Origin of the sequence: Burkholderia sp. LFS061 (genome assembly GCF_047978125.1) — a bacterium.
Classification (GTDB): domain Bacteria; phylum Pseudomonadota; class Gammaproteobacteria; order Burkholderiales; family Burkholderiaceae; genus Burkholderia; species Burkholderia pyrrocinia_C.
The window spans coordinates 165018-278118 of the sequence record NZ_JBFPFS010000003.1; the positions used below are offsets into that span (position 1 = coordinate 165018).

Annotated in this window: 109 protein-coding genes, 6 tRNA genes and 1 pseudogene (2 of these 116 only partly in view); 50 read left to right on the plus strand and 66 right to left on the minus strand. The window is 65.0% G+C overall.

The window, feature by feature from the left end; genetic code table 11:
- The 8 genes from ACNQQL_RS03845 to ACNQQL_RS03880 all read left to right on the plus strand — a co-directional run.
- Positions 1-241, plus strand: the end of a protein-coding gene (locus ACNQQL_RS03845) for a hypothetical protein (protein WP_347063267.1). Its footprint begins 296 nt before the window's first position; only the last 241 of its 537 coding nucleotides appear in the window; its start codon lies beyond the left edge, outside the window; it ends in the stop codon at positions 239-241.
- Between the two features lie 29 nt (positions 242-270).
- Complete coding sequence (locus tag ACNQQL_RS03850; protein WP_347063268.1) at positions 271-1179, plus strand: hypothetical protein; 909 nt, start codon at positions 271-273, stop codon at positions 1177-1179.
- Positions 1176-1388, plus strand: coding sequence for a hypothetical protein (locus ACNQQL_RS03855; protein ID WP_347063269.1), 213 nt, complete (start codon positions 1176-1178; stop codon positions 1386-1388). Before ACNQQL_RS03850 ends, ACNQQL_RS03855 begins: the two co-directional genes overlap by 4 nt.
- Positions 1389-1494: 106 nt before the next feature.
- Positions 1495-2055: a hypothetical protein gene (locus ACNQQL_RS03860; protein WP_347063270.1), complete on the plus strand. Its 561-nt coding sequence runs from the start codon at positions 1495-1497 to the stop codon at positions 2053-2055.
- Entirely contained in the window at positions 2052-2288 is a 237-nt protein-coding gene (locus ACNQQL_RS03865; RefSeq protein WP_347063271.1) for a hypothetical protein, read from the plus strand. Before ACNQQL_RS03860 ends, ACNQQL_RS03865 begins: the two co-directional genes overlap by 4 nt.
- The gene (locus ACNQQL_RS03870) at positions 2285-3283 is read left to right on the plus strand and encodes a phage Gp37/Gp68 family protein (protein ID WP_347063272.1); all 999 of its coding nucleotides are present in this window, start codon (positions 2285-2287) and stop codon (positions 3281-3283) included. The genes ACNQQL_RS03865 and ACNQQL_RS03870 overlap by 4 nt, the downstream gene beginning before the upstream one ends.
- Before the next feature lie 120 nt (positions 3284-3403).
- Entirely contained in the window at positions 3404-3571 is a 168-nt protein-coding gene (locus ACNQQL_RS03875; RefSeq protein WP_347063273.1) for a hypothetical protein, read from the plus strand.
- Positions 3568-3807, plus strand: coding sequence for a DUF4224 domain-containing protein (locus ACNQQL_RS03880; RefSeq protein ID WP_347063274.1), 240 nt, complete (start codon positions 3568-3570; stop codon positions 3805-3807). Before ACNQQL_RS03875 ends, ACNQQL_RS03880 begins: the two co-directional genes overlap by 4 nt.
- Here the strand turns inward: ACNQQL_RS03880 and ACNQQL_RS03885 are convergent.
- Together ACNQQL_RS03885 and ACNQQL_RS03890 are read right to left on the minus strand one after the other, a co-directional pair.
- Positions 3797-4015 (minus strand): hypothetical protein, encoded by a 219-nt coding sequence (locus ACNQQL_RS03885; RefSeq protein ID WP_347063275.1) that lies wholly within the window; start codon positions 4013-4015, stop codon positions 3797-3799. The genes ACNQQL_RS03880 and ACNQQL_RS03885 overlap by 11 nt on opposite strands.
- Before the next feature lie 87 nt (positions 4016-4102).
- Positions 4103-4807 (minus strand): SEC-C metal-binding domain-containing protein, encoded by a 705-nt coding sequence (locus ACNQQL_RS03890; protein ID WP_416392516.1) that lies wholly within the window; start codon positions 4805-4807, stop codon positions 4103-4105.
- 277 nt (positions 4808-5084) lie between these two features.
- On the opposite strand from ACNQQL_RS03890, the gene ACNQQL_RS03895 reads away from it, so the two are divergent.
- A complete protein-coding gene (locus ACNQQL_RS03895) occupies positions 5085-6764 on the plus strand; it encodes an integrase family protein (RefSeq protein ID WP_347063276.1) in 1680 nt (559 codons plus the stop codon).
- Here ACNQQL_RS03895 and ACNQQL_RS03900 read toward each other — a convergent pair.
- From ACNQQL_RS03900 to ACNQQL_RS03915, 4 genes are all read right to left on the minus strand, one after another.
- The gene (locus ACNQQL_RS03900; protein ID WP_347063277.1) at positions 6714-6926 is read right to left on the minus strand and encodes a DNA-binding protein; all 213 of its coding nucleotides are present in this window, start codon (positions 6924-6926) and stop codon (positions 6714-6716) included. The genes ACNQQL_RS03895 and ACNQQL_RS03900 overlap by 51 nt on opposite strands.
- Before the next feature lie 150 nt (positions 6927-7076).
- Positions 7077-7661: a hypothetical protein gene (locus tag ACNQQL_RS03905; protein WP_347063278.1), complete on the minus strand. Its 585-nt coding sequence runs from the start codon at positions 7659-7661 to the stop codon at positions 7077-7079.
- Positions 7658-7936, minus strand: a complete 279-nt coding sequence (locus tag ACNQQL_RS03910; protein WP_347063279.1) for a hypothetical protein — start codon at positions 7934-7936, stop codon at positions 7658-7660. The genes ACNQQL_RS03905 and ACNQQL_RS03910 overlap by 4 nt, the downstream gene beginning before the upstream one ends.
- A 75-nt stretch (positions 7937-8011) precedes the next feature.
- Positions 8012-8272: a hypothetical protein gene (locus ACNQQL_RS03915; RefSeq protein WP_347063280.1), complete on the minus strand. Its 261-nt coding sequence runs from the start codon at positions 8270-8272 to the stop codon at positions 8012-8014.
- Between the two features lie 272 nt (positions 8273-8544).
- Here ACNQQL_RS03915 and ACNQQL_RS03920 point away from each other — a divergent pair, with 272 nt between their 5' ends.
- The 4 genes from ACNQQL_RS03920 (at position 8545) to ACNQQL_RS03935 (ending at position 11785) form a co-directional block, all read left to right on the plus strand.
- Positions 8545-9852, plus strand: a complete 1308-nt coding sequence (locus ACNQQL_RS03920) for an AAA family ATPase (RefSeq protein WP_347063281.1) — start codon at positions 8545-8547, stop codon at positions 9850-9852.
- Between the two features lie 76 nt (positions 9853-9928).
- Complete coding sequence (locus ACNQQL_RS03925) at positions 9929-10393, plus strand: hypothetical protein (RefSeq protein WP_347063282.1); 465 nt, start codon at positions 9929-9931, stop codon at positions 10391-10393.
- A gap of 721 nt (positions 10394-11114) precedes the next feature.
- Positions 11115-11408: a hypothetical protein gene (locus ACNQQL_RS03930; protein WP_347063283.1), complete on the plus strand. Its 294-nt coding sequence runs from the start codon at positions 11115-11117 to the stop codon at positions 11406-11408.
- A 113-nt stretch (positions 11409-11521) separates the two neighbouring features.
- On the plus strand, positions 11522-11785 hold the full coding sequence (locus ACNQQL_RS03935) for a hypothetical protein (protein ID WP_347063284.1): 264 nt from the start codon (positions 11522-11524) through the stop codon (positions 11783-11785).
- Between the two features lie 131 nt (positions 11786-11916).
- Here the strand turns inward: ACNQQL_RS03935 and ACNQQL_RS03940 are convergent.
- From ACNQQL_RS03940 to ssuD, 8 genes are all read right to left on the minus strand, one after another.
- A tRNA-His gene (locus ACNQQL_RS03940) sits at positions 11917-11992 on the minus strand.
- A gap of 56 nt (positions 11993-12048) precedes the next feature.
- Positions 12049-13035 carry a tRNA dihydrouridine(20/20a) synthase DusA gene (gene dusA / locus ACNQQL_RS03945; protein WP_239483395.1) on the minus strand — a complete coding sequence of 329 codons (987 nt, stop codon included), beginning with the start codon at positions 13033-13035 and terminating at the stop codon, positions 12049-12051.
- Positions 13036-13165: 130 nt separating this feature from the next.
- Positions 13166-13414: a hypothetical protein gene (locus ACNQQL_RS03950; RefSeq protein WP_347063285.1), complete on the minus strand. Its 249-nt coding sequence runs from the start codon at positions 13412-13414 to the stop codon at positions 13166-13168.
- Between the two features lie 55 nt (positions 13415-13469).
- Complete coding sequence (locus ACNQQL_RS03955; RefSeq protein ID WP_011351863.1) at positions 13470-13667, minus strand: hypothetical protein; 198 nt, start codon at positions 13665-13667, stop codon at positions 13470-13472.
- A gap of 143 nt (positions 13668-13810) precedes the next feature.
- A complete protein-coding gene (locus ACNQQL_RS03960) occupies positions 13811-14026 on the minus strand; it encodes a TOBE domain-containing protein (RefSeq protein ID WP_006400187.1) in 216 nt (71 codons plus the stop codon).
- 56 nt (positions 14027-14082) lie between these two features.
- Positions 14083-15042 (minus strand): ATP-binding cassette domain-containing protein, encoded by a 960-nt coding sequence (locus ACNQQL_RS03965; RefSeq protein ID WP_347063286.1) that lies wholly within the window; start codon positions 15040-15042, stop codon positions 14083-14085.
- Positions 15039-15851, minus strand: a complete 813-nt coding sequence (gene ssuC, locus ACNQQL_RS03970; RefSeq protein ID WP_347063287.1) for an aliphatic sulfonate ABC transporter permease SsuC — start codon at positions 15849-15851, stop codon at positions 15039-15041. Before ssuC ends, ACNQQL_RS03965 begins: the two co-directional genes overlap by 4 nt.
- Before the next feature lie 17 nt (positions 15852-15868).
- Positions 15869-17026, minus strand: a complete 1158-nt coding sequence (gene ssuD, locus ACNQQL_RS03975) for an FMNH2-dependent alkanesulfonate monooxygenase (RefSeq protein WP_072441762.1) — start codon at positions 17024-17026, stop codon at positions 15869-15871.
- A 340-nt stretch (positions 17027-17366) separates the two neighbouring features.
- On the opposite strand from ssuD, the gene ACNQQL_RS03980 reads away from it, so the two are divergent.
- The gene (locus ACNQQL_RS03980) at positions 17367-17795 is read left to right on the plus strand and encodes a hypothetical protein (RefSeq protein ID WP_111017165.1); all 429 of its coding nucleotides are present in this window, start codon (positions 17367-17369) and stop codon (positions 17793-17795) included.
- A gap of 108 nt (positions 17796-17903) precedes the next feature.
- Here ACNQQL_RS03980 and ACNQQL_RS03985 read toward each other — a convergent pair whose 3' ends face one another.
- The 3 genes from ACNQQL_RS03985 to ACNQQL_RS03995 are packed head-to-tail and all read right to left on the minus strand — an operon-like array spanning position 17904 to position 19929.
- The gene (locus ACNQQL_RS03985) at positions 17904-19058 is read right to left on the minus strand and encodes an enoyl-CoA hydratase/isomerase family protein (RefSeq protein WP_347063288.1); all 1155 of its coding nucleotides are present in this window, start codon (positions 19056-19058) and stop codon (positions 17904-17906) included.
- Between the two features lie 31 nt (positions 19059-19089).
- On the minus strand, positions 19090-19428 hold the full coding sequence (locus ACNQQL_RS03990) for a DMT family transporter (protein WP_072441585.1): 339 nt from the start codon (positions 19426-19428) through the stop codon (positions 19090-19092).
- A 3-nt stretch (positions 19429-19431) separates the two neighbouring features.
- Positions 19432-19929: a heme-degrading domain-containing protein gene (locus ACNQQL_RS03995; protein WP_347063289.1), complete on the minus strand. Its 498-nt coding sequence runs from the start codon at positions 19927-19929 to the stop codon at positions 19432-19434.
- Positions 19930-20126: 197 nt separating this feature from the next.
- Between ACNQQL_RS03995 and ACNQQL_RS04000 the strand changes: the two genes are divergently transcribed.
- The 7 genes from ACNQQL_RS04000 to ACNQQL_RS04030 all read left to right on the plus strand — a co-directional run bounded on the left by ACNQQL_RS04000 (position 20127) and on the right by ACNQQL_RS04030 (position 25419).
- Positions 20127-20203 (plus strand) — tRNA-Met (locus tag ACNQQL_RS04000).
- 181 nt (positions 20204-20384) lie between these two features.
- On the plus strand, positions 20385-20930 hold the full coding sequence (locus ACNQQL_RS04005; RefSeq protein ID WP_072441591.1) for an NUDIX hydrolase: 546 nt from the start codon (positions 20385-20387) through the stop codon (positions 20928-20930).
- 10 nt (positions 20931-20940) lie between these two features.
- Positions 20941-21705: a leucyl/phenylalanyl-tRNA--protein transferase gene (aat, locus tag ACNQQL_RS04010; protein ID WP_347063290.1), complete on the plus strand. Its 765-nt coding sequence runs from the start codon at positions 20941-20943 to the stop codon at positions 21703-21705.
- Positions 21706-21738: 33 nt separating this feature from the next.
- Complete coding sequence (locus ACNQQL_RS04015) at positions 21739-22569, plus strand: arginyltransferase (protein ID WP_347063291.1); 831 nt, start codon at positions 21739-21741, stop codon at positions 22567-22569.
- Between the two features lie 97 nt (positions 22570-22666).
- Positions 22667-23704 carry a quinone-dependent dihydroorotate dehydrogenase gene (locus tag ACNQQL_RS04020; RefSeq protein ID WP_111017170.1) on the plus strand — a complete coding sequence of 346 codons (1038 nt, stop codon included), beginning with the start codon at positions 22667-22669 and terminating at the stop codon, positions 23702-23704.
- Positions 23705-23809: 105 nt separating this feature from the next.
- Positions 23810-24604 carry a cystine ABC transporter substrate-binding protein gene (locus ACNQQL_RS04025; protein ID WP_204426282.1) on the plus strand — a complete coding sequence of 265 codons (795 nt, stop codon included), beginning with the start codon at positions 23810-23812 and terminating at the stop codon, positions 24602-24604.
- Between the two features lie 122 nt (positions 24605-24726).
- Entirely contained in the window at positions 24727-25419 is a 693-nt protein-coding gene (locus tag ACNQQL_RS04030) for an amino acid ABC transporter permease (RefSeq protein ID WP_034184073.1), read from the plus strand.
- Positions 25420-25471: 52 nt separating this feature from the next.
- Here ACNQQL_RS04030 and ACNQQL_RS04035 read toward each other — a convergent pair whose 3' ends face one another.
- The 6 genes from ACNQQL_RS04035 to rnr form a co-directional block, all read right to left on the minus strand.
- Positions 25472-26458, minus strand: coding sequence for a Gfo/Idh/MocA family oxidoreductase (locus ACNQQL_RS04035; protein ID WP_347063292.1), 987 nt, complete (start codon positions 26456-26458; stop codon positions 25472-25474).
- 101 nt (positions 26459-26559) lie between these two features.
- Entirely contained in the window at positions 26560-27276 is a 717-nt protein-coding gene (locus tag ACNQQL_RS04040) for a FadR/GntR family transcriptional regulator (protein ID WP_034184071.1), read from the minus strand.
- Between the two features lie 273 nt (positions 27277-27549).
- On the minus strand, positions 27550-28251 hold the full coding sequence (rpiA, locus tag ACNQQL_RS04045) for a ribose-5-phosphate isomerase RpiA (protein WP_072441611.1): 702 nt from the start codon (positions 28249-28251) through the stop codon (positions 27550-27552).
- Positions 28252-28342: 91 nt separating this feature from the next.
- On the minus strand, positions 28343-29215 hold the full coding sequence (locus ACNQQL_RS04050; RefSeq protein ID WP_347063293.1) for an N-acetylmuramoyl-L-alanine amidase: 873 nt from the start codon (positions 29213-29215) through the stop codon (positions 28343-28345).
- A gap of 97 nt (positions 29216-29312) precedes the next feature.
- Positions 29313-30056 (minus strand): 23S rRNA (guanosine(2251)-2'-O)-methyltransferase RlmB, encoded by a 744-nt coding sequence (gene rlmB / locus ACNQQL_RS04055; RefSeq protein ID WP_034184068.1) that lies wholly within the window; start codon positions 30054-30056, stop codon positions 29313-29315.
- A gap of 148 nt (positions 30057-30204) precedes the next feature.
- Complete coding sequence (gene rnr / locus ACNQQL_RS04060; protein WP_347063294.1) at positions 30205-32688, minus strand: ribonuclease R; 2484 nt, start codon at positions 32686-32688, stop codon at positions 30205-30207.
- A 253-nt stretch (positions 32689-32941) separates the two neighbouring features.
- On the opposite strand from rnr, the gene ACNQQL_RS04065 reads away from it, so the two are divergent.
- From ACNQQL_RS04065 to ACNQQL_RS04075, 3 genes are all read left to right on the plus strand, one after another.
- Positions 32942-33028: transfer RNA gene (locus tag ACNQQL_RS04065), tRNA-Leu, on the plus strand.
- A 312-nt stretch (positions 33029-33340) separates the two neighbouring features.
- The gene (locus tag ACNQQL_RS04070; protein WP_347063295.1) at positions 33341-34330 is read left to right on the plus strand and encodes an aliphatic sulfonate ABC transporter substrate-binding protein; all 990 of its coding nucleotides are present in this window, start codon (positions 33341-33343) and stop codon (positions 34328-34330) included.
- A gap of 110 nt (positions 34331-34440) precedes the next feature.
- Positions 34441-34527: transfer RNA gene (locus ACNQQL_RS04075), tRNA-Leu, on the plus strand.
- Positions 34528-34640: 113 nt separating this feature from the next.
- Here ACNQQL_RS04075 and ACNQQL_RS04080 read toward each other — a convergent pair.
- The gene (locus ACNQQL_RS04080) at positions 34641-35204 is read right to left on the minus strand and encodes a flavodoxin family protein (protein WP_072441621.1); all 564 of its coding nucleotides are present in this window, start codon (positions 35202-35204) and stop codon (positions 34641-34643) included.
- A gap of 434 nt (positions 35205-35638) precedes the next feature.
- Between ACNQQL_RS04080 and ACNQQL_RS04085 the strand changes: the two genes are divergently transcribed.
- The 6 genes from ACNQQL_RS04085 (at position 35639) to ACNQQL_RS04110 (ending at position 42165) form a co-directional block, all read left to right on the plus strand.
- Positions 35639-35725 (plus strand) — tRNA-Leu (locus ACNQQL_RS04085).
- A 487-nt stretch (positions 35726-36212) separates the two neighbouring features.
- Positions 36213-37460: an ROK family protein gene (locus ACNQQL_RS04090; protein WP_072441765.1), complete on the plus strand. Its 1248-nt coding sequence runs from the start codon at positions 36213-36215 to the stop codon at positions 37458-37460.
- Entirely contained in the window at positions 37447-39000 is a 1554-nt protein-coding gene (locus ACNQQL_RS04095; protein WP_347063296.1) for a sugar ABC transporter ATP-binding protein, read from the plus strand. The genes ACNQQL_RS04090 and ACNQQL_RS04095 overlap by 14 nt, the downstream gene beginning before the upstream one ends.
- 42 nt (positions 39001-39042) lie before the next feature.
- Complete coding sequence (locus tag ACNQQL_RS04100; protein ID WP_347063297.1) at positions 39043-40080, plus strand: ABC transporter permease subunit; 1038 nt, start codon at positions 39043-39045, stop codon at positions 40078-40080.
- A gap of 84 nt (positions 40081-40164) precedes the next feature.
- Complete coding sequence (locus ACNQQL_RS04105) at positions 40165-41109, plus strand: ABC transporter substrate-binding protein (RefSeq protein WP_347063298.1); 945 nt, start codon at positions 40165-40167, stop codon at positions 41107-41109.
- Positions 41110-41229: 120 nt separating this feature from the next.
- Positions 41230-42165, plus strand: a complete 936-nt coding sequence (locus ACNQQL_RS04110; protein ID WP_347063299.1) for a carbohydrate kinase — start codon at positions 41230-41232, stop codon at positions 42163-42165.
- A 22-nt stretch (positions 42166-42187) separates the two neighbouring features.
- On the opposite strand, the gene ACNQQL_RS04115 is transcribed toward ACNQQL_RS04110, so the two are convergent.
- The 3 genes from ACNQQL_RS04115 to ACNQQL_RS04125 form a co-directional block, all read right to left on the minus strand.
- Positions 42188-43918: a SulP family inorganic anion transporter gene (locus ACNQQL_RS04115; protein ID WP_347063300.1), complete on the minus strand. Its 1731-nt coding sequence runs from the start codon at positions 43916-43918 to the stop codon at positions 42188-42190.
- A gap of 24 nt (positions 43919-43942) precedes the next feature.
- Positions 43943-44569, minus strand: coding sequence for a ParB-like protein (locus ACNQQL_RS04120; RefSeq protein WP_072441635.1), 627 nt, complete (start codon positions 44567-44569; stop codon positions 43943-43945).
- Between the two features lie 130 nt (positions 44570-44699).
- Positions 44700-45242, minus strand: coding sequence for a GNAT family N-acetyltransferase (locus ACNQQL_RS04125; protein WP_347063301.1), 543 nt, complete (start codon positions 45240-45242; stop codon positions 44700-44702).
- Positions 45243-45523: 281 nt separating this feature from the next.
- Here ACNQQL_RS04125 and ACNQQL_RS04130 point away from each other — a divergent pair, with 281 nt between their 5' ends.
- The 4 genes from ACNQQL_RS04130 to ACNQQL_RS04145 all read left to right on the plus strand — a co-directional run bounded on the left by ACNQQL_RS04130 (position 45524) and on the right by ACNQQL_RS04145 (position 50635).
- Entirely contained in the window at positions 45524-46744 is a 1221-nt protein-coding gene (locus ACNQQL_RS04130) for an MFS transporter (RefSeq protein ID WP_034184267.1), read from the plus strand.
- Between the two features lie 214 nt (positions 46745-46958).
- Positions 46959-47777: a TetR/AcrR family transcriptional regulator gene (locus ACNQQL_RS04135; protein WP_072441638.1), complete on the plus strand. Its 819-nt coding sequence runs from the start codon at positions 46959-46961 to the stop codon at positions 47775-47777.
- A 156-nt stretch (positions 47778-47933) separates the two neighbouring features.
- Complete coding sequence (locus tag ACNQQL_RS04140; protein WP_347063302.1) at positions 47934-49688, plus strand: AMP-binding protein; 1755 nt, start codon at positions 47934-47936, stop codon at positions 49686-49688.
- A gap of 29 nt (positions 49689-49717) precedes the next feature.
- A complete protein-coding gene (locus ACNQQL_RS04145) occupies positions 49718-50635 on the plus strand; it encodes a DUF1571 domain-containing protein (protein WP_347063303.1) in 918 nt (305 codons plus the stop codon).
- 27 nt (positions 50636-50662) lie between these two features.
- On the opposite strand, the gene ACNQQL_RS04150 is transcribed toward ACNQQL_RS04145, so the two are convergent.
- On the minus strand, positions 50663-50947 hold the full coding sequence (locus ACNQQL_RS04150) for a PXPV repeat protein (protein ID WP_072441647.1): 285 nt from the start codon (positions 50945-50947) through the stop codon (positions 50663-50665).
- A gap of 294 nt (positions 50948-51241) precedes the next feature.
- Here ACNQQL_RS04150 and hfq point away from each other — a divergent pair, with 294 nt between their 5' ends.
- On the plus strand, positions 51242-51823 hold the full coding sequence (hfq, locus tag ACNQQL_RS04155) for an RNA chaperone Hfq (protein ID WP_034184055.1): 582 nt from the start codon (positions 51242-51244) through the stop codon (positions 51821-51823).
- Positions 51824-51902: 79 nt separating this feature from the next.
- Here hfq and ACNQQL_RS04160 read toward each other — a convergent pair whose 3' ends face one another.
- From ACNQQL_RS04160 to ACNQQL_RS04225, 14 genes are all read right to left on the minus strand, one after another.
- Positions 51903-52610 (minus strand): DUF2968 domain-containing protein, encoded by a 708-nt coding sequence (locus tag ACNQQL_RS04160; protein ID WP_072441650.1) that lies wholly within the window; start codon positions 52608-52610, stop codon positions 51903-51905.
- Positions 52611-52666: 56 nt separating this feature from the next.
- Positions 52667-54058 (minus strand): sigma 54-interacting transcriptional regulator, encoded by a 1392-nt coding sequence (locus ACNQQL_RS04165; RefSeq protein WP_072441652.1) that lies wholly within the window; start codon positions 54056-54058, stop codon positions 52667-52669.
- Between the two features lie 108 nt (positions 54059-54166).
- The gene (locus ACNQQL_RS04170) at positions 54167-56188 is read right to left on the minus strand and encodes a pilus assembly protein TadG-related protein (protein WP_305729457.1); all 2022 of its coding nucleotides are present in this window, start codon (positions 56186-56188) and stop codon (positions 54167-54169) included.
- 11 nt (positions 56189-56199) lie between these two features.
- Complete coding sequence (locus ACNQQL_RS04175) at positions 56200-56529, minus strand: DUF3613 domain-containing protein (RefSeq protein WP_072441658.1); 330 nt, start codon at positions 56527-56529, stop codon at positions 56200-56202.
- 19 nt (positions 56530-56548) lie between these two features.
- The gene (locus ACNQQL_RS04180) at positions 56549-57391 is read right to left on the minus strand and encodes a pilus assembly protein (protein ID WP_347063304.1); all 843 of its coding nucleotides are present in this window, start codon (positions 57389-57391) and stop codon (positions 56549-56551) included.
- A gap of 18 nt (positions 57392-57409) precedes the next feature.
- Positions 57410-58402 (minus strand): type II secretion system F family protein, encoded by a 993-nt coding sequence (locus tag ACNQQL_RS04185; RefSeq protein WP_072441662.1) that lies wholly within the window; start codon positions 58400-58402, stop codon positions 57410-57412.
- Positions 58403-58406: 4 nt separating this feature from the next.
- Positions 58407-59405, minus strand: coding sequence for a type II secretion system F family protein (locus ACNQQL_RS04190; RefSeq protein WP_347063305.1), 999 nt, complete (start codon positions 59403-59405; stop codon positions 58407-58409).
- The gene (locus ACNQQL_RS04195) at positions 59398-60765 is read right to left on the minus strand and encodes a CpaF family protein (protein ID WP_347063306.1); all 1368 of its coding nucleotides are present in this window, start codon (positions 60763-60765) and stop codon (positions 59398-59400) included. Before ACNQQL_RS04195 ends, ACNQQL_RS04190 begins: the two co-directional genes overlap by 8 nt.
- 3 nt (positions 60766-60768) lie before the next feature.
- A complete protein-coding gene (locus tag ACNQQL_RS04200; RefSeq protein WP_347063307.1) occupies positions 60769-62043 on the minus strand; it encodes a fimbrial protein in 1275 nt (424 codons plus the stop codon).
- A gap of 60 nt (positions 62044-62103) precedes the next feature.
- Positions 62104-63435 carry a type II and III secretion system protein family protein gene (locus ACNQQL_RS04205; RefSeq protein WP_072441674.1) on the minus strand — a complete coding sequence of 444 codons (1332 nt, stop codon included), beginning with the start codon at positions 63433-63435 and terminating at the stop codon, positions 62104-62106.
- Positions 63436-63500: 65 nt separating this feature from the next.
- On the minus strand, positions 63501-64424 hold the full coding sequence (gene cpaB / locus ACNQQL_RS04210; protein ID WP_347063308.1) for a Flp pilus assembly protein CpaB: 924 nt from the start codon (positions 64422-64424) through the stop codon (positions 63501-63503).
- Positions 64425-64517: 93 nt separating this feature from the next.
- Positions 64518-64964 carry a TadE family protein gene (locus ACNQQL_RS04215; RefSeq protein WP_347063309.1) on the minus strand — a complete coding sequence of 149 codons (447 nt, stop codon included), beginning with the start codon at positions 64962-64964 and terminating at the stop codon, positions 64518-64520.
- Complete coding sequence (locus tag ACNQQL_RS04220) at positions 64961-65461, minus strand: A24 family peptidase (RefSeq protein WP_072441683.1); 501 nt, start codon at positions 65459-65461, stop codon at positions 64961-64963. Before ACNQQL_RS04220 ends, ACNQQL_RS04215 begins: the two co-directional genes overlap by 4 nt.
- A 116-nt stretch (positions 65462-65577) precedes the next feature.
- The gene (locus ACNQQL_RS04225) at positions 65578-65787 is read right to left on the minus strand and encodes a Flp family type IVb pilin (RefSeq protein WP_347063310.1); all 210 of its coding nucleotides are present in this window, start codon (positions 65785-65787) and stop codon (positions 65578-65580) included.
- 677 nt (positions 65788-66464) lie between these two features.
- On the opposite strand from ACNQQL_RS04225, the gene ACNQQL_RS04230 reads away from it, so the two are divergent.
- The 4 genes from ACNQQL_RS04230 (at position 66465) to ACNQQL_RS04245 (ending at position 71911) form a co-directional block, all read left to right on the plus strand.
- On the plus strand, positions 66465-68060 hold the full coding sequence (locus ACNQQL_RS04230) for a collagen-like triple helix repeat-containing protein (RefSeq protein WP_072441687.1): 1596 nt from the start codon (positions 66465-66467) through the stop codon (positions 68058-68060).
- 40 nt (positions 68061-68100) lie between these two features.
- A complete protein-coding gene (locus tag ACNQQL_RS04235; protein ID WP_347063311.1) occupies positions 68101-69453 on the plus strand; it encodes a collagen-like triple helix repeat-containing protein in 1353 nt (450 codons plus the stop codon).
- Positions 69454-69597: 144 nt separating this feature from the next.
- On the plus strand, positions 69598-71283 hold the full coding sequence (locus ACNQQL_RS04240; RefSeq protein WP_204426259.1) for a ShlB/FhaC/HecB family hemolysin secretion/activation protein: 1686 nt from the start codon (positions 69598-69600) through the stop codon (positions 71281-71283).
- Positions 71284-71449: 166 nt separating this feature from the next.
- Positions 71450-71911 carry a DUF2147 domain-containing protein gene (locus ACNQQL_RS04245; RefSeq protein WP_347063312.1) on the plus strand — a complete coding sequence of 154 codons (462 nt, stop codon included), beginning with the start codon at positions 71450-71452 and terminating at the stop codon, positions 71909-71911.
- A 103-nt stretch (positions 71912-72014) separates the two neighbouring features.
- Here the strand turns inward: ACNQQL_RS04245 and ACNQQL_RS04250 are convergent, their stop codons facing one another.
- The 6 genes from ACNQQL_RS04250 to typA all read right to left on the minus strand — a co-directional run bounded on the left by ACNQQL_RS04250 (position 72015) and on the right by typA (position 81698).
- Positions 72015-72425 (minus strand): transposase, encoded by a 411-nt coding sequence (locus ACNQQL_RS04250; RefSeq protein WP_347063313.1) that lies wholly within the window; start codon positions 72423-72425, stop codon positions 72015-72017.
- Between the two features lie 144 nt (positions 72426-72569).
- Positions 72570-73667, minus strand: a complete 1098-nt coding sequence (gene zapE, locus ACNQQL_RS04255; RefSeq protein WP_347063314.1) for a cell division protein ZapE — start codon at positions 73665-73667, stop codon at positions 72570-72572.
- Between the two features lie 97 nt (positions 73668-73764).
- Positions 73765-75195 carry a dihydrolipoyl dehydrogenase gene (gene lpdA, locus ACNQQL_RS04260; RefSeq protein ID WP_347063315.1) on the minus strand — a complete coding sequence of 477 codons (1431 nt, stop codon included), beginning with the start codon at positions 75193-75195 and terminating at the stop codon, positions 73765-73767.
- An 81-nt stretch (positions 75196-75276) separates the two neighbouring features.
- Positions 75277-76551 (minus strand): 2-oxoglutarate dehydrogenase complex dihydrolipoyllysine-residue succinyltransferase, encoded by a 1275-nt coding sequence (gene odhB, locus ACNQQL_RS04265; RefSeq protein ID WP_347063316.1) that lies wholly within the window; start codon positions 76549-76551, stop codon positions 75277-75279.
- A 135-nt stretch (positions 76552-76686) separates the two neighbouring features.
- Entirely contained in the window at positions 76687-79551 is a 2865-nt protein-coding gene (locus ACNQQL_RS04270) for a 2-oxoglutarate dehydrogenase E1 component (protein ID WP_072441703.1), read from the minus strand.
- Between the two features lie 320 nt (positions 79552-79871).
- On the minus strand, positions 79872-81698 hold the full coding sequence (gene typA / locus ACNQQL_RS04275; protein ID WP_034184035.1) for a translational GTPase TypA: 1827 nt from the start codon (positions 81696-81698) through the stop codon (positions 79872-79874).
- Positions 81699-82025: 327 nt separating this feature from the next.
- On the opposite strand from typA, the gene ACNQQL_RS04280 reads away from it, so the two are divergent.
- The 4 genes from ACNQQL_RS04280 to ACNQQL_RS04295 all read left to right on the plus strand — a co-directional run bounded on the left by ACNQQL_RS04280 (position 82026) and on the right by ACNQQL_RS04295 (position 86958).
- The gene (locus ACNQQL_RS04280; protein ID WP_072441707.1) at positions 82026-82520 is read left to right on the plus strand and encodes a MarR family winged helix-turn-helix transcriptional regulator; all 495 of its coding nucleotides are present in this window, start codon (positions 82026-82028) and stop codon (positions 82518-82520) included.
- Positions 82521-82604: 84 nt separating this feature from the next.
- Entirely contained in the window at positions 82605-84101 is a 1497-nt protein-coding gene (locus ACNQQL_RS04285) for an efflux transporter outer membrane subunit (RefSeq protein WP_347063317.1), read from the plus strand.
- Positions 84102-84153: 52 nt separating this feature from the next.
- A complete protein-coding gene (locus tag ACNQQL_RS04290) occupies positions 84154-85371 on the plus strand; it encodes an HlyD family efflux transporter periplasmic adaptor subunit (RefSeq protein WP_347063318.1) in 1218 nt (405 codons plus the stop codon).
- Positions 85372-85398: 27 nt separating this feature from the next.
- The gene (locus ACNQQL_RS04295; protein WP_347063319.1) at positions 85399-86958 is read left to right on the plus strand and encodes a DHA2 family efflux MFS transporter permease subunit; all 1560 of its coding nucleotides are present in this window, start codon (positions 85399-85401) and stop codon (positions 86956-86958) included.
- A gap of 97 nt (positions 86959-87055) precedes the next feature.
- Here the strand turns inward: ACNQQL_RS04295 and truB are convergent, their stop codons facing one another.
- The 9 genes from truB to ACNQQL_RS04340 form a co-directional block, all read right to left on the minus strand.
- Entirely contained in the window at positions 87056-87988 is a 933-nt protein-coding gene (gene truB / locus ACNQQL_RS04300) for a tRNA pseudouridine(55) synthase TruB (protein ID WP_072441715.1), read from the minus strand.
- 13 nt (positions 87989-88001) lie between these two features.
- Entirely contained in the window at positions 88002-88400 is a 399-nt protein-coding gene (gene rbfA, locus ACNQQL_RS04305) for a 30S ribosome-binding factor RbfA (protein ID WP_034184029.1), read from the minus strand.
- Positions 88401-88515: 115 nt separating this feature from the next.
- Entirely contained in the window at positions 88516-91452 is a 2937-nt protein-coding gene (gene infB / locus ACNQQL_RS04310) for a translation initiation factor IF-2 (RefSeq protein WP_072441717.1), read from the minus strand.
- A 91-nt stretch (positions 91453-91543) separates the two neighbouring features.
- On the minus strand, positions 91544-93019 hold the full coding sequence (gene nusA / locus ACNQQL_RS04315; RefSeq protein WP_347063320.1) for a transcription termination factor NusA: 1476 nt from the start codon (positions 93017-93019) through the stop codon (positions 91544-91546).
- Entirely contained in the window at positions 93019-93477 is a 459-nt protein-coding gene (rimP, locus tag ACNQQL_RS04320; protein WP_011351796.1) for a ribosome maturation factor RimP, read from the minus strand. Before rimP ends, nusA begins: the two co-directional genes overlap by 1 nt.
- A gap of 457 nt (positions 93478-93934) precedes the next feature.
- Positions 93935-95686 (minus strand): 23S rRNA pseudouridine(2605) synthase RluB, encoded by a 1752-nt coding sequence (gene rluB / locus ACNQQL_RS04325; RefSeq protein ID WP_347063321.1) that lies wholly within the window; start codon positions 95684-95686, stop codon positions 93935-93937.
- Positions 95687-95746: 60 nt separating this feature from the next.
- Positions 95747-96802 carry an SMC-Scp complex subunit ScpB gene (gene scpB / locus ACNQQL_RS04330; protein ID WP_347063322.1) on the minus strand — a complete coding sequence of 352 codons (1056 nt, stop codon included), beginning with the start codon at positions 96800-96802 and terminating at the stop codon, positions 95747-95749.
- 272 nt (positions 96803-97074) lie between these two features.
- A complete protein-coding gene (locus ACNQQL_RS04335) occupies positions 97075-98277 on the minus strand; it encodes a pyridoxal phosphate-dependent aminotransferase (RefSeq protein ID WP_347063323.1) in 1203 nt (400 codons plus the stop codon).
- 75 nt (positions 98278-98352) lie between these two features.
- Positions 98353-99255, minus strand: a complete 903-nt coding sequence (locus tag ACNQQL_RS04340) for a LysR family transcriptional regulator (protein WP_347063324.1) — start codon at positions 99253-99255, stop codon at positions 98353-98355.
- Between the two features lie 429 nt (positions 99256-99684).
- Here ACNQQL_RS04340 and ACNQQL_RS04345 point away from each other — a divergent pair.
- Positions 99685-100080, plus strand: a pseudogene (locus ACNQQL_RS04345) (transposase); the annotation flags it as partial.
- A 202-nt stretch (positions 100081-100282) separates the two neighbouring features.
- Entirely contained in the window at positions 100283-100534 is a 252-nt protein-coding gene (locus ACNQQL_RS04350) for a hypothetical protein (RefSeq protein WP_072441770.1), read from the plus strand.
- Positions 100535-100731: 197 nt separating this feature from the next.
- Here ACNQQL_RS04350 and ACNQQL_RS04355 read toward each other — a convergent pair whose 3' ends face one another.
- Complete coding sequence (locus tag ACNQQL_RS04355) at positions 100732-101049, minus strand: hypothetical protein (protein WP_006495354.1); 318 nt, start codon at positions 101047-101049, stop codon at positions 100732-100734.
- 157 nt (positions 101050-101206) lie between these two features.
- On the opposite strand from ACNQQL_RS04355, the gene ACNQQL_RS04360 reads away from it, so the two are divergent.
- From ACNQQL_RS04360 to ACNQQL_RS04370, 3 genes are all read left to right on the plus strand, one after another.
- Positions 101207-101923 (plus strand): YdcF family protein, encoded by a 717-nt coding sequence (locus ACNQQL_RS04360; protein ID WP_072441724.1) that lies wholly within the window; start codon positions 101207-101209, stop codon positions 101921-101923.
- 220 nt (positions 101924-102143) lie between these two features.
- On the plus strand, positions 102144-102425 hold the full coding sequence (locus ACNQQL_RS04365; protein WP_072441725.1) for a hypothetical protein: 282 nt from the start codon (positions 102144-102146) through the stop codon (positions 102423-102425).
- A gap of 136 nt (positions 102426-102561) precedes the next feature.
- The gene (locus tag ACNQQL_RS04370; protein WP_034184019.1) at positions 102562-102819 is read left to right on the plus strand and encodes a hypothetical protein; all 258 of its coding nucleotides are present in this window, start codon (positions 102562-102564) and stop codon (positions 102817-102819) included.
- Positions 102820-102860: 41 nt separating this feature from the next.
- Here ACNQQL_RS04370 and ACNQQL_RS04375 read toward each other — a convergent pair whose 3' ends face one another.
- Positions 102861-103151 carry a putative quinol monooxygenase gene (locus ACNQQL_RS04375; protein ID WP_347063325.1) on the minus strand — a complete coding sequence of 97 codons (291 nt, stop codon included), beginning with the start codon at positions 103149-103151 and terminating at the stop codon, positions 102861-102863.
- A 66-nt stretch (positions 103152-103217) separates the two neighbouring features.
- Here ACNQQL_RS04375 and ACNQQL_RS04380 point away from each other — a divergent pair, with 66 nt between their 5' ends.
- On the plus strand, positions 103218-103445 hold the full coding sequence (locus ACNQQL_RS04380; RefSeq protein ID WP_347063326.1) for a hypothetical protein: 228 nt from the start codon (positions 103218-103220) through the stop codon (positions 103443-103445).
- Between the two features lie 251 nt (positions 103446-103696).
- Here the strand turns inward: ACNQQL_RS04380 and bamC are convergent, their stop codons facing one another.
- From bamC to ACNQQL_RS04395, 3 genes are all read right to left on the minus strand, one after another.
- On the minus strand, positions 103697-104905 hold the full coding sequence (bamC, locus tag ACNQQL_RS04385) for an outer membrane protein assembly factor BamC (protein WP_347063327.1): 1209 nt from the start codon (positions 104903-104905) through the stop codon (positions 103697-103699).
- 140 nt (positions 104906-105045) lie between these two features.
- Positions 105046-105122, minus strand: a tRNA-Pro gene (locus ACNQQL_RS04390).
- A 160-nt stretch (positions 105123-105282) separates the two neighbouring features.
- Positions 105283-105996, minus strand: coding sequence for a class I SAM-dependent methyltransferase (locus ACNQQL_RS04395; protein WP_347063328.1), 714 nt, complete (start codon positions 105994-105996; stop codon positions 105283-105285).
- Between the two features lie 425 nt (positions 105997-106421).
- On the opposite strand from ACNQQL_RS04395, the gene ACNQQL_RS04400 reads away from it, so the two are divergent.
- The gene (locus ACNQQL_RS04400; protein ID WP_347063329.1) at positions 106422-108632 is read left to right on the plus strand and encodes a hypothetical protein; all 2211 of its coding nucleotides are present in this window, start codon (positions 106422-106424) and stop codon (positions 108630-108632) included.
- An 81-nt stretch (positions 108633-108713) separates the two neighbouring features.
- On the opposite strand, the gene ACNQQL_RS04405 is transcribed toward ACNQQL_RS04400, so the two are convergent.
- The 4 genes from ACNQQL_RS04405 to pheS form a co-directional block, all read right to left on the minus strand.
- Complete coding sequence (locus ACNQQL_RS04405) at positions 108714-109130, minus strand: MerR family transcriptional regulator (protein ID WP_347063330.1); 417 nt, start codon at positions 109128-109130, stop codon at positions 108714-108716.
- Between the two features lie 60 nt (positions 109131-109190).
- Positions 109191-109577, minus strand: coding sequence for an integration host factor subunit alpha (locus ACNQQL_RS04410; protein WP_040144036.1), 387 nt, complete (start codon positions 109575-109577; stop codon positions 109191-109193).
- 72 nt (positions 109578-109649) lie between these two features.
- Positions 109650-112079, minus strand: coding sequence for a phenylalanine--tRNA ligase subunit beta (gene pheT / locus ACNQQL_RS04415; RefSeq protein ID WP_204426239.1), 2430 nt, complete (start codon positions 112077-112079; stop codon positions 109650-109652).
- A gap of 97 nt (positions 112080-112176) precedes the next feature.
- Positions 112177-113101, minus strand: partial view of a phenylalanine--tRNA ligase subunit alpha gene (gene pheS, locus ACNQQL_RS04420; protein ID WP_034184012.1) — the 3' portion only. It continues 89 nt past the right edge of the window; only the last 925 of its 1014 coding nucleotides appear in the window; its start codon lies off the right edge, out of view; the stop codon is at positions 112177-112179.

A 113101-nucleotide genomic window follows, 5' to 3' on the forward strand; every position in this document is an offset into this window, starting at 1 on the left:
GGACCACGGCGTGCACGAATGCTGGACGATCTTCGCGCACCGCGCGCGCCGCTCGAAGGCATGGGCAATGGGGCGCGCGCGTGGGAAACCGAGGATGGCCGTCTTATCTCCGACGCGCAGAAGCAGCAGGCGCTTCGCGACGGCGGTGCATCGGCATCATCGGTGCGGCCGTTTTCGATCGCCCTCTCCCGCGCGCCTCGCACTGATGTGGCGGAAGCGGTGCCGTATGGGTGGAAGCTGATGCCCCCGAAGATGACGCCGGCAATGCGGATGGCATTCGCCGAAGCTGCGGCCGAATACATGAAGCGAACCGGCGGAAATAACCCTGACGTGATGTACAAGGCCGCGTTCGCCATGGCTCCGCAGCTTCCCTCCGCAGATGCAGCGGCAGCGCCGGGAGACGAGCGGGCGGCATGGGATGGCGACAGCGAGGCGAGCCGCGCAGCATTCCGGACCTATGACGCCAGAGAGCGCGTCAGCACACGCACATCGTGGCAAATCTGGCGCGATGCATGTGCATGGCAAGCCCGCGCGGCAGCATCGCAGCCCGCGGTGGCGTGGGTTCGCAAGCATCCGGACACAGGTGAGCTTTCAGGCGACTGGATCTGGAATGACGTGATCGAGAAGTGCCGTAAAGACTCTGGCGTTTGGTTCCCTCTGGGATTTCTCACCGCCCCGCCCGCGCAGGTCGCCACTCGGTGGGAGCTGACGGATAGCGATGTCTTCGCGCTGATCGGCCACGCCGAGCTTCTGCGCGGCCGCGGCGAAACTGACATGCCAGCATGGTGCATGGATCTGGCGCACCGGATCGCCGCCCGGATCGATCCCGCGCTCGAGTCGCGCGTCGAAGCGCTCATGACGAAGCACGAGCAGCGGATCCTCACGCAGCCGGAGCTGCGGACCGAGGTGGCTGCCGAAGATTCACCGGATGCAATGCGTTGGCGCGCGCTGATGATGAACGGCGAGCCATCCGTCTACGTCGAGCGCACTGAACGCCGCATGATTCAACATTCGCAATCTGCCGCGTTCTCGAGCCCGAATCTCACGGGACAGATCGGCGTTGATGCATCCGAGATGTGGGTCAAGCGTTACGTCATGTTCGCATGGTGGGCGCGTGAGCACGAGAAACGCACTTTCACCGAGGCCGTCGACGAAATCCGAGCTGGAGCAGGCAAATGAAGCTGACCGACGTCGAAGTGTTCGCGATCCGCGCCACCGGCCTGCCCGACCACCTGCGCGAGAAGCTGTATCCGGAGCTGACGCTGCGCTACCCGCATTGCGCCAACCCCGACGACGTGCACGACGCAACGGGAGAATGGCGCGGCGTGTGCACCGCATGCGTCGTGTCAGCAGAACCCACCTGCGTGCAAGTGATCAGCTCACGATGAGCGATGAATCTGCGCGTAGATCTCGCGCATGCCTCGGTGGGTACCCACGCATCAGGAAAACAGACTTCATCTGGTGCTCGCTGGAAAAATCCGGAGGAATCGTAGCATGTCGACGTCGACACACAACCTGTGGACGACCGCCGAGGCGCGCCTGCTCGCCCGCCTCTATCCGTCGCCCATGCCGTCCAAGGCTCTGTACGCAGCGTTTCCGCGTCATTCGCGTAAGTCAGTCCAGACCTTTGCTGCCAGGGTGCTCAAGATCAAACGGGCGCAGCGCGACTACAGGTCGCGCGCGACGCCGGCGTGGGACAAGATGCGCGCAATCCTCGAGCGGGAGCGCCTGTCGGTTCGCGAGCTTGTGAAACGCTGCGGCGTTTCGCAGCAGCGCGTCAGCGAGCTGCTGACGATTCACCGCGCCGAGGTCCATATCGTCGACTGGATTCCGCCAGTTGGTCGCGCGCAGTGGCGTCCTGTTTGGGCAATCGGCAACGCGCCCGATGTGCCCTGCCCGGCTGCAATCAAATCGGATGCAGCGCGCGCGGCGCGCAGCGCCATGAAGCGCAATCCGTTCCTGACCGCGGCGGGTCTGGTGACGATCCCTGCCGGCGAGCGCGGCCGTGTCTTCCAGCAGTCCATGGAAGTCAACGACGAGGAGCTTGCGGCATGAGCACGCGAACCCTCATCGAGATCAACCACGACTTCCTGCAGCGGCTGCTCGACGCCCCCGTCGAACTCGCCGTCACGCTGCGCTCGGTCTGCTGCGACCACCAGGCCGAGCTGAATGACGACAACGGGCGCGGCCGCGCGCTCGACCTCGGCGGTGGTATCCGCATCGTCTATCGCCGCCACCACACCGAAGACGCGCGCTTCGTCACCAAATACGTGGACATCGACCTATGAGCGAGAACAGCAAAATCGAGTGGGCCGACCATACGTTCAATCCGTTTATTGGCTGCACGAAGGTGTCGCCTGGTTGCGACCACTGCTACGCCGAGCACCTGATGGATACGCGCATGCACAAGGTCGTCTGGGGGCCGCACGGCGAGCGCGTGCGCACGTCGGCGGCTACGTGGCGACAGCCGCTTCGCTGGAATGCGCGGCACGCTGAATTCTTCGCCGCGCACGGCCGGCGCCAGCGTGTGTTCTGCGCGTCGCTCGCCGACGTGTTCGACAACGCCGTTCCCGACGCATGGCGCGCGGACCTGATCGACCTGATCTGGAACACGCCGCACCTCGACTGGCTGCTGCTCACGAAGCGGATCGGCAATGCCGGGCCGATGATCACGCGGGCACTCGAACTCGCCGGCCGCGGCGTCAACACGCCGTGGCCGTGGTCGAATGTCTGGTTCGGCGCGACGATCGTCAACCAGGCCGAGGCCGACCGCGACATCCCGAAGCTGCTCGCAGTGCCGGCGCGCATGCGGTTCCTGTCGATGGAGCCGCTGCTCGGGCCGGTCGATCTGACGTCTGTCAGTTTCACTGCCAGCCCCGGATACTTCGGTGACGCACTTCAGTGGCACCACCAGCCGCATTGCAGCCGCAACGAGCGCTACCCGGCCATCGACTGGGTCATCGTCGGCGGCGAGAGCGGCCCCGGCGCGCGACCGATGCACCCGGACTGGGCCCGTTCGCTGCGCGACCAGTGCGCGGCCGCCGGCGTGCCGTTCCTGTTCAAGCAATGGGGCGAATGGGCGCCGGGCGAAAACGCTGGCCCCCAGAAGCGCACCGAGGCGACGGCTCACTGGTGGGATGGTGAGTGGTCGTTCGGCTCGATCACGCCGCGCGCGGCCGAGACGCTGCACTGCGACGATGCGCCCGACCTGTGGCGTTGCGGCAAGCGCGCCGCCGGCCGCCATCTCGACGGCCGCACGCACGACGAATTCCCGGAGGCATGATGAAAGAGCGCCCTATCCTTTTCAGCGGGCCGATGGTGCGCGCCATCCTCGAAGGCCGAAAGACGCAGACGCGGCGAGCGCCTGCAGAACATTAGCGAGTCGGACGCGCGCGCCGAAGGCGTGACGATCGAGGACCACCACATGCGCGGCTACTGCGCCGGCGCCTATCGGCCGCCTAGCATCCGCGCCTTTCACGATCTGTGGGACAGCCTGAACGCCGCGCGCGGCCATGGCTGGGATGCGAACCCGTGGGTCTGGGTTGTCGAATTCAGGAGGATTGAAACGTGAGCCTCTACCTCTCTACGGTCGAGCTGGCCGAACTCGTCGGCTGCAGGCCGCGCAGCTTGGCGTGCATGAAGCGCTGGCTCGAGCGCAATCACTGGCCGTATGTCGTCAACATCGCTGGAGTGCCGCTCGTCGCGCGCGAGTACTACGCCGCCCGCATGAACGGCACTGCGCCTCCCGCGCGCCGGCCCCGCGCCGCCGCCCAAGACGAACCCAATTTCGCCGCACTCACAGCATGATCGGACGACGCAAGCGGCCGGACGGATTCGGCAACACCGCCGGCCAGGTGTACACCCGCAGCGGCTGGAACACGAACTGGTCGCGGTTGATGGGGTATTGCGAGAAGGAAGCGCAGGTGCGAGGCGTACCGTTCGAACGGTTCGCGCTGCGCGACATGCGGCCAGCGGCCGTGACCGATCGCCAGGAGGAAGGCGACGATCGCATCATCGATGCGACTGGGCATGCGGACGAGCGCATGGTCCGGAAGACATACGACCGACGGCGACAGCGAAAAGTGCGTGCTACGCGATAGCCTTATGTAACCCTACCGTGGCACCTCTTGAACTTAATGCCACTGCCGCATGGACAAAGCTCGTTCCTACCGACCTTATTACCGATCCGCATCATGCCTGGATCGCGCGCCTGTTGAGGTAATGCGCGCGGCGTGTTCGATGTCGACGGTGCTTGGGAAGAACGGGCAGCTGCAGGTTGCTCCGCTCCTGCGGATATTAGGTCTTTCAGTGTATAGCCAGAACTAGCCTGAAGCAGCGCAAGCACCGTAATCAAAATGCCAATAAATGTATACCACTCGGACTTGTTTTCCGGCATCCATGAAAGCAGGCTGGCCGCTCCCGGGGCTCGTCTTTCCGCTTCATCCGTGAACTGTTCTCGCGACCAATTTTGCGCCCTTGCGGCCGTTGCAACTTCGCTCAGCATCGCAAGTCGCTCGGCGGGTAATCCGCCGGCACGGGCGAACTGAATCAGACCATTTACCAGCGCATACACGCCATCAGGAATCGACCCAACACCTCCACATTTCGGACATGGCCCTGACTTACTACCCGTGAATGTGATTCCCGACGTGTTTCCGTCCATCCAAAAACCAGATGGAAACGCAGTTCCACAGCGATCGCAAATTGCTGGTATGACGGCCATCAACTCCCCCCCGGGGCGAAAACGAAAAAGGCCCGTGCAATGCACGGGCCTTTCACACTTATCTTCCAAATTTTGGAATCTCATCTTCCAAAACCTGTAACACGTCAGCGTCTTTGCGCTGCAAGTGCTTGAATTTGTTGGGGTGGCTGATGGGACTCGAACCCACGACGACAGGAATCACAATCCTCTAAAGACTGGATTCCTTGATGTTGACCTAGATTTACGAGACTCACTGAATCCCAGTGTTTTCGGGCTCTCCAGCGAAAATTGCCTACATATTCCTGTTGAACTACGTTGATTGATTGACCTATACTTTGCCTACATGGTGCCTACATAGATTTGGCCCCAACAGGAACAGGTAATGGCAAAGGTCAATTTCACTGCGGAGCGCGTAGCCTCGTTCGAAGCAGTGCCAGGCAAGACGCAGACGATTTACTGGGACGCGAAGGCTCCAGGGCTCGGCCTGCGCGTGACGCCCGCAGGCGCGCGTTCATACATCTACGAATCCCGCCTGTTCGGCAAGACAGTTCGCATCACCATTGGCGACTCACGTGCATGGACGCTTGGCAAGGCCCGCACTGAGGCAGCACGCCTGAAAACGGTAATCGATGACGGGAAAGATCCGCGCGAGCAGGTAGCCGAGCAGCGCGCCGCCCATGAGGCCCGAAAGGTGGAGGCTCGCCGCAAGGACGTAACGTTGGCGGAAGCCTGGAAGGTGTATATCGAGGTTCGCCGCCCGAAGTGGAGCGAGTTGCATTACCGCGACCATGTAACGCTCGCCAGCGCTGGTGGTCAGCCGAAGAAGCGTGGCAAGGGACTGACCGAACCGGGCCCGCTCGCAGCGCTGATGCCACTGAAGCTATCGGACCTGAGCGCCGAGCGCATGGGCGAATGGCTGGCGGATGAGGCCGCCCAGCGTCCGGCTCGCGCCCGCCTGGCCTTCAACCTGTTGCGCATCTTCGCAACGTGGTGCGAATCGAAGGCCGAATATCAGGCGCTCATCGACCCGCAGGCCGTTGCCACGCGCCTTTCGAAAGACGCTCTCCCGAAACAGGCCGCAAAGACCGATTCCATTCAGCGCGAGCAACTGGCCGCGTGGTTCGGTGCGGTCCGCCAGCTCAGCAACCCAGTCATGGAGGCGTATCTTATTGGCCTGCTACTGACCGGCGCGCGTCGCGAGGAACTGGCTGAGCTTCGTTGGGACGATGTGGACTTCCGGTGGCGCAGCCTGCACCTGAAAGACAAGGTGGAAATTGAGACCGGCCGGATTATTCCCCTGACACCGTATTTCGCCACCGTGCTGCTCGAGCTGAAGCGTATCAACGACACACCGCCGAACGTGCGCCAGATGCGCAGCCTTGAGGCCAAGGGTGAAACGTGGCGGCCGTCGGAATGGGTATTCGCCAGCAAGACTTCGGGTGATGGCCGGCTCGCCGCGCCGAACAACGCCTTGCATCGCGTCTGCGGGATTGCCGGTATCGCACCGGTGACGCTGCACGGTCTGCGGCGGTCATTTTCGAGCCTTGCGGAATGGACGGAACTGCCGTCCGGCATCAAGGCGCAAATCATGGGTCACAAGGCGAACGGCCAGGGCTTTCACGTCGCCGGCATTCGCACGTCGCTTGTTGACGGCGGCTTGCACCCGGTCAATCCATTCACGTGCGCCAGCAGCAAACGCAGCCTCACGGGATTCGTCACTGAGCCAGTAGCGCGTCACCCACGAGATGCGGCCGTCGTTCGTGCCGTCTGCAATTTCGCGGCGCTCGATGGTCCAACCGTATTTGCCTTCCAGGTAATGCACCCATGCGGCAGCTCTCGTCGTCGATTGGCGAAACACTGCCTCCATACCGGTCAGTGCATTGCCTTCCAGCAGTTCAGCCAGAAACGACGCTGTGACGGTATTGACGCGCGTAGGCAGGGCTCCGTTAGAATTGCGATGTTCGTTCGCGCTCGATTCGGCTTTGCTGGATTGGGCGTTTTTCTTTTCCATTTACGCCTCCGCGCGCATCAGCCGCTCGACCGCATCCAGCGGCCAGGCTAGAAAGCGATTCGGCAGTTTGACCGGGCGCACGCCGTGATAGCTGCCGGTCTCCATGTAGCGCTTGCGGATGCTCTGCGGACGCAGATGCAATGCGCCAGCTAGCTCTTCGGTCGTGATGAATTGGCGGCCTACCGGAATCGCCGCCAAGTGTTGCGTAGTCATGTGACTGGCTCCCAATGTGTGCGACTCAACGTGAATCGCTTGGGGCCAAGCCTGATTACCGCAATACTCGGCTTACTGTTGCGCAATAGCTCCGGCCTTATCCGACAAGGGATTCAGGCCGACTGGCGCAACAATGCAATGCAACGGCGTCTAGTATTTATCCCCTTTCAGTTTCCGGCTACCGACTCCCGCCGATGGGTGCCACGACGCCTTCGCGCGGGTCTCAAACTTGTCCTTTGCCTGATTCAGCAATGTGCCGATGCGTGGCCGGCTGACGTTGTATTGCTTGGCGAGTTTTTCTTGCGTGGCTCCCGGTAGCTTGCTTTCAGCCAGTAGCGTTTTAAGTTCTGCATCTGACCATTTATCGCCAACACGCTTCACGGTTCGAATTGACGCCGCAGGGGTGTTTCCTGACGGCAATTCCGCACTGTTAAAGCGATACTCGACGCGCCATTCCGGGTGAGCGTTCAGCAGCTTGTCCACGTCGGCAACGTCCACGCGGTCATAGAACGTGCGGAGATTCTTCGGAACGGCGTAGGGCAGAAAATCGCGTAGGTCGCGCGGGTTCTTCAGCGGCAGCGCGCCGCTCTTGATTTCGGTCACAAGTGTCGCCTCCCAGCGCGCCGCCTCGGTGCCGGTCTCCTTGGCGAGGATGCCGACCACCTCGTCAATCTGGAGCCTTCCAGCGGCCATCATCGCAGCCTGCTCAGCGTCTGCCTGGGTGCGCGGGTTCAAACGCATCGGTATAGGGCGACATAGGCAGGCACGTCGGCAAGCTGCGCCAGATGCTGTATCACTCCGGCCGGCTTCTCCTGTCCTATGTCGCGAGCCACTTCAACCAGAGCCAAGGGAACCTTGGCGCCGTTGTCGTATTCCGTGAACAGCACCGAATCGAGGTCGACCATCGTCAGCGATTCGGCTTGAGTCGCCGCCAAATACCGGCGAATCGAAGGTGCGCGATGCCATACACCGTAAGCCCGGTCGCGGGTTTCGTATTGTTCGAGCCTCATAGTTGGCCCCTTGGCAAGCTATCGGGCGCGAGCGCAATGCACGCGAGAAGCATAGTTGGCTGCATATCACACCCACTACGGCAGTTTTATTTCGGCCAGGATGTCCGCGACCTTGATGATGTGCTCTGCTATGGACGAGAGGTCCTCGTAAAGCTTTTGAGGTCCCGCGTTGACTTCGCATTGAGGCTTCCTGCGGTTCTCGTTCGCCACAAGACGCAAAACCGGAGCGAGCGGCTGACCGGCAATCGGATGCGTACGCCGACGGCCCTTCGTCCGGTGGGCGGTTGGAAGCTGAACGAGGGCGGCGGGGCGCGACGTAGAATTGAGCTTAGCCATGGTACGGACCTCCCTTATAGGTCGTGTTATGGTCAGGCGGCGCGAAGTGTTCCAGCACCCGCGCCGCCGCTTTGCCTGATGCCGTCAGGCCGCGGTAATTGCCTTTAGCCCGGGGTTCTCCGGTTCCGGCGTAAATTCAACGCCGGCTTCATTGAGGATCCATGCCTCTAGCTTGTCGTGCCACATGCGCAGCAGGTCCAGCGGACGCACGTTGTAATGACGTTCCGCAATGGCAGACGGCTTAACGCAGCGCGTGACATGCGAGGTGCCGCATGATGAATGGTCACGACGCCGCGCGCGCACGTGACGCCCTGTTTTCGCTCGATGCCGGGTGCCCGCGCAGTGAGTGGGTGAGCGCCGGCATGGCGGCGAAGGCAGCCGGCCTGTCCGAGGCTGATTTCCTCGAGTGGTCAGCGACCGGCGCCAATTTTGGCGGAGAACGTGACGCCAAGTCTGCATGGAAGAGCTTTAAGCAGGATGGCGGTATTGGTCCGGCCACGCTATTCAGGATGGCGATGGATGCCGGCTGGCGTGATACGCACCCGCGCAACGTCACGCCGGCGGCGCGCGTACCGGCCTCGAAGCCGACGAACGTCGACACTCCCCGGAAGCCGCGCACCGACCTGGCCGCGACGTTCGACAGCTATCCGCCCGCAAGCGCCGACCATCCCTATATCGTTGCGAAACGCGGAACGCCGGACGGCCTGCACGTGGTGCCGAAAGATGACACGCTCACCGTCGGCGGGCAGCGCGTCGCCGGCTGGCTGGCGGTACCGGTTCGCTCGTTCGACGGCATGCTCTACACGGTCCAATTCATTCCGCCGCCGGGTGCCGGGAAGAAACTCAACGCACCCGGCGCGTCGTTCAACGATGGCTTGTTCATGGTCGGCGACATCACACCGGATGGAACGCTATACGTATGCGAAGGCATCGGGCAGGCGTGGGCATGCGCCAAGGCAGACTATCACGCCGCCGCTGCGGTCACGTTCGGCTCTGGCCGCACTCGCTCCATCGCGAAGGTGCTGCGCAAGCGGTTTCCGACGGCGCGCATCGTCATCGTGCCGGACCGCGGCAAAGAGGCGGACGCCGAAGCCATCGCCCGCGAGCTTACTGGTGCGTGGGTCGAAATGCCCTCCGACAAGCCTGCGAACTATGACGCGAACGACTACGAGGCTGAGTACGGCGTCGACACACTGGCGGATCTTCTCCGCGCCGCCAAGACGCCGCCCATGCGATACCGGTTGCAATCGGCCGACGACCTGCTGAGCGCGCCGCCGCTGCGATGGATGGTTCAAGGCGTGTTGCCGGCTTCCGGCTTTGGTGCCGTATATGGGCCGTCAGGTTCCGGGAAGTCGTTCCTGGTGCTCGACCTATGCACCGCCATCGCAGACGGTGCCGAGTGGTTCGGGCGGCGCGTGAACACCGCTCCCGTAACCTACGTGTGCCTCGAAGGCGAAGCGGGCCTCGGCAAGCGTGCCAAGGCGTGGAGTATCCGCCGGCAGTGCAATCTGCCGGTCCGCCTGCGCTTCGTCACGCAGCCGCTCGACCTGCGCCAGCCTGAAGACGTTGCCGACCTGTAACGCCGCCTCTAAAGTAGAGAGAAGTAGTGAAACCCCGAGCGCTTTCCGCGCTTACAAGATAGTAAGGAGAACTCTGATGACGCTCCCCGCATCGCCCCCGATGTCCATGTCGCAAATCGCAACCGAACTTGGCCGTACCTTGCCGCTCTCGCTGCTCGATTCATGGGTGCTCGCGCTGGCCGGCAAGAGCGGCGCACCGGTCAGCTTCAGCGATTTGCTCGGCAAGACCGGACGCTTTGACGGAGCCCTGACGGGCCAAGACACCGGTGGTGTCGCTCTCTTCGTGAATTTCCCAGCATCGACACCGTTTTTTGACACTACTCTGGTTACGCTGGAAAAGGACACCACGCCCCAAACGGTTCTGACGACTTCAGCTCCCTCGGCACATTGGTCCGGGAATATAAGGGCTATCAACAACACGACAGGCGTCAGCGTTGTCATGTCGAAATTCAGCGCAACGCAATGGGTGACACCGTCGGCTCCCGCGAACCTGATACGAAGCGGCCATACCGACAGCTTCACGATATTGCCCTCCGCCTGATGGGACGGGAAGATGGCGCGAACGCTCCGCCTGAGAAGAGGCCGAAACGGGCGGCGCGCTGTCTGATTCAGCAGGCAAAGAACAGGCGCCGCAGGGTTGTCTGGTAACAGAGAAATAACAGGTGGCGCACTTTCCCGTTTGGCCGAGAACAATCAAAAAGCAACCACACGGCGGTTCGCGCCCTTCGCTCAGAACGCAAGGAAACAGCCAATGCGGGCGACCACGGGTTGAAATCAATCAAAGGAAATCAAGCGCCGGACGAGTCAGCCTGCAAAATGCTTGCAGAATCAGTCGGGTAGCTCTATGGCGCGCATTCTCGGACAAATACGCGCGCGCGAGGCAACGGAGTTTTCCGTGCCCATAAAAAGGCCCGTTCGTTTTGCGACCAATACGCGCGTGCGCGCGCGAGGCGCATGAAAAGCCGCGGTAAGTTATCGGTAAAAAACCGGTCGATACCGTGGGAGCGCCAAAAGGTAATGGTCGAAATCGGCACCGAAGTTACGGCCTGAAACGGGAAGCTACCCGCCTCTATCCGAATATGCGCGCGCGAAAAACGCGACAACGCGGAAGTTGCGGCGATTGTCATCCGATGACCTGATACAACATTCCCGCCGAGATGCTCGTTCAATGGCCGGTAGTGCTAGCATCGCATGGCGAAGCTCGTACCCCAACAGATGCAGCACCGATGTGCTGCGCCAATCGAGCCGCGCACGGGGGAATAATGAAGAAGACATGCACGCTCCTTCTGTGTCTGGCGCTCGTATCCTGCGCCACCGTCCACGAAAGCTATGCGCCCGACGGCCGCCAGGCCTATACCCTTAACTGCAGTGGCTTGGCTCGAGGATGGGATAAATGCTTCGAGGCGGCAGGCAATCTTTGCAAAGCAGCCGGCTATGACGTGCTCGACCGGAGCGACGAAAGTGCAGCGGCTGTCGGAGCGGGTGGCGGCGGATTGTTCGGTGCGAAAACGAACGAGCGGTCGATGGTAATTGCCTGCAAGAAGCCGGTGGGCTGAGTGAGTCATCAGGCCGGTAGACCTCTCCGACGTTAGAGAAGAGTCATGCAGGGTGCCCGAGCTGTCCGACTTCCGGTGTATTCTGGCGCCGGCTGGATTAGCGGGAACACAACATGAAGAAAATCGGAAGCTTTGTATTCTGGGCCATTGTCGCGTTAGTGCTCGTGCGCGCTTATTACTCGGCCGATTTCGTCGCGTGGCGCGAAAGGCTCGTGTGCACCTACAAAGACCCGTCCGGCGATTGTCTGTCAGAGGATGAGCACATCAGGCGAATTGCCCACGATGCAGCGGTGGACGCTATTGCCGATTGGCGGGCTGAATGCTCCGGGCTCTACAGTTCAACCAACCCGGATTGCTCGTTGTTCCACCGCAATTAGAGTGAACGGACGCTAGGCTGCAACCTTCCAAACTGGCGGCGCGTTGACGGCAAATGCCTACATGGTGCCTACACGAACTCCAGAAAGCAAAAAGCCCAGTCGCAATGACTGGGCTAAGTGCTTGAATTCTTTGGGGTGGCTGATGGGACTCGAACCCACGACGACAGGAATCACAATCCTGGACTCTACCAACTGAGCTACAGCCACCACTGATACTGCTTTCTGCTCTTCGCTGTTTTTGTTTCAGCATCGAAGAAGCAAGATTATACGAAGTCTTTTGAATCTTGCAAAGCCTTTTTTTCAAAAAATTCTTCGGCTTCGTTCAGATGCGCGCGCGCCTCGTCGAACACGGCCAGATCGCCGCGCGCGAGCTTCTTGTTGTCGGACAGCACGCGACGCCAGCCGCGTGCGCCGGGCACGCCGCGATACAGCCCGAGCGCATGCCGCACGATCGCGCCGAGATAGGTCCCGCGCTTCAGCTCGGCCGCGCAGTATTCGATCAGTTGCGCTTCCGCTTCTTCGCGCGTCGGCACCGCGCCCGTCGATCCGTAGAACCGCGCATCGACCTCCGCGAGCACATACGGGTTGTGATACGCCTCGCGGCCGAGCATCACGCCATCGACATGCTCGAGATGCTGCGCGACTTCGTCCAGCGTCTTGATGCCACCGTTGATGACGATCTCCAGCGACGGAAAATCGCGCTTCAACTGATACGCATAGTCGTACTTGAGCGGCGGGATCTCGCGATTCTCCTTCGGCGACAGCCCCTTCAGGATCGCGTTGCGCGCATGCACGACGAACGTTTCGCAGCCGGCTTCGGCGACCGTGCCGACGAAGTCGCGCACGAACGCGTAATCCTCGACCGCGTCCACACCGATCCGGTGCTTGACCGTAACCGGCACCGACACCGCATCGCTCATTGCCTTCACGCAGTCGGCGACGAGCTGCGGCTCGTTCATCAGGCACGCGCCGAACGCGCCGCGCTGCACGCGCTCGGACGGACATCCGCAATTCAGGTTGATTTCGTCGTAGCCCCACTGCTCGCCGAGCTTCGCGGCGCGCGCGAGATCGTCGCGTTCGCTGCCGCCAAGCTGCAGCGCGACCGGCGATTCGTTCGGCGTGAACGCAAGATGCCGCTGGGCATCGCCGAACAGCAGCGCACCCGTCGTGATCATCTCCGTATACAGCCACGTATCGCGCGTCAGCGTACGGTGGAACGACCGGCAATGGCGATCGGTCCAGTCGAGCATCGGCGCGACGGATACGCGACGGGGAGGAAGCGAGGACGGTACGGACATGGAATTCGGGCAACAAGCCAGGCGGCGCGGAAACAACCGAGCATTTTACCGCAACATGGGCGGCACCTGCCCGGCGCCCGCGCTAGTCTCCCTCGCCCAGTTCCGCATCGACCGCCCTTCGCGCCTCGTCGAGCACGCGCTCGATCACGCGCCGTTCGGTCAGCAGCAACCCGTCGACCTTGGCGAGCCGCCAGTCGATCCGCACGGCGTCGCCCTGCAGCACGCGGTAGTGCGCATGCTCGCCGTCCCAGACCTGCTCGGTCTTCACCTCGATCTCGAAGCCGCGGTACGGCTCGCTGAAATCGCCGAGGTCGCTGCCTCTCGGTTCCATCGCACGCTCCGTGGCGACGCGGCGCCAGGCCGCCCATGCAGCCGGCGCCGTGCGCTCAGTCGTATTCGTCGGACAAAAAGGATTTGCCGTCGGCCGTCAGGTCGACGCGGTCGGCCGCCGCCTGATAGATCAGCCCCTCGTTCAGCAACGCATAGACGACGTCGCCAAACGCAGCAGGAACCGGCCGGCTTTCGCCGAACTGGTCGATCCACTTCAGCGCCTCGATGGCTTCGGGGGAAAGGATGGGGGTCATGCGTTGCCCTCCGGCATCGGTGTCGTTCCATCCTAACACTTCGTCCGGACGCCGAATACCAAGGGAAACGCGCTGCGGGAATGCCGGACGACGCCAACGGGCAGGCAGCCCGCCGGCGCCGCACCGGCGCAGGAAGCTCGCGCTCAGAGACGCGCGATCGATACTTCGGTCGACTTCACGAGTGCGACGACTTCCGCGCCAACCTTCAGTTCGAGCTCGTCGACCGAGCGGGTCGTGATCACCGACGTGACGATGCCGAACGGCGTCTCGACGTCGACCTCGGACACCACCGGACCGCGAATGATCTCCTTCACCTTGCCTTTGAACTGGTTACGCACGTTGATTGCAGTGATGCTCATCGGGTTGATCGCTCCGAAGAAAAAGTCTCAGAACGGGCGGCCGAAGCCGCCCGGATTTAAACGGCCCAGCGGATCTGCCCGACCGGTCGAACGTTGTCTGCTTCATGCACCGCGCCCGGTGCGGCCGCGCCTGGCCCGCCGGCGAGCACGCGCTTCAGCACGCGGTCTTCCAGCGCCGCAAACGCCGCCGATGCGCGAGCACGCGGCCGGTCGAGCGGTACGGGCTGGTCGAGCGCCACGCGCCCCTGCTCGATGAGCAGGATGCGGTCGCCGAGCGCGACCGCCTCCTGCACGTCGTGCGTGACGAGCAGCGCGGTGAACCGATGCTCGCGCCACAAGCGCTCGATCAGCGCATGCATCTCGATGCGGGTCAGCGCGTCGAGTGCGCCGAGCGGCTCGTCGAGCAGCAGCAGTTGCGGCCGGTGCACGAGTGCGCGCGCCAATGCCACACGCTGCCGTTGGCCGCCCGACAGTTGTGCGGGCCAGTCGTTCGCCCGCTCCAGCAGGCCGACTTCATCGAGCACCGCACGCGCGTCGTCGCGCGCGCCGCGCCCGAGGCCGAGCATCACGTTCTGCAGCACGGTCTTCCACGGCAGCAGGCGCGCATCCTGATACATGATCCGCGTATCGAGCGCACCGCCGCCGTCGCCGCGCGTCACGAGCGCGCCGCTGCTCGGCTGCTCGAGTCCCGCGACGAGACGCAGCAGCGTCGACTTGCCGCAGCCGCTGCGGCCGACGATCGCGACGAAGCTGCCGCGCGCAATGCCGAGTTCGACGTTGTCGAGCACGGTGCGCGCGCCGAAGCGCTTGCTGACGCCCGACAGCGTCACCGCGTCGTCGGGTGCCGGACTTCCCGCGCGCCGCCGCGCAAGCGGAACGACTGATGCGCTACCGTCACGATCGAGAATCGCCGCGTCGCGCGCATCGCCGTCCGCGACGCGTGCCTGCGCCAGCTCGGCCTCGAGGTCTGCGCCGGCGAGCGGGCCGTAGGCGGCCGCCGAAGTCGTCGCATTCATGCCTTTGCTCCTGATTGGTAAGCGGGGTGCCAGCGCAGCGTCACGCGCTCGAGCCATTTCGCCAGCACATCGGCCAGCTTGCCGAGCACCGCGTACAGCAGGATGCCGACCACCACCACATCGGTTTGCAGGAATTCACGCGCATTCATCGTCATGTAGCCGATGCCCGACTGCGCGGAGATGGTTTCCGCGACGATCAGCATCACCCACATCAGCCCGAGCGCGAAACGCACGCCGACGAGGATCGACGGCAACGCACCGGGCAGGATCACGTCGCGGTACAGCGCGAAGCCGCGCACGCCGTAACTCTTCGCCATTTCGATCAGGTTCGCGTCGACCGAGCGGATCCCGTGATACGTGTTGATGTAGATCGGGAAGAACACGCCGAGCGCCACGAGGAACAGCTTCGCCTTCTCGTCGATGCCGAACCACAGGATCACGAGCGGAATCATCGCGAGCGCCGGGATGTTGCGGATCATCTGGATCGTCGAATCGAGCGCGACCTCGGCGGCCTTCGACAGGCCGGTTGCGAGCCCCAGCGCGAGACCGACGCCGCCGCCGATCGCAAAACCGATCAGCGCGCGCCACGTGCTCACCTTCACGTTCGCCCACATTTCGCCCGACGTCACGAGCGACCATGCCGCCCGCACGACCGCAACCGGTTCGGGCAGCACGCGGGTCGACAGCCAGCCGGTGCGCGCACCGACTTCCCACACAACCAGCAGCGCGAAGGGCACGAGCCACGGCGCGACGCCGCGCCATGCGCGGGCGGCCACGGCGGCACCCGTCGTCGACGTTTTCGTTGTCATCGCAGGCCTCTCCTCGCTCAGCTCTGGCTTGCCTTCGGCAGATAGTTGTTGCCGACGATCTCGCCGAACGGCCCCGACAGCGGGCCGGCCGGCCGCTGCGCGCCCTTGCCCTTGATCAGCGGGAACACGAGTTCGGCAAAGCGATACGACTCCTCGAGGTGCGGGTAGCCGGACAGGATGAACGTCTCGATGCCGAGGTCCGCGTATTCGCGCATGCGCTCGGCGACCTGCTCGGGATTGCCGACGAGCGCGGTGCCCGCGCCGCCGCGCACGAGACCGACGCCGGCCCACAGGTTCGGATACACCTCGAGCGCCTCGCGACCGCCGCGCTTGCCCCCGTGCAGCGCGGCCATCCGGCGCTGACCTTCCGAGTCCATGTTCGCGAACGCCTTCTGCGCACGCGCGATCGTGTCGTCGTCGAGGCGGCTGATCAGGCGCTCGGCATCACGCCATGCTTCGTCCTCGGTCTCGCGCACGATCACGTGCAGGCGAATGCCGAACTTGATCTTGCGGCCGCGCGCCTCCGCGCGGGCACGGATGTCGGCGATCTTCTTCGCGACCGCCTCGGGCGGCTCGCCCCAGGTCAGATAGGTATCGATATGATCGGCGGCAATCGCGTGCGCGGCCGGCGACGAGCCGCCGAACCACAGCGGCGGATGCGGACGCTGCACGGGCGGATAAAGCGCCTTGCCGCCCTTCGACTGCAAGTGCTTGCCGATGTAGTCGAAGCCGCCATTGTCGTGCGACGCGGCAAGCAACCCGCGCCAGATGTTCAGGAAGTCGTCGGTGATCTCGTAGCGCGTATCGTGATCGGCGAACAGGCCATCTCCTTCGAGTTCGGCCGCATCGCCGCCCGTCACGACGTTGATCAGCAGGCGGCCGCCCGACAGGCGGTCGAACGTCGCGGCCATGCGCGCCGACAGCCCCGGCGACGCGATGCCGGGACGGATTGCAACCAGGAACTTCAGGCGCTGCGTCGCCGGAATGAGGCTCGACGCAACGACCCACGCATCCTCGCAGGAACGACCGGTCGGCAGCAGCACGCCTTCGTACCCAAGCGTGTCCGCCGCGACGGCGACCTGCTTGAAATAATCGTAATCCGCGGCGCGCGCGCCTTCGGCCGTGCCGAGGTAGCGGCTGTCGCCATGCGTGGGGATAAACCAGAACACATTCATCTGCTGCTCCTGCTTGACTGTTCTTGCCGAAATTTGAAAAAACATCGCCCTGCTCGCGTCGCGGACGAGCGACGCATGCATGGTGTGCGTTCGAATCGGGATGGTTCGCCGGTCAGGCCGTGCGGCGAGCGAATACGCGATTGCACGGCTGTTTCTGGGAAATCAGTCTAGGGATCGGTGCAGGGCTTTGGAACGATTTTTTTGAGCTTAGGTTTTCCGCTTTCGTGATTAGCACGACGCTGGAGCGAATATCGCGGCGACCGGGCCCTATAATGGCGTACCTATCCGAATAACTCCGCGCGCACGGCCCCGGCCGGGCGCGCCTGCGGTGCACTCATCGATGCAGAAAGTCATCCTGCCGTTCCTGTCCGGCTTCCTTGCCGCCCTGTTCTTCCGCGAGGCCACGCTCGCCCTCCTTCACACAGCGGACCTGATCGCCGCGGCCGGCTTCTCCACGCAGCCGTTCGCGCCGCTCGGCATTCCTGAATTTGTCGCGAACGCGCTGATCAGCGCGTGCTGCGCGATCCCGATGGCGTGGCTGTTGCGCGTGTCGCCGGAACGCGAAGCATCGTGGATCGGCGCACTCATGTTCGGCGGCATCGTGCTGACGGCAGCCCGCGTGTTCGCGATCGATCCGCTGCGCGGCATCTGGCCGTCGGGCAACATGATGCCCGTGCTCGCAGCCGGCTTCGCGGCGAACGCGGTGTGGGGCTTCGGCGCGCTCGTGTTCATGCGCGCGTTCATGTCGGACGACGCGGGCAACGAGTAACGCGGGCCCGGGCTCCGCGCCCTTCGACCGCAGAGCGATCGACGGTCAATAAGCGAAAAGGCCGCCTGCTTGTGCTGGCGGCCTTTTCGTTTCTGTCTCGCGCGCGGGTCAGTCGTTCAGGTTCCGCAGCGGATGCGTGTCGGGCGTCCACGGGCTGTCGAACATCGCGAGCACCTCGGCCCGATCGATGTCCGCGGCCGACTTGAAGCGCCAGGCCGGCTGGTGATCCTTGTCGACGATCAGTGCGCGCACGCCTTCGATCACGTCGCCGCGCGCGAACGTCGAGCGCGTGAGATCGAGATCGCGCCGCAGGCAATCGGCCATCGTCGCGCCGCGTGCGCGCTCGACGACTTCGAGCGACACGGCCATCGACAGCGGCGACAGTTGGCCGCGCATCGCGTGAGTCGCCTTCTCGACCCACCCGTCGACGGCCGCGCAATCCGGTTCGGCATCGAGCGACGCGAGGATCGCGTTGATGTCGGGCTGCGCGAAATGGCGGTCGATCCCGGCGCGCGCATCGGCCAGCGCTGACGTGTCCGGCGTCGGCACGACCTTGTGCGCGGCAGCCGCGTCGGCCACGCAGGCGACGGCCTGTGCACCGCTGTCGATGCGCGCGCTGCGCAGCGTGTCGAGCAGCGCCGGCAGCGCGGCATCGGGCAGATAGACGTCGGCGAGCTGCGCGTACAGTGCACCGGCCGCGTCGAGCGTCCCGCCCGTCACGGCGAGATAACGACCGATCGCACCGGGCGTGCGCGCGAGAAACCAGCTCATCCCGACGTCCGGGAACAGGCCGATGCGCGTTTCGGGCATCGCCATCTTCGTCGAATCGGTCACGACGCGCAGGCCGCCCGTATGCCGCGCCGCCTGCGAAATACCCATGCCGCCGCCCATCACGACGCCGTGCATCAGCGCGATATAAGGCTTCGGATAGGTGAAGATCGTATGGTTCAGCGTGTATTCGTCGATGAAGAACGCGTCGATCGCATCGCGGTCGCCGCGGTGCCACGCGTCGTGGAAAAAGCGCACGTCGCCGCCCGCGCAGAACGCGCGCGGATGCGGACTGTGCACGACGACCGCAACCACCTCCGGATCGTCGCGCCACGCGTCGAGCGCCTGCTGCATCAGCCGGATCATACCGACCGACAGCGCGTTCAATGCCTTCGGCCGGTTCAGTTCGAGAAAACCGATGCGGTTCGCGACATAGGCGCGCACGTCAGGCTGGGCGGACTCGGCAGAAACGGCAGCGGAAGTGGAATCGGTCATGAGGGCCATCCGGCAAACAGCAGTCGCACGTTCAGTGCGCCTGCATCTTCGAGAACAGGTTCAGCACCACGACGCCCGAGATGATCAGCCCTAGACCGATCATCGCCGGCACGTCCGGCACCTGACGATAGAGCAGCATCGCGACGAGCGTGATCAGCACGATGCCGGCGCCCGACCAGACTGCATAGATGATGCCGACGGGCATCGTGCGCAGCGTCAGCGACAGGCAGTAGAACGCGATGCCGTAACCGGCGACGACGAGCGCCGACGGCCAGAAGCGCGTGAAGCCGTCCGCCGCGCGCAGCGCGGACGTGCCGACCACTTCCGCGACGATCGCGATCGCGAGCCATGCGTATCCGGGAAGCTGCATCGCTCAGCTCCTTGCGAGGGCCAGCACGGCGTAGTCCTGGCCGAGCTCGGTACACAGCGCCTCGACGACGAATTCGTGGTCCGCGCGCTGCGGCAGCCCCGACGCGGTGATCGAGCCGATCACGCCGGCGCCCGCGACGGTCAGCGGAAACGAACCGCCGTGCGGCGAATATTCGGCGATCGGCAACCCGTGCTTGTCCGCCAGCGTGGCGCCGGCCTGCTGCATGCGCAGGCCGATCGCATACGAGCTGCGCCGGAAATGCGCGACGACGTTGCGCTTGCGGCGCACCCAGTCGGCATTGTCGGGGGTCGCACCGGCGAGTGCCGCGTAGAACAGCGGCTGGCCGAACGTGACGATGTCGATCGCGATGGCATGGCCGCGCGACGTCGCGAGCGCATGCATCCGGTTGCCGAGCGCCCACGCGCGGGCCGCGTCGAAATGGGGAAACACGAGCGCCTGTTCCTGCGCGCCGATCGATTGAAGATCGTGAGCGATGTCCATGAATCCGTCGATGCAATAAGGTGAGCCGCAGCGGTGCCGATGCGATCGCGCACGGCGCCGCTACCGAAGAGGCGAAACAAACCGCTCGATTCTAGCGCACGCGCCCACCGTGCCGTCCCCGCAAGACGCGACACGCGATTGTCAGAAAGTGCTTGCGTGCGCTCGGGTAACTCCTTATAATTCATTTCTTCGACGGACGCGGGGTGGAGCAGTCTGGCAGCTCGTCGGGCTCATAACCCGAAGGTCGTAGGTTCAAATCCTACCCCCGCAACCAACGTCCAGATTCATGCAAAAAGCCCGGCCCAGCGCCGGGCTTTTTGTTTTTCCGCACCCGATCCCCGCCCCCTCTTCGCGCACGCATGCCGCTTCGCACGGCACGCCGCCCGCATGTGCAGGCGTTCGAGAATGCCGCGCCCCGGTGATACACTCGCATCACCTCGTCCCTTCCACTCGACATGAAATTCTGCTCCGTCTGCGGTCACGAAGTCATCGCGCGCATTCCTCCGGGCGACAACCGCGAGCGCTTCGTCTGCGATCACTGCGGCACGATCCATTACCAGAATCCGCGCAACGTCGTCGGCACGGTCCCGGTCTGGGGCGACCAGATCCTGCTGTGCCGCCGCGCGATCGAACCGCGCTACGGATTCTGGACGCTGCCCGCGGGCTTCATGGAAATGGGCGAGACGACGGCCGAAGCCGCCGCGCGCGAAACGCTCGAGGAAGCCGGCGCGCGCGTCGAGATACAGAACCTGTTCACGCTGCTCAACGTGCCGCACGTGCACCAGGTCCACCTGTTCTACCTCGCGCGGCTCACCGATCCGGGTTTCGAAGCCGGCGAGGAAAGCCTCGAAGTGAAGCTGTTCGACGAAGCCGACATCCCGTGGGACGAAATCGCGTTCCCGACCGTCAGCCAGACCCTGCGATTCTTCTTCGCCGATCGCGCCGCCGGCGACTACGGCGTGCACACCGGCGATATCTTCCGCTCGCTGCGCAACGGCTGAGCTCGCCCCCATGGTCCCCTGGCTCGGCCCGGACGATCCGTTTCCGCCCATCGAACGCGCGCTCGGTCCCGCGACCGGCGCGCCCGGGCTGCTCGCCGCGAGCGCCGACCTGCTGCCGTCGCGCCTCATCGACGCGTACCTGCGCGGCATCTTCCCGTGGTACTCGGACGGCCAGCCGGTGCTGTGGTGGAGCCCCGACCCGCGCATGATCCTCGTGCCGGCCGAATTCAAGGTGTCGCCGTCGCTGCGCAAGACGCTGAAGCGCGTGCTGCGCGAGCCCGCATGGGAAGTGCGCGTCGATCACGACTTTCCGGGCGTGATGCGCGCCTGCGCGCAGGCGCCGCGCCGCGGGCAGCGCGGCACGTGGATCACGGCGGAGATCATCGACGCCTATACGTCGCTCTACCGCTCCGGCAACGCGCACAGCATCGAGACATGGCGCGACGGGCGCCGCGTCGGCGGCCTGTACGGCGTGTCGTTCGGGCGGATGTTTTTTGGCGAATCGATGTATGCGGATGCCACCGACGCATCGAAAATCGCGCTGGCCGCGCTCGTCGCCCACCTTCGCGACCAGGGGCTGGAGATGATAGACTGCCAGCAGAATACGTCGCATCTAGCGTCGCTCGGCGGCCGCGAGATCGCACGCAAGGCCTTTGTCGCTCACGTGCGCCGCGCGGTAGCCGAACCGCCGATTCCGTGGCAGTTCGACAAGCGCGTGCTCGCCGCGCTGACGGGCCCCGCCGAAACGGCGGCGCCCTCCGGGATCGAGCGCTAGCGCGGCACTCCTTCCCTGCATCGAGAGCTGCCCATGACTCACCCGACTGAGCTGCCGCTTTCACCGCTTTCGGCGCTGCAATTCTATGCAACGGCGCCCTATCCGTGCAGCTATCTGGACGGCCGTATCGCGCGCTCGCAAGTCGCGACGCCGAGCCACCTGATCAACTCGGACATCTACACCGAACTCGTGAAGGCCGGCTTCCGGCGCTCGGGCGTCTTCACGTATCGCCCGTACTGCGACGGCTGCCGCGCCTGCGTACCGGTGCGTGTGCCCATCGACGCGTTCGTGCCGTCGCGCACACAGCGCAGGATGTGGAAACGGCACCGCGCGCTCGTCGCGACGGTCTCGCCTCTGCACTACGACGAAGAACACTACGCGCTCTACATGCGCTACCAGTCCGCGCGTCACGCGGGCGGCGGAATGGATCGCGACAGCCGCGACCAGTACGAGCAGTTCCTGCTGCAGAGCCGGATCAACTCGCGCCTCGTCGAATTCCGCGACCTCGACGCCCCGGGCGGCGAGCGCGGCAAGCTGCGCATGGTCAGCATGATCGACATCCTCGGCGACGGACTGTCGTCCGTCTACACGTTCTTCGAGCCCGACGACCGGCACACGAGCTACGGCACCTACAACATCCTGTGGCAGATCGAGCAGGCGAAGAGCCTCGGGCTGCCGTACGTGTACCTCGGCTACTGGATCCGCGAGAGCCCGAAGATGGCGTACAAGGCGAACTTCCACCCGCTCGAAGGGCTGATCGACGGCCGCTGGACGATACTCGATCCGGAACGGGTCGACCTGCCGCCCGTCGATGCGGCACTGGCCCGCGCGCCGTTGCCGGGCGGGCATTCCGGCTCGGGCTGACGCGCACCGCGGGGCTACGAAGCGAAGCACGCCCCTGCCGCGCAACTCCCGGTAAAATAGCGGGTTGTCATTCATTTCGGCTGCCCGCCCAATTCCCGTGTTCAGTTCCCTCTATCCGCTGGCCCGCGCATCCCTGTTCAAGATGGATGCGGAAGACGCTCACCACCTCACGCTGCGCGCGCTCGGCGCGGCCGGCCGCACGGGCCTCGCCTGCGCGCTGTCGGCCCGCGTGCCCGACGCGCCGCGCACCGTGATGGGGCTCACGTTCCGCAACCCGGTCGGCCTCGCGGCCGGCCTCGACAAGGACGGCGCAGCCATCGACGGCCTCGCGGCGCTCGGCTTCGGCTTCATCGAGGTCGGCACGGTCACGCCGCGTCCGCAGCCCGGCAACCCGCGCCCGCGGATGTTCCGCCTGCCGCAAGCCGAAGCGCTGATCAACCGGATGGGCTTCAACAACCACGGCGTCGACCAGTTCGTGAAGAACGTCCAGGCAGCCCGCTATCGCGGCATCCTCGGCCTGAACATCGGCAAGAACGCCGATACGCCGATCGAACGCGCGGCCGAGGACTACCTGTACTGCCTCGAACGCGTATACCCGTTCGCGAGCTACGTGACGATCAACATCTCGTCGCCGAACACGAAGAACCTGCGCCAGCTGCAGGGCGCGGGCGAGCTCGACGCGCTGCTCGCGGCGCTCAAGGACAAGCAGCAGCGCCTCGCCGACCTGCACGGCAAGCTCGTGCCGCTCGCGCTGAAAATCGCGCCCGATCTCGACGACGAACAGGTCAAGGAAATCGCCGACACGCTGTTGCGCCATAAGATCGAAGCGGTGATCGCCACCAACACGACGCTGTCGCGCGCGGCCGTCCAGGGCCTGCCGCACGCGGACGAAGCCGGCGGCCTGTCGGGCCGCCCGGTGTTCGACGCGTCGAACGAAGTGATCCGCAAGCTGCATGCCGAAGTCGGCAGCGAAGTGCCGATCATCGGCGTCGGCGGCATTTTCTCGGGCGAGGACGCCCGGGCGAAGCTCGCGGCCGGCGCATCGCTGGTCCAGCTTTATACGGGCTTCATCTACCGCGGCCCCGCGCTCGTCTCGGAATGCGTGAAGGCGATCGCCCGCGAGCGCACCGCGTAAGTAATATAGGCATAAACAAACGATATTTATCGACTGATTGCATTTTTGCTATCATCGGTCGCACTATCGGAACAGAGCCCCAGCTGGGGCAAGGAAGCTCACACGATGAAATTTTCGCTGCTGAAGAAGCTGCTGGTTGCGGGCCTGATCGGCTCGTCGTTCGCCGCCGCCACCGCGCATGCGGCCGATCTCCTCGACCAGGTGAAACAACGGGGCACGCTGCGGATCGGCCTCGAGGGCACGTTCCCGCCGTTCAACTCGAAGAACCCGCAAGGCGAACTGGTCGGCTTCGACGTCGACGTCGCGAAGGCCGTCGCCGCGAAGCTCGGCGTGAAGGCCGAGTTCGTGACGACCGAATGGAGCGGCATCATCGCGGGCCTGCAGGCCGGCAAGTTCGACGTGATCGCCAACCAGGTCGGCATCACCGACAAGCGCAAGGAGACGCTCGACTTCTCGCCAGCGTACACGTACTCGTCCGCGCAACTGATCCAGCGCAAGGACGACTCGCGTGACTTCAAGTCGCTGGAAGACCTGAAGGGCAAGAAGCTCGGCGTCGCACTCGGCACGAACTACATGGACATGGCGAAGTCGGTGCCCGGCATCGACGTGAAGACGTACCCGGGCGCGCCCGAGTACCTGCGCGATCTCGCGGCCGGCCGCCTCGACGCAGCGCTCAACGACCGCCTGATGCTCGCGTACCTGACGAAGAATTCGCAGTTGCCGCTGCGCCCGGGCGCGAACGTCGGCTCGGCGAACCCGTCGGGTATCCCGTTCAAGAAGGGCAACCCGAAGTTCCAGAAGGCGATCGACGACGCGATGGCCCAGCTCGCGGCCGACGGCACGTTCACGAAGATCTCGGACAAGTGGTTCGGCATCGACGTGACGAAGCCGATCAAGTAAGCACGCCTGCATTTCCCGCCTGACGGCGGGCCGGACAGGGCGGCATCCGCAACGATGCCGCCCTTTGCTTTATTCGTCCGGTTTATGATTGCGCTTTCGCGCACGCATCCGATTCGTATTCCATGTCGACAACGTCCCTGCTCGTCCAATCGCTGCCGGTGCTCGCCCAGGGCGCCGTACTGACCGTCAAGTTCGCCGTGCTGTCGATGGTGTTCGGCCTGCTCGGCGCTGTCGTGCTCGCGATGATGGGCATCCGGCAAAGCGAGCCGCTCGACGGCTTCGAACGCATCTGGGTCAATGCGCTTGCGTGGCTCGCGCGCGCATACGTGAGCCTGATGCGCGGCACGCCGCTGCTCGTGCAGATCTTCGTCATCTACTACGGGCTGCCGAGCCTCGGCATCTCGCTCGAACCGACGCCGGCCGGCGTCATCGCGCTCTCCGCGAACGTCGCGGCTTACATGTCCGAAAGCATGCGCGGCGCGATCAACGGCATCCACCGCGGCCAGTGGCTCGCGTCGTACAGCCTCGGGCTGTCGTGGGGGCAGACGCTGCGCTACGTGATCGGCCCGCAGGCGTTGCGCATCGCGGTGCCGAGCCTGTCGAACAGCCTGATCAGCCTGATCAAGGACACGTCGCTCGTGTCCGTGATCACCGTGACCGAACTGCTGCGCAGCGCGCAGGAAGTGATCGCGGCGACCTACCAGCCGCTGCCGCTCTATCTCGCCGCCGCGGCCGTGTACTGGATCCTGTGCCAGATCCTCGAATGGGCGCAGCGCTGGTACGAAAAGCGCCTGTCGCTGCCGTCGCGGCACTGAGCGCACGCCATCCGCCGGGCCGCGCACACGGGCCCGGCACTTTCGTTCCCGCCTACTCGCCCGAATAGCGCACGCCGAGCGCGGCACGCGCGGCATCGGTCATCGCGATCATCTGCCGCGAATGGTCGTGCGTCATGATCGGGCTTTCGGTTTCGCCCGCGAGCAGCAGGTCGCAGAAATGCGCGGTCTCGTAGTTCAGCCCGCCGCCTTCGGCCGGGGCGTCGAGTTCGACGGTGCGCCCATCCGCATAACGGATCGTCGCGCGCGCGGGGTTCCACCATTTCTCGTGAATCGTCACGTGCCCGCCGGCCGCGGCGATCAGCGCATCGCCGCGGCCCATCACGTCGAGCCCGCAAAAGAGCTGCGCGATCCCGCCGTTCGCGTGCAGGCTGTTCAGGCTCGCGAACATGTCGACGCCCGTCGCGCCGACGCGGCCGAGCGTCTGCACGTCGAGCGCCGCGCCGAGCCAGTCGACCGCGAGAAACGCCTCGTAGATCCCGATATCGAGCAGCGCGCCGCCCGCGCGATCGAGGCGATAGACGGAATGGTCGCCGGGTACCGACGACGATGCGCACCCCGCGCGCACGAGCCGGATCTCGCCGATCGGATCGTCATGCAGGTGCGCACGCAGCTGGCGGTACAGCGGAAAGAACGGCGGCTTCATCGCTTCCATGAAGAGCCGACCGGCGTCGCGTGCCGCACGCAGCACGGTATCGAGTTGCGCCGCGTTCAGCGTTGCGGGCTTTTCGCACAGCACGGCCTTGCCGGCGGCAAGTGCGGCCAGCGTGTACTGCGCGTGACTGTCATGGAGCGTCGCGATGTAGACCGCGTCGATGTCGCTCGCGAGGAGCGCTTCGAGGCTCGCGGCAGGCGTGCCGCCGCATGTCTCGCAAAAGGCTGCCGCTGCGTCGGCGCGGCGGGCCCAGGCACCGGCGAGCGTGGCGCCCGGCACGTGCGCGAGGCTTTGTGCGAAGCGGCGCGCGATGCTGCCTGCGCCAACGATGCCGAAGCGCACCGGGCGGTGGTCGTTGTCGTTCATCCTGATCTTCCGTGTCGGTCGTATGACGGTGGCCGGCACGCTGCCGACCGGCCGTCATGATAAACGGCTCGCCGGCACACGGATGAGCGACGCGAGCAGGTTCAGGCACGCATGGGCACGTCGACGGAGAAATCGCGCGAGATCTCGTCGGCGCTGAAATCGATCAGCGCGAGCGAGGCCGCTTCGGCTTCGCGCGGATCGCGCCGTTCGATCGCATCGACGACACGCGCATGCGCCTTCACCGCGATCTCGTGCGCGCCTTCCTTCTGCACGACGCGCGGATTCACGAGACGCACCGCACCGCGCACGATCGCCGCCATCTGCTGGAAGAACTGGTTGCCGCTCGCCTGCACGATCCGCGTGTGCAGCAACTCGTCCGCCGTGTCGTAGCCGGGATCGCCGGGCTGCAGCACCTTGAACGCATCGAACGCTTCACGGATCCCCGCGATGTCGGCCGCGGTCGCACGCACCGCCGCCTGCGCGGTCGCGCGCGGTTCGATCAGCATTCGAAATTCGATGACGTCGCGCATGAACTGCGGATCGGGTTTTGCCCGAAATCGCCAGCTCACGACGTCTTCGTCGATCATTCGCCAGTCGCGCATCGGCCGCACGCGCGTGCCGACTTTCGGCCGCACGTCCAGCATGTCGCGCGCAAGCAACATCGACAACGCTTCCCGCATCACCGTGCGACTCACGTCGAACTCTTTCGACAGCACGTCCTGTGGCGGCAAGATGCCGCCGTACTTGTCTTCGACGATACCCGAGACAAGCCCATCCATCACTTTGGCGACCAGTGACCGGTCTTTGCCCTGCTCCATGACACCTCCCCGTGCGTCGATTTGCGAACATCTGCTCCGCAGTTCCGCCGGCCCTGGTTACTACTGTTCTTATGATCTATAAGTTGATGAGTTCGAGGATATTTCGCTATCTGGTAAACACCTGACAGGGTTATCCCTCTTTTTGACGGGGTGATTTATAAGGCTACAAAAAAGGCCCGGGAAGCGCGCTGCGCCTGCCGGGCCGTGATTTCCACAAGATTTAAACATGCAGTCCATTACGGGTTCCTGATACCGTTACGGACTGCTTCTCATTCAGCTCGCTTCGGCCGAATAAACGATCGTTTCAACGCCGTTTTCCGTGCCGAGCAAGCACAGATTCGCGCCGCGCTCGGCAAACAACCCGACCGTCACGACACCCGGCCATGCGTTCACCTGCGCTTCAAAGCCGCGCGGATCGGCGATCTGCAGCCCCTTCACGTCGATGATCTCGTTGCCGTTGTCGGTGATGTACGGTGCGCCGTCCTTCGTCACGCGCAGCACGGGCACGCCGCCGAGCGCGGTCACGCGCCGGCCGATCGCCGTGCGCGCCATCGGCACGACCTCGATCGGCAGCGGGAACGCGCCGAGCACCGGCACGCGCTTGCTGGCGTCGGCGATGCAGACGAACGTGTCGGCCACCGACGCGACGATCTTCTCGCGCGTGAGCGCGCCGCCACCGCCCTTGATCATCGCGCCGCTCGCGTCGATCTCGTCGGCGCCGTCGACGTACACCTGCAGCGAGTCGACCTCGTTCAGGTCGAACACCTTGATGCCGTGCGATTTCAGGCGTTCGGTCGTGGCGACGGAACTCGACACGGCGCCGCGATAGCGCGACTTGACGACGGCGAGTGCGTCGATGAAGCAGTTGGCGGTCGAGCCGGTGCCGACGCCGATCACGGCGCCTTCCGGCACGTTCTGGATCACGTAATCGGCGGCGGCCTGGCCGACGAGGCGTTTGAGTTCGTCTTGAGTCATGGCGTGGTAATGCTGTGGGATTGCGGAAAACCGCCAGTTTACCGGACTCGGATGACGGCCCGCGTTTTTCGGCGCGCGGCGCGCCGTGCGTTCAGGGTGTGACCGCCTCTGGCGCGTTGTCCGTCGGCTGCGTGCCGGGGAAGTATTTGTCGAGCAACGCCTGTGCGATCGCGTCGCTTTCGGCGTCCGGATTGCCCGCATAGTCGGACGGACGGAAATGCATCTGGAACGCCGCGAATACGCGCCGCGTGCGCGCGTCGAGCACGCCGTCGGTCGGCACGTCGTAGCCGTAGCGCGCGAGCTTGAGCTGCAGTTCGCGCACATCGACCAACGCGTGCGGATCGCGGCCGCCGAGCCGGGCGGCCACGGTTGCATCGTCCGGCCATGCGCCGACGCCGGCCAGTGCGAGCGCATGCCACGGGAACAGCGGACCCGGATCGATCTTGCGTTGCGGCGCGATGTCGCTGTGCCCGATCACGCGCGTCGGCGGGATCGCGTAGCGTACGACGATGTCCTTCGACAGGCGGGTCAACGCATCGATCTGTTCGGGCGAGTACGGCTGCCAGGTGCGATTCTGCGGATCGAGCGGCCCGCGGTTCACGTTTTCGATGCCGATCGACGCCGCGTTCAATTCGGTCGCGCCCTGCCACTCGCTGACGCCCGCGTGCCATGCGCGCATCGATTCCGGAACGAGCTGGTAGACGACGGGCATCCCGTGTTCGATGCGCGGCTGCGGCGGCACGACGTAATGCACGCTGACCGAATCGCCCGTCAGCGTGCGCAGCGACTTCGCTTCGTCGCTTTCGGTGTAATGCATCACGAGAAAGCGGATCCGCGAATCGGCACCGCGCGCGTACAGGCTCGTGTCGGCGTAGTAGGTGCCGCGTTCGACGAGCGACGGCGACGTGCAGGCAGCCAGCAGGCATAGCACGGCGCATGATGCGCCGAGGCGAAACAGGGTCATCGGTCGCAAGTTCCGGAGAACCGCGTGCCGCATCGCATCGCGGCACGCGTCGTTCGGGTCATGCCAGGCACGCGCATATTGCGCGAGACAGGATGTGTCAGCCCTTCACGCGCCGCTGGCGCACGGCTTCGTACAGGCACACGCCGCTTGCGACCGACACGTTCAGGCTTTCCACGCTGCCGGCCATCGGGATGCTCATCACCTCGTCGCAGGTGTCGCGCGTGAGCCGGCGCATGCCTTCGCCTTCCGCGCCCATCACGAGCGCGACGGGGCCGTCGAGCTTCGTATCGTAGAGCGTCGCCGACGCCTCGTCCGACGTGCCGATGATCCACACGCCGGCTTCCTTCAGCTCGCGCAGCGCGCGCGCGAGGTTCGTCACCGTGATGTACGGCACCGTATCGGCCGCACCGCTCGCCACCTTGGCCGCAGTCGCGTTCAGGCCGACCGCACGGTCGCGCGGCGCGATCACCGCGTGCGCGCCGGCCGAATCGGCAACGCGCAGGCATGCGCCGAGGTTGTGCGGATCGGTGACGCCGTCGAGCACGAGCAGCAGCGCGGGACCCTGGATGCCGTCGAGCAGCTCGGACAGGTTCTGCGCGAGCGGCACGTCCTCGACACGCGCGACGACGCCCTGGTGGCGCTCGGTATGGGCGAGGCCCCACAGGCGCGTTTCGTCGGCCGCGATCAGCCGCACGCCCGCTTCCTTCGCGGTGTGCAGGAAGTCCTGCATGCGGCGGTCGCGGCGCGTCTGGTCGTACAGCACCTCCGCAACCGTCGATGCATCGTGCCGCAAACGTGCGGTCACCGCATGAAAACCGTAAAGAACCTTCAGACGTGACATGACTGGAACAACCTTCGATCAAACGTGCGGCCGCGCGACGCGCGCGGCCGCGATCCATGGAAAAGGAAAGCGCCGCGTTGCCGGCCGATGACCGGTGACGCGGCGTCTCTCGATACTGCAGGGCGTGCGCTTGCGCCGCCCCGAACGCTCAATACTTCTTGCGGGCGCGTGCCTTCTTCGCGGTCGGCTTCGCCGCCGCACCGCCACTGCCACCGCTGCCGCCCTTCTTGCGTGCGGCACGCGCTTCCTTCACCGCGACGCTCGGTGCGCTTGCGGCCTTCTTGCGGCGCGGCGCGAGCTCTTCCGCCTGCGGCAGCGCACGCACGCGCGGGCCGTTGCGATCGGCACCGGCACCGGCACCGGTGCCTGCGGCAGCCGGCGCGGGCGACGGGCGCGGCGCCTTCACCGGCGTATCGCGCACGAGGCGGAAATCGATCTTGCGCGCGTCGAGATCGACGCGGCTCACCTGCACGCGCACGCGGTCCGACAGACGATAGCGGATGCCCGTCCGTTCGCCGCGCAGCTCATTCTTGATCTCGTCGTACTGGAAGTAGTCCGAGCCGAGTTCCGTGACGTGCACGAGCCCTTCGATGAACAGCGTGTCGAGCTGCACGAAGATGCCGAACGACGTGACGCCGTTCACCATCCCGCCGTATTCCTCGCCGAGCTTGTCGCGCATGAAGTAGCACTTGAGCCATGCCTCGACGTCGCGCGACGCTTCGTCCGCACGCCGCTCGTTCGCCGAGCAATGCAGGCCGAGCTCTTCCCAGATCGCCGTGTTAGAGCGCGAGCGGTTGCGCGCTTCGTCGTCGGCCTGCTGCATCGCGCGGGCGCGCGGCGACAGCGCGGTGTTCAGCTCGAAGCCCTCCGGCGCCTTCGGCACGTACTTCTTGCCGGACAGGATCGAATAGATCGCGCGGTGCGTGAGCAGGTCGGGATAACGACGGATCGGGCTCGTGAAGTGCGCGTACGCCTCGTACGCGAGACCGAAGTGGCCGATGTTGTCCGGGCTGTAGACGGCCTGCTGCATCGAACGCAGCAGCATCGGCTGCAGCATCTGCGCGTCGGGCCGGTCGCGGATCTGCGCCATCAGCGCCGCGTAGTCGCTTGCATGCGGCTTGTCGCCGCCGCCGAGCGACAGGCCCATGCCGCGCAGGAACGCACGCAGGTTCTCGAGCTTCTCCGGCGTCGGCCCCGCGTGCACGCGGTACAGGCCCGGATGCTTGTTGCGCTTCAGGAAGTCGGCCGCGCAGACGTTCGCGGCCAGCATGCACTCCTCGATCAGCTTGTGCGCATCGTTGCGCTGGCGCGGCACGATCTGCTCGATCTTGCCCTGCGAGTTGCAGACGATGTAGGTCTCGGTCGTATCGAAGTCGATCGCGCCGCGCTTCTGCCGTGCGGCGAACAGCGACTTGTAGACGCCGTACAGGTTCTGCAGGTGCGGCAGCAGCTCCGCGCGGCGCGCGGCCTCCGGCCCCTTCGTGTTCGACAGCACGGCCGCCACTTCAGTGTACGTAAGGCGCGCAGCCGAATGGATCACGGCCGGATAGAACTGGTACGCCTTGATCTCGCCGCGCGCGGTGATCACCATGTCGCACGCGAGCACGCAGCGGTCGACTTGCGGGTTCAGCGAACACAGGCCGTTCGACAGCTTCTCCGGCAGCATCGGGATCACGCGGCGCGGGAAATAGACCGACGTGCTGCGCTCGAGCGCGTCGGCATCGAGCCCGTTGCCCGGCTGTACGTAGTACGACACGTCGGCGATCGCGACGATCAGCCGGAAGCCGTCGCCGCGACCGACCTTGACCGGCTCGCAGTAAACGGCGTCGTCGAAGTCCCGTGCGTCCTCGCCGTCGATCGTCACGAGCGGCACGTCGCGCAGGTCGACGCGGAAACGCAGGTCGGCCGGCCGCACCTTGTCGGGCAGCGCGGCGGCTTCGTCGAGCGCCGGCTGGCTGAATTCATGCGGCACGCCGTACTTGCGCACCGCGATTTCGATTTCCATGCCCGGATCGTCGATGTCGCCGAGCACTTCGACGACGCGGCCGAGCGGCTGCGAATGACGGCTCGGGAAATCGGTCAGCTCGACGACGACGACCTGCCCGACCTTCGCCTTCTTCACGTTCTGCGTGATCAGGATGTCGTGGCCGATGCGCTTGTCTTCCGGCGCGACGATCAGCGCGCCGTTCTCGTTGAGCAGGCGGCCGATCACGCGCTTGTTCGCGCGCTCGGTGACTTCGACGACATGTCCTTCAGGCCGGCCGCGGCGATCGTAGCCGACGATCCGCGCGAGCACGCGGTCGTTGTGCATCACCTTCTGCATTTCGCCGTTCGGCAAAAACAGGTCGTCCTGACCGTCGTCGCGGATCACGAATCCGTAGCCGTCGCGATGCCCTTGCACGCGCCCTGCGACGAAATTCGACGGATGGGTCAACTGGTAGTGGCCGCGCTTGTCGAGGCGGATCTGGCCGTCGCGCTCCATCGCGGCGACACGCCGGAAGAACCCTTCGCGCTCCTGACGCTTGATCGACAGTGCTTCGGCGATGTCGTTGGCAGCCAGCGGCGCATCGCTCGTACGCAGCACGCCGAGAATTTCTTCACGGCTCGGAATGGGGTACGGATATTTGCTCAAGGGTTTGTCGATGATTGTTCTCGTTGCGTTGACTGATGGTGCACGGCATCAACATAGAGGTGTCCGTCAGTCAGACAGTTCTATATTGACGGCGGCGGGTCATTCTATCACCCGCCTGTGTCGCCAAATGACGGGAATGCCGCGGGCGGGCGCGACGGCGGCCGGTTTGCGATGCATCGCAAAAAAGTGTTGACACGAATAATTGGGGCGCTATAATTTCGCTTCTTTGCAGCAAGCAGCTACTGCAAAACGTGCCCAGGTGGCGGAATTGGTAGACGCACTAGGTTCAGGTCCTAGCGGTGGCAACACCGTGGAGGTTCGAGTCCTCTCCTGGGCACCACTTATTTAAAAAGGTCGGCTTCTAGCCGGCCTTTTTTCATTTCCGACTCGGGGAAAAGAGCGACTTACTCGCCGATGAACCTGCGCAGCAACCGGCACGGCTCGTCGAACCCGGCCTTCATGAATTTCCGCAGGCGCGCGGATTGAGCGCCTTCGGCGCGATCTCCGGACTCTGCGCGGCGACCGCCTCCCCGCCCACCCTTATGCCCGCCAGTCGGATCGATAGCAGAATTTATCGGTTATCGCCCGCCCTCCCCGTTGGTACGTTAGCCGGCCCGCTTCATTGCAACGAACCCAACGAGGAGCACGATTCATGACGTCGATGAACCGTCGCGCGTTCGCGCGCGCGATGCTGGCCGCAGGCCTCACTGCGGCGGGCGTCCGAACGCACGCCGAGACCACGCCCGCCGCATTGCGCATTGGCTACCAGAAGTCTTCGACGCTCATCACACTGCTCAAGACGCGCGGCGCACTCGAGCAGGCGCTTGCGCCGCTCGGCCTGCGCGTGTCGTGGCATGAATTCGCGAGCGGGCTGCCGCTGACCGAAGCGCTCAACGTCGGCGCCGTCGATTTCAGCGCCGACGTCGCCGATACGGTCCCGGTCTTCGCACAGGCCGCGCATGCGCGTTTCGTGTACGTCGCGCAGGAAGCGCCGTCGCCGAAGGCACAGGCGATCGTCGTCAAGCAGGACAGCACACTTCGAACGCTCGCCGATCTCAAGGGCAAGCGCATCGCGGTCACGAAGGCGGCCGGCAGCCACTACCTGCTGCTCGCCGCACTCGCACGCGCAAAGCTCACGCCCGCCGACGCGGCGATCCACTACCTGACGCCCGCAGATGGCCGCGCAGCGTTCGAGCGCGGCAGCGTGGACGCATGGATCACGTGGGATCCGTATGTCGCGTCGGTCGACCGGAATCCCGACGTGCGGATTCTGGCCGACGGCAACGGACTCGCGTCGTACCAGCGCTACTACCTCGCATCGAGCAGTTTCGCCGCCGCGCGGCCTGACGTTGTCCAGATCCTGTTCGACCAGTTGTCGCAGGCCGGCGCGTGGTTGCGCGACCATCCGCAGGAGGCCGCGAATACGCTTGCGCCGATCTGGGGGCTCGACGCGGCGGCTATCGCACGCGCGAACGCGCGACGCAGCTACCTCGTTCGCGCAGTGGTCGCGCAAAATTTCGGCGAACAGCAGAAGATCGCCGACACGTTCCTCGCCGCCGGACTGCTGCCGGCACGCGTCGATACGGGCCAGGCGCAGCGCTGGAATTTCGCGGCAAAACGCGCGGATCCGGTCGGCGCGTGAGACTCCGTCGCACAAGGATGCGATATTTTTATCGCTTCGGATGAAATTGTGTTGACAGACTCCGAAGACACGCTAGAATAGCGGTCTTCGCATCGCAGCAAGCGAAACGTGCCCAGGTGGCGGAATTGGTAGACGCACTAGGTTCAGGTCCTAGCGGTGGCAACATCGTGGAGGTTCGAGTCCTCTCCTGGGCACCACTTATTTAAAAAGGTCGGCTTCTAGCCGGCCTTTTTTCATTTCCGGTCCCGCATCGGCGCCACCCATCCGTCAGCCGGACGACCATCGAGACAGCGCCGACCGGCCATCGGCTTCAGGCACCGTTCCAGCGTTTCGCGGCAATCGCGACGCGCTCGCCCAGCAATTCGGCCGTCTTTCGATCGCTCTCGAGAATCGCATCGCCGCCCTCGTCCGCATTCGCCTGCGCCATCGCACCGAGGAACGACCCGAGTCGATTCAGATCGTTGACCGAACCCGTACTGCTGTTGTTGCCGGGCATCAGACCGAGGCTGACCCACAGCATCTGATGCTGGGCAGCGAAGACAGCAAGCTGCTGCAGCGTCGCCAGTTTGTCGCCGCTTTGCGATGCCGACACCGTAAAGCCGGCCGCCAGCTTGTCTCGCCACTTGCCCCAATGCTTCGACGATGCGTCCATGAAGCCCTTGAACTGCGCGGACGCGCTGCCCATGTAGGTCGGCGAACCAAAGACGATCGCCTTGGCATCGCGCTCCAGGTACTCCCAGTGTTCATCGATCGCGTCGACAGGGATCAGCTTGACCGACGCACCGTCGACCTTCTCGATACCACGAGCGACTGCGTCCGCAATGACGGCCGCATGGCCGTAGCCGCTATGAAAAACCACTGCGATTTCAGACATCGGAAACTCCTTTTGGGTTATTCCACAAAAACGTTACCGCGATAGTAACAGAAATAATCGCGATGCAAATGCGTTCGCTTGCATGTACCGCGCGCTCTACAGCGGCAGACGACTACACGATGCGCACGGTGTCGCCAAGCGAGCGGGCAACCGCGCGGCGCCCACCGCCTGCATTCGCGAGTCGGCGCGGTACGACAAGCTCACACCGACAATAACTTCTCCGGCGACGGACTTGAACCTGCGCTCAGGAAATTCGCCCGCTCTTCTCCTGCAGCAATCGTTCGCATCGGGATCGCCCCCGGCGGCGATACTCGAACACGACAAATCCGGCACGCGCCCTTTTTTCGCCCTCTTCAAAGACCGCGCAAAATTTGTTGACAAGCCGTTCGGGCACGCTATAATTGCGGTCTTTCGCATCGCAGCAAGCGAAATGTGCCCAGGTGGCGGAATTGGTAGACGCACTAGGTTCAGGTCCTAGCGGTGGCAACATCGTGGAGGTTCGAGTCCTCTCCTGGGCACCACTTGTTTTCTAAAAAGGTCGGCTTCTAGCCGGCCTTTTTCTTTTTCAGGCCCAGGAAGCAAAGCGCCTGCGCGCTTTGCGGGAGGACTCGAAAGGCTGCGCTTGCAAGCGCAGCCGGGGTCGCGCTCGTGTGACCGAGTCCTCTCCTGGGCACCACTTGTTTTCTAAAAAGGTCGGCTTCTAGCCGGCCTTTTTTCATTTCCCATCCTGCATCATTCACACCGCCCTGTTGATCCGCACGGTGTGCCCCCTTCCCTTGCCACCTACCGGACGGACGTCGTCGCGTCCGCAGCGAACACGCGCCCGCCACGCGAATTCCAAAGTTTTCGCCCCCGGTTCCGCGACCCATCCCCATTTCCCGAGCCACCCCTCATCCACGGCAAAAACCGGGATTTCCCTAGGCTGACATGTCGGCGCTCACGCGGTTAAATAAATCAACGTGATTTATTTAATGCGCTACCGCACAGCGCAACATGGAAGGAGACGCCATGAGAAGCCCGCACATCGGCCAGGGAAGTAATTCGGCCAACGTGCGCCGTTACAACGAGCGCCTGCTGCTGAAGACGCTGCGCCGCGCAGGCAGCGCGTCGAAGGCCGACCTTGCGCGTCTCGCGAGCATGACGGGCACGGCGGTCGGCAGCATCATCGCATCGCTCGCCGATGCGAAGCTGATCGAATTCGCGGGCCGCACCGAAGGCCAGCGCGGCCAGCCGGCATCGTTGATCCGCCTCGACCCGCGCGGCGCATTCGGCATCGGCGTCCATCTCGACCGGATGCGAATCGAGACGGCGCTCGTCAACTTCGCGGGCGACGTGCTCGGCCGCCGCTCGCACGACACGCTGCTGCCCCCTCCCGCCGACGTGCTCGAGATCGTGCGTCACGACATCGACGCGATGCAGGCCCTGCTCCCCGACCACGAACGCGCGCGCCTGACCGGCATCGGCGTCGCGCAGCCTTACAACCTCGGCGCGTGGATGCGCGAACTCGGCCTCGCGCCCGACACGTTCCGCGCATGGGAAGACGTCGATTTCGCGAGCGACCTCGGTCGCGCGCTGTCGCTGCCCGTGTTCGGCGAAAACGACGGCAACGCGGCCGCGATCGCCGAACTGTTCTACGGATACGGCCGGCAGTGCGACGACTTCGTCTACCTGTTCATCGGACCGGCGATCGGCGGCGGCATCGCGATCGACGGCGACTGCCTGCGCGGCGTGACCGGCAATGCAGGCGACATCGCCGTGATTCCCGTGCCGCCGAGCCGGCTGGCATCCGCGCCGCCGCCGCGCGGCCCGTGGGACATCCTGCTCGCGCGCGCCTCGCTGCACGCGCTCGTACGCCATCTGCGCCATCACGGCGAGACGGTCGAGAACCGCGCCGATCTCGAAGCCTGCATTGCCCGCGGCCTGCCGGCCGTCGACGAATGGATCGACGACTGCGTCGACGCGCTCGCGCCGGCGTTGCGCGCGGTGCTGTGCGTGGTCGATGCTCCGGTAGTCGTGATCGACGCCGATACCGATGCGGGCCTGCTCGACGCGGTCACGACGCGCCTGCGCTCGGCACTGGTTGCCACCGCGCCCGAAGCGCGCGGCACGCCGACGCTCGTGCGCGGCACGTTCGGCGCCGACGCCGGCGCGATCGGCGCGGCCACGCTGCCGATGTTCTTCAACTTTTCCCCGCGGGCCGGCATCCTCAAGGGCGCCCGCACCGACTCGCAGGAGGTCAACCATGTCGCGGTCTGAGTCGCCCCGCCCGCTGCTCGAAATGCGCCGGATCAGCAAGACGTTCCCGGCCGTGCGCGCGCTGGACAATGTCAGCCTGACCGTCTATCCGGGCGAGATCCACTCGCTGATGGGCGAGAACGGCGCCGGTAAATCGACGCTGATGAAGATCCTGTCGGGCGCATACCGCGCCGACGCCGGCGGCGAGATCCTGATCGACGGCGAACGCATCGACATCGACGGGCCGCTCGCCGCGCGCGATGCGGGCGTCGCGGTGATCTACCAGGAGCTGTGCCTGTCGCCGAACCTGACCGTCGCGGAAAACATCTACGTCGGCCGCGAACTGCGGCGCGGCAATCGGCGCTGGGGCATGATCGACCGCGCGGCGATGGCGCGCGGCTGCCAGGACGTGCTCGCGCGCCTCGGCGCATCGTTCGGCCCCGAAACGCTCGTCGACACGCTGTCGATCGCCGAACAGCAGCTCGTCGAGATCGCGCGCGCCGTGCACACCCGCGCCCGCATCCTCGTGATGGACGAGCCGACGACGCCGCTGTCGTCGCGCGAAACCGAGCATCTGTTCCGCCTGATCCGCCAGTTGCGCGCGGAAGGTCTCGCGATCATCTACATCAGCCACCGGATGGCGGAGATCTACGAACTGTCCGACCGCGTGTCGGTGCTGCGCGACGGCGCATACGTCGGCACGCTCGAACGCGAATCGCTGTCGGCCGAGCGTCTCGTCGCGATGATGGTCGGCCGCGACATCTCCGGCTTCTACAAGAAGGAACACGCGCCGTACGACCCCGGCCACCTGTTGCTGTCGGTACGCGACATCGCCGACGGCGCGCGCGTGCGCGGCTGCAGCCTCGACCTGCATGCCGGCGAGGTGCTCGGCATCGCCGGGCTCGTCGGCGCGGGCCGCACCGAACTCGCGCGGCTGATCTTCGGCGCCGAACCGCGCATGCGCGGCGACGTGAAACTGGCCGGCCGCACGTTCGGCGGACACTCGCCGCGCGACGCGATCGACGCGGGCCTCGTCTACCTGACCGAAGACCGCAAGCGCCAGGGCCTGTTCCTCGACATGAGCGTGCGCGACAACATCAACATTTCCGTCTGCAACCGCGATGCACGGCTCGGCGCGCTCGACCTCGCGCGCGGCGCCGAGCGCGCGCGCGACGCGATTTCCTCGCTGTCGATCCGTGTACCTCACGCGAACGTCAACGTCGGCGCGCTGTCGGGCGGCAACCAGCAGAAGGTGCTGCTGTCGCGCCTGCTGGAGACGAAACCGCGCGTACTGATCCTCGACGAACCGACGCGCGGCGTCGACATCGGCGCGAAATCCGAGATCTACCGGATCATCAACGAACTGGCCCGTGCCGGCGTGGGCGTGATCGTGATCTCGAGCGAGCTGCCGGAGATCATCGGCGTCGCGGACCGCGTGCTCGTGATGCGCGAAGGCGAGATCGCGGGCGAACTCGGCGGCCACACGCACACGCCCATCACGCAGGAAGCCATCATCGCGCTCGCGACCGGCTCGCAGGCCGAACTCGCCGACGCGCACTGAGCCGCGCTCTTTCATTTGACTCTTACAATTCAGGTTACCGAAATGATCAACCCGACCAAGCAGCGGAACCTCGCTTCCGCGACGGCCCATCCGGTGGGCGATCGTACTCCCCAGTTGCGCACCGCCGATCATCGAGCACGCATGCAGTCGCTGATACGCACCGCCGGCATGCTGCCGGTGCTGCTGGTCCTGTGCGTCGGCTTCGGCTTCCTGACCGACGGCTTCTTCACGCTGCAGAACCTGTCGATCGTCACGCAGCAGGCGTCGATCAACATCGTGCTCGCCGCCGGCATGACCTTCGTGATCCTGACGGGCGGCATCGACCTGTCGGTCGGCTCGGTGCTCGCCGCCGCGGCCGTCGCCGCGCTGATCGCGTCGACCATTCCCGGCTGGGGCTGGCTCGGCGTGCCCTTCGCGCTCGTCGTCGGCCTCGTGTTCGGCGCGATCAACGGCGGCCTGATCTCATTCCTGCGCCTGCCGCCGTTCATCGTCACGCTCGGTGCGATGACGGCCGTGCGCGGCGTCGCGCGCCTGATCGGCAACGACACGACCGTGTTCAATCCGCAGTTGCCGTTCGCGTTCATCGGCAACGGCACGATGCTCGGTGTGCCGTGGCTCGTCGTGATCGCGTGCGCGGTGATCGCGATCTCATGGTTCATCCTGCGCCGTACCGTGCTCGGGATGCGGATCTATTCGGTCGGCGGCAATCCGGAAGCCGCACGCCTGTCGGGCATCAACGTGCGGGCGATCCAGATGTTCGTGTATGCGGCGTCGGGGCTGCTCGCGGGCCTCGGCGCGGTGATGTCCGCCGCGCGGCTCTATGCGGCCAACGGCCTGCAGCTCGGCCAGTCCTACGAACTCGACGCGATCGCCGCGGTGATCCTCGGCGGCACGAGCTTCGTCGGCGGCGTCGGCTCGATCGTCGGCACGCTGATCGGCGCGTTGATCATCGCGGTACTGACGAACGGACTCGTGCTGCTCGGCGTGTCCGACATCTGGCAGTACATCATCAAGGGGCTCGTGATCATCGGCGCCGTCGCGCTCGATCGCTACCGCCAGCGCGATTCGGCGCGCACCTGACACCGTTCCCGTCCATTCAACCTTGCGGCGCAGGCAGGCACGCCTGCGCCCGTCTACCAACCAACCTCACGGAGACACAACGACATGTTCAAGCACAAAGCCGCCCTGACCGCCGTCGCCTGCGCACTCGCATTCGGCGCTGCCGTCGCGCACGCAGCCGACAAGCCGCTCAAATCGATCGGCGTCACGGTCGGGTCGCTCGGCAACCCGTACTTCGTCACGATCGTCAAGGGCGCCGAAGCGCGCGCGAAGCAAATCAACCCGAACGCGAAGGTCACGGCCGTGTCGGCCGACTACGACCTGAACAAGCAGTTCACGCAGATCGACAACTTCATCTCCGCGCACGTCGACATGATCCTGCTCAACGCGACCGCCCCGAAGGCGATCGAGCCGGCAGTGAAGAAGGCGCAGGCGGCCGGCATCACGGTCGTCGCGGTCGACGTCGCGGCAGCCGGCGCGAATGCGACCGTGCAGACCAACAACGTGAAGGCCGGCGAACTCGCGTGCGACTACATCGCGAAGAAACTCAACGGCAAGGGCAACGTGATCATCGAGAACGGGCCGCAGGTGTCGGCTGTGATCGATCGCGTCACCGGCTGCAAGACCGTGCTCGCGAAAAACGCGGGCATCAAGCTGCTGTCGAGCGACCAGGACGGCAAGGGCTCGCGCGAAGGCGGGATGAACGCGATGCAGGGCTACCTGACGCGCTTTCCGAAGCTCGATGCGGTATTTACGATCAACGACCCGCAGGCGATCGGCAGCGATCTCGCCGCGAAACAGCTGAACCGTCCGGGCATCGTGATCACGTCGGTCGACGGTGCGCCCGACATCGAGGTCGCGCTCAAGTCCAACACGCTCGTGCAGGCGTCGTCGAGCCAGGACCCGTGGGCGATGGCGCAGCAGGCCGTCAACGTCGGCTACGGGATCATGAACGGCCAGAAGCCGGCCAATCCGATGATCCTGATCGAGCCGACGCTCATCACGCGCGACAACGTGAAGACCTACAAGGGCTGGAGCGCCCCGCGCTGATCGCGCCGCCCGTCCACTGAACCGGGCGGTGCCGGGCTGCGTCGCCGCGCGCGACGGCCGGCGCCGCCCGCCCCGCCCGCTCACATCAACCACTGCACGGCCGCGCCACAAGGTTTCAACATGACGACGACGCTCCCCCGCCTGATCGTATTCGGCGAAGCGCTGACCGATTTCATCCGCGACGACGCGCAGCGCTGGCACAGCGTCGCCGGCGGCTCATGCTGGAACGTTGCGCGCGTCGGCGCGCGACTCGGCGCGCCGACGGCCTTCGCCGGCACGGTCAGCCGCGACATCTTCGGCGACGAACTGATGCGCAAGAGCGCCGACGCAGGGCTCGACATGCGTTTCATCCGGCAGGTCGACCGCGCGCCGCTGCTCGCGATGGTCGTGTCGAAGCAGCCGCCCCACTATTTCTTCATCGGCGAGAACAGCGCCGATCTCGCGTTCGATCCGGCGGACCTGCCCGCCGGCGCACTTGACGTGGCCGAAATCGTGCACATCGGCTCGCTCGGCGTCGTGCGCGAGCCGCTCGCGTCGCGCCTGATCGAGGTGGCGCAGGCCGCGCGCGCGGCCGGCAAGCGGATCTCGTTCGATCCGAACTACCGTGCGCCGATGGCCGCGCCGTCGTATCGCGACACGCTGCGCCGGCTGGCCGCGCTCGCCGACTGGATCAAGGTGTCCGACGAGGATCTTCACGGGCTGTTTCCCGAACTCGACGAAACGGCCGCACTCGCGCAACTGCGCGCGTGGGCGCCCGATGCGACGATGCTCGTCACGCGCGGCGCATCCGGCATGCAGCTCCTGCATCGCGACACCGTGCTGTTCCTGCCCGCGTTCCCGACCGAGGTCGTCGACACGGTCGGCTGCGGCGACGCCAGCATCGGCGGCTGGCTCGCGAGCCAGCTTGCGCGGCCCGATGCATCGCCCGCCGAGCATCTGCGTTACGCGGCCGCGTGCGCGGCGGTCGCCTGTGCGCACGCAGGCGCCTATGCGCCGACGGCCGCGGAAGTGGCCGATATGATCGATCGCGCTGCCGACGCCGTGCTTTCGCAATAGATCGCACTGACGCGCCACCTCGTTACACGGCGGTCGTTCCGTCGCTGCCGTCCGGCTGCATACCGGCCTGCAACAGTTGCAGACTTTCGTCGACGCTCAGTTCGGACATCGCGTCCTCATGCAGCGTATCGTCCGCCGCACGGCGCAACGCATGCAGCGCGTGCATCTTGAGCCTCACAATCGCGAGCCGCAGCCCGCGTGCCGTGCATTCGGCCGCGAACGTGCGCAACGATTCGATCGTCGTGCCGTCGATATCCGGCGTTTCCTCGAGGCTCAGCATCACAGCATGCGTGTCCGGCGCGGCCTTCATCAGCGCACGTACGCGATTCAGCATCCGGTCCGCGTTCGCGAAGAACAGCTGCGCCTCGGGCCGCACGATCAGCACGCCCGGCACCGGCTTCGCGTCCGCATGGCTCGCGACGTCGACGAAGTCATGGCTGTCGCGTAGCCGGCCGAGCACGCTGACGTTCGGCTCGGACAGCTTGCGCAGCGTCAGCAGCAGGCTTACGCCGATGGCCGCGAGCAGCCCGTGCAGCACGCCGAGCACGAGCACCGCGAGCAGTGCGGCGATCACGACGAGCCGGTCGCGATGCCAGTCCCAGTACGGCTTGAATACGGACGGATGCAGCGAGTGGCTGACCGCGAAGATCACGATCGCCGCGAGCACGGGCTCCGGCGTGCGCGCGAGCTGCGGCAGCAGCAGCCAGACGATCAGCGCGACCACGCCGGCCGCCCACAGGCCGGCGAAGCGCGACTGCGCGCCGGCCGCCTCGTTCGCCGACGTTGCCGAATAGCCGGCGCCGACCGGCATCCCGTGCAGCAGGCCCGACACGAGGTTCGCGCAGCCGAGCGCGACGAGGTCGCGGTTCGGCGACACGCTGTCGCCATGCTTCAGCGCGAAGTTGCGGATCGATCCGTACGACTCCGCGTACAGGATCAGCATCAGCGCGAACGCGAGCTCGACCGTCTGCATCCACGCGTTGCGGTCGAGCTGCGGCAGGCCGAATTCGATGTGCCGGAAATCGATATTGCCGACGATCGCGATCCCGTATCGCTGCCAGTCGATCGCATAGCCGACAGCGATCGACAGCACGATCACGACGAGCGTAGCGGGCACGCGCGAGCGGCGCCCGAGCACGAACAGCAGCGCCAGCGCGGTCGCGCCGAGCACGACACTCGCGAGGTTCGCATGCGGGGCGCCGGCGATCAGGTCGAGCGTGACATGCGGCGCATCGCTGTGCTGCACGGAAATCGCGAGAATCTTCGGCAACTGCTTGATGACGATCGTCAGTGCGAGCCCGAACGTGAAACCGCGCAGCACGGGCCGCGCGACGAAGTCCGACATGCCGCCGAGCCGCGCGGCGCCCGCCAGCATGAACAGCACGCCCGTCATCGCGACCAGCGCCGCCGCCAGCGCGAGCTGTTCGGCAAGCGCCATCCCCGATTCCGCGAGCACGGTCGCCGCGAGCACGGCAGCCGACGACGACGTCGACGACACGATCGCGAAGCGGCTGCTGCCCGTGAGCGCATAGACGACGAGCCCCGCCAGCAGCGCGATGAGACCGGCCTGCGGCGGCAGGTTGGCCAAGCCCGCATACGCGACCGCCTCGGGAATCAGCAGGCCCGCGATCGACAGGCCGGCCAGTGCATCGAGGCCGATGCGCCGCGCGGGCGGCGGCGACGCTGCGTCGAGCGCGGAGAAATGGTCGGCATGCTGCGGGCCGGCATCGGGGCGGATCGGGGCGATCGTCATGAGGCGGTCGGCGCCGTGCGCCGGTCAGGGTTTGACGGCGATGACGCCCGACCAGCCGGGCAGATAGCGCGCATCCTGGTCGTGCGCGCGGTGCAGCGCGAGGTCGAGCGCCTTTGCAAAGTTCTTGCGGATCTGGTCGAGCGACACGCGCTGGCGCAGGTAATCGGCCCACAGGAATTCGCTGAACGGCGTCGCGTCCTTCGCATAGCCGCCCGCCGTGCGCAGTTCGCCTGCAAGGCTGCGGTACGGGTCGTCCACGAGCCCCGTCAGCGCCTTCGGCAAATGCACGTAGTCGCGACGCGACCCGTCCGCGCCGAACGGATGCACCCACTGGTTGTGCTCCATCATCCGCCAGAAAATCGTATCGTCGAGCCACGACAGATCCTTCAGCAGCATCGCGTTCACGCGCGACTCGCCCTCCTCGATCAGCGCGAGGCCGAGATGGTGATGATCGGTGATGTAGTGCAGCCCGTCCGGGCCGAGGACGGCCGGGAACCAGTGCGATTCGATCGCGGCCTTGCGCGCGCGCTTGTCGAGCGCCTTCCAGTGCTTGCGCTTCGCCTTGACTTCGCGATAACCAACCGTCATCTGCGTCGGACGCAGCGCGTCGAGCCTGACTGGAATGAGATGAACGTCGCGGCCGAGTGTCATGGTCGTACCCCATGTTGCGAAATTCCGGCAACGATACTCCTGATCGCGCGAGCCGTTAATACGGCATGACCGCGATATGCCGGCGATTGACGATCTCCGACAGCTGCGCACGCGTGTGCACGATGCCGCGCTACGCGCGCAGATCGTTGCGCTCGAGACGATGGCGAATGTAAGGAATGCCGTCGTGCACGACGCTCACGCGACGCATCCCGAGCTTGCGCGCGACGTTCAGCGAACCGTTGTTGGCCTCGGCGATATCGGCGATCACGCGCGGCAGGCGCACGGTATCGAACGCATGCCGCACGACGGCGGCCGCGGCCTCGCTCGCGATGCCGCGCCCCCAGGTCGCGCGCACGAGCCGCCAGCCGATCTCGACGTCGCGCGCACCGTCCGCATAGTCGGGAATCAGCAGGATCCAGCCGATGAATGTATTGGGTGCGGCCTTCTCGAAGATCGACCAGTAGCCGAGTCCCGGCGGATAGTCGCGCGTGATCCGGTGCGTGACGAAGCGGCGATGCTCGACGGGATCGTGCCACGGGCCCGCGATATGCCGCGTGACCTCGGGATCGCGATCCATCGCGATGCACGCGTCGAGATCGGCCAGCACGCGCGGGCGCAGCCACAGCCGGGCGGTTTCGAGCACGGGCAGCGCGGCAGCGGAACGTTCGTTCATCGGGACTCCTGATTCGGTGACGATGCGCATCGAGCGCATTACAGAACAAATACAAAACGCCTTCCGGAATGATACAGATGCCTGTCGCCGGTCCGGCGCGGCTTCGTTTCCGTTTCCGAAACAGTTCATTTCGTAGGGATTATTCCCGATTCGGCGTTATCGCGCCCCACATCGCATGGCGCCGCGGCCTACACTCGATCAGTGCCCGCGCACCGCGCGCAAGCCGGGCCGGCATCCGCATGCACATCGTGAGCGCGCAAGCAAACGAGGAGACCTCGGACATGAGCTGGACCCGCGAACAACGCAACGTCACGATCGCCGCCTACCTGGGCTGGACGCTCGACGCGTTCGATTTTTTCCTGATGGTTTTCGTGCTGAAGGACATCGCCGCCGAATTCGCGTCGACGATCCCCGCCGTTGCGTTCGCGCTCACGCTGACGCTCGCGATGCGCCCGCTCGGCGCACTGATCTTCGGCCGGCTTGCCGACCGCTTCGGCCGCCGCCCGACGCTGATGGTCAACATCGCGTGTTATTCGCTGCTCGAACTCGCGTCGGGTTTCGCGCCGAGCCTGACCGCGCTGCTGGTGCTGCGCGCGCTGTTCGGCATCGCGATGGGCGGCGAATGGGGCGTCGGCTCCGCGCTGACGATGGAAACCGTGCCGACCCATGCGCGCGGTTTCGTGTCGGGACTGCTGCAGGCCGGCTATCCGAGCGGCTATCTGCTCGCGTCCGTCGTGTTCGGCCTCTTCTACCAGTACATCGGCTGGCGCGGCATGTTCATGGTCGGCGTGCTGCCCGCGCTGCTCGTGCTGTACGTGCGCACGCACGTGCCCGAATCGCCGGCGTGGAAACTGATGGAGAAACGCCCGCGCCCGAGCCTCGGAACCACGCTGAAGCAGAACTGGAAACTCACGATCTACGCGATCGTGCTGATGACCGCGTTCAACTTCTTCTCGCACGGCACGCAGGATCTCTATCCGACGTTCCTGCGCGAACAGCATCACTTCGATCCGCATACCGTGTCGTGGATCACGATCGTGCTGAACATCGGCGCAATCGTCGGCGGACTGTCGTTCGGTGCGATCTCGGAACGGATCGGCCGGCGCCGCACGATCTTCATCGCCGCGCTGATCGCACTGCCCGTGCTGCCGCTGTGGGCGTTCTCGAGCGGCCCGGTTGCCCTCGCCGCGGGCGCGTTCCTGATGCAGATCTCGGTACAGGGCGCGTGGGGCGTGATTCCGGTCCACCTGAACGAGATTTCGCCCGACGAAATCCGCGCGACCTTCCCCGGCGTCGTCTACCAGCTCGGCAACCTGCTCGCGTCCGGCAACGCGACGATGCAGGCATCGCTCGCCGTTTCGCACGACAACAACTACAGCTTCGCGCTCGCGCTCGTGGCCGGCATCGTCGCCGTCGCGATCGCCGTGCTGATCCTGTTCAGCCGCGAGCGGCGCGGCATCGACATGACGCAATCGGTCAATACGCGTAGCACGGTCGGCTGAACCCGCACATTGACGCATCGCACCATCGCGCGCGCCCCGCCCCTCGGGGTCGCGCGCCACGCTTGCCGCAGTTGCACATCGAACTAGAGGAATTTGTCCAGATTCCCCGCTTGCCCGCTCCGCCCGCGTTTTTTTATCTTAATAAAAACGACTGTTTGAATCAGACAATCAAATCACCTGTTCGCGGCCGGGCGACCGGCATGGGAGGCGGAACATGGCAGTAAGTCAGGAGGGGCGGCCATCCGCGGGACGGCCGTCCGGGGCGCGATCATCCGGCCCTCGGCAGACCGGCGGGACGAAGGCGCGCATCCTCGATGCGGCCGAGGACCTGTTCATCGAGCATGGCTTCGAGGCGATGTCGATGCGGCAGATCACGTCGCGCGCGGCGGTCAACCTCGCGGCGGTCAACTACCACTTCGGCAGCAAGGAAGCGTTGATCCACGCGATGCTGTCGCGCCGGCTCGATCAGCTCAACCAGGAACGCCTCGGCATCCTCGACCGCTTCGATGCGCAGCTCGGTTCGCACATCACCTGCGAGCACGTGCTCGGCGCGATGTTCATTCCCGCGCTGAAGGCGTCGCGCAACCCGGAACGCGGCGGGCCCGGGTTCCTCCGGCTGATCGGCCGCGCGTACACCGATCCGTCGCCGTTCGTGCGCAACTTCCTGACCGCGCACTACGCGAGCGTCGCGGGCCGCTTCTTCGACGCGTTCCAGCGCGCGTTGCCGCACCTGCCGCGCACGGAGCTCGGCTGGCGGCTGCACTTCGCGATCGGCGCGCTGTCCGGCGCGCTCGCGGGTGCCGAGACGGAAAGCCTGATCGACGAGTTCTCGCAAGGCCGCACAATGAACGACGTGCAGATGATCGCGCGGCTGTCATCGCTGATCGTCGCCGCGCTGAAGGCGCCGATGCCCGACAGCGCCCAACTGTCGATTTTCGCGGCGGTGCTCGACGACGCGGGAGCGAGCGAAGCGTTCGGGCTGCCGTCGAGTGCGGCAGCCGCCGAGACGGCGACGCTGCATTCCGCGAACTGAGTGCGCGGGGCCACACGCGACTTCCTGTTCACGATTTGATCGATACGAGGGGTCATGCGGTGCGTCGAGGCGCCCGTGTTGATCGCCCGTGAAGCATGGGGCACGGGCAGGCATCGAAACGCCTGCCCGCGCCGAAGCAAAGACTGGAGACACGTCATGTCATCTTCCGCAGCAACCGCAGCGGCCCAGGTTCCGCCGAACACCGACGGTATCTGGTACGCGTCATACCCACCCGGCGTACCGCACGAAATCGACGTCACTCAATACGCATCGCTCGTGCAGTTCTTCGACGAATGCACGACACGCTTCGCCGAGCGCGTCGCCTACGTGAGCGCAGGCGCATCGATGACCTATCGCACGCTCGCGCGGAAAGTCGACGCATTCGCGTCGTATCTGCAAAGCCTCGGCGTGAAGCCCGGCGACCGCGTCGCGATCATGCTGCCGAATACGTTCCAGTATCCGGTCGCGCTGTTCGGCACGCTGAAGGCCGGCGCAATCGTCGTCAACGTGAATCCGCTCTACACCGCGCGCGAACTCGCGCACCAGCTGAAGGACAGCGGTGCGCAGACCATCGTCGTGTTCGAGAACTTCGCGAGCACGCTGCAGGAGGCGCTGCCGGAAACGCAGGTGAAGAACATCGTCGTCACCGCGCTCGGCGACCTGCTCGCCGACGGCTTCAATGCGAAAGGACGCCTGATCAATTTCGTGCTGAAGCACGTGAAGAAGCTGGTGCCGGCCTACCACCTGCCGCAGGCGATCCGGCTGCGCTCCGCACTTGCGCTCGGCGCGCGCGGCAAACCGCAGCCGGTGCAGATAACGCGCGACGACCTCGCGTTCCTGCAATACACGGGCGGCACGACCGGCGTCGCGAAAGGCGCGATGCTCACGCACGGCAACCTGATCGCGAACCTGCTGCAGGCGAAGGCATGGATCGCCGACCAGGTCTCGGGCGACGTCGAAACCGTGCTCACACCGCTGCCGCTCTATCACATCTATTCGCTGACGGTGAATGCGTTCATCTTCATGGGGCTCGGCGGGCGCAACATCCTGATCGCGAACCCGCGCGACATGAAGATGGTGATGAAGATCATCCGCAACGAAACGTTCACGGGAATCACCGGCATCAACACGCTGTACAACGCGTTCCTCGACAACGAGGAATTCCGCAAGCGCGACTTCTCGAAGCTCAAGCTCGCGATGGCGGGCGGGATGGCGATGCAGCGTGCGGTCGCGGAGCGCTTCCAGCAGGTGACGGGCCGGCCGGTGGTCGAAGGCTACGGCCTTACCGAATGCTCGCCGATCGTCACGATGAACCCCGTAAACCTGAACGACATGGCCTCGTTCAGCGGTTCGATCGGCCTGCCCGCCCCGTCCACCATCGTGCGCTTTCGCCGTGAGGACGGTACCTGGGCCGCGATCGGCGAGCCGGGCGAGCTGTGCGTACACGGTCCGCAGGTGATGCGCGGCTACTGGCAGCGCCCCGACGAGACGGCCAAGGCGATCGACGCCGACGGCTGGCTCGGCACCGGCGACATCGGCGTGATGGACGAACGCGGCTTCATCCGCCTCATCGACCGCAAGAAGGACATGATCCTCGTATCGGGCTTCAACGTGTATCCGAACGAGATCGAGGAAGTGCTCGTGATGCATCCGGGCATCAGCGAGGCCGCCGCGATCGGTATTCCCGACGAGGTGCAGGGCGAACGAATCAAGGTGTTCGTCGTTCGGCGCGACCCGTCGCTCACCGTCGACGACGTGCTCGCGCACTGCCGCAAGAACCTGACCGGCTACAAGATGCCGAAATTCGTCGAGTTCCGCGACGCGCTGCCGCAGACGAACGTCGGCAAGATCCTGCGCCGCGCGCTGCGCGACGAGGAGCTCGCCAGGATCAAGACCGCGAAGCAAGACTGAACGATCCATCGCTCCGGGAGAGGCTGTCGATGAACGCAGGAAAGAAGCGCAGCACGCGGCATGCAGCCGCCGCGGCAGTCGCGTGCATGCTGTCGCTCGTTCCGCCGGGCCTGCATGCGCAGGAAGCGGCCGACGCCGCGAGCGCGGCACAGGAGGTCGCGCTGCCGGCGGACCTGGCGAAAATCACGCGCGACCCGGTCGCGCAACAGGCGCGCTGGCTGCGCACGGCCGCGCAGCGCGGCACGCTCGCGCAACTGGACGACGCAACGCTCACGACGTTCTTCAAGGCGCTCGACCCGCTCGCCGTGCCGCTCTATATCAGTAATGGCCCTAACGGCTATCCGTCGTACCAGTTCACGATGGTGCGTCAGGAGCGCATCAGCGGGAAATGGTCCGACACCCCCGACCACATGCTCGTGAAAACCACCCGCGAGCCGCTGCGGGTATATGCGAAATGGCTGCCGGGCGGCGCGCATGCCGGCCAGGAGACAATCTACGACACGACGCAGCGCAAGGACGAGATGTACGGCCATCTCGGCGGCCTGCTCGGCAAGATTCCGTTGTGGACGGCGCTCGACGGCGCGCTCGCGCGCGCCCAGTCGAATCACCAGGTGAAGGATCTCGGCACCGAGTTCATCACGAACCTGTACCTGACCGAAGGGAAGAAATACCAGGAAGCCGGCGTGCAGCGGCCGACCCGGGTGGAGGCAAAAACGATCGGCGGCGTGCGCGTCGTCGCGCTCACCTACGAAACGCCGACCGGCCGGCCGCAGTTCTACGCGAAGAAGGAAGTCCTCGGGCTTGACCTGCACGCGCCCTATTTCCGGACCGTCGAGTCCTACGACAACGACGGCAAGATCTTCGAGCGGATCGTCATCGAGAAAATCGTGCCGGCGACACTAGACGACACCGCATTCGACCCGAAAAACCCCGACTACGCGTTCTGATGCGCACCGGTGGGGCCGACCTCGGGCTCAATCGTCATCGTCGTCGCCGTGGTGCTTGCGCCAATGCTTGTAATAGTGCTTGCGCCACTTCCGGTAGCGATCGTCGTCGTCGTCGCCGTAATAGCCGTATCCGTAGCCCGGATAGGCGACCACAGCCGGCTGCGGCGCCACATAGACCGGTGCCGGTTCGACATAGACCGGCGCGACCGGTACGCCGATGCCGACCGACAGGTCGACATGCCCCGCCATTGCACTTCCGGAAGCCAGCAACGCCATGCCCCCGACCAACCCTGCCACTTGACTCTTGTTCATGCTCCGGATCCCTGATAAGCCGGCCCGCCCGGCTCGCGCGACCAAATGTAAGCGCCGCGCGCGCACCGAGGTGATACGGCGCTGCGAGAGTCGTAACGCGACGTAACGAAACGGCTTTGGCCGTTCGGCCGAATCGCGAAAATGCGCCGGAACGTCTATAGTGGGTTACGGTTCGACACAATCACGACTGCGCGCTTCCCTATCGAACAGGGTAGAATTCCGCCAAACGCCTTGTGGACGAACACGCCACACACGCACAACATATTCTCTGACGCAGGCTCCTGCCGCACCTCAATGGCCAATCCCGCAGAATCCCATCCGCAAAACGACTTCATCAATTCGGCGCGCAAGGAACGTAAGCGCGTTGAAATCTATCTCGTCAACGGCATTCGTCTGACGGGATGTATCGAGTCGTTCGACCAGTACCTGGTGATGCTGCGCACCCCCGTGGGTCTGCAAGGCATCTACAAGCGCGCGATTTCCACGATCCAGCTCGACACGGGCGGCTCGCGCCCGGGCGGCGGCGGCCCCCGCGGTCCGCGCACCGGTGGGCGCCCCGGCGGCCGTGAAGGCGGCGGTCACAGCCCGTACGGCTCGCACGGCGGCCCGCGCGAATCGCGTGGCGACGGCGGCGGCTACGGTTCCCGCGAACCGCGTGAAGGCTATGGCTCTCGCGAGCCGCGCGAAGGTTACGGCTCGCGTGAACCACGCGAAGGCTATGGCGCACCGCGCGAACCCCGTGAGCCGCGCGAAAGCTACGGCGCGCCGCGCGACACCGGTGACGCATCCGGCAACACATCGCCGTCGGATGCACGCGGCGGCAACGGGCCGGTGATCGTCACCCGCCGCCGGCGAATCGTGCCGGACGGCCAGTAAAACAAAAGGGCAAGCCAACGGGCTTGCCCTTTTCTCTTGTGCGGCCGGCGCGGCAAGTCGCCGCACCGCCACTCTCGGCTCAGCGTGCCGTCCTCGGCAGGCCCGCGTCGGCCTCGCGCTGCAGCGAACGCACCTGCTGCTGCAACGCGCGCAGTTGCGACTGGAGTTCGGCCTGCTGCGCCTGCAACGCGACCGTCTCGCTGCGTACGCTCTTCTGGCGATCCGCGACCGCTGCCTGCTGCTGGCGTGCAATCGAGATATCGGCCTGCAGACGCCGCGCACGGTCCTGCGTGACTTCGATCTGCTTGTCCATTTGCGCCTTCTGCGACTCCAGCTTAGTCGCTCGCAGTTCGTTGACGGCCAGCCGCTCCGCCTGATGCGAGAAATCGCGATAGATCGCTTCCGCGCGCGTTTCGTCGTAAGTCTTGATCACGCGCCAGAACGCCTTCTGCTGGAACAGCGCGACGAAGTACGCACCGTCCTTCACGTTGAACAGCAGGCTCGCACCGTAGCTGCCGTTGTAGCTCGTGCGCATTTCCGTCAGCGTGTGCGCCTGGATCTGGCGCTGCAGGTCGTCGACCGTGCTCGGCCCCGTCGTCTCGCCCGCCTGCGGCTGCACCGACGTCTGGACCTGCGAATCGATCACCGGAATCGCTGCCACCGGCGCCGATGCCTGCTGCACCGCCGGCGAATCGCTGCCTGCCAGCCCCTGCGCGTAAGCGCCCTGCATGCCTCCTACCATGGCGAACAACACACACGCCCGCCCCAACCCCGTCATATGGCTCATGAAGTTTTTATTCCCCGCCCGAGTCGTTGTAATCCAACGCGATTTTATCTCATTAATTACTCGCTTTCGCGTGTCTCGGGCTCTTCGTCGAAGATCTGATATTTGCGCATTTTTTCCCACAACACCTTGCGGCTGATGCCGAGCTGCTGCGCCGTGTCCTGACGCCGCCAACCGTTTGCATCGAGCGCCGCGATGACACGATTGCGCTCGTTCATGTCCCACTTGCTTCGATCGACGAAGACCTCGGCCGCACTCTCCGCCGGCACCGGCTGTGCCGAGTTACGCGCATGCGCAATCAGCCGCTGCAGCCGCGCGGCATCCCACCCGCCCGTCTGCCGCACCGTCACGCCGACACGCTCGGCGAGATTGCGCAATTCGCGCACGTTGCCGGGAAAATAGCTGTCCGCGACCGAATCCGTCAGCCAGTACGGCAGATCCGACAACTCAGCGAGCCGGTCCTCGCCGACGACCTGCGCGACGAACGACTTGAACAGCGCGATCTTGTCGACCGCGCCGCGCTCTTCCAGTGACGGAATGCTCAGCTCGATCACCGCGAGCCGGTAGTAGAGATCCGCGCGGAACAGGCCTTCCTTCACGAGCTGCGGCAGCTTCTTGTTGCTCGCCGCGACCAGGCGGAAATCGACCTTGACCGACGTCGCCGCGCCGACGCGCAGCACCGCGCCGTCCTCGAGCACGCGCAACAGCTTGACCTGCTGGTATAGCGGCAGATCGCCGACTTCGTCGAGGAACAGCGTGCCGCCCGCCGCCTGCTCGAAATAGCCTTTATGCGCAACAACCGCGCCCGTGAACGAGCCTTTCGCATGGCCGAAGAACAGCGATTCGAACAGGCCGTCCGGAATCGCGCCGCAGTTCACCGGTACGAATTCGCCGTGCCGGTAGCGCGAATGCTTTTCGTGCAGCAGTTGCGCGATGCGCTCCTTGCCGACGCCGGTTTCGCCGTGCAGCAGCACGTTGGTGTCGCAGTCGGCGAACGTATCGACTTCGTGCAGCAGCGCCTGCATCGATTCCGAGTGCGCGACGAGTTCGGACGGCTGTAACGTTTCGGCCGCGTGCGCACGCAGTTGCGTGACGAGCTTGCCGATCATGCCGCGCAGTTCGGCGCACGTGAAGTCGAGCGGCAGGATGTGCGAATACTCGGGCGGATACTGCGACGCGTCGTGGTCGCGCGCCGCGCCGACCCAGACGACCGGCATGCCGATGTTGGCCTGCCAGTCGCGCAGGAACGCCGCGCCGGTTTCGATCATCGACACGCTGATGATCGCCAGCGACGGCCGCAACGCGGCGCGTTCGGGCGAGATCTCCGCGTTGTCGGCACGGATCACTTCGACGTCGAAGCTCGCCATGCACCGGGCGACGCGGTCGACGATGTCCGCCTTGCCTTCCCAGACGTAGAGGTCGAGTTCTGCGATTGCGGGCGTGGTTCTCATGATTCGGGTGCGGCTTCAGTTATTGACGAGTTGCTCGGTGTTGCAGGTCAGTGATCGGTTGCGAACGGCAGCGACGACGCCTGCTTCGATAACGGAACGTTCAGGCATTTATTGAACCAGCATGGGATTGCCGCATTTGATCGAGTCCGGTGTGTTCGTGACATAGGCGTTCCCCAAGCTCAAACCGAGCAGGCCCGTGACCGAGGTCAGCAGCGAATCGATCGGTTGCAGGAGTAGCGGAACGAGTGTGGTCGCCAGCGCGGACAAGATCGGCCCGGTCACGACGCCCAGTATGGGATTCACTATGTCGCCCAGCCACGACAGCAAACCGCTGCTCGTCGATAGTTTCAACGACAGGCCGCTGTTCAAGATACCTTGAACAGCGGGCGACAGGAACTGATCCGTTCCCGTGCTCAGCATGTACGGCGACGCCGGGTTCGGCGAAGCGGACGACCCGGGCCCGGGGTATGTGAACACCAACGGCGTCGGACTTTGGTTGGCGACGGGAACCGTCAGCTGTCCGGGCAACAGGTTGATGTTGATCGAGATATCGGTCAGGTCGACGATTCCTAACGTCAGGGTTTTGACCAACGTCGTCAGTCCGGAAACCAGACCGCCGAGGTTCAACAGGTTGAGCAGGCTCTGCAGGTTGACGGACACCAACGTAATCGGTGCAGCGCTGCCGTCGGGAACATAACCGCTGGGCGCATTGAGATTGATCGGCGTATTCGCCGCGCCGCCGATGTAGACGGCCACTACCCCGGTCTGCACGTTTACCTGCGCGCTTTTCGTGCCGCCCGCGGTGCAGGTGACGGACATCAGGCCCGCCTTCGCCGGCGCGACATAAGCGGTGATCGGCAATTGCACCGCTGCAAGCGGCGTCGCATTGCCCGATGGACAACTGCCGCCAGGAAAGACCAGCGAGCCGTTGGAGCACGTCGACAGCAGCGAGATCGACGTATTGAGGAACACGTTCCCCTGCGCGGTCGACGTGTTGGTCGTGCAATCGGACGTCCCGCAATTCGCCGGTCCGGGCGGACCGCTCGCGGTGGACGGCGGATTCGCCCCCAACTTGACGGAACCCGACACGGTCACGTTGAGTAACGGTGCGAGCAAAGTAGGTGTCTGGACCGTGACACTGGGAATGCTCACCGAATTCGTGCCGTTCGCGATCTGCAATGCCGTCGACAACAATCCGAGCGCATTGACGCTGGTGTTGACGGCGGAAGTTCCCGTAGCGGTTGCGGCGGAAACCAACTGGCCGAGCGCGATCTGCGGCCCGCCACAGATGCTGTTCGAGCAAAGCGCGACGACGAGCGCATTCAGAACGTTCAGATTCGCCGCAGCCACATTCTGCTGCGTCGCCGCCTGCAACGTCGCATTGGCCAGTTGGCCGAGCGTCACGTTGCCGTTCAATACGGACGTGCTGGTACCGACCGGCAGATTGGCGAGAATGCCGGCCAGTTTCAGGTTGACTTGCGCGAGCCCCTGATAATCGACAGCCTGCAGACTCAGTGAATTGGGCGACCCCGTAAGCGCCTGGAGCAACTGATTGGCCAGTCCGCCATTCAGCGCTGCCAGCGACGTGGTCAGCGTAAAGGTATCGGTTGGCACGCTCTTGGCAATGGCCGACGCGTCGATGGTTACCCCGCCGCGGAAAATACCCGAGACTGGCTCGGAAACCGTCACGCATACGGCATTGACCGATTGACCGTTGATCGTTCCGGGTGACAAGCCTGCGCATTGACCGTTGGTTGCTGCTCCAGAGGTCGGCGTAAACAGCGGATTGCCGCTGCCTTGAGGTGCGGTCCAGACACCGCACGTCACGGAAACGGTCGAGTTGGCCGGCAGTGGATTCGCCGCTGGATTCGCGATTCGATTGGCTGCAGTTGTCGCTGTCGTGCAGGTCGAATCAGCGGTAATTTGCGACACCGCCGAAAGCGCGGCCAAATCGGCAGCCGCCTGCATGCTGCGCCGTTCGGAATAGAAATGGCCGATGTCGATCGCAGCCAGCATGATGAATGCGACCGACACCCAGATCGCGGCCATGACCGCAACGGCGCCGCGCTGGCGCCCCGGACCGCCGGCAGCGCGGCGCCGCCGCGCTACGTGTGATTGATCTGCGTGCATCGCCGTCCCGCTTACTGCATGCCCTGACCACCGCCCGACATGCCGCTGGCGGAACCGAGCTGCGGGCTCATTGAACTCGGGATCTTGTTCTTGAACGAATCGAGATAGCGCTGGTAGACGAGCGACGCGACGTCGCCAAGCATCGGCTGCGTCGGTGCCGCCGCGCGATTGTCGCGTTGCATCGTGAGCCAGTCTCTTGTCGAGCGGCCGACGTCGGCCGCGCCCGCTGTTACGGCCTCTTGACCGTATGCCGCGGCGGAACCAACCACCATGCAAACGATCGCGGTCAGCACCGCGGCCCGGTGCGCGTGTACGCTTCGATGATTTTTGTTGTCGTTCATGTCGTTCCCCGATGCCTGTTCATTGTGCAAACCGTTGCAGGAGCGGCACGGTCTGATCGTAGCCAAAATTGTTCGCCATCGGCGTGATCGGCGCGGTAGTACCGCGCCGTGACACGACCGGCGGCATCGCAACCGCGCGTTGCTGCGCACGCGCCGCCGCCGTAATCTTCGCTGCATCGCTAACGATGTCCTTGCGGATATCCGCCGGCAGGTGCTGCTGGTTCATCAGCCTCTGCGCGTCCTGCGTACGCCCTGCTGCAAACAGGTAAAGCACGAGATTGCTGACGATTTTCGGATTGTGCTGATCCAGTTCGGCCGCCTTCATCAAAGGCACGCGCGCTCCGACAACATCGCCGCTGCGCAGCTTCGCGTACGCGAGATCGGACAGCATCGATGCATCGGTCGGCGCCAGTTCCGACGCCTGCGTCAGTGTCTGCGCCGCGCGGTCGAAATCGCCTGCCGCGCCCGCGAGCAGTCCCAGCCCGCGATAACCACGCGCCGCGAGCGGCGTCTTCAGCAACTGCGTATAGGCGGCCGCGCTCGCGGCCGGCTGGTCGGTCATCCGCAGCGCGTCCGCACGCAGCAGGATCGACTCCGGCACGATGCCGTAGGTCTTGTCGTACGCGTCGATGTGCGCGAGCGACGCGTAATACAGCCCCTGCGACTGCATCCGCTGGATCAGGCCGAGGTACATGCCCGGCGTATCCGGCACGGCCTGCTTCTGGTCGGCCGCCTGTATCAGCGCCGCGCGCTCCGTCTGCGCGTTCACGCCATAACCGCTGTCCTTGGTCGCGCACGCGCCCAGCAGCAGAACCGCCGTTACCGCACCCGCCCGTATCGCCATTCCGCCGATCCGCTTCATCGTCTTTCCTTCCGTCCTTCAATGATGCTTCGACAACGCGTGCATCACCGCCAACATGCCGGGCCCGGCCGTCACGATCAACAGCGCGGGCAACAGCGTCAGCACCATTACACCGGTCATCTTCACGGTTAACCGGCCGATCCGCTCGCGCAGCATGGCCCGGCGCGTTTCGCGCAGCCGGTCCCCGAACTGCTTGAGCGGCTCCTGCACCGCGCCGCCATGCTTGTCGACCTGGATCATCAATCGCACGATCGCGCGCAAATCCTCGTTGTCGAATCCGACGGACAACCGCTGCAGCGACTGCTCGCGCGTGCGGCCCGCAGCGAACTGGCGCTGCGCGATTCCCACCTCCGACGACAGCACCGGCAACATCCCGCGAAAATCGTTCGTCACAACCTGCAGGCTCTGATCCAGCGACAGTCCGACGCCTTGCAGCAAGCGCAGCATGTCAACGAGCAACGGCAGTTCGTCGACCACGCTCTGCCGCCGCGCCGCCGCACGGCGCTGCACATAGAGCTTCGGCAACATGAAGCCGAGCCCGAAGGCGACGAACATGCCGACCATCCAGATACCGCCCTTCATGCGCCCGCTCGCGAAGATCGCGAACAGCAGCGGCAGCCCGATCCCGCATGCGACCCGCGCGCTCAGGAATAGCCCGCGAGTGCGCACGTCGACATAGCCGCATTGCTCGAGCAGGCGGCGATCCTCTTCCGCGACAACGTATTTGCCGAGCCCGGTATCGAGCCAGCGCACGCCCGCCGCCGACAGCCTGTCGAGAAAACGTTCGACGCGCTGCCCGCCACGTACGTCGGGCTTCGCAGGCGCCTCGCCATCCGGCGCGGTTCGCGCTTTCGCTGCTTCGAGCGCGGCCATGCGCCGGTCCAGCGCATCGACCAGCGCACGTTCGGCACGCGTCGCGGCACTTGCGCGCAGCATGGCGACCATGCCGAGCAGCAGCACCCCGAGCGCGCCCACCGCCAACGCAATCGCTCCGATTTGAGTCGCTGTCATCGCATCACCTGAGCCGAGCCATTCGATACAGCCATACGCTGCCGGTCAATTGCATCAGGAACGCGATCATGAGGAGCGTTCGCCCACTCGGATCGTTCCACATCCCGTGCAGATACTTCGGGTTAGTCATCACGACAAAGCTGCCGATTGCGATCGGCAGCATGACGAGGACGAACGCCGACAGCCGCGTCTCCGACGACATCGCGGTCAATTCCCGCTCGGCCTGCTCCAGATCGCGCATGAACACGGCCATCCGTTCGAGCATTACGTCCGCACGGCCACCATATTTGACGGACAAACGCAGCACCGAGCCCACGAGTTCGAACTCTTCGGTCCGGTAGATCTTCGCGATATGCATCATTGCGCGGTCGATCTCGATACCGCCGCGCAGCATCCGCGACACGAGATCGAGACAGCCGCGCAGCGGCTCCTCGGTCGTCAGCAGCGCCGACTGGAAGGCCGCCGGCACGCTGTTGCCGAGCGTCACGAGACGCACGATCCCGTCCAAGAACGACGGGATCTGCCGGACGATCTTCAGTCTGCGCCGCTGAATTCGCGACGCGAGCCAGACGCCGAGCATCGAACTGCCGCACGCAAGCGCCGCGAAGCACGCAAGCGCGCCGCCGCGACTGCCCGCGAACGCCGCGCCAACAACCAGCACGGCAAGCGCGACGAGCGTCTTGCCGCGTGCATCCTCGATCCCGGCGCGACTCGCGAGGTTCGCCAGATACTCGGATGCCGTCGCATACCAATGCGCCCAAAATGCGTCGGACGATACATTCCGTGCCGCGCCCGGCTGCGCCACGGCACGCGCAGCACCTGCCGCGGACTGCCGTGCCGCCTGCGCAGCGACGCCGGCACGCGCGCCGGGTTCGAGCCGGCTGTCGATGAAGCGCTTCGCGTCGGTTCGCACGCGCCGGGTCTCCGCGTGACGCCACAGCATCATCGCCGCCGCGACGCACAGCATCGCGCACGCCAGCACCCACACCATTGCGCTATACATTGAAGCCCCCGCCGCCGCGACCGAACCCGCCGCCGAAGCCGCCGCCAAACCCGCCATCGCCGAACCCACCGCTCGTCAGCGTCTGGCGGAAGCGCGCAAGCTTCGGCGAATGCGGATGAATGCCCAGCGTTTCCCAGTGGTCGACCTCCTCGCCCTCCGGCGTCACGCGCGCTTCGTAGCGGTAAAGCTCCTGCGTCGCGATAATGTTGTCGGACAACCCCGTCACTTCGGTAATCGACAGGATCCGCCGCCGCCCGTTCGACAGGCGCCCGATCTGCACGATGAAGTCGATCGCGTTCGCGATCTGCCGGCGCAGGCTCGACTCGGTGCCCTGGAAGCCCGCGAAGCCCGCAAGCATCTCGAGACGGTACAGGCACTCGCGCGGCGAACTCGCATGCACGGTGCCCATCGAACCGTCGTGACCGGTGTTCATCGCCTGCAGCATTTCCAGCACTTCACCGCCGCGCACTTCGCCGACGATGATCCGGTCCGGGCGCATCCGCAGCGTATTGCGCAGCAGGTCGCGAATCGACACGACGCCGGTGCCGTCGAAGCCGCCCGGCCGGCTCTCGAGCCGCACGACGTGCGGGTGGTTCAGCGACAACTCCGCCGTATCCTCGATCGTCACGACACGCTCGATCTCGGGAATGTGGAACGCCAGCGCGTTGAGCAGCGACGTCTTGCCGGAACTCGTGCCGCCCGACACGAGAATGTTGCAGCGCGCCTCGACCGCCGCCTGGAGCAGCGTGTTGATCTCTTCGTTAAAGGTCCCGTTGCCGAGCAGGTCGGACGGCTTCAGCGGATCCTTGCGGAATTTCCGGATCGATACGACCGGGCCGTCGATCGACAGCGGCTCGATCACGACGTTCACACGGCCGCCATCGGGCAGCCGCGCATCGACCATCGGATTCGACTCGTCGAGACGGCGACCGATCGGCGCGAGGATGCGCCGCACGATCCGCAGCAGGTGCGCGTTGTCGGTGAAGCGCACCGGCAGCCTCGCGAGGATCCCGTGACGCGATACATACACGTCGTTGTAGCCGTTGATCAGGATGTCCTCGACAGCCGGGTCCGCGAGCAGGTCCTCGATCGGCCCGAAGCCCGCGAGTTCCTTCGTCAGCGCCTCCGCGATCGCACGCACCTCGTTCTCGTTGAGCGGAATGCGGCGCAGGCGCACGAAGCTGTCGATCTCGAGATCGACGAACTGGTTGATCGCCTGGCGGGACCATCGGCCGAACTCGGCGCCCAGTTCTTCGATGCGCGTCAGCAAGTGCTCGTGCGCGGCATTCTTGATGTCGTGGAATTGCTGCGTCTGGGAGAACGGCGCTGCGCCGTCGGCAAATTGAATGTCGTGTGCCATCGCTTACGACCGCTTGGACGAGGGTTGAATGAAACGCTTCAGCGCGGACAGGCCGGATGCAGAACGCGGTGCCGCCGATCTGACCGACACGCCTGGCAGCCGCGCGGCGAGAGACTCGAGCGCGCGCACGTACGGATCGCGCTCCGCCATATCGACGATGAGCCGGCCCTGGTTCGCCGCACGGCCGATCGCGACGCGGCGCGACGGCAGGGTGCCGACCAGCGACAGGCCGAGGCGCTCCGCGATCTGCGCGGGCGTCAGGTCGAGTGCAGGGTCGTACTGGTTGACGACGAGCCGTACACGATCGGTATCGACGCCCGCGTCGCGCAGCCCGGTAAGCAGATCGGCTGCCGACACGATCGACGCGACGCCCTGATCGCAGACGAGCCACGCTTCATCGGCCGAGCTCGTGATCTGGGCGACGAACTCGCGGTTCGAAAAACCGCCGAGATCGACGATCTGCTGATCGAAGAATGCGCGAAACCGGTTCAGCAAACCGGCACACGACGCGTATGAGACGTCGCGCAGCCCGCCGAGGTCGGCCGGCAGCGTCGTCAATGCGACGCCGCTCTCATGCCGGGTCAGCGCAGTATTCACGAAGGTCCGGTCGATACGGCGCAGGTTGTGAACCGCATCGATGAAATGGAATTCGCAGCGGGTATTCAGGAACAGCGCGCCATCGCCTGCCGGCAGTCCCAGGTCGACGAGCGCGGTCTGGCGGCCGGCCGGGGTGCCCCCATTCGGCGCGCCGCCCGCCCCCGGGCTCACCGCCCGCTTCTGCAGCCATACGGCGAGATTCGCCGCGAGCGTACTCACGCCCATGCCGGCACGCGCACCGAGCAACGCGACGAGCTTGCCGTGGCGGCTCGCCGGCTCGGCGACGTTCGCAAGCAGCCCGCGCGTCGTGTGCAACGCCTCCTCGGCCGGTGCCGACACGTCGATGAAATCGCGAACGCCGGCGCGCAATGCGGCGAGCGTGCTCTCCGGCCGTGCGAGCGAACCGAGCGCGACGATCGGCAACCCCGGATGCGTAGCACGGACTGCGGCGGCGGCAATGCTCGCTGCCGTGCTGCCGTCCGAGAAATCGATGAAGACGAGCGCCGGATTGAGGCCCGTGATGCGCTGTGCAAGCATGCCCGGCTCGAGCGATGCGGCCTCGACCGCACCGGCCGACGCGAGCGTATCGGCCAGCCAGCGAACGTGCGCCTCCTGTTGCGATGCGCAAATGAAATAGTCGGTCACGGCGGGTTCACACAATGATTGGATTCGCGCGTTCATGTTGAACACCCCCGATTAAGCAAGGCGTGCCAATGCACCGCAACACGCGATGCTTCGCACTCATTTCGAAAACCCCGGTGCAGCGTCCGGCGATGCGGCGCCGCCCAGATACGACTGCCAGACCGGCCCGTTGCGCTGTTCGGACAGCTCACCAGGCGTTGCAGGCAGCACCGCCCCCTTCGCGATAGGCGCAACGAGATGCGGCGTCACGATGATCAGCAGCTCTTTGTCATTCTGCTGATAGTTCAGATTCTTGAAGAACGTGCCGATGATCGGCAGATCGCCGAGCAACGGCACCTTGCTCACGTTCGACATCGTCTGGCGATCGATCAGGCCGCCGATCACGAAGCTCTCGCCGTCACCGAGCTCGACCGTCGTATCCGCACGGCGGGTCGTGATACCCGGCACCGCGACGCCGCTGATCGTCACGCTGTTCACGAAATCGAGCTGGCTCGACTCGGGCGCGACCTTCAGCGCGATCCGCTGCGGGCTCAGCACCGTCGGCGTCAGCGAGAGTCCGACTCCGTATTGCTTCCACTGGATCGCCGTCGAGCCGAGCCCTTGCGGCGACGGTACGGGAATCTCGCCGCCCGCGAGGAAGCTCGCGCTCTGCCCGGACAGCGCGACGAGCGTCGGCTCCGCGAGCACACGAGCAAGATTGTTGGCCTCGAGCAACGACAGGTCGGCGAATATCCCACGCCCGGCTGCGTTCACGACCAGATTGAAGGCCGACGCTACGGGCGCACCGAGCGTCGGAATGTACCCGGCAGTACCGGGGCCCGATCCGCCGTTATATGACTGCACACCGCCCGGCGAGAACGAGCCGAACGAGAACCCGTTGCTTTGCTTGAAGAAGTTGAAGCCAACCTGCTTGAGCACCGAGCGGCTGAATTCGACGACGCGCACATCGACCTGCACGACATTCTTGCCGGCGATCGTCGAGCGATCGATCATGCTCCCTTTCGCGCTCATGTTCTTGCCGACCGCGACTGCGCGGTCGTGCGCATCGAGCGATGTCGACGCTCCCCGCAACACCGCCGTTCCGCCGTACGCGTTCACGCGCGGCGTGGAGCCGTCGAGCACCGCATGCGCGGACGCATCGACGACTTCGACATTCCAGACCGTAGGCTCGTCGCGGCCGCGCTCCCACAGCATCACGTTCGTCGCACCCGGCGCCTTCGCGATCAGCAGCACCGATCCGGAACGGCTGCCTTTCATGATCAGTACGTCGGCGACCGCCGGATCGCCGACCGCAACACGCTGCAGCGCGCGGCCGGCCGAAATCTGCCGTTGCGTGCCAACGGCGAGTTCGATCGTGCCGCTCGCGCTGGCGAGCGATGCAAATGTCATGGTCCAGATAGCAATCGCGAATGCAATCAGTGTGTTTTTCATTGTTCGTTGGACCGTCTCTCGGCCTTTTACTTGTCGCCGCTGATATCGATGACCGTCGATGCCTTTCAATAAGCAACCGTTTCCGATCGGCCGCCGCGAATCACCTCGATACCGCCACCGCCCGGCCGCACCGACGGCGGCAGGCGCGACGGCAGCGGCGGCACGTTCACGTTGGCCACCGCATTGCGCTGCGTGCCGGACAGTTGCTGCAGCGAAATGCCTGCTGCCGCGAGCCCCGACGGCGACAGCTTGTTGTCCGTGCGCACCGCAACCGTCTGCATCGCAAGCTCGTCGTCGCGCGGGTTGCGCAATGCGAGTGTCAACCGGCCGCTCGCCTCGCCGAGTGTTAGTGCATCAACCTGCGCGGTCGGCACCGCAAGCACCGCGATGCGCACATTCGACGGCTGGCCGTTATTGCCGTTCGTGTTGTTGCCGCTGTCGCGTTCGGACGTCGCATCGCCGAATGAGAGCACACGCACCTTCGACAACAGCAGTCGTGCCTGCGTCTGCGAGATTTCCCCGTCGAACATCGACGAACTGGCCTCGCGCTTCAGGTTCAGGAATACGTCGACGAAATTGCCAGGACGCAGCCGGTTGCCGACCGCGTTGGTCTCGTCGACGCGAACCGCGATCGCGCGCTCGCCTGGCTGCACGTCCTCGGCAAGGCCCGACACCAATGCGCCCGAGACAACCGGCGACGAAACTGGAATGTCCCGCGTCGGCACACGGCCGACGAGCTCGCCCGGATTGCCGAACGCACCGACCGGCATCGGCGCGGTCGGTTGAACCTTCAACGCGTCGGCGGTAATCGGCTGACCCGCCGGCAACGTGCGCGCCGCGATCACGACCGGCACCGGATTTGCCACCGCGATCTGCTGCGCCGGCACGGGAGCCGGCGAACTACGCCCGAGCATCCACGCATAGATTCCGAGCAGAACAGCGATCGCAATCAGCAGCCCCGCGATGATCTTGGTTAGGTTGTTGGCCATGTTTTGGTATGGATGCCGGAATAAAAGTCCGAGTAAGTTTTTCCTGTTGCTCGATTCATGTGCTCGCGGACCTGTCGCGTCACGATGCCCCTCTCACAGGATGGACTGCGGGATCTGCACGACTGCCGTACCCGTCAACGGCTTGGTGATGATGGTCCCCAGGAATGGCATGGTCGTGACCCACGCTTCCGGCGAGTAGCTCACCGTGACCGTCAGGCAATACAGCGTCGGCGGATTCGTCGTGTCGTAACTGCACTGTGGCGCAGCCACCTGCGGTGGGCTGACATTCAACCAGCCCAAGACATTCTGTGCGGCGGTCGTAGCGTTCGTCACACGCGCGGCCAGGGTCGGCGCGTAATTCAAGCCCGCACGCGCGCCTTCGCTGGCTGCCAGCGTCAAGCTTTGCTGAATGACGAAGATCATCCCGAAACTGAGGATTGCGTAGAGAATCATGAAGAACAGCGGAAAAACGATTGCGAATTCGACCGCTGTGGCCCCACGCTGCCTCCGGTATCCCCGTGGCTGCCTCGGTCGCTTCATCGCACGCCCTCCGTTGCAACCACATAGACAAGCCACGCGGCAGCCGGTATCGCGAGACATGCCGCATAGGGCGTCGCCCGATATTTGCCGAGCGCCAGCGCGGGTTCTCCGCGGCGCCACAATGTGCCGAGCGACGTGCGCGACAGCAGAATTAGGACGACTGCATGAACGCCGGCAGCAAGGCTCGCGGCAACCCAGAGCCAGAGCAGCGCGTGCGCACCGCACCATGCACCGAGCACGGCGAATATCTTTACGTCTGCCGCACCCATCAGGCGCAGCATAAAAAAGGGGAAAAGGCCGACCAGCCCGGCCAGCATGCCGAGCATTGCCTGGAACAGCGAGATCCCGAATGGATTCGCGTTGAAAAACGCGCCCCCGAACCCGATGACCAGCCCGGTCAGGGCGAGTGAATTCGAAATGCGTCGAAAACGGATATCGCTGGCCGTGACGAACGTCGCCCAAACCAGGAATGCCCCGCTGAAAATAAGATGTGCCATCGCGCCACAGCCCGCCGCAAATGTCGGTAGCGAGCGGATGCCGAGGCAATCCGCTCGCTACCGACCCAAAACAGCTTTCACAAAATGTGCGCCGTTCTAATTATTTACGGATGCGGTCAGGAACCCCAAATTGCGGTAGACGAACAGGCGGAAGCCGTACGCGTGGTCACGCAGGTACCGACCTTGGTGAACATGTTCCCGAGACTGTCGCCGATCGACGTTACTCCAGCAACGATCGCGACAGCGATAAGACCCGCGATAAGACCGTACTCGATCGCGGTGACCCCGTTGTGTTCCTTAAGGAAACGCTTGATGATTGCTTTCATTTTATTCCTCGTGCCTGTATTTACGTTCTTTGGCCTTTTATACGTATACATCCCTGCATATCTGGCCATTGCCCCGCGCTGTTCGCCACATCTTTTGCGACGACAACCGGGTGCGCTTTCTTTATAGGTCGCCCCGAGGGGCATGTCTCACGATTTGATGCAAATTAACATTCGCGATAGCAATCCTCCTCGAACGTTGTGTACCGAACCGTACATTTGCTTACATCTGCTCCGGATTCTATATCCGATCCCATTTAAGTTCCAACCTCTTTTAACCACTCGGATCGAAAAAATGACCGTGAGCACGACGTATTTGTACGGCGTTTCGGTAGGTCTTACACATAGGATTTACGATAGGTTAGATGTACACACCTAATCCACCAGTAAAACAATTGCCTCGTCCACCAAGCCTGCGTGGGCCCCACGTTACGTCGCACGCGTAACGCCAATGTTGTGACGTTACGTTACGAAACGGCCGAAACCGTTCTCATTCATCTGCGCTTAAACAGATTCAACAATCTTTCAATTCCCAGAAGTTCCTTTCCCGACAAGGAATTGCCTCGTTTAAAACCTGTTGTCGAACCGTCGGCCATCGAAATGGCACGACAGTTGCAGAGTAGTCCTCGCGGCACTCAACACAACGGCAGTTCACAACACATTTTTAATGCGAGGACAACATGGACATTAAGGTTATCCCTCATGGCGTGTTCCGGACGACTCTGATCGCGGCCACCGTTGCAGCCATGCTTTCCCTCTCCGCGTGCGGCGGCTCCGGTTCCATCAGCCAGGGTCTGGGCAGCGGCGGCTCGAGCTCGGGCGGCGGCGATTCGATCTCGACGTCGGGTGGCGGCACCTCCGGCGGCACGTCGGGTTCAACGAGCGGCAGCACGTCGGGCAGCACCAGCGGATCGACCAGCGGCAGCACGAGCGGTTCGACGAGCGGCAGTACCAGCGGCTCGACGAGCGGAACGACCAGCGGTACGAGCGGCACCTCGGGTGTGTCGTCGAACGCGGTAGGGAGTGTCCTCGCAAGCGGCAGCAATCTCGTCACGGGTGTCGGCGGAACCGTCTCGGGTCTCGGCTCCGTCATCGCCAACCAATCGCTGCCGGGCGTCAACCCGGCCACCACGCAAGCCGCGGGCGGCATCGTGCAGAGCGTCGGCGGCGCAGTCACCGCGCTCGGCAACGGCCTCGGCAATGGTCTCGGCCAGCTCGGCGCGACGAAGGATCCGATCGGCACCACGGTTGCCAGCACGGGCGGCGTGGTCAACCAGCTCGGCGGCGCAGTCACGCAGACCGGCAACCTGGTCACGAGTCTCGGCAGCGGCCCGTTGTCGCCGCTCGCACCGGTCACGGGTGCCGTCGGCGGCCTCGTGTCGACACTCGGCGGCGCCGTGTCGAACGGCGGCACCACCCTCACCAACGCGCTGTCGACCGGCCCGATCCAGCAGGTCACGCAGACGGTCAGCTCGGCCATCACGCCGATCACGACGATGGTCGGCCAGACGACCCAGACGATCGGCACGGCGACCGGCCTCGGCGCGCCCGTCAACACGCTGCTCGGCACGGTCGGCAACGGCCTGAACCAGGCCGGCGCACTGCTCGCATCGACGGGCGGCAACCCTGTCACGACGGGCCTCGGCAACACCGTCTCGTCGACCGGCAACACCGTGAAGGCCGTCGGCGGCCTGCTCACGGGCGGCACCGGTGGCGTGACCAACCCGCTCGCACCGCTCACTGGCCTCGTCTCGACGGTGACCGGCGCACTCGGCGGCGCAACGGGTGGCGGCAGCGGCCCACTCGCCCCGGTCACCGGTCTCGTCTCCACGGTCACCGGCGCTCTCGGTGGCGCAACGGGTGGCGGCAGCGGCCCGCTTGCACCGGTCACCGGCCTCGTCTCCACGGTCACCGGCGCTCTCGGCGGCGCAACGGGCGGCAGCGGCAGCCCGCTCGCGCCGGTCACGGGCCTCGTTTCGACGATCACGGGCGCGCTCGGCGGTGCAACGGGCGGCACGAGCGGCGGCCCGCTCGCGCCGGTCACGGGTCTCCTCGGCGCAGTCACGGGCGCACTTGGCGGCGCGACGGGCGGCGCAGGCGGCAGCAGCCCGCTCGCACCGGTGACGAACGCGGTGTCCACGGTCACCAGCACGGTCGGTGCACCGGCATTGACCGGCGGCACGGGCGCCGTCACGAGTTCGGGCTCGTCGTCGAATCTGCTCGCGCCTGTCACGTCGCTGATCGGCGGCCTGCTCGGCGGCACGCACGGCAAATAAACCGATATCCATTCATCGACAAGACAGCGAGGAGTTCACCATGTCCCAGCAACGTTCTCTCACGACGGCCACCCTGCGCCAGTGGCGCATGCCCCTCACCGCTTTCGCCGCAGCCTGCCTGCTGGCCGCCTGCGGCGGCGGCGGCGTCAGCTCGCCGCCGACCAGCAACAATGGCGGCTCGTCCAGCGGCACGAGCGGTACGTCCGGCACGAGCGGCACCAGCGGCACGACCACCACCGGCACCAAGGGTGTCGTCAGCACGGTCGGCCAGACGGCCACCGACCTCGGCAGCACGGTCGGCAACATCAGCCTGCCGGGCCTCGGCGACGGCGTAACGAAGGGTGTCGGCAGCACGGTCGCCAGCACCGGCACGATCGTCGGCGCAGCCGCCGATGCGGTGAGCAACGGGCTGGGACAGATCGGCTCGACGAAGGATCCGGTCGGCACGACGGTTGCCGGTCTGGGCAATGTCGTCGGCGCGACGAGCAACACGGTGTCCGGCCTGAGTTCGACGGTCAAGGCGCTCGGCACGGGCCCGCTCGCGCCGCTCGCTCCCGTCACGACCCCGGTCGGCACCGTGCTCGACACGGTCGCCAACGGCCTGACGGCCGCCGGCACGACGATCGGTTCGACGCTGTCGTCGGGTGCCGTGCAGCAGGTCACGCAGCCGCTCAGCTCGGCGATCACGCCGCTCGTGATCACCGCCGGCCAGGTCACGCAACAGGTCGGCACGACGACCGGCCTCGGCCAACCCGTCTCGGGCCTGCTCGGCCAGATCGGCGGCGCGATCAGCTCGGCCGGCAAGCAGGTCGGTAGCACGTCGAACCAACCGCTCGTCGGCGATGTCGGTCAACTCGTGACCGCGGTCGGCAACACCGTCACCAACGCGGGTGGTCTCGTCAACCCGAACGGCCCGAACGGTGCAGCACCGATCCCCGGTCTGATCACGAGCCTCGTCGGCGGCTCGACAGCTGGCGTCCAGAACGGCACGTCGTCGAGCTCCGGTTCGACGAACCCGCTCGGCGGCCTGCTGTCGGGTCTGGGCTCGACGCCGCTCGGCTCGCTCACGGGTGCAGTCGGCGGCGCAACGGGCGGCACGAGCAGCGGCCCGCTCGCTCCGATCACGAATCTCGTATCGACGGTCACGGGCACGCTCGGCGGCGCAACGGGCGGCGCAGGCAGTGCAAACCCTCTCGCGCCTGTCACCGGTTTGCTGAATACTGTCACCGGAGCAGTCGGCGGTGCAGCAGGGTCCGGGGGCTCGAGCCCGCTCGCACCGGTCACGTCGCTTGTCGGCGGCGTGTCGGGTACGGCATCGTCGGGTGGCGGTTCGACGGGGCTGCTCGCACCGGTAACGGGGTTGCTGGGCACGCTGGGTAGCGTTGGCAAATAAGGACGACGGTCGCACCTTCGCAGCCGGAGCGAACGGCGCGGCCGTACAAATACACCCGGCATAGCGGCACGCGTCGCGCGACACCCAGGTGTCGCGCGACAGCATTAGAAAGAAGATGAAAAGCAAGGCCTACGAGGAAGAACAATGAAATCCAGACTCGACAGATGGATGATGCTGCTCGCCATCGCGGCAGCAGGCACGGCACAAGCACAAACGCGCGTCGGAGGTAACCCGCTCGACTCCCTGCCCCAGATCAACGCACCGAAGACGGGCCCGAACGTCACCGTGCAGGTCGCGCCCCAGGCGCCGCAATTGCAGGAACTGCTGTCGCGACACCTGACGCCGACGACGTTCCAGGTCGAAGGCGTGAAGTCGGTACCGTTCGAGGAAATCTCGCGTCGCTTCACGCCCCTCGTCGGCAAGGACATCACGATCGGCGAGTTGATCGAAACCGCCAACGGCGTGACGAAGCTGTACCAGGATCGCGGCTACGCGCTGTCGTTCGCGTTCGTTCCCGCGCAGACGTTCGAGAACGGCGTCGTGCGAATCACGGTCGTCGAAGGCTATGTGTCGGACGTCAAGGTCACCGGCAAGCCCGGCGCAATGGAACCGAAGATTCGCGCGATCGCCGCGCATATCACTGCAGATCGCCCGCTGCGCCGCGCGACGTTCGAGCGCTACGTGAATACGTTCGGCCTGCTGCCCGGCCTCACGGTAAAAGCGAACGTGCCGCCGCCGCAAACCACCGACGGGGCCACGACACTCGAACTCGCGGTCGACCGCAAGCCGTTCAACGTCAGCACCGGTATCGACTTCAATCACCCGGGCGTCCAGGGTCTCATCACCGCGACCGAAAACGGCCTGACGTCGTTCGGCGAGCAACTGAGCATCTCCGCGCTTGCGCCGCCGGGGCGTGACAAACAGACCTACTTCGCGTTCAGCGGCGCGGTACCCGTCGGCAGCAGCGGCCTGATCACACGCCTCGACGCAAGCACCTATCGCGGCAAGCCGACTGACAACCCGGGTTTGCCGTCGACCGTCGAGCGGACCGTCAAGAACGAAAAACTCGGTCTTTCGGCATCCTATCCGTTGCTGCTGAACAACCAGCGCAGTCTGCTCGGCACCGTGTCGGGTTATGCATCGCACAACGAAGACCGTTACCAGAACAAGATCACCGGCAACTCCATCGACACGCGCTCGCAGGTCCGCGTGCTGCAGATGCAGCTCGACTACACGAGCGTTTCGCCGAAACAGGTACAGAAGCTGAGCGTCAACGTCGCGAAGGGGTTCAACATCCTCGGCGCGTCGAAAGCGCAGGACGTGACCGTCGGCACGACGACGACCTCAGTGGACAGCCCGATTTCGCTGACCTTCGTCCGCACCGGCGCGACCTTCACGCAAACGAACGAATGGCCGTTCCGGATCGGCACGTCGGTTTCGCTGACCGGGCAATACAGCCCCGACTCGCTGCCGACGTCCGAACAGATCTCGTTCGGATCGACCCGCTACGCGCTCGGCTACCAGCCAGGCGAAACGTCGGGCGACTCGGGCTGGGGGATGTCGCTCGAGGTCAACCGCGGCTTCTCGCCGGGCTGGACGTATATGAAATCCGTCACGCCGTACATCGCGTATGACATGGCGCGCGTGTACCTGCACGCGGGCACGCCGTCGCCGAACCGCATGTCGTCGGTCGGCATCGGCGTGCGGTTCACGGACAGCCGTTACTACAGTCTCGACCTGAACGTCGCAAAACCGATTGGCGACGCACCGGTCGAAAGCGCGTCGCGCAGCCCGCGCATCAACGCCGCATTCTCGTATCAGCTCAACTGATCGGTCAGCAACCAGCCCGCGTCTCGTGGGCTGTTTCGAATAGAGTCCCCTCTATCAAACGTGGCGCGCGGTTTCACGTATTCTGGCGAAGCTCGCAACATGCCCGCCCCATGCAGGCGGTCGTGCGGGCGAATCGAACACGACATGCAAAACAAGGAGGATGACAATGATTCAACTGACCCGTCCGTTGCGTGCAATCGCCGTCGCCGGCGCACTGCTCGCCTGCGCAGCACCCACGTTCGCTCAAGCCGACAACCCCGTCGGCATGTGGCAGACCATCGACGACAACACCCATCAGCCGAAGGCACTCGTGCAAATCGCCGAGGACGGCGACGGTTCGCTGTCGGGCAAGGTCGTCAAGGGCCTCGGCGCGAACGATACGCCCGATCGCCGCTGCACCGCCTGCACGGACGAGCGCAAGGATCAGCTCATCAAGGGCATGACGATCATCAAGGCGATGAAGAAGGAAGGCGACCACTGGGACGGCGGCAACATTCTCGACCCGGAAAACGGCAAGGTCTACAAGTGCAAGATGACGCTTGAAGATAGCGGCCAGAAGCTCGTCGTGCGCGGTTATATCGGCGTGTCGCTGCTCGGCCGTTCGCAGACCTGGGTACGCCAGCAATAACGCAGCACGCGCTGAAACGCGCGGCTCGATAAAAAAACCGGCCTGCGACAAAGTCGTCAGGCCGAGTTTCTTTTGGTGCAGACGCAGAAGCAAACGGCGGACATCACGCCGCGTGCTTCAACGTGTCCGATGCATAGCCGCCCGGCGCACGACATGCGGGCGCGATGCTGCTACGCGCCTCCGCTGCCTTCGATTGCGTATGCTTGCGCATCCGTGTGGACAGTTCGTTGCACAGACTCACGCCCGAATCGCCATAGAGCTCACGCATCAAGCTCAACAGCGTGCCCGTCTCGTGCCATACCTTGAAGCGGCGATGGCATGTCTGATACGAAGGGTAACGGCGCGGCATGGCGGACCACGTTGCGCCGCTGTAGATCACCCAGAGCACGCCGTTCAGCACGGCACGCGTATTGGCTAACGGTCGGCCGCGCAACTCGGTGCGCGGCTGCATTTCGGGCAGAAGCGGCGCGACGCAGCGCCACTCGTGGTCGGTCAGATCGCGATACGGTGTCATGGACATCTCCAGCCTTGGTAACCATGACACAACGATATCGGCTCACCTCAACAATGAATATAAGACAAATCCGAAAATACCCCGAGATTACGCGGATTTGACCGGAATTGACGTTTGAATCGCGCCAATTACCGAGAATCGCAATCAGGTCAGCGAAGTATCGACGATACGGCGCGGCGTTTCAAGATACTCCTTCGACTGCATCTCGACGATACGCGAGACCGTGCGCGCGAATTCGTTCGCCATCGGGCCTTCGACGTACAACTGCTCCGCCGGCACCGCCGCGGACATCAGCAGCTTGACCTTGTGGTCGTACAGCACGTCGATCAGCCAGGTAAAGCGGCGCGCCTCGGACGCCATCCGCGGCGACATCTGCGGCACCTCGGACAGCACGATCGCGTGGAAGCGGCTCGCGAGTTCGAGATAGTCGTTCTGCGATCGCGGGCCGCCGCACAGCGTCGCGAAGTCGAACCATACGACGCCGTCCGCCTTGCGCAGCGCCTTCAGCTCGCGCTTCTCGATATGCAGGATCGGGCTTTCGTCGGGTACCGCGGCGAGCTTCGCGAACGCATGGCGCAGTTCGCGATCGGCGTCGGCGCCAAGCGGCGTGTGATACATCTGCACCTGCGCGAGCGTGCGCTGGCGATAGTCGACACCCGCGTCGACGTTGAGCACGTCGAGCTTTTCCTTGATCAGCGCGATCGCCGGCAGCATGCGGTCGCGATGCAGCCCGTCCGGATACAGGTCGTCGGGATCGTAGTTGGACGTCATCACGAACTGCACGCCGTTGTTGAACAGGCGATCGAGCAGACGGTACAGGATCATCGCGTCGGCAATGTCCGACACGTGGAACTCGTCGAAGCAGATCAGCCGGTAGCGCTTCGCGATGCGCCGCGCGAGTTCATCGAGCGGATCGGCCTGCCCTTTCAGTTCCTCGAGCTCGCGGTGCACTTCGCGCATGAATTCGTGGAAATGCAGGCGCGTCTTGCGCTGCACGGGTACGACCGCGTAGAAGCTGTCCATCAGGAAGCTCTTGCCGCGACCGACACCGCCCCACATGTAGACGCCGCGCGGTAGGTCCGGATGAATGATGAGCTTCTTGAACGCGTTCGAGCGGCGCGACTTGTATTCGACCCACTCGTCGAAACAGCGCTGCAGGCGATCGACCGCGGCGCGCTGCGCGGGGTCGGACTGATAGCCGCGCGTGGTCAGTTCGCGCGTGTAGTATTCGGTGACGTTCATCGGGCAAACCGGAAAGAACGAAGGCGAGCGGGAAACCCCGCCCGCCTTCGTCATGAGACGGCTGCGCCGGCCGAGAGCCGGCTGGCGCTTACCGCGCTCAGCTATTCAGCGAGCGCTTGTCGACGGCGAGCGCCGCTTCGCGCATCACTTCCGACATCGACGGGTGCGGATGGCAGATGCGGGCGATGTCTTCCGACGCCGCCTTGAACTCCATCGCCACCACGGCTTCCGCGATCAGGTCCGACGCGTTCGCGCCGATCACGTGCACGCCGAGCAGTTCGTCGGTCTTCGCGTCCGCGATCATCTTCACGAAACCGTCCGGCGCGTTCATGCCGAGCGCGCGGCCGTTGATCGAGAACGGGAACTTGCCCGTCTTGATCTCGCGACCTTCCGCCTTCAGTTGCTGCTCCGTCTGGCCGACCCACGCGATTTCCGGGTACGTGTAGATCACCCACGGAATGCAGTTGTAGTCGATGTGCGGCTTCTGGCCGTCGATCACTTCCGCGACCAGCACGCCTTCATCTTCCGCCTTGTGCGCAAGCATCGGGCCGCGCACCACGTCGCCGATCGCGTAGACGTTCGGCACCGCCGTGCGGCAGTGGTCGTCGACGTCGATGAAGCCGCGCTCGTTCGCCTTCAGGCCGATTGCCTCGAGGCCGAGGTTGTCGGTGTTCGGCACGCGGCCGACCGACACGATCAGGCGGTCGGCGTCGAGCGTCTGCGCGTTGCCGTCCTTGTCCGTGTAGGCGATCGACACGCCGTCCGCGGTCGTCTTCACTTCGCCGATCTTCACGCCGAGATGGATGTCGAGGCCCTGCTTCTTGAACAGCTTGGCCGCTTCCTTCGCGAGCGCTTCGTCGGCTGCGCCGAGGAATGCCGGCAGCGCTTCGAGCACCGTCACTTCGGCACCCAGGCGACGCCACACCGAGCCGAGTTCGAGGCCGATCACGCCTGCGCCGATCACGGCGAGCTTCTTCGGCACCGAGTCGAACGTCAGCGCACCTTCGTTGTCCGACACGATCCTGTTGTCGACCGGGATGCCCGGCAGGTGACGCGCCTTCGAGCCCGTCGCGATGATCACGTTCTTCGCGGTGACGACTTCGGTTTCACCCTCGCCGCTCACTTCGATCTGCACGCCGGCGTCGGTCTTGCCGGCGAACTTGCCATGGCCCTTCAGCCAGGAGATCTTGTTCTTCTTGAACAGGAACTCGATCCCGCTCGTCATCTTCTCGACGATCGCGTCCTTGCGGCCAAGCATCTTCGCGACGTCGATCTTCACGCCATCGACGGTGATGCCGTGATCGGCCAGGTGATGCGACGTGTTCTCGAACTCTTCCGACGACGCGAGCAGCGCCTTCGACGGGATGCAGCCCACGTTCAGGCAGGTGCCGCCGAGCTTCAGCGCGCCGGCCGGGTTCTTCCACTTTTCGATACAGGCAACGGTCTTGCCCAGCTGCGCGGCGCGGATCGCGGCGATGTAGCCGCCGGGGCCGGCGCCGATCACGACGACGTCAAATTCCTTGGACATGGAAATCCTTTCTACTTGTACGTCCGCACGGTCGCGCGTCTGCGCGCCCGTGCGGAGCAGGTCAATGCGGTGGAACTCGGCTTACAGGTCGAGCAGCAGGCGTGCCGGATCCTCGAGTGCATCCTTCATCGCGACGAGCGACAGCACGGCTTCGCGGCCGTCGATGATCCGGTGGTCGTACGACAGCGCGAGATAGTTGATCGGACGGATCACGATCTGGCCGTTTTCGACAACCGGACGCTCCTTGGTCGCGTGCACGCCGAGGATCGCCGACTGCGGCGGGTTGATGATCGGGGTCGACAGCATCGAGCCGAACACGCCGCCGTTCGAGATCGAGAACGTACCGCCCGTCATTTCCTCGATCGACAGCTTGCCGTCCTTAGCCTTCTGGCCGAATTCGGCGATCTTCTTCTCGATGTCGGCGAGGCTCAGTTGATCCGCGTTGCGCAGGATCGGCACCACGAGGCCGCGCGGCGAGCCGACAGCGATACCGATGTCGAAGTAGCCGTGGTAGACGATGTCGTTACCGTCGATCGACGCGTTCACGAGCGGGAACTTCTTCAGCGCATGCACGGCCGCCTTCACGAAGAACGACATGAAGCCGAGCTTCACGCCATGTTCCTTCTCGAACTTGTCCTTGTACTTGTTGCGCAGTTCCATGACCGGAGCCATGTTGACTTCGTTGAACGTCGTCAGGATCGCGTTGGTCTGCTGCGATTCGAGCAGACGCTCGGCGATACGCGCACGCAGACGCGACATCGGTACGCGCTGTTCCGGACGGTCGTTCAGCCAGGTCGTCGCCGACGCCGGCACCTTCACGTCCGGCAGCGACGGCTTCGCAGCGGCCTTGGCCGGTGCGGCGGCCGGAGCGGCCTTCGGTGCGCTGCCTGCTGCCAGCGCGTCGCCCTTCGTGACGCGGCCGTCGCGGCCCGAACCTGCGACGTCGCCTGCCGACAGGCCCTTCTCGGCCAGCAGCTTCGATGCGGCCGGCGATGCGGTGGCCGAGCTCGATGCCGTTGCGGCGACCGGCTGTGCTGCCGGTGCGGCTGCGGCAGGCGCTGCTGCCGGCTTGACTTCGGCGGCGCCCGCCGCTGCTTCGGCCGCACCTGCCTTCGCTTCGGTGTCGATCGTCGCGATCAGCTGATCGGCAACCACCGTGTCACCGTCGTTCTGCAGCACTTGCGCGAGCACGCCCGCGGCCGGTGCCGGCACTTCGAGCACGACCTTGTCGGTCTCGAGTTCGATCAGGATTTCGTCTTGCGCGACTGCTTCGCCCGGCTTCTTCTTCCACTGCAGCATGGTGGCTTCCGAAACCGACTCCGAAAGCTGGGGGACTTTGACTTCTACGATAGCCATGTGATTTTCCTGGATGCTTAATCTGGGTAATGACGAGGTTCGTGCGATTCCTTCGGCCGGTGCGGCGCGCGACGCGCCCGGCAGGCCAAAAGAGACGGGAAAGCGCCGCGCGCCTTCCCGTTTCGCTTCCGTCGGTTATTTCGCGATCGATGCGCTCTTCAGGCGGCCGAAAGCACCTTCGATCAGGGCCTTCTGCTGCTCGTAGTGCTTCGCGTAGTAGCCAACCGCCGGCGAGGCCGAAGCCGGACGGCCGCTGTATGCCAGCTTCTGTCCTTCCTTCATGCCTTCCTTCAGATGGTGCTCGACGTAGAACCAGGGGCCCTGGTTCTGCGGCTCGTCCTGCACCCAGACCACTTCAGTCGCGTTCTCGTACTTCTTCATTTCGGCTTCGAACTGCTTGTGCGCGAACGGATACAGCTGCTCGATACGGATGATCGCGACGTCGTTCGCCTTCGCTTCGCGGCGATGTGCGACGAGGTCGTAATACACGCGGCCCGAGCATGCCAGCACGCGCTTGACCTTCTTCGCGTCGATGCCGCCGTCGGTTTCGCCCAGCACCGGCTGGAACGAACCCTTCGCGAGTTCCGACAGGTCCGACACCGCTTCCTTGTGACGCAGCAGCGACTTCGGCGTGGCGACGATCAGCGGCTTGCGGAACAGGCGGATCATCTGGCGACGCAGCAGGTGGAAGATCTGCGCCGGCGTCGTCGGCTGGACGACCTGCATGTTGTGATCCGCGCACAGTTGCAGGAAACGCTCGATACGGGTCGACGAGTGTTCCGGACCCTGGCCTTCATAGCCGTGCGGCAGCAGCATCGTCAGACCCGACACGCGGCCCCACTTCACTTCGCCCGACGAGATGAACTGGTCGATCACGACCTGCGCGCCGTTGACGAAGTCGCCGAACTGCGCTTCCCACAGCACGAGCGTGTTCGGCTCGGCGGTCGAGTAACCGTATTCGAAGCCCAGCACCGCTTCTTCCGACAGCACCGAGTCGATCACCGTGAACTTCGCCTGGCCTTCGGCGATGTTCTGCAGCGGCACGTACGTGCCGTCGTTCCAGCGCTCGCGGTTCTGGTCGTGCAGCACCGCGTGACGGTGCGTGAACGTGCCGCGGCCCGAGTCCTGGCCCGTCAGGCGCACCGAGTAGCCCGATGCGACGAGCGACGCGAACGCGAGGTGCTCGCCCATGCCCCAGTCGAGCGGCTGGTCGCCGCGCGCCATGTTGCGGCGGTCGTTGATCACGCGCTCGACGAGCGGGTGGACCTTGAAGTTTTCCGGGACCGTCGTGATGCGTTCGCCGAGGCGCTTCAGTTCCGCGAGCGGCACGGCCGTGTCGGCCGCATCCGTCCACTTGCGGTTCAGGAACGGAACCCAGTCGACCGCGTACTTGCTCTTGTAGTTCGACAGGACCGGGTCGACCGTGTGGTGACCATCGTCCATCGCCTTGCGGTACGCCTTCACGTAGTTGTCGGCGTCTTCCGCGGTGATCACGCCCTGCTGCACGAGCTTCTCGGCGTACAGCGCACGGGTGCCCGGGTGCTGCGCGATCTTCTTGTACATCAGCGGCTGCGTGACGGCCGGCGTGTCCTGCTCGTTGTGACCCAGCTTGCGGAAGCAGACGATGTCGATCACGACATCCTTGTGGAACTGCATCCGGTAGTCGATCGCGATCTGCGTCGCGAGGATCACCGCTTCCGGATCGTCGCCGTTCACGTGCAGCACCGGCGCCTCGATCATCTTGACGACGTCGGTACAGTACAGCGTCGAGCGCGCGTCGCGCGGGTCGGACGTCGTGAAGCCGATCTGGTTGTTGATGACGATGTGCAGCGTGCCGTGCGTGCCGTAACCGCGCGTCTGCGCGAGGTTCAGCGTTTCCATCACGACGCCCTGGCCCGCGAAGGCCGCGTCGCCGTGGATCTGCACCGGCAGCACCTGCAGGCCGTCTTCGTCGCCGCGGCGGTCCATCCGCGCCTTCGCGGAACCTTCGACCACCGGGTTCACGATTTCGAGGTGCGACGGGTTGAATGCAAGCGACAGGTGAACCGGGCCGCCTTCCGTCGACACGTCCGACGAGAAGCCCTTGTGGTACTTCACGTCGCCGGCCGGCAGGTCGTCGACGTGCTTGCCTTCGAATTCGGCGAACAGGTCGGCCGGCATCTTGCCGAGCGTGTTGACGAGCACGTTCAGGCGGCCACGGTGGGCCATGCCGATGATGATTTCCTGCACGCCGCGCTTGCCCGCATGCTGGACGACTTCGTCCATCGCCGCGATGAAGCTTTCGCCGCCTTCGAGCGAGAAGCGCTTCTGGCCGACGTACTTGGTGTGCAGGTAACGCTCGAGGCCTTCAGCAGCCGTCAGGCGATTCAGGATGTGCTTCTTCTCGTCTGCCGAGAAGTTCGGCGTCGCGCGGGTCGACTCCAGGCGCTCCTGCCACCAGCGCTTCTGTTCCGGGTCGCTGATGTACATGTACTCGGCGCCGATCGTGCCGCAGTACGTGTCGCGCAGGCCCTTGACGATATCGCGCAGCGAAGCCTGGTCGAAACCGAAATACAGGTTGCTCGCGCTGTAGGTCTGGTCGAGGTCGCCTTCGGAGAAGTCGTAGAACGCGGGTTCGAGTTCGGGAATGGCGGGACGTTCGCGACGCTTCAGGGGATCCAGATTGGCCCATTGCGAGCCAAGGAAGCGATAGGCGCTGATGAGGGACTGGACGTGAACCTGCTTGCGCGCCGCAGCCAGATTGGTGCCGCTTTCGCGCGGGATGAAGGCATTGGCCTTCGCACGCTCGGCAAACGATTCGACGATCGGGAAATGCGCGACGTCATTGGCATTCGAACCGTCCGTTGCAGGCACATTCTGCAGCGCGTCGAAATACTCTCGCCAATTCTCCGGCACCGACGCCGGATTGTTGAGGTATGCATCGTACAGTTCTTCAACGTACGAAGCATTGCCGCCGAACAGATAGGAGTTCAGCTGAAACTGCTTCATTACATCTGACATTTTACGCTCACCTTTCTTCGAGCTTCTCGAGAAATAGCGGGTTACTCAACCTTCCGCGACACGGCCTGACCGTTTAGCGGATTGCGAATCAAGTCTTGCTTGGAAGGACCTAAAACTTGCGTGCGCGCAGCATATCACAGAACCGATACCGGAGTTCACGGCGAAATGTGCCCGAAAGCACCGCGCGACGGGGTTTTGCCGGATTGCCACGACCCGCGGGAACAGTGTTTTGCAGACAATCCGGTTGCGCGTCGCGCACACGCAAAAAAGGCCGCCCGGAGGCAGCCTTTTTTTGTCATGCACGGGAACGGTCGAAACGCTCAGTCGACCGCGCCTTCGCGGCTCGCGCGGCGACGCTCGTGCTCCTTCAGGAAGCGCTTGCGCAGGCGGATCGACTGCGGCGTCACCTCGACGAGCTCGTCGTCATCGATGAACTCGACCGCATATTCCAGCGACATCTGGACCGGCGGCACGAGACGCACGGCTTCGTCGGTGCCCGACGCGCGCACGTTGGTCAGCTGCTTGCCCTTGATCGGGTTCACGACGAGGTCGTTGTCGCGGCTGTGGATGCCGATGATCATGCCCTCATACAGCGCGTCGCCCGGCTTCACGAACATGCGGCCGCGATCCTGCAGCTTCCACAGTGCATACGCCACGGCCGCGCCGTCGTCCTGCGAGATCAGCACGCCGTTGCGGCGCTCGCCGACCGAGCCGTCCTTGACCGGTGCGTACGAGTCGAAGATATGGCTCATCAGGCCCGTGCCGCGCGTGAGCGTCAGGAATTCGCTCTGGAAGCCGATCAGGCCGCGCGCCGAGATCTTGTATTCCAGACGCGTGCGGCCGCGACCGTCCGACGCCATGTCGAGCATCTCGCCCTTGCGGCGGCCGAGCTCTTCCATCACGCCACCCTGATGCTCGTCCTCGACGTCGACCGTCAGCAGTTCGTACGGCTCATGCTTCGCGCCGTCGATTTCCTGCATCACGACGCGCGGACGCGACACGGCCAGCTCGTAGCCTTCGCGGCGCATGTTCTCGACGAGAATCGTCAGGTGCAGCTCGCCGCGGCCCGACACTTCGAACACCGTTTCGTCGCCGGTGTCCTTCACGCGCAGCGCGACGTTGTGGTTCAGTTCCTTCATCAGGCGGTCGCGGATCTGGCGGCTCGTCACGAACTTGCCTTCGCGGCCCGCGAGCGGCGACGAGTTGACGAGGAAGTTCATCGTCAGCGTCGGCTCGTCGACAGTGATCATCGGCAGCGCTTCCGGCGTATCCACCGCGCAGATCGTCGCGCCGATACCGACATCTTCAATACCGTTGATCAGCACGATGTCGCCGGCTTCGGCCGAGTCGACCTGCACGCGCTCGAGCCCCTTGAACGACAGCACCTGGTTGATCTTGCGGCTCAGCACGTCGCCTTCCGGGCCGAAACGCATCACGACCGGCTGGCCCGGCTTGATGCGGCCGCGCGTGATGCGGCCGACGCCGATCCGGCCGACGTACGTCGAATAGTCGAGCGACGTGATCTGAAGCTGCAGCGGCGCTTCCGGGTCGGCTGGGCGGACCGGCACGTGCGCGAGGATCGCCTCGAACAGCGGGCGCATGTCGCCTTCGCGCGTGGCCGGGTCGAGCGACGCATAGCCGTTCAGGCCCGATGCATAGACGATCGGGAAGTCGAGCTGCTCTTCCGTCGCGCCGAGCTTGTCGAACAGGTCGAACGTCTGGTTGATGACCCAATCGATCCGCGCGCCCGGGCGGTCGATCTTGTTGACGACGACGATCGGCTTCAGGCCGAGCGCGAGCGCCTTCTTCGTGACGAAGCGCGTCTGCGGCATCGGGCCCTCGACCGCGTCGACGAGCAGCAGCACCGAGTCGACCATCGACAGCACGCGCTCCACCTCGCCACCGAAGTCCGCGTGCCCCGGCGTGTCGACGATGTTGATGTGCGTGCCCTCATACTCGACCGCGCAGTTCTTCGCGAGGATCGTGATCCCGCGCTCCTTTTCGATGTCGTTCGAGTCCATCACCCGCTCCGCAATCTGCTGGTTCTCGCGGAAGGTGCCGGACTGGCGGAGCAGTTGGTCGACGAGCGTAGTCTTGCCGTGGTCGACGTGGGCGATGATGGCGATGTTGCGAAGGGCGCGGGTCATAGAAACCTGGAAATCGTTTGAACGCGCAAGCGCGCCCGCTCGTTTTTCACGGGCGCGCGCGTTGCAGCTGGGAAAGCCTCAAATTATAGCACGTGCGAGTGTCGAAAGCTGGCTGACACGTTGCAACGCAGCAAGCCGGGCCGGCCCGGCCTCTCCTCGAACGCGCAGCTCTGCCGAAGGCGCCGCCGCCAGCAGACCGAAAACCCTTGTCGCGATAAGGGATTCCTGCAACGCGGAGCACGCCCCTTGCCGTTCGATTAACATTTGCCGCGGCAAGCAATTGTCCCTATACTGCTGCCTAGTCAACTATTGCAGCTTCAGGGTTTTATGTCGGATTCTCCTACCCAACCGCCGGTTTCGCCGCTGTCTTCATATCAGATGAACGACAGCGTCGGTTATCTGATGTCGCGCGTGAAGTCCGTGATGACCAACCTCGTCACGCAACGCACGCAGGAAGAGCTCGGCATCACGGGCACGCAGGCGAGCATGCTGTTCATGATCGCGGTCGGCAAGTGCTCGACGGCCGCCGAGCTCGCGCGCGAATACGGGATCGACGCGAGCGCGGTCACGCGCCTGCTCGACCGGGTCGAGAAACGCGGCCTGCTGTCCCGCGTGCGCAGCATCGAGGATCGGCGCGTCGTGCGCCTCGAACTGACCGACGAAGGCCGCGCGCTTGCCGAACGGCTGCCGCCCATTTTCCGCAGCGTGCTCGACCAGGTGCTGGACGGATTTACGCCGGAAGAAGTCGGGTTCCTGAAGAGCATGCTGCGCCGCATTCTCAGCAACTATTGCGAGACGGCCGGCGGCAGCATCACGGAATAGTTGCCATAACAATTACTTTTGACAGATTAATGTAAGGAAATCCTTGCAGTGTCCATCATTCATTCCGAGTCAGGGGTCAGCGCGATGAAATCCTCCCCGTTGTCCGTGCGCGCCGGGTCGTGCCGCGCCGCCGTCGCCGCCGCGGTCGCCGCACTGGCGCTGGCGGGCTGCGCGAATTACATCGGCATCAAGAGCGACAAGCAGATCGCCCCCGCGTCGCAATTCGAATCCGCGCAGAGCCTGCCGGCCCAGGGCGGCCAGTGGCCGGCGCTCGACTGGGCCAGCCAGTTCGGCGATCCGCAGTTGCCGAAGCTGATCGACGAGGCCCTTCAGGGCAATCCATCGATCGCGCAGGCGCAGGCGCGTATCGCGAAGGCATCGTCGTACATCGAATCGTCGCGCTCGAACCTGCTGCCGAAAGCCGAGGCCAGCTACTCGTGGACGCGCGAGCTGTATTCGTCGAACGCACTGTTCCCGCCCCCGTACGGCGGCCAGTGGTACAGCGAGAACAACGCGCTCGCGAGCGCATCGTGGGAACTCGACCTGTGGGGCAAGAACCGCGAACGCCTGCACACCGCCGTGTCGCAGGAAAAAGCGGCCGAAGCCGACATGCAGCAGGCACGCATCACGCTCGCGTCATCGGTCGCGCGCACCTATAACTCGCTCGCGCAGCTCTACGCGCTGCGCGACATCGCGCAACGCGAGATCGCCAACCGCGAGACGGTCGGCAAGATCACCGACGGCCGCGTATCGGCCGGCCTCGACACCAACGTCGAACACCAGACGGCCCGCGGCAATATCGCGACGACCCAGGCTTCGCTGTCGGATCTCGACGGCCAGATCACGACGGTGCGCTACCAGCTCGCCGCGCTGCTCGGCAAGGGGCCTGATCGCGGGCTGCAGATCGCGGCGCCCGTGATGAACCCGAGCGGCGAAGTCGCACTGCCCGGCAACCTGCCGGCCGATCTCGTCTCGCGCCGCCCCGACATCGTCGCCGCACGCTGGCAGGTCGAGGCTGCGATGCACGACGTGAAGGAAGCGAAGGCCGAGTTCTATCCCGACGTGAACCTCGCGGCCGGCTTCGGCTTCGATGCGTTCGGCTGGGGCAAATTCCTGAACTTCGCGAGCCGCCAGGCGCAGTTCGGCCCGGCGATCCACCTGCCGATCTTCGACGCCGGCGCGCTGCGCGCCCAGCTCAAGGGCCGCTATGCGGACTTCGACCTGTCGGTGGCGAACTACAACCAGACGCTGATCGGCGCGCTGAACGACGTCGCGACGCAAGTCGCGTCGATCCGCGCGGTCGATCGCCAGATGGGCGACGCGCAACGCGCGCTCGACGCGTCGACGCGCGCGTACGATCTCGCCGTGATCCGCTACAAGGCCGGCCTGTCGCCGCAACTGCAGGTGCTGACCGCGGACAGCAACCGCCTCGCCTCGGAGCAGACGGTGACCAACCTGAAGATGCGCCGCCGCGACATGCAGTTCGCGCTGATCAAGGCGCTCGGCGGCGGGTTCGACGCGACCGGCACGCCGCTCGCCGCACCCGACGCCGACAAACCGACCAAACAGGCCGCCAACTGATCCGGCGCCACCACTACGCAGACACTCGAAATAACGGACGGAGAAAATCGCCATGAGCGACCCTCAACAAAATGCCGCCAGCGCACAGTCGCAGAACAGCGGGAAGCGCAAACGGATGATGACGCTGCTCGTCGCGGTCATCGTGATCGCGGCCATCGCGTACGGCCTGTACTACTTCCTCGTTGCCCGCTTCCATGAAGGAACCGACGATGCGTACGTGAACGGCAACGTCGTGCAGATCACGCCGCAGGTCACCGGCACCGTGATCGCCGTAAAGGCCGACGATACGCAGACGGTCAAGGCCGGCGACCCGCTGGTCGTGCTCGACCCGGCCGATTCGCAGGTCGCGCTGCAACAGGCGGAAGCCAACCTCGCGCAGACGGTGCGCCAGGTGCGTGGCCTGTTCGTCAACGACGACCAGTACCGCGCGCAGGTCGCGCTGCGCCAGTCCGACCTGTCGAAGGCCCAGGACGATCTGCGCCGCCGTGTGGCCGTCGCGCAGACGGGCGCCGTGTCGCAGGAAGAGATCTCGCACGCACGTGACGCCGTGAAAGCCGCGCAAGCGTCGCTCGATAGCGCGCAGCAGCAGCTCGCATCGAACCGCGCGCTGACCGCGAACACCACGATCGCGTCGCACCCGAACGTGATGGCCGCCGCAGCGAAGGTTCGCGACGCGTATCTCGCGAACGCGCGCAACGTGCTGCCGGCGCCTGTGACGGGCTACGTCGCGAAGCGCTCGGTGCAGGTCGGCCAGCGCGTGTCGCCGGGCACGCCGCTGATGTCGGTGGTGCCGCTGAATGCCGTGTGGGTCGACGCGAACTTCAAGGAAGTCCAGCTCAAGCACATGCGCATCGGCCAGCCGGTCGAGCTGACGGCCGACATCTACGGCTCGTCGGCCGTCTACCACGGCAAGGTCGTCGGCTTCTCGGCCGGCACGGGCTCGGCGTTCTCGCTGCTGCCGGCGCAGAACGCGACCGGCAACTGGATCAAGGTCGTGCAGCGCCTGCCGGTGCGTATCGAGCTCGATCCGAAGGATCTCGACAAGCATCCGCTGCGCATCGGCCTGTCGATGCAGGTCGACGTGGACATCAAGGACGAACGCGGCGACCAGCTCGTCAACGCACCGAACACTGTCTACGAGACCAGCGTGTTCGCGAAGTACGGCGACGAAGCCGATGCCGAAATCGCGCGCGTCATCGCCGAGAACGCGGGCGGCAACGCGTCGGCGCCGGCCGCGGCGAAGCAAGCCAGCGCCGCGAAGATGATGTAACGCTCCGACTCCGGAAAAACAACCGAAATGGCACAGGCTCCTGTCTCCTACCCGCCCTTGCAGGGCGGGCAACTCGTGCTCGGGACGATCGCGGTGTCGCTCGCGGTGTTCATGAACGTGCTCGACACGTCCATCGCGAACGTCGCGATCCCGACCATCTCGGGCGACCTTGGCGTGTCATCCGACCAGGGCACGTGGGTCATCACGTCGTTCGCGGTCGCGAACGCGATCTCGGTGCCGCTGACGGGCTGGCTGACCGACCGTTTCGGGCAGGTCCGCCTGTTCCTCGCGTCGATCATCCTGTTCGTCATCTCGTCCTGGATGTGCGGCCTCGCGCCGACGCTGCCGTTCCTGCTCGCGTCGCGCGTGCTGCAGGGTGCGGTCGCGGGCCCGATGATTCCGCTGTCGCAATCGCTGCTGCTGTCGAGCTATCCGCGCGCGAAGGCGCCGATGGCGCTCGCGTTATGGGCGATGACGACGCTGATCGCGCCCGTTGCCGGTCCGATTCTCGGCGGCTGGATCTCGGACAACTACTCGTGGCCGTGGATCTTCTACGTCAACATCCCGGTCGGCATCGCTGCCGCCGCCGCGACGTGGGCGATCTACCGCAATCGGGAGTCGGCCGTGCGCCGCGCCCCAATCGACGGCGTCGGTCTCGCGCTGCTGGTGCTGTGGGTCGGCTCGCTGCAGATCATGCTCGACAAGGGCAAGGATCTCGACTGGTTCGCATCGACGACGATCGTCGCGCTCGCGCTGATCGCGATCATCTCGTTCGCGTTCTTCGTGATCTGGGAACTGACCGCCGAGCACCCCGTCGTCGACCTGTCGCTGTTCCGGATTCGCAACTTCACGGGCGGCACGGTTGCGTTGTCGATCGGGTACGGCCTGTACTTCGGCAACCTCGTGCTGTTGCCGCTATGGCTGCAGACGCAGATCGGCTACACCGCGACCGACGCCGGTCTCGTGATGGCGCCGGTCGGGCTGTTCGCCATCCTGCTGTCCCCGCTCACCGGGAAGTATCTGCCGCGCACCGATCCTCGCTACATCGCGACTGCCGCGTTCCTCACGTTCGCACTGTGCTTCTGGATGCGCTCGCGCTACACGACGGGCGTCGACGAATGGTCGCTGACGCTGCCGACGCTCGTGCAGGGCATCGCGATGGCCGGCTTCTTCATCCCGCTCGTGTCGATCACGTTGTCCGGCCTGCCCGGCCACCGCATTCCCGCGGCTTCCGGCCTGTCGAACTTCGTGCGGATCATGTGCGGCGGCATCGGCACGTCGATCTTCCAGACCGCGTGGGATCACCGCAACAACTTCCATCACGCGCAGCTGGTCGAGCAGGCGAACGTGTACAACCCGACGTTCAACCAGGCCGTCACGCAGATGGGCAATCTCGGGCTGACGCAGAACCAGGCGCAGGGCCTCATCAACAACCAGGCCACGCAACAGGCCGCGCAGCTCGGCGTGAACGACCTGTTCTACATCTCGGCCGTGATCTTCGTGCTGCTGATTGCGCTGATCTGGATCACGAAGCCCGAACGCGCGGGCGGCGGCGATGCCGGTGCGGCAGCGTCGGCGGCACACTGAGCGCCGCCCGACACCGCGCCACCGCGCGCCAAACAAAAAGCCCGGTCGATTTCGACCGGGCTTTTTGTTGCTTCGACGGCGCGCTCTCACCGCTGCGTCAGGCTGCCGTCACGACGAGCCGTTCCGGTGCGAGCACGCCATTCGCCTTGCGCGCCACGCCGAGCAGCCGCGCTGCGTCGTAGACGCGCACGCGCTCGCCGTCGGCCGCATCGATCGGCCCGAGCTCCGACAGCGGCAGGCGCTGACCATGCAGGAACCGCTTCGCGCACGCGTCGTCGAGACGAACGGACGGAAACGTCGACAACAATGCATCGACCGGCTGGAGCCACGCATCGCGCGCCGATTCATCCGCGTCCGACAGCGCATCGAGCGTCACCGCATGCTCGAGCGTCAGCGCGCCGACGCCCGTGCGACGCAGCATCGTCAGATGCGCGCCGCAACCGAGCGCCTCGCCGATATCCTCTGCCAGCGTGCGCACATAAGTGCCCTTGCTGCAGGTCACGCGAAACGTTACGTCGGGCATCTCGCAGGCAAGCAGGTCGAGCGCATGGATCGTCACGTTGCGGCCTTCGCGCTCGACGGTCTGACCCGCGCGCGCATATTCGTACAGCGGCTTGCCATCACGCTTGAGTGCCGAATACATCGGCGGCACCTGCACGATCTCGCCGGTGAAGCGCGCGAGCGCGGCCTCCACCGCTGCGCGGTCGCATCCGACCGGCCGCGTGTCGATCACTTCGCCTTCCGCGTCGCCGGTGGCCGTGCGCAGGCCGAGGCGCATCGTCGCTTCGTAGGTCTTGTCGGCCTCGAGCAGATCCTGCGAGAACTTCGTCGCCTCGCCGAAACACAGCGGCAGCAGGCCCGAAGCCAGCGGATCGAGCGTGCCGGTATGGCCGGCTTTCTTCGCGAGAAGCAGCCGCTTCGCGCGAATCAGCGCATCGTTGCTCGACAGGCCGACCGGCTTGTCGAGCAGGAGGACACCGTCCAGCGCGCGCCGGGGCACGCGCGGGCGTTGGGATGCTGCATTCGTCATAGGCCGGTCGAGTTCAGTCGTCCTTGGTCGGCGCGTCGGCTTCGTCGTCGTCCTTCGCACGCGTCGAATTCGCTTCCTTGATCAGGCGCGACATTTCCACGGCCTTCTCGATCGTCTGGTCGTAATGGAAGTGCAGCGTCGGCACGGTATGAATGTGCAGACGCTTGAACAGCAGGTTGTGCAGGTGCCCCGACGCATGGTTCAGCGCCTCCTGCGTCTTTTCCGGATCGCCGGTGAGCGCCGTGAAGTAGACCTTCGCGTGCGCGTAGTCCGGCGTGAGCTCCACGCTCTGGATGGTGACGATGCCGATGCGCGGGTCTTTGACCTCGCGCATGATGAGTTCGGACAGATCGCGCTGAATCTGGTCGGCGATCTGAACGTTGCGATTGGGAGAAGTCCGTTTCCTGGACATGATCGATCCGTGATCCGTTTATCAGGATGAAGCGGCGGGCCATTGTTGGCGCGCCACTATGAAAATGGGCGGGACAGGCCCAAGCCTGCCCCGCCCATGAGCCGATGCGCGACGGTTACAGCGTACGCGCGACTTCGGTCACTTCGAAGACTTCGAACTGGTCGCCTTCGATGACGTCGTTGAAGTTCTTCACCGACATACCGCACTCGAAGCCTTGCTTCACTTCCTTCACGTCGTCCTTGAAGCGCTTCAGCGATTCGAGTTCGCCCGTGAAGATCACGACGTTGTTGCGCAGCACGCGAACCGACGACGAGCGCTTGACGATACCGTCCGTCACCATACAGCCGGCGACCGTGCCGACCTTCGGTACCTTGAAGACCTGACGCACCTCGACCATGCCGGTGATGACTTCGCGCTTCTCCGGCGCCAGCATGCCCGACATTGCCGCCTTCACCTCATCCACTGCGTCGTAGATGATGTTGTAGTAGCGGATGTCGATGCCGTTCGACTCGGCCAGCTTGCGCGCCTGTGCATCCGCACGCGTGTTGAAGCCGATGATGACCGCCTTCGATGCCGTCGCGAGGTTGACGTCGTTTTCGCTGATGCCGCCCACCGCGCTGTGCACGATCTGCACGCGCACTTCGTCGGTCGACAGCTTGAGCAGCGACTGCACGAGCGCTTCCTGCGAACCCTGCACGTCTGCCTTGATGATAAGCGGCAGGTTCTGTACTTCGCCTTCGCCCATCTGCTCGAGCATGCTTTCCAGCTTCGCGGCCTGCTGCTTCGCGAGCTTCACGTCACGGAACTTGCCCTGACGGAACAGCGCGATTTCACGTGCCTTGCGTTCGTCCGGCAGCACGATCACTTCCTCGCCCGCACCCGGCACTTCCGACAGACCCTGGATTTCGACCGGGATCGACGGGCCGGCTTCCTTCGTCGGCTTGCCGTTCTCGTCGAGCATCGCGCGCACGCGGCCGTAGGCCGTACCCGCCAGCACGATGTCGCCACGGTTCAGCGTACCGGACTGCACGAGGATCGTCGCGACCGGGCCCTTGCCCTTGTCGAGCTTCGCTTCGATCACGATGCCCTTGGCCGGCGCTTCGATCGGTGCCTTCAGTTCCAGCACTTCGGCCTGAAGCAGCACGTTCTCGAGCAGATCGTCGATGCCGGCACCCGTCTTCGCCGACACCGGCACGAACGGCGAATCGCCACCGTACTCTTCCGGCACGACACCTTCCGCGACCAGCTCCTGCTTGACGCGCTCGGGGTTCGCATCCGGCTTGTCGATCTTGTTGATCGCGACGACGATCGGCACGCCACCCGCCTTCGCGTGGGCGATTGCTTCCTTCGTCTGCGGCATCACGCCGTCGTCGGCCGCCACCACCAGCACCACGATGTCGGTCGCCTTCGCGCCGCGTGCACGCATTGCCGTGAACGCCTCGTGACCTGGCGTATCGAGGAACGTGATGACGCCGCGCGGCGTATCGACGTGATATGCGCCGATGTGCTGCGTAATGCCGCCCGCTTCGCCCGCGGCAACCTTCGCGCGGCGGATGTGGTCGAGCAGCGAGGTCTTGCCGTGGTCGACGTGACCCATCACCGTAACGACCGGCGGACGCGGCAGTTGCTCCGCATCGGTAGTCGTTTCGCCTTCGACGAGCAGCGCTTCCGGATCGTCCAGCTTCGCGGCAACCGCGCGGTGGCCCAGTTCCTCGACGACGATCATCGCCGTTTCCTGGTCCAGCACCTGGTTGATCGTGACCATCTGGCCCATCTTCATCATCACCTTGATGACTTCCGAGGCCTTGATCGACATCTTGTGCGCGAGATCGGCAACCGACACGGTTTCCGGCACGTGCACTTCACGCACGATCGGCTCGGTCGGCGCCTGGAACGACGATGCGCTGTCCTGGTGACGGCCACGGCCCTTCGGGCCGCCGCGCCAGCCGCGGTCGACGCCGCCGCTCGAATCGCCGCGCGTCTTGATGCCGCGGCGCTTCGCCGCGTCGTCCTGCCAGCCGCCCTTGCCTGCGCCCGGCTTCTTGTTGCGGTCGCCCGCGCCTGCCGGTGCCTGCGTCGTGGCCGGTGCTGCGCCGGCCGGCTTCTTCACTGCCGGACGCGCCTGCGCGCCTTCAGGCTTCGCCGGCTTGTGCAGCGTGCCCTTCGCTTCGGCCGGCTTCGGCGGCTCGACCGGCTTCGGCGGCTCGACTGCCTTGACCACGGCCTTGCGCGGCGTGTTCATCATTTCGCGGATCGCGCGCGCTTCGGCCTCGGCGGCCGCACGGCGCTTGCTGATCTCTTCCTGCTCGGCGCGCGCCTTGTCCGCCGCCTCGCGAGCAGCATCCTCGGCCTTCTTCGCCGCTTCGCGCTGCGCCGCACGTTCGGCAGCCGCACGGGCTTCGGCGGCCGCGCGCGCTTCGTCCTGCGCGGACTGCGCACTCGGTGCTTCCGGCTCGGCCGCGGCGGCCTGCTGCGCTGCCGCCTGCTGCTGTGCCGCTGCGGCTTCGGCCGCGGCACGCTTCGCCGCAGCTTCTTCCTCGGCGCGACGTCGCTCGGCTTCAGCCGCTTCCTCGCGAGCGCGGCGCTCGGCTTCCTCGCGCTCGAGGCGCTCCTGGCGCTCGCGCAGTTCCTGAGCCTGCTTCTCGAGCAGCTCGGCCTCGCGGCGCGCTTCTTCCTCGCGACGCTTCAGTTCTGCATCGTCGTCCGCTTCGGCGGCCTGCGCCTGACCCTGTTCCGCGCCATCGCTCACGTCGTCGCGCTTGACGAACGTGCGCTTCTTGCGGACCTCGACCTGAATGGTGCGAGCCTTGCCCGTCGCGTCAGATTGCTTGATCTCCGACGTATGCTTGCGGGTCAGCGTGATCTTGCGCTTGTCGCCGTCGGTTGCGCCGTGCGACTTGCGCAAATGATCGAGCAGACGCGCCTTGTCCGCTTCGGACAGCGCATCGTCTTCACTCGCTTTCTGGACGCCCGCTGCCTGCAGCTGTTCGAGCAGCACACCAGCAGGCATTTTCAGTTCCGCGGCAAATTGGGCTACGTTGTTACTCGCCATTCATTCCTCTTAGTGCAAGGACCGATTCCTTGCTGTTAGCATCGGGTCAGGCCATACGGCCGCCATCAAATCAGTGCGCCATGGTCATTTCTCACTGGAACCAGTGTTCACGTGCTTTCATGATCAACGCCTTAGCGGCATCCTCTTCCATCCCGGTCAGGTCGACCAGTTCATCCACTGCAAGCTCGGCGAGATCGTCTCGCGTCTGCACACCATGTTCGGCCAGCTTCGCGAGCAGCTCCGGCGTGACGCCGTCGAGGCTCTTCAGATCCAGCGCTGCGTTCTCGACCTTTTCTTCGTTCGCGATGGCCATCGTCAACAGCGCGTCGCGTGCGCGGTTGCGCAGTTCGTGCACGGTGTCCTCGTCGAACGCCTCGATTTCGAGCATTTCGTTGAGCGGCACGTACGCGATCTCTTCGAGGCTCGTGAAGCCTTCGTCGATCAGGATGTCGGCAACTTCTTCGTCGACGTCGAGACGCGCCATGAACAGCGCACGCAGCCGGTCGCGCTCTTCACCCTGCTTCAGGGCGGATTCGTCCGGCGTCATGATGTTGATCTGCCAGCCGGTCAACTCGCCGGCAAGGCGAACGTTCTGACCGCTGCGGCCGATCGCGACAGCCAGCTCGTTCTCGTCGACGACGACGTCCATCGAGTGCTTTTCTTCATCGACGACGATCGACTGGACAGCTGCCGGCGCGAGCGCGCCGATCACGAACTGGGCGGGATCCTCCGACCATAGCACGATGTCGATGTTTTCGCCACCGAGCTCGTTGCGCACGGCCTGCACGCGCGAGCCGCGAATGCCGACGCAGGTGCCGATCGGATCGATCCGCTTGTCGTACGCGATGACGCCGATCTTTGCGCGCACGCCCGGGTCGCGGGCCGCCGCCTTGATCTCGAGCAGACCCTGCTCGATTTCCGGCACTTCCATCTCGAACAGCTTCATCAGGAACTCGGGCGCCGTACGCGACAGCTCGATCTGCGGGCCGCGCGCGGTGCGGTCGACCTTCGCGATGTACGCGCGCACGCGGTCGCCCACGCGCAGGTTTTCCTTCGGGATCAACTGGTCGCGGCGCAGCAGCGCTTCGACACGGCCCGATTCGACGATGAAGTTGCCCTTGTCGAGGCGCTTCACCGTGCCCGTCATGATCTTTTCGCCGCGCTCGAGGTAATCGTTCAGGATCTGCTCGCGCTCCGCGTCGCGCACCTTCTGCAGGATCACCTGCTTCGCGGCCTGCGCACCGATGCGACCGAACTCGATCGACGGTACGGGTTCCTCGACATATTCGCCGACTTCGACGTCGGGCTTCTGCTCACGTGCTTCGAACAGCAGGATCTCGCGATCCGGCTCCTGCAAGCCTGCCTCGTCGGGCACGACGAGCCAGCGACGGAAGGTTTCGTGCTCGCCGCTTTCGCGATCGATACGGACGCGGATTTCGGCGCCTTCGTCGAACAGCTTCTTGGAAGCGGACGCGAGCGCAGCCTCGAGGGCGCCCAGCACCACATCCTTGTCGACGTTTTTCTCGCGCGCCAGCGCATCCACCAGCATCAACACTTCGCGACTCATTATTTGCGGCTCCTAAAGTCAACTTGCGGAATCAGGCGGGCTTTGTCGATATCGGCCAGCGTGAAATCCAGCATGGCCGCCTCGCCCTTCTTCCCTTCAAATTCCAAACCGATCGTTTCGCCATTCGGCGCGTGCAGAATGCCCCGGTACGTCTTGCGCCCGTCCAGCGGCTTTTTCAAGGTCACGGAAACTTCGCTGCCGGCGAAGCGCTCGAAGTCGGCCAGCTTCTTCAACGGGCGGTCGAGCCCCGGGGACGAGACTTCGAGCCGTTCGTAATCGATGTTTTCGACCGTCAAGACGTGCTGGAGCTGACGCGTGACCTTTTCGCAATCTTCGAGCGAGATGCCGGCAGGCTGATCGATGTAGATGCAAAGCATGCCGCGCCCGGTGCGCTCGAGATCCACCAGCTCGTAGCCGAGCCCGGTGACCGTGGTTTCTATCAGTTCCGTCAGTTGCACAGTGTCCTCTCAGGTGTTCGCGCCCGCCGCTCGCGATTCACCCGCGGGCGCGCGCCTTAGCCGGCGCAGGAAGCGCTACCCGAGATGCCTAACCGTTTCAGCAAAAAAAAATGGGCGGAACGCCCATCTTTCTTACTGGTGGTCGCACCTGAGCCGCACATTGAATCCGTACGCCCAGCGACTCCGCGATTATAGCGATTTTTGGCGCAAACGCCAAGCCAGCCGGTGAAAGCAGCGTTTCGACTGCCTTTACGGACCGAAAATGCGAAATCCGGCTACCCGATCAACCGGCGCAATCCGGCCGCACCGGAGATCGGGCATGCCGGCCGCCATCCAGCGGCACGCGGTATATATACAGTCGCAATCAAAAAACGCAACGCGTCGCGCCGACAAAACCGGACGGATGCCGATCCTGCCGCACGTCGGCGGCTTTGTGCCGCCGCATGCCGCGAGACGCTTAGCGGCTGCGCGTGCGGCTGCGCTGCGGACGCGGGCCGCCGCTGTTGCCGGCGCCTTCGGCACGATTGCCGTTCGGATTGCGATTGCCGCCCTTGCTGCCGCCTCGCTTGCCGCCCGCCGGGCCCTCACGCTTGGGGCCCGCGCCGTACGACGCGCGATTGCCGTCGACATCACGGCCGCCGCCAGCGCGGTTGCCATCTCGGCCACCGCCCGAGCGGTTACCGTCGCGGCCGCCGCCAGCACGGTTGCCGTAGCCCGACGGCGCAACCGGCAGGCTGCCGTAGCCGCTCAGGCCCGGCAGACCCGGCCCGCCACGACGGCCACCGCCACGGCGCGGCTGGTCGAGCTGCCCGTGCGTCGTCAGCACCGGCTCGCGACTGATGAAGCCCATCGACGTCAGCATCGGATCGGGCTGGCGGCGCTCTGCCTGGCCGGCACCGCCGCGCTTGCCTTTCTCCTCGGACGGCGCCTTCAGGCCGACGGTCGCCATCAGCTTGCGCACCTGCGCGTCGTCGAGTTCCTCCCAGCGGCCGCGCTTCAGACCGCGCGGCAGCGGGATCGGGCCGTGACGCGTACGAATCAGGCGGCTCACCATCAGGCCGGCCGCCTCGAACATCCGGCGCACCTCGCGGTTGCGGCCTTCGGCCAGCGCGACGTGATACCAGTGGTTCGTGCCTTCGCCGCCGCCATCGCGGATGCGCAGGAAATTGGCGGGGCCGTCGTCCAGCTCGACGCCGTGCAGCAGCTTCTGCCGGTTGCCTTCGGTGAGCTCGCCGACCACCCGCACCGCGTACTCACGCTCGACGCTGTAGCGCGGATGCATGAAGCGGTTCGCGAGGTCGCCCGACGTCGTCAGCATCAGCAGACCTTCGGTATTGAAGTCGAGGCGGCCCACCGCAAGCCATTTCGCCGTCTTCATCGGCGGCAGGCGGTCGAATACCGACGGACGGCCTTCCGGATCCGCATGGCTGACGATTTCGCCCGTCGGCTTGTGGTACAGCAGCACGCGCGGCGGCTTGTTCGGCAGCTTGCGCTTGACCGGCTTGCCGTTGATCCGCACCTGGTCGGTCGGCATGATGCGCTGACCGATGTGCGCGGGCTCGCCGTTCACCGACACGCGGCCGGCGACGATCAGCTCTTCCATTTCGCGACGCGAGCCCATGCCCGCTTCCGCCAGCACCTTGTGCAGCTTCGGCGCGTCGTCGTCCGGCGACAGCACGCGCTTGTTCGCCGGCTGGCTGCGGCCGCGACGCAGCATCGGCGCACGCACGCCGCTGCCGCCCGCGGAGTTGTCCGCGTCGAATGCGGGCGACGTCACGTATGCGAACAGTTCGTCCTGGGACGCATCACCCTCCGCCTTGGCCGAGCCGCCTTCAGCCTTCGGTGCGCCGCCACGGCGGCCTTGGCCGCCTTGTGCACCCTGGCCGCCCTTGGCAGCACCTTCGCGCTTGCCGGCCGGCTTGCGGCCGCCCTTGGCCGCGCCTTCCTTGCGCGGCACGCGCGCGGGCTGCGCTTCGACGGCCTCGGCCGGCTGCGCGTCCGCGCCTTCGCCACCCTGCGGCTCGCCTTCGGCGCCCTTCGACTTGGCCGCCGCGCGACGCCGCGCGATCAGGCTGCGCGGGCCTCGCCGCAGACCGCGGCGGGGACGCTCGTCGCCACCCGCGGCCGAAGCGTCCTGCTCCGGTGCATCGTCTGCACGCGCTGCCTGCACGGCAGGCGCGGACGATTCAATATCATGGATATCTGTCAAAACAACCTCAAAATGTCAGGTCTCGCGCCCGGCGCGGGCGCGGCAAGAAGTTGGCCGCGGTCAGGCGCGACGCTGTTCGGGTTCTGCTTCGTCGTCCGGCAGCGCGTCGGCGCCGATGGGCGCACTGGCGCTTCGTACGGCATCGGCGAGACTGTCGGACGTGTCGTCCAGCATCTCGCCGTCCGCGGGACGGGAACGGGAGGCGTCGGCCTGGCCAACCTCGCCGGGCATGTCGCCGGCCGCTTCCGCTCCGTCTCCGGCAGCCGCTTCGGCGGCCGGCTTGCGATCTTCCTCGCTCCGATCCGCGCGCAACGGCTCGGGCTGCACATCGGTCGGCACTGCTTCGGCGCCAACCTGTTCCGTTTGTTCCGTTTGCCGGCGATCAGCATCGAGCGTATCGCGGTTCGGCATTTCCTGCGTCGACGCGCCATCGGTCGCGGCATCCCCCGGCAATTCGGCCAATTGGCCGGTAGACGCTTCATCCGCCTGCGCCTGCGGCACATCGTCTGTTGCGTCACCGGCTTGCGCCGTGTCGTCGGCAACCGGTACGCCGCCGTCGAAGTCCATTGCGTGCTGCGCGAGCAGCGCGGCCTCGATGTTCGCGGCCGGCTCTTCGAGCGCTGGCAGCTCGTCCAGCGCCTTCAGGCCGAGATCGTCGAGGAACTGCTTGGTCGTCGCATACAGCGCCGGACGCCCCGGCACGTCACGATGACCGATCACCTCGATCCAGCCGCGATCCTCGAGTTGCTTGACCACCTGCGTATTGACCGTGACGCCGCGAATCTCTTCGATGTCGCCGCGCGTGACGGGCTGCCGGTACGCGATGATCGCGAGCGTTTCGAGCACCGCGCGCGAATATTTCGGCGGCTTCTCGGGATGCAGCCGGTCCAGATAGTGACGCATCGCCGGCTTGCTCTGGAAGCGCCATCCGGTCGCCAGCGCCACCAGTTCGACGCCGCGGCCGGACCAATCCTGTTTCAGATCTTCGAGCAACGTGCGGACCGTGTCAGCCGACACGCCGTCGGCAAAGAGCTTGCGCAAATCGCCGAGCTTCAGCGGTTCCTGCGCGCAGATCAAAGCAGTCTCGAGGACGATCTTCGCCTCTTGGGTATTCATGCAGCTAGGCCAGACCCTGTGGTCAAACGAACCGGATCAACAAACAGACGAAAGGAACGGAAGACGCGCTCGCCCGATTCTGATCGGTCATATTGATGGGAGCACGAACCGGGGGCGGCGAACCAACTTCAGGCCAGGCCCAAACCGGACGGAACAGCACGGCTCAACGACGGAACCGCGTGACTGAGCGCCATATTACGCAAAATTGCCCGGTGCGTAAAGATGAGCAGATTGGCCCGCCGCCAGTGCGCCGCGCCCGCTCCGGCCCTGCTTCAGCGGGCAGCCGCGCCGCGCGCGAGGAACCGGCGCAGCCGCTCGACGCCTGCGTCGAGTCGTGCCGGATCGCATGCGTAGCACCAGCGCACGAATCCCTCCCCCTCCGGGCCGAATGCCCGCCCGGGCGCAAGGCCGAGCCCCGCATCGCGCACCAGCGTCTTGCAGAACGCGAGACTGTCGGCCGCGCCCGGCAGGCGCAGGAACAGGTACATCGCGCCCGGCGGAGGCGGCACCTCGACGCCCGGCAGCGTCCGCAGCGCGGCGACCAGGTGATCGCGCGCTTCGCGCAGCGCCGCGACGAACGACCGCACGAACGGCTCGCCGTCCCGCAGCGCGACCTCGCCCGCAGCCTGCACGAAGCCCGGCGCGCACGACGTGTTGTATTCGATGAGCTTCGACAGATCGCCCATCACCGATGCAGGCGCAATGAGCCATCCCAGCCGCCAGCCCGTCATCGCCCACGCCTTCGAGAACGAATTCACGACAACGACCCGCTCGTCGCGCGATGCGATATCGAGGAATGACGGCGCGCCGCCGTCGCCGAACGCAAGCCGTTCGTACACCTCGTCGGCGACCAGCCAGATGCCGTGACGCCGACAATGGGCAAGCACGGCCCGCTGATCGTCGCGCGACATCGTCCAGCCGGTCGGATTGTTCGGCGAGTTGACCAGCAGCATCCGCGTATCGGGCGTCAGCGCGGCGAGCAGCCGCTCGACATCGAGCTGCCAGCCTGCGTCGCCATAGCCGAGCGGCACGCATTCGACCTGCGCTCCGAGGATCTTCGGAATCTCGACGAGATTCGGCCACAGCGGCGTAACCGCGACGACACGCTCGCCCGGGCCGACCAGCATCTGCGCGGCCAGCATCAGCGCGTTCACGCCCGAACTCGTCACGGCGACCGTGTCGGCCGCCGTCGCACCATGACGCGCGCTCACGTAGGCCGCAATCGCATCGCGCAACGGCGCGGTGCCGAGGTTGTGCGTGTAGAAGGTCGCGCCGTCGCGCAGCGCCGCTGCCGCGGCGTCGCGGATGAAATCCGGCGTCACGCGATCGGACTCACCGAACCAGAACGGCAGCATGTCGGGCACGCCGAAGCCGGCGTTCGCCACCTCCCGGATCAGCGACGGACGCAGCGCGTGCACCGCGGCGCGCGCCGCCGGCTCATCGGTTGTCGGGGAAAAACCTGCGGAATGCGTCATCGAGAACCACCGCCCAGGAACACGATCCGCGTAGTGTACCGGCCCGCAAGCCGGGCCGCGTCGCTTCCGCGCACGTCAGTCGAGGTCTTCCGCCCTCGCCGGCATCTGCCGCACGAGTTCCCAGATCGCCTGCGCCGCGGGCGACAACGACCTGTCGCGGCGACGCACCAGTTCGACCGTGCGCTCGGTGCGCGGCGTGAGAGGTCGCGCGACGAGTGTCGAGCCGGCCGGCAGCGGCAGCGACAGCCACGGCTGCACGCTCACGCCGACGCCGGCCTCGACGAGCCCGAACACGGTCGCCGAATGCCCGAGCTCCTGCATCACCGTCGCATTGACATGATGGGCGGCCAGCGCGGCATCGATCAGCGGCCGGCTTCCCGACGCGTGATCGAGGAGCACGAGGCGCTCGCCGTCCAGCGCCGTCCACGGCACCTCGGAACGCGCCGCGAGCGGATGATCGGCACGCGTGACGAGGCAAAACGAATCGGTCATCAACGGTTCGCAGACGAGATCGGCGACCGTAAGCGGCCCGATCACGACGCCGAAATCGACTTCGCTCGACTTCACCTTGCGCAGCACGTCGCTCTGCACGTCGTCTCGCAGGCCAAGCGTCACGAACGGAAACTGGCGCTCGCACGATGCAACCACGCGCGGCATCAGCCTGCAGGCGATCGTCGGGCTCGCCGCGACGATCACGCGCCCGCGGCGCTGCTCACCGATCTCGCGAATCTCGCGCAGCGTGTCGTCGAGATCATCGATCAGACGCGACACGCTCGCGATCAGGTTCGCGCCGACGTCGGTGAGTTGCACGTCGCGCGTCGTGCGGTCGATCAACTTCAGCCCAAGCTCGGCCTCGAGCTCGCGCACGCAGCGGCTGACCGCGGACTGCGTGAGCCCGATTTCGTCGCCCGCGCGACTGAAGCTCTTGAGCCGCGCTACCTCGATGAATACGCGAAGCTGGCGCAGCGTGACGTTCATCTCCTGACCTCATCAATCGTCGATATCGATGCACGATTTTAATGCGCGACCGACTTCGATGCGCGAATCCGGCACCGGCCGCACATGTTTCGCTGCGGTGCAATACACAAGCAAACGCACGCAGCACGGGCGAACTGCACAAGATTGGTGATTGTCCCGATTTGCTGGCGGGTTATTTTGGCGTCTTATACGCCCCTAGCTGACTTAGCCGTTAGCTCGCTGCCAAGCGGCTCTCGAGGGATTCGCCTCCGACGTGGCACGCTTCGTGCATTACCTGGCGCACAGGGCGTAGGTTTCGTCGGATGGAAAGGCAGAAACGCCGCTGCCGGCCAACCGGACGCCCCCACCCGGCACTCGACGATCGAGTGCTTGAAGAGTGCGCGGCGCAGGGCAGCGCACCGGAGTTAGCTTCGCTGAGGTGAGGACATGATGCTGTTCGACGATTTGAGAGATAACGAGTGGGCGCTGGTCGAAGGTCTGTTTTGCTCGGAACCCGCACGGAGTGAACGGCGCGGCCGCCCCCGGGTGGAAGCACGCTCGGTGGTAAACGCCGTGTTGTGGGTGCTGTCGACGGGTGAAGGCTGGTCGAAGCTGCCGGGCCGCTATCCGTCGCCGCCGACCTGCCGCCGTCGCTTCGACGAATGGCAGGCAGACGGCACGCTCGCCGAAATCGTGAAGCGACTCGGCACGAGCGGCCGGCAGATCTCGCTGCGCGGGCGCATCGGCGCGAGCGCCGCGAAGCCGCCCGCACCGCCGAGCCGCGACCGGCTGCGCGGCGCCTTCTGGACCAATCCGGAATCCTGGCGCGCCCCCGTCAAGATGGCGTAACGAATGCTCGATCGGGCGGCTTCGGCCGCCCGGTTTCTTTCCGCGACGCGATCTTTTCGCGACGCCTGCGTTGCTGTCGAATACCGTTGTCGTGCCGCGATACAACTATTTACCAATATTTACAGCAAGCCTGCACTCCCACGCTTACCTTAGCGAAATATCAACAGGCCGCGCCGACGGCTTGAAGGGAGCCCCCGCCATGAAACCAATGTCACTGCTCGTCGCATGCGGCATTGTCATTTCCCTGGCGCTGACCGCTCCAGTTCACGCCGACGATCGCGCGAAACCGCCTCATCGCCAGCAGGATCACCGCAATACTCTCCGCCAGCCGCCGTCTGCCGCCCCGTCCGGCCGGCAAACCGTGCCGCGCGGCGACCTGCGCGGCGACATCGCCAGCAATGCGCGGGCGCGCATCGGCTCGCAGCCGTCCGACATGCCGCGTCATCCGTAGTCCTGCCAATTTCAGGATATCGTCGAAGAAAATGCCCGCCTTCGGGAACTGCGCCGCATGCGACGAGTCACATCGTTGCCATGAGCACAGCGTGGCAACAGCAAAAGTATCCGGTACGCCCGTATCCTCGCGATACGGGCTTTTTTTTGACGTCGCCGGCTTGCGCGGCGACGCCCGAGGCGGGATGGTCTGCGCCGCTACAGGCGGCTTTCGAGAATCGCCACGGCGCTGGCTTCGCTCAATGCGTAGTCGTCCATGCGGCGATCGGTCCAGGAAAGTAATTTCTCGTCGCGCTCGAGGCGCGAAAATTCGGCTCGACCACTGTCGGTCAGCACGGCGATGTCCACCGGTGCGTGAAAACCCGGCGCCGGGGCAACGGTCTTCTGCCTGACCGTGTCCATCAGCCCGAGCGAACGGAGATACTCGAACACGCCCGGGCGGCGTGCCCACGGTACCTGGCGGTACTGCACTCGTCTCAATGCGTCGAGCACCGCTTCGTTGGAATACGTGGCCATCTCGATTCTTTCTTAAAGTGCAGCGACAATGCGAAGCGGTGCGCCGGGCAGGGTCTCCGCCCGCCGATACCGCCACCGATTCTGGAGGCCGACGTTCGGCGTCGCTTCAGGGCCGGATCGTCAGCCGTCCATAAAAAGACACCATACCCCAATCAAATTGATTCTGTTCGATTCATTTGTACTTCTCTTCATCTGTTTCATGCTCTGCCGCAAGCGGCGACGAGTCATCTCGATCGCCGCCGTTGCGCTGTTCTGGCTGCTCGCGACAGGCTGGCTCACCGCGCCGCTGATCGCGTGGAGCGAGGCGGGCGTCGTGCCGGTCGAGCACCCGGACATGCATGGGCGAACCACGCTGATTCTCATCGGCACCGGCACGCACCGCACCGACTCCGGGCTGCAACCGCCGCCCGATGGCATTGCGCGCATCCACAAGGTGGCGGCACTTTATCGCGTGTGCCGGCAGCAGGCCGAGCGCTGCACCGTATTGATGTCGGGCGGCGACCCGCAGCATCATGGCGAAACCGAGGCGGCCGTATACGGACGCCAGCTCGTCGCGGAGGGCATCGCCCCCGGCGACCTCGTTCTCGAACCGAACAGCCGCACAACCTACGAAAACGCGAAATTCACTGCGTCTATACTACGCCCACAGTATGACGACGCACGCATTCTCGTCACCTCGTCGTACCAGATGCGCCGTGCCCTGCTCGATTTCCGCCGATTCGGCATCGATCCGCAGCCCGTCTATGCAAATCGCCGGCGCGCGCAAACGGGCTGGCTGCCACGCTGGCGCAATGTGGCCAACGCCGAGCAGGCGCTGCACGAGTTGGTCGGCATCGCGCAATTCCACGTCTACCGATGGCTCGGGTGGTTCTGACAACTGCGCGGAAAGGGGAGCGGAATGGCAGTACTGCCCAGGATGGCAGGCGCGTGACGAAGTGCGCGAAGTGTTGCGCGACTTCAACGCGGCCTTGCGTCGCGCCAAGATCCGGTGCACATTGATCCGTCACTTTTGTTACACTCGACACGCACTCGTTTGCAGTCGCCAGACAAAACGGCAACATTCGGGTTCATCACCACTTAGCGGAGGTAAAGCAATGAAGAAGACGTCCCTGGCTATCCTGGTAGCGATGTCGGCGCTGACTGGCGCAGCGTATGCGCAAGAGAGCACGGAAATCAAGACCATTACCGATCCGGCCAAGATCTCCGAGATCGAGCAGCGCGCACAGGCGCTGCAGCAGCAACAAGCGGCTGAAGCCGCTCAGCCGGCGATGCAGGAAGAGCATCACGGCAAGAAGGCTGCTCACCACAAGGCTGCTGCGAAGAAGGCCGGCAAGAAGGCTGCCAAGGCCGCTCCGGCAGAAGCTGCCAGCCAGTAAGTTCGGCGATACCGCACAAGCGAAAAGCCGAATCCGGGCGACCGGGTTCGGCTTTTTTGGTTGCGGTGCCCGCGCGCTGTGCTAAAGTCGCGCACCGAAATTTTCCACCCGTGCGCACCCCGGTGCGGAGGACAGCATGAGCAACATTCAACTCGACATCGAGTGGACCGAAGCCGCCACTCGCCAGATCAAGCAACTGATGCCCCGCGGCTCGGCCGACGCATTCCTCGCGCTGCCGCCGATCGAGTGCCTGCCGATGGAGGGCGACGTGCTTTTCCTCGGCCCGCAAGGCAAGCAGCAACCGTTCATCGTCGCCGAGCGCCAGTATCATCACGACGGCGACGCCGACTGGACGATCATCCTGATCCTCGACGTGCCCGGCACGTCGCACTGACGCGCTACTGCGACCGGACACGTCCGGTCGCCCCACCCTGCTCAGACGAGCTTCGACAGCACGCGGATTTCGGAACTTTCGATCCAGTCCGCGGCCGCTTCGCGATAAGCGAGAATGTGCGCGGAACGCGCATGGGCGGCCAGCGCCTCCTCGCTCTCCCAGCGCTCGACGAACACGAACCGAGCGGGCTCCTTCAGATCCCGGTGCAGGTCGTACTGCAAGGCACCGGCTTCGTTGCGGGTCGGCGCGACGATCCCTTCGAGCACGGTGCGCAGCTTGTCCTCGGCGCCCGGCTTCGCGACGATCAGCGCCACGACTGCAATTTCCGCCATTCCCGACTCCTTCATCCAGAAAATTCCGAGAATACGCGAATCACGCATCATGCATCGGCCACGCCGATGCCGCACTACACGACGGCCAAAAAAATAGCCCGCGCTTCGGAGAAGCGCGGGCGAAACCGTCGCCCTACGAGGATAGGCGACGGGGCCATCGAGATCCGCGCGCTGGCGCACGGATCGTCATCAGTTGCGCCGGCACTGGTCGTGCCGGCATTTGAAAACGTCGAGACCGTTGATCGAGCGCTCGCGATGCTCGCCCGGCATCTGACGCCATCCTCCCTGCTCTAAAGATTCCAACATATAAAGCAGTTTGCGTGCCAAGCATCGAACACCAGCCATACCTTTGATTCATAAGGACAATTTTTCGGTCGACAACAATGTGACACGTGTTCTGCCGCCGTAACGCACGGATGTTACGTAACGTCACGATGGGGGACCGAACCTCTCGCACATGCGCGCGCAAGCCGCACGCCGGCGAGCGGTCATAAAAAAAGCCCGCCGAATGGCGGGCTTTGCACGGATGCGGGGAAACGTCGGGATCAGCGGAGCTGATTCACGAGCAGCCCCATGATCTGACGAGCCGGCGACGACATGTCGATAGAACCCGAATCGTCGACGACCGCGACGCGCGTCTGGTCGGCCGTGAGTGCCTTCACGTTGACGCGGTACTGCTTCGCCTGCTTTTCCTTCTTGCCGTGGAACAGCTGGCTCCAGAAGCCCTGCTCAGCCGAGCTCAGGTCCTTCGGATCGACATAGCGCACGAAATACAACCCCTTCGAGCGATCGCGATCGTCGACCGTGAAGTTCGCGCGATCGAGCGCGAGACCGACGTGCAGCCACGATCGGTCGTACGGCTCGCCGAGCGTGACTTCGGACGGTACCGCCGCGTCGGCCGCATCGTTACCCTGCGCCGACGTGCGCGAGACGTTCTGCGCGGCGATCGCGGCGGCAGCCTTCGACGATGCGTCGGCGTCGGCCTTCTTGTCCTTCGGCACCGCGTTGTCCTTGATGTTCGCGATCGGCGGCTCGCCGTTCTTCGCACGCTGCTCGTTCTGCGCGAGCACGGCCATCAGCCGCTTCAGGTACTCGGTCTCGAGCGCCGGATCGTTCGGCTTCGGCTCCCACTTGCTCGAATCGTTGTTCGCGCCGGTGATCGCCTCACGCATCCCCTTCTGGCTGATGAACACGTAGGTGCCGCCGTTCGGTGCCGAATCGAGACGCGTGCGGTACTTGTTGCGCTCGGCCGTCACGTACGAGTTGCCCATCGCCTTCGAGATCACGCTGCGGATCAGGCCGTCGTTGATCTGCGGATGGGTTTCGTTCCAGTCGGTTTCCATCACGCCCTTGTCGCGCTGGTCGACGACGAGCAGGAAGCCCTGCTCCTGCCAGAAACGACGCACCTGCGGCCAGATGGCGGCCGGCTGCTTGCCGTCGATCACGAGCCAGCTCTCGGTGCCGTCGCGCTGGATATGCATGCCGGCCACGGCTGGCGCGACGGTGTCCAGCGCAGGCGCTGCCTGCTGGACCTGCTGAAGCGCAGACAGGGAAGTCGCGCCGCCCTGGGGCGGCAGCGAACGCTGATCGGCCGTCTCGTCGAGCATGTTGGGCGGCACTGCGAGCGACGCTTCCTTCGATTTCGAATCGCTCTTGTAGTCCACTTTCGTGGGCGACGACGTACCGCAACCGGCGACGAGCGCGCCAGTGGCGAGCACTGCAGCGAACCGCATGGTAAGACGAAGATCAGTCATGTTCGGGGAATCCTCTTCCGCTAAATCACGGCGCTTTCCGTGGATCAACCTTGCATTTTACCGGGGCCGCGCCGCGATGTGCAAAAAAGCGACCGGCAAGAAAAAACCCGCGTCAGCATGAACTGACGCGGGTTCTTGTCTGGTCGGGGCGAGAGGATTTGAACCTCCGACCACCTGCACCCCATGCAGGTACGCTACCAGGCTGCGCTACGCCCCGAAAGAAGAAAAGTATAACAGACACTTTTCCGATTTAGAATCGGGTCGCATGCATTTTGTGAATGTTCTTGTGAAATTTTTTGGCGTGCCGGTGCCGATACGAGTGAAGCCGCGCACGCTGGCGCGATCTGCGCTCCCATTGCACGGCGGCCGCATCGCATTCACCGCTTGCGCGCAACGCAGATGACCGTCAGGCCGGCAACGCGGTTGAACCGGAACATCGGCAACTCGACGCGACAGATCGTCTTGAGCAAGCCGTTGACGAGCGGATGGTGCCGACGCAATTGCGACGCCGGCTCGCGTGGATGCCGACGCGCCCGCTCGCCCAGCCGCAGCGCTGCCGCGAGCGGAAACGTGAGGCCGAAGTAGTAGGCGCCGCGCTCGACGTCGAGCCCCGCACGGCGAACCACATCCTCGAGACCGCCGAGCGTGTACCTGCGCTTGTGCTCGAGAAAATCGTCATGGCCGCTCCAGAGGAACTGGAACGCGGGAACCGTGATCAGGAACCGGCTGCCCGGAGGCGCCCCCTTCACATACTGCGCCAGCAGCCCGACATCGTCGTCGACATGCTCGAGCACGTCCATCAGCAGAACGAGGTCCGCATCGAATCGCTCGACGGACCGCCGAAAGTGGATGGGTTTGCCGGCCGTCTCTTCGTCGGTATCGTGGGCGTAGCTCGTATCGACACACCACGCTTCCGTCGCCCGCGTGCGTTCGAGCAAGTGCTTCGAGAAGAAGCCGGAGCCTGCACCGACGTCGAGTATCCGGTTCGCGCCCGACCCGCCCAGGAACCGACGGATCGCGCTCGCCTTCGACGCGTAGTACCAGTGATCGCCCACACCCGCACCCAATACGTCGACTTCCTTCAGATCCATGACGCTTCCCCGTGACGGCCAAGTGTTTTGATCCGTACAGCCATAAAGCTGATCTTACCTCGCCGTTGCCGCCGATCGTACCTGTCGACGCTGCACGGCCGGGAAGGATCGCACGCTTGCTTCGACCGCCTCGACCGACGCGTCGCGAATCCGCTGAAAACCCGCGCCGGCCAAGGCTGGCAGCGGATTCGCCCATTCGTCTAAAAACACGTCGGCCGAGGGTCTGCACAAACCAAACGACCGTTTGATCCGGCCGCCCAGCTACCCCGAATCCATTGTCCCGCAGCCCGTCGGCTCGCAGCGCCCGGGCGCCCGTTGTTTGGTAACGCCGCTCTAGCGCGCTATGACACACTGCACGGCATCGACGCTCGCGCCGGACAGTGGCGCGCGCCACCGTCGATCACGACAAGACATGGAGACAGACGATGCGGAATGCGGTCCGGCGCGGCCATCGCTCGCCTTTGGCAATTTTCGACTGGATTTCCGGCCCGCGACGCGCGGCCGCCCCGGTTTCGCACAAGACAGCCCGCGTGTTCGGCTGCGGCGCGCTGGCGCTCGTGCTGCTCTGCACCGGTTGTGCTGAATCGTCCGCGCAGCGCGACGGCAACGCGTCGGTCGCGTCGACGACGATCGAGCGCACCAAAGCCGAACGCCTCGCCCGCGAGCAGCAGATCGCGCGCACCGTGCCGTCGCTCGCATCGATCGGCCTCACGCAACCGCGCCCGTTCACGCTGCGCGACTCGGGCCAGAACGGCGCGATGACGTTCCTGCGCGACGTCGATTTCCGCATCGTCAACAACCTCGGCTTCTTCATCCATCGGTTGTCGGCCACGCTCGTGCCGACGCAGGCCGGCGCGCCGATCGTGTTCGACGATCCGACGAGCTTCGAGATCGACGTGCACGAAGGCACGGTCACGCTCGACAACGCGAAGCTGACCGCCCTCTTCAATACCTATATCTTCGGTTACCGCAACGCACCGCTGCGCAAGCTCGCCGTGTCGGCCGGCGACGGCGTGATCCACCTGCAGGGCGAAATGCAGCGCGACGGCTGGGTACCGTTCTCGCTGACCGGCACGCTCGCGATCCGCGACGGCAGCCAGCTCGTGTTCCACCCGACCGGCGTGCGCGTGTCGGGCATCAACGCGCAGCCGGTGATGCGCGCGGCCAACGTGAAGATGGCCGACCTGCTGAAGGTCCAGACGCCGATCGCGCAGCTCGCCGGCGACGATCTCGTAATGTCGGTCGACAAGCTGATGCCGCCGCCGCGCCTGAAGCTCACGATCACCGCGCTGCGCGTGACACCGGCCGGCCTCGACCTTACGCTCGACGACGGTACGCATGCAGGCTTCGCGATGCCTGCGAACGCGCCGCAGCAGGCGATGGTCATTCGCGGCGGCGACGTGAAATTCATGCGCTCGATGCCGATGAACGCCGACATCCTGATCGGTCCGGTCGATCCGGCGAAGCGCGACCGGAATTTCGTGTTCGACCTGTATCACTATCGCGACCAGGTGTCGGCTGGCTACTTCAATTTCGACGAAAGCGGTGCGATGGCCATCCGGATGCCTTCGTACACGGGCCCGGCCAGCGGCGCGCAGCTCGGCAACGCGGCCGCACGCCTGAACGACAGCTTCCTCGCCGCGCAGCAGTATGCGCTGCGCGAGGTGCGCCAGCACTGGGAAGCCTACGCGCTCGCGGCGGACACGGCGCGGCCCGGCATGCAGAAGGTCGCGATGCGGCGCACGTCGACCACGCCGTTCAACGAGCGGCACGTGTCGAACCGCAACCCGACGATCCATCTGCACAACGTCGACTTCAACCTGTCCGGCGATATCGGCTTTCATGTCGAGGATCTCGACGTCGAACTCGTGTCGAAGCGGCCCGTCGAGCCCGTCGACCTCGACGATCCGAACCAGTACGACATCCGCATTCTCGGCGGCACGGTCGTCGAGTCATGGAAGGCGATGTCAGCGCTCTTCAACAACTACCTGCTCGACTACTCGCCACGTTCGTTGAACGACCTGCAGCTCAGTGCGGACGGCCAGAACCTGCGCGTCCAGGGCGGCATCAAGCTGTGGAATCACGTGCCGGGCGTCTGGCTGCCGACCGACATGAAGGGCTCGCTGACGGTACTCGACGACCGGCACCTCGCGTTCAAGCCATCCGAGGTGTCGGTGCTCGGCATTCCGCAGGCGAAGCTGCTGCGCTCGCTCGGTATCGAGCTCGCTTCGCTGACGCCGCTGCAGCGTCGCGGCGCGGAACTGCGCGGCGACACGCTCGTGCTCGACCAGTACACCGTGTTCCCGCCGCCGGTGCTGAACGGCAAGCTCGGGCAGGCAACGGTCGAGCGCGACGGGCTGCGCCTCACGTTCCGGCGGGCCGCGGGCGCGCCCGTGCCGAAGCGGCCGCAGATCGATGCGCCAAGCTACATGTGGATGGAGGGCGGCGACATGAAGATGTTCAACGTGCTCGAACTGAACGTGCGCGCGCTGATCCGGAATTCGGCCGAGGCCGGCCCGATGCGTTTCGACCTGTACGACTACCGCAGCCAGGTCGCGCAGGGCTCGGTGAGAATGCTGCCGGACGGCACGCTGGTCGTCGACATGGGGCAGAAGAATCCGCTCGCGTCGCGCTGATCCGCGTGCGCGAGGCGCATGAAAAAGCCCGGTGGCGCTTCGCCAACCGGGCTTTTCATTTCGTCCTTCGTACTTCGCGCTTCAGTCGTGCTTCAGTCCGTCGATCACGTCGAGCAGCGCCTGCCGCAACGCGATGACGTCGACGGTTGCGCCCGGCTTGCCGGCCGCACGCGCGTCGGCGGCCTGCATCTCGGCGGATTCGACCGGTTCCGCCGCAGCCCGCCCGCCGCTCGGCGAATCGAGCCGGTTGCGTGCACCGTTGATCGTGAACCCCTGCTCGTACAGCAACTCGCGAATCCGCCGGATCAGCAGCACTTCGTGATGCTGGTAATACCGACGATTGCCGCGCCGCTTCACCGGCCGCAGCTGAGTGAATTCCTGTTCCCAATAACGCAGCACATGCGGCTTGACCCCGCACAGTTCGCTGACTTCGCCGATCGTGAAGTAGCGCTTCGCGGGAATCGGAGGCAAAACGACTTTCTCAACCGTGGTGGTCATCGTCGGTTAACCGTCGGTAAGGGTGCGCGGCGGCCGCGCGGAGACGTCAGCGCGCGGGGCTTACTCCGCGCCGTTTTCGACCAGCGCCTTCAGCTTCTGGCTCGCGTGGAAGGTTACCACCCGGCGGGCCGCGATCGGAATCGCCTCGCCCGTCTTCGGGTTGCGGCCAGGACGCTGCGGCTTGTCGCGCAACTGGAAATTGCCGAACCCCGACAGCTTGACGCTTTCGCCGTTTTCAAGCGCGTCGCGGATCACCTCGAAAAACGCCTCGACCATGTCCTTCGCTTCACGCTTGTTCAGCCCGACGCTGTCGAACAGCAGCTCTGCCAGTTCCGCCTTCGTCAGCGTGGGCGTCTCGGCGGACGCCGGCGCTGAAGCGTCGCGGTTCATGGCGCTGCGTTGCGCCGTCAGGAGGGCTTCGAATTCACTCGAGGTCATGTCGTTCATATCTGCCATACAGCGCGTTGAATCAAAACTTACGATGGGAAAAAGCCGCCCGCAAGCGGGCGGGCCTTCTCCTTAGCCGCGCAGACGCGCACCGGCACGAGCCATCCGCTCGACCAGCGTCTGGATCGCCTGATCGACGACCTCGTCCTGTAGCGTGCCAGCCGCGTCCTGCAGCGTCACGCGGAAAGCAAGGCTCTTCTCGTGCGCGGCAAGACCACCGGAAGTATTTGATTTTGCACGAAATTCGTCGAAGAGTACAACCTTCTGAACGAATCGGCAGGCTTCTTCGGCAAGCGCCTTCTTCATTTCGTCGAAAAGTGCCTGAACCTCGACCGCCTGATCGACGACAACGGCGATATCGCGACGTACCGGCGGGAATTTCGACACGTCTGTCGGCGCGGGCAGCGCACGCGCAATCAACGCGTCCGCATCGATCTCGAACATCACGGGCGCATGCGGCAGCTCGTACTTCTGCATCAGGCGCGGGTGCAGTTCGCCGATCCAGCCGACTGCGCGGCCATCGACCTCGATCCGCGCGCTGCGGCCCGGATGGAGGGCCGGATGCTCTGCCTTCACGAAACGCGCGGCCGCAGGCGCGAGCAGTGCCTCCAGATCGCCTTTCACGTCGAAGAAATCGACCGCGCGGGTCGCGACGCCCCACTGTTCGTCGAGTGCCGGACCGTACGCAAGCGCGCCGACACGCTTCGGCTGCGAATGCCCCTCGACGGCCAGCTCGCCGGCCTTCACCGACGGATCGGCGAGGAACACGCGGCCCGACTCGAACACGCGCACGCGATCGGCGCGCCGATTCAGGTTGTGGCGCAGCACGGCGATCAGGCTGCCGAACAGCGTCGTGCGCATCACCGAAAGCTGGCTCGCGATCGGGTTCAGCAGCCGGATCGGGTTGTCGTTGCCTGCGAAATCGTGCTCCCACTCCGCATCGACGAAGCTGAAGTTGACGGTTTCCGCATAGTCGCGCGCGGCGAGCGCATGACGGATGTCGTGGATCGAGCGTCGCGTCTCGTTGGTCGCACGCATTTCGCTCGTCGCGACCGGCGGACGCGCGGGGATCTTTTCGAAGCCGTAGATACGCGCCACTTCCTCGATCAGGTCTTCCTCGATCTCGATGTCGAAGCGGTGCGACGGCGGCGTCACGAGGAACGCGTCGTCTTCACGCTCGAACGGCAGGCCGAGGCGCGTGAAGATGCTGGCGATCTCGTCGGCGCCGATCTTCACGCCGATGATGCGGTTTGCGCGCGACACGCGCATCTTCACCGGCGCGCGCTGCGGCAGGTTCACGGACTGATCGTCGACCGGGCCGGCCTTGCCGCCGCAGATCTCGAGAATCAGCTGCGTGATGCGCTCGACGTGCTCGACGGTCGTCGCGTAATCGACGCCGCGCTCGAAGCGATGGGCCGCATCGGTCGAGAAGTTGTACTTGCGCGCGCGGCCGCGGATGCTGTCCGGCCACCAGAACGCGGCTTCCAGGTAGATGTTGGTCGTGTCGAGCGTGACGGCCGTGCTGTCGCCGCCCATGATGCCGGCCAGGCTTTCGACCTGGCGGTCGTCCGAAATCACGCCGACCGTTTCGTCGAGTTCGACCGTGTTGCCGTTGAGCAGCTTCAGCGATTCACCGCGCTTGCCCCAGCGCACCTCGATGCCGCCGTGGATCTTGTCGAGATCGAACACGTGCGACGGACGGCCGAGCTCGAACATCACGTAGTTCGAGATGTCGACAAGCGCGGACACGCTTCGCTGGCCCGAACGCTCGAGACGCTCGACCATCCACTGCGGCGTCTTCGCATGCGCGTTCACGCCGCGGATCACGCGACCCGAGAAGCGGCCGCACAAATCGGGGGCGGCAATGCGCACCGGCAGCGTTTCGTCGAGCTCGACGCGCACCGGGCGGATGTCGACCGGCGTCAGCGGTGCGCCGGTGATCGCGGCCGTCTCGCGCGCGATGCCGAACACGGACAGGCAGTCGGCCTTGTTCGGCGTCAGCTTGATTTCGAAGATCGTGTCGTCGAGATTGAGCGTCTCGCGGATGTCCTGACCGACCGGCGTGTCTTCCGGCAGGATCAGCAGGCCGCTGTGGTCCTCGGACAGCTTCAGCTCGCGCGCCGAGCACAGCATCCCCTGGCTCTCCACGCCGCGCAGCTTCGACAGCTTGATCGCGAACGGCTTGCCGCCCTCTTCTGCCGGCGGCAGTTCCGCGCCGACCAGCGCGACCGGCACCTTGATGCCGGGCGCCACGTTCGGCGCGCCGCAGACGATATTCAGCGTCGCACCGGTGCCGGCGTCGACCTGGCAGACATTGAGCTTGTCCGCATCCGGATGCTTGACGACTTCGAGCACGCGGCCGACGACGATCTTCGACGTCGGCGGCGCAGCCTTGCTCAGCGATTCGACTTCGAGCCCCGCCATCGTCAGCGCGTGCGACAGTTCGTCGGTCGTGAGCTGCGGGTCGACAAAGGTTCTCAACCAGGATTCAGGGAATTGCATGGATGTCTACGTTCGAAACAGGTTAGATCGACGCCCGGGGCCCCATCGGATCGTCCGTCGGGGCGTGCGCGGGCACAGGTCGGCGCGGCGAGCGGCGTTATGCGAACTGGCGCAGGAAACGCAGGTCGTTCTCGAAGAACAGCCGGAGATCCTGGACGCCGTAGCGCAGCATCGTCAGGCGCTCGAGGCCGCTGCCGAACGCGAAGCCGATGTAACGCTCGGGATCGAGGCCCATGTTGCGAATCACGGTCGGATGCACCTGCCCCGAGCCGGAGATCTCGAGCCACTTGCCGGCGTTCTTGCCTTGCTCGAACATCATGTCGATTTCGGCCGACGGTTCCGTGAACGGGAAATACGACGGCCGGAAGCGCACGAGGATGTCGTCGCGCTCGAAGAATTTTTTCAGGAAGTCGGTATAGACGCCCTTGAGATCGGCGAAGCTGATGTTCTCGTCGATCCACAGCCCCTCGACCTGATTGAACATCGGCGAGTGGGTCGCATCGCTGTCGACGCGATACGTGCGGCCCGGCGCGATCACCTTGATCGGCGGACGGTTCATGCGCGCGTAACGCACCTGCATCGGGCTCGTGTGCGTGCGCAGCAGCAGCTGGCGGCCGTCGGCATCCTTGCCTTCGACGTAGAAGGTGTCCTGCATCGAACGGGCCGGATGGTTCTCCGGGCTGTTCAGCGACGTGAAGTTGTACCAGTCGGTCTCGATTTCGGGACCGTCGGCCACGTCGAAACCGATCGAGCGGAAAATCTGTTCGACGCGCTCCCACGTGCGCATCACGGGGTGCAGGCTGCCTGCACCGGCGCCGCGGCCCGGCAACGTCACGTCGATCGCCTCGGCGGCGAGGCGCTGGTTCAACAGCGCGTCGGCCAGCGCCTGGCGACGTGCGGTCAGCGCGGCTTCAACCTGCTGCTTCACGACGTTGATGCGTGCGCCTTCGGTCTTGCGTGCTTCGGGATCGAGCTTGCCGAGGCCCTTCAGCAACTCGGTCAGCGCACCCGACTTGCCGAGA

Bases quoted from the DNA above. Each gene is read 5' to 3' on its own strand.
- ACNQQL_RS04270 (WP_072441703.1), bottom strand. From the start codon at position 79,551: ATGTCAGATGTAATGAAGCAGTTTCAGCTGAACTCCTATCTGTTCGGC.
- infB (WP_072441717.1), bottom strand. From the start codon at position 91,452: ATGGCGAGTAACAACGTAGCCCAATTTGCCGCGGAACTGAAAATGCCT.
- ACNQQL_RS03965 (WP_347063286.1), bottom strand. From the start codon at position 15,042: ATGAATGCGACGACTTCGGCGGCCGCCTACGGCCCGCTCGCCGGCGCA.
- ACNQQL_RS03915 (WP_347063280.1), bottom strand. From the start codon at position 8,272: ATGGCTAAGCTCAATTCTACGTCGCGCCCCGCCGCCCTCGTTCAGCTT.
- ACNQQL_RS04095 (WP_347063296.1), top strand. From the start codon at position 37,447: ATGTCGCGGTCTGAGTCGCCCCGCCCGCTGCTCGAAATGCGCCGGATC.
- ACNQQL_RS04080 (WP_072441621.1), bottom strand. From the start codon at position 35,204: ATGTCTGAAATCGCAGTGGTTTTTCATAGCGGCTACGGCCATGCGGCC.
- ACNQQL_RS04375 (WP_347063325.1), bottom strand. From the start codon at position 103,151: ATGGCGGAAATTGCAGTCGTGGCGCTGATCGTCGCGAAGCCGGGCGCC.
- ACNQQL_RS04225 (WP_347063310.1), bottom strand. From the start codon at position 65,787: ATGAAAGCAATCATCAAGCGTTTCCTTAAGGAACACAACGGGGTCACC.
- hfq (WP_034184055.1), top strand. From the start codon at position 51,242: ATGGCCAATCCCGCAGAATCCCATCCGCAAAACGACTTCATCAATTCG.
- ACNQQL_RS04295 (WP_347063319.1), top strand. From the start codon at position 85,399: ATGGCACAGGCTCCTGTCTCCTACCCGCCCTTGCAGGGCGGGCAACTC.
- ACNQQL_RS04015 (WP_347063291.1), top strand. From the start codon at position 21,739: ATGACTCACCCGACTGAGCTGCCGCTTTCACCGCTTTCGGCGCTGCAA.
- ACNQQL_RS04145 (WP_347063303.1), top strand. From the start codon at position 49,718: ATGAACGCAGGAAAGAAGCGCAGCACGCGGCATGCAGCCGCCGCGGCA.
- ACNQQL_RS03930 (WP_347063283.1), top strand. From the start codon at position 11,115: ATGAAGAAGACATGCACGCTCCTTCTGTGTCTGGCGCTCGTATCCTGC.
- ACNQQL_RS03850 (WP_347063268.1), top strand. From the start codon at position 271: ATGGCATTCGCCGAAGCTGCGGCCGAATACATGAAGCGAACCGGCGGA.
- ACNQQL_RS04105 (WP_347063298.1), top strand. From the start codon at position 40,165: ATGTTCAAGCACAAAGCCGCCCTGACCGCCGTCGCCTGCGCACTCGCA.
- ACNQQL_RS04410 (WP_040144036.1), bottom strand. From the start codon at position 109,577: ATGAACGACATGACCTCGAGTGAATTCGAAGCCCTCCTGACGGCGCAA.
- ACNQQL_RS04355 (WP_006495354.1), bottom strand. From the start codon at position 101,049: ATGGCCACGTATTCCAACGAAGCGGTGCTCGACGCATTGAGACGAGTG.
- ACNQQL_RS04175 (WP_072441658.1), bottom strand. From the start codon at position 56,529: ATGAACGACAACAAAAATCATCGAAGCGTACACGCGCACCGGGCCGCG.
- ACNQQL_RS04400 (WP_347063329.1), top strand. From the start codon at position 106,422: ATGCGGAATGCGGTCCGGCGCGGCCATCGCTCGCCTTTGGCAATTTTC.
- ACNQQL_RS03920 (WP_347063281.1), top strand. From the start codon at position 8,545: ATGATGAATGGTCACGACGCCGCGCGCGCACGTGACGCCCTGTTTTCG.
- ACNQQL_RS04100 (WP_347063297.1), top strand. From the start codon at position 39,043: ATGATCAACCCGACCAAGCAGCGGAACCTCGCTTCCGCGACGGCCCAT.
- ACNQQL_RS03985 (WP_347063288.1), bottom strand. From the start codon at position 19,058: ATGACCGATTCCACTTCCGCTGCCGTTTCTGCCGAGTCCGCCCAGCCT.
- bamC (WP_347063327.1), bottom strand. From the start codon at position 104,905: ATGACTGATCTTCGTCTTACCATGCGGTTCGCTGCAGTGCTCGCCACT.
- ACNQQL_RS04380 (WP_347063326.1), top strand. From the start codon at position 103,218: ATGCCGCACTACACGACGGCCAAAAAAATAGCCCGCGCTTCGGAGAAG.
- ACNQQL_RS04180 (WP_347063304.1), bottom strand. From the start codon at position 57,391: ATGAAGCGGATCGGCGGAATGGCGATACGGGCGGGTGCGGTAACGGCG.
- ACNQQL_RS04245 (WP_347063312.1), top strand. From the start codon at position 71,450: ATGATTCAACTGACCCGTCCGTTGCGTGCAATCGCCGTCGCCGGCGCA.
- ACNQQL_RS04120 (WP_072441635.1), bottom strand. From the start codon at position 44,569: ATGACACTCGGCCGCGACGTTCATCTCATTCCAGTCAGGCTCGACGCG.
- ACNQQL_RS04110 (WP_347063299.1), top strand. From the start codon at position 41,230: ATGACGACGACGCTCCCCCGCCTGATCGTATTCGGCGAAGCGCTGACC.
- rpiA (WP_072441611.1), bottom strand. From the start codon at position 28,251: ATGACTCAAGACGAACTCAAACGCCTCGTCGGCCAGGCCGCCGCCGAT.
- ACNQQL_RS03925 (WP_347063282.1), top strand. From the start codon at position 9,929: ATGACGCTCCCCGCATCGCCCCCGATGTCCATGTCGCAAATCGCAACC.
- ACNQQL_RS03890 (WP_416392516.1), bottom strand. From the start codon at position 4,807: ATGAGATTCCAAAATTTGGAAGATAAGTGTGAAAGGCCCGTGCATTGC.
- ACNQQL_RS03910 (WP_347063279.1), bottom strand. From the start codon at position 7,936: ATGAGGCTCGAACAATACGAAACCCGCGACCGGGCTTACGGTGTATGG.
- ACNQQL_RS04035 (WP_347063292.1), bottom strand. From the start codon at position 26,458: ATGAACGACAACGACCACCGCCCGGTGCGCTTCGGCATCGTTGGCGCA.
- ACNQQL_RS04185 (WP_072441662.1), bottom strand. From the start codon at position 58,402: ATGACAGCGACTCAAATCGGAGCGATTGCGTTGGCGGTGGGCGCGCTC.
- ACNQQL_RS04280 (WP_072441707.1), top strand. From the start codon at position 82,026: ATGTCGGATTCTCCTACCCAACCGCCGGTTTCGCCGCTGTCTTCATAT.
- ACNQQL_RS03950 (WP_347063285.1), bottom strand. From the start codon at position 13,414: ATGGAACCGAGAGGCAGCGACCTCGGCGATTTCAGCGAGCCGTACCGC.
- ACNQQL_RS04205 (WP_072441674.1), bottom strand. From the start codon at position 63,435: ATGAAAAACACACTGATTGCATTCGCGATTGCTATCTGGACCATGACA.
- ACNQQL_RS04405 (WP_347063330.1), bottom strand. From the start codon at position 109,130: ATGACCACCACGGTTGAGAAAGTCGTTTTGCCTCCGATTCCCGCGAAG.
- ssuD (WP_072441762.1), bottom strand. From the start codon at position 17,026: ATGAATGTGTTCTGGTTTATCCCCACGCATGGCGACAGCCGCTACCTC.
- nusA (WP_347063320.1), bottom strand. From the start codon at position 93,019: ATGAGTCGCGAAGTGTTGATGCTGGTGGATGCGCTGGCGCGCGAGAAA.
- ACNQQL_RS03885 (WP_347063275.1), bottom strand. From the start codon at position 4,015: ATGATGCGATCGTCGCCTTCCTCCTGGCGATCGGTCACGGCCGCTGGC.
- ACNQQL_RS03900 (WP_347063277.1), bottom strand. From the start codon at position 6,926: ATGACTACGCAACACTTGGCGGCGATTCCGGTAGGCCGCCAATTCATC.
- ACNQQL_RS04290 (WP_347063318.1), top strand. From the start codon at position 84,154: ATGAGCGACCCTCAACAAAATGCCGCCAGCGCACAGTCGCAGAACAGC.
- ACNQQL_RS04070 (WP_347063295.1), top strand. From the start codon at position 33,341: ATGACGTCGATGAACCGTCGCGCGTTCGCGCGCGCGATGCTGGCCGCA.
- ACNQQL_RS04370 (WP_034184019.1), top strand. From the start codon at position 102,562: ATGAGCAACATTCAACTCGACATCGAGTGGACCGAAGCCGCCACTCGC.
- ACNQQL_RS04090 (WP_072441765.1), top strand. From the start codon at position 36,213: ATGAGAAGCCCGCACATCGGCCAGGGAAGTAATTCGGCCAACGTGCGC.
- ACNQQL_RS04230 (WP_072441687.1), top strand. From the start codon at position 66,465: ATGGACATTAAGGTTATCCCTCATGGCGTGTTCCGGACGACTCTGATC.
- ACNQQL_RS04340 (WP_347063324.1), bottom strand. From the start codon at position 99,255: ATGAACGTCACGCTGCGCCAGCTTCGCGTATTCATCGAGGTAGCGCGG.
- ACNQQL_RS03955 (WP_011351863.1), bottom strand. From the start codon at position 13,667: ATGACCCCCATCCTTTCCCCCGAAGCCATCGAGGCGCTGAAGTGGATC.
- pheT (WP_204426239.1), bottom strand. From the start codon at position 112,079: ATGCAATTCCCTGAATCCTGGTTGAGAACCTTTGTCGACCCGCAGCTC.
- ACNQQL_RS04335 (WP_347063323.1), bottom strand. From the start codon at position 98,277: ATGACGCATTCCGCAGGTTTTTCCCCGACAACCGATGAGCCGGCGGCG.
- rbfA (WP_034184029.1), bottom strand. From the start codon at position 88,400: ATGTCCAGGAAACGGACTTCTCCCAATCGCAACGTTCAGATCGCCGAC.
- dusA (WP_239483395.1), bottom strand. From the start codon at position 13,035: ATGCTCGACTGGACCGATCGCCATTGCCGGTCGTTCCACCGTACGCTG.
- ACNQQL_RS03960 (WP_006400187.1), bottom strand. From the start codon at position 14,026: ATGAGCATCACTGCAATCAACGTGCGTAACCAGTTCAAAGGCAAGGTG.
- ACNQQL_RS04195 (WP_347063306.1), bottom strand. From the start codon at position 60,765: ATGGCACACGACATTCAATTTGCCGACGGCGCAGCGCCGTTCTCCCAG.
- ACNQQL_RS03860 (WP_347063270.1), top strand. From the start codon at position 1,495: ATGTCGACGTCGACACACAACCTGTGGACGACCGCCGAGGCGCGCCTG.
- ACNQQL_RS04240 (WP_204426259.1), top strand. From the start codon at position 69,598: ATGAAATCCAGACTCGACAGATGGATGATGCTGCTCGCCATCGCGGCA.
- ssuC (WP_347063287.1), bottom strand. From the start codon at position 15,851: ATGACAACGAAAACGTCGACGACGGGTGCCGCCGTGGCCGCCCGCGCA.
- aat (WP_347063290.1), top strand. From the start codon at position 20,941: ATGGTCCCCTGGCTCGGCCCGGACGATCCGTTTCCGCCCATCGAACGC.
- ACNQQL_RS04160 (WP_072441650.1), bottom strand. From the start codon at position 52,610: ATGAGCCATATGACGGGGTTGGGGCGGGCGTGTGTGTTGTTCGCCATG.
- ACNQQL_RS04215 (WP_347063309.1), bottom strand. From the start codon at position 64,964: ATGAAGCGACCGAGGCAGCCACGGGGATACCGGAGGCAGCGTGGGGCC.
- lpdA (WP_347063315.1), bottom strand. From the start codon at position 75,195: ATGTCCAAGGAATTTGACGTCGTCGTGATCGGCGCCGGCCCCGGCGGC.
- ACNQQL_RS04170 (WP_305729457.1), bottom strand. From the start codon at position 56,188: ATGCACGCAGATCAATCACACGTAGCGCGGCGGCGCCGCGCTGCCGGC.
- ACNQQL_RS04030 (WP_034184073.1), top strand. From the start codon at position 24,727: ATGTCGACAACGTCCCTGCTCGTCCAATCGCTGCCGGTGCTCGCCCAG.
- ACNQQL_RS04250 (WP_347063313.1), bottom strand. From the start codon at position 72,425: ATGACACCGTATCGCGATCTGACCGACCACGAGTGGCGCTGCGTCGCG.
- ACNQQL_RS03865 (WP_347063271.1), top strand. From the start codon at position 2,052: ATGAGCACGCGAACCCTCATCGAGATCAACCACGACTTCCTGCAGCGG.
- ACNQQL_RS04125 (WP_347063301.1), bottom strand. From the start codon at position 45,242: ATGAACGAACGTTCCGCTGCCGCGCTGCCCGTGCTCGAAACCGCCCGG.
- cpaB (WP_347063308.1), bottom strand. From the start codon at position 64,424: ATGGCCAACAACCTAACCAAGATCATCGCGGGGCTGCTGATTGCGATC.
- truB (WP_072441715.1), bottom strand. From the start codon at position 87,988: ATGACGAATGCAGCATCCCAACGCCCGCGCGTGCCCCGGCGCGCGCTG.
- ACNQQL_RS04135 (WP_072441638.1), top strand. From the start codon at position 46,959: ATGGCAGTAAGTCAGGAGGGGCGGCCATCCGCGGGACGGCCGTCCGGG.
- ACNQQL_RS03870 (WP_347063272.1), top strand. From the start codon at position 2,285: ATGAGCGAGAACAGCAAAATCGAGTGGGCCGACCATACGTTCAATCCG.
- ACNQQL_RS03935 (WP_347063284.1), top strand. From the start codon at position 11,522: ATGAAGAAAATCGGAAGCTTTGTATTCTGGGCCATTGTCGCGTTAGTG.
- rlmB (WP_034184068.1), bottom strand. From the start codon at position 30,056: ATGTCACGTCTGAAGGTTCTTTACGGTTTTCATGCGGTGACCGCACGT.
- zapE (WP_347063314.1), bottom strand. From the start codon at position 73,667: ATGAACGTCACCGAATACTACACGCGCGAACTGACCACGCGCGGCTAT.
- ACNQQL_RS04140 (WP_347063302.1), top strand. From the start codon at position 47,934: ATGTCATCTTCCGCAGCAACCGCAGCGGCCCAGGTTCCGCCGAACACC.
- ACNQQL_RS04365 (WP_072441725.1), top strand. From the start codon at position 102,144: ATGAAGAAGACGTCCCTGGCTATCCTGGTAGCGATGTCGGCGCTGACT.
- ACNQQL_RS04025 (WP_204426282.1), top strand. From the start codon at position 23,810: ATGAAATTTTCGCTGCTGAAGAAGCTGCTGGTTGCGGGCCTGATCGGC.
- typA (WP_034184035.1), bottom strand. From the start codon at position 81,698: ATGACCCGCGCCCTTCGCAACATCGCCATCATCGCCCACGTCGACCAC.
- ACNQQL_RS04190 (WP_347063305.1), bottom strand. From the start codon at position 59,405: ATGTATAGCGCAATGGTGTGGGTGCTGGCGTGCGCGATGCTGTGCGTC.
- ACNQQL_RS04220 (WP_072441683.1), bottom strand. From the start codon at position 65,461: ATGGCACATCTTATTTTCAGCGGGGCATTCCTGGTTTGGGCGACGTTC.
- ACNQQL_RS03855 (WP_347063269.1), top strand. From the start codon at position 1,176: ATGAAGCTGACCGACGTCGAAGTGTTCGCGATCCGCGCCACCGGCCTG.
- ACNQQL_RS04130 (WP_034184267.1), top strand. From the start codon at position 45,524: ATGAGCTGGACCCGCGAACAACGCAACGTCACGATCGCCGCCTACCTG.
- ACNQQL_RS04115 (WP_347063300.1), bottom strand. From the start codon at position 43,918: ATGACGATCGCCCCGATCCGCCCCGATGCCGGCCCGCAGCATGCCGAC.
- ACNQQL_RS04150 (WP_072441647.1), bottom strand. From the start codon at position 50,947: ATGAACAAGAGTCAAGTGGCAGGGTTGGTCGGGGGCATGGCGTTGCTG.
- ACNQQL_RS03895 (WP_347063276.1), top strand. From the start codon at position 5,085: ATGGCAAAGGTCAATTTCACTGCGGAGCGCGTAGCCTCGTTCGAAGCA.
- ACNQQL_RS04005 (WP_072441591.1), top strand. From the start codon at position 20,385: ATGAAATTCTGCTCCGTCTGCGGTCACGAAGTCATCGCGCGCATTCCT.
- scpB (WP_347063322.1), bottom strand. From the start codon at position 96,802: ATGAATACCCAAGAGGCGAAGATCGTCCTCGAGACTGCTTTGATCTGC.
- ACNQQL_RS03990 (WP_072441585.1), bottom strand. From the start codon at position 19,428: ATGCAGCTTCCCGGATACGCATGGCTCGCGATCGCGATCGTCGCGGAA.
- ACNQQL_RS04050 (WP_347063293.1), bottom strand. From the start codon at position 29,215: ATGACCCTGTTTCGCCTCGGCGCATCATGCGCCGTGCTATGCCTGCTG.
- ACNQQL_RS04040 (WP_034184071.1), bottom strand. From the start codon at position 27,276: ATGGAGCAGGGCAAAGACCGGTCACTGGTCGCCAAAGTGATGGATGGG.
- ACNQQL_RS04235 (WP_347063311.1), top strand. From the start codon at position 68,101: ATGTCCCAGCAACGTTCTCTCACGACGGCCACCCTGCGCCAGTGGCGC.
- ACNQQL_RS04285 (WP_347063317.1), top strand. From the start codon at position 82,605: ATGAAATCCTCCCCGTTGTCCGTGCGCGCCGGGTCGTGCCGCGCCGCC.
- ACNQQL_RS03995 (WP_347063289.1), bottom strand. From the start codon at position 19,929: ATGGACATCGCTCACGATCTTCAATCGATCGGCGCGCAGGAACAGGCG.
- ACNQQL_RS04200 (WP_347063307.1), bottom strand. From the start codon at position 62,043: ATGAACGCGCGAATCCAATCATTGTGTGAACCCGCCGTGACCGACTAT.
- ACNQQL_RS04350 (WP_072441770.1), top strand. From the start codon at position 100,283: ATGAAACCAATGTCACTGCTCGTCGCATGCGGCATTGTCATTTCCCTG.
- odhB (WP_347063316.1), bottom strand. From the start codon at position 76,551: ATGGCTATCGTAGAAGTCAAAGTCCCCCAGCTTTCGGAGTCGGTTTCG.
- ACNQQL_RS04165 (WP_072441652.1), bottom strand. From the start codon at position 54,058: ATGAGAACCACGCCCGCAATCGCAGAACTCGACCTCTACGTCTGGGAA.
- ACNQQL_RS04395 (WP_347063328.1), bottom strand. From the start codon at position 105,996: ATGGATCTGAAGGAAGTCGACGTATTGGGTGCGGGTGTGGGCGATCAC.
- ACNQQL_RS03980 (WP_111017165.1), top strand. From the start codon at position 17,367: ATGCAGAAAGTCATCCTGCCGTTCCTGTCCGGCTTCCTTGCCGCCCTG.